The sequence below is a fragment of the Roseovarius mucosus genome, assembly GCF_002080415.1.
GTDB lineage: Bacteria > Pseudomonadota > Alphaproteobacteria > Rhodobacterales > Rhodobacteraceae > Roseovarius > Roseovarius mucosus_A.
The window spans coordinates 57,672-170,197 of sequence record NZ_CP020474.1 but is presented as its reverse complement, the minus strand read 5'-3'; the positions used below and the strand labels follow the sequence as shown (position 1 = coordinate 170,197).

Sequence of the window (112,526 nt, the reverse complement as noted above, 5' to 3'; positions counted from 1 at the left end):
CCCATCCCACAACCGCGCGGCGCGGTTGGGCATGCGGGGTGGGGGCAACAAGCGCCTGCATCTCGACAAGCAGGGGGCGCGTGCCCTCGATGCCGGAAAACACGACCGAGCCGGGGGTGGGCGCGCCGCGCCCCGAGAGAAAGAGGGCAGAGGGGTTGGCAACCTCGGCCAGCCCTGCGCCCGTCATCTCGAACACGCCAATCTCGTCCGCCGGGCCAAAGCGGTTCTTGACCGACCGCAGGATACGGAATTGATGGCCGCGCTCGCCCTCGAAATAGAGCACGCAATCGACCATGTGTTCGACCACGCGGGGGCCAGCGATCTGGCCGTCCTTGGTGACATGGCCGACAAGGATCACGGAGGTGCCAAAGCGTTTGGCAAAGCTGGTCAGTTCATGGGCGGCGGCGCGCACCTGGCTGACGCTGCCGGGGGCGGCCTCGACCGTGTCGGACCAGACGGTCTGGATCGAGTCGATGATCACGAGATCCGGCTTTTCGGATTCCATCGTGGTCAGGATGTCGCGCAGCGATGTGGCGGCGGCAAGTTTGATAGGGGCCTCGCCCAAGCCCAAGCGCTGCGCCCGCATGCGGACCTGCGCGCTGGCCTCTTCGCCGGAGATGTAGAAGGTTTTGAGGCCCGCGCCCGCAAAGCGCGCGGCGGCCTGCAAGAGCAGTGTGGATTTGCCGATCCCCGGATCGCCGCCCACCAGAATGGCACTGGAGGGTACAAGGCCGCCGCCCAAAACGCGGTCTAATTCGCCGATGCCAGAGAGGGTGCGGGGCGGCGGCGCCTCTTCGGTTGAAAGATCGGTGAGGATGAGGGGCGTGCCGCGTTTGCCGCCCAGCGTTTTGCCTTTGGGGCCGGTCGAAAGCGGCGCTTCCTCGATAATGCTGTTCCATTCGCCGCAGGCGTCGCAACGCCCCGACCAGCGGTTGTGAACCGCGCCGCAGGCCGTGCAGGTGAAGGTGCCGGGTTTTGCCATACCCGCCTGATGCCCCAAGCGGCGGGCGCGGTCAAATGCGAAACCTCGGAGATGGTTATTCGGCGGCCTTTTGGGTGATGTCGATCACGGTGCCGTCATGGCGCAACATATCCTCAAGCCCCAGTTCTGGCAGCACGTCACGCAGGTCGTCGCGCAGGCGTTGCAATTGGCTTGCGGCGACGCTTTCCTCTAGCTCGACCTCGTGGGACCAGTGTTTGAGTTCGCGGGTGATTTGCTTGGCCTGATCGAGCCGGGCATTGAAGGCCTCGACCTCTTGCTGGCGCTGCGTGAGGAAGTTTCGGGCGCGGGCGATACGGTCGTCGGAATAGACCTGCGCCAATTCCCGGCTGATATGGGACATTTGCGCCGCGACCTCTAAAAGGTCCGGTTCCAGCGTGCCCAGATCAGGGTGGTCACGCAAGTAGGCGAGGCGTTCGCGCACCGCGTCGAATTCGGACGAGAGGCGGAATAGACCGGCGCGATCCGCCGCATGGGCCGCGTGATAGGCGCGGGCCACGTCCTGCATGCCGATGTTGAACCGCCGGTGCGAGGTTTCCAACGCCATGATGCGGGCATTGGCAGGCAGAAAGACGCAGAGCAGCACCGCCAGAACGGTCAGGCCGATCTGGGTGATCTGGCCTGCGTTATCGTAGAGCGTGCCGCCAAAGGCGACGCTGAACTGGAGCCAAGGCAAAGCCCCGATGATGGCGGCGATGGTCGCGGCGCTGAGACAAAGAGCGCAGAGCAGAAAGGTGATAAAGGCCAGACGTTGCAAAATGGAATGGGTTAAGAGTGCAGCAGATTTCAAAGTGGCGGTCATGACTTCCCCCCGAAAGTTCATCTCCAATATCGGCAAGTTTACGCCGATTGCCCAAAAGGCATAGCGTTAAATCCATCACCCCGGAGTCAAGTTTAGCGGAGTGTGGCGTGACTGCCCCGCAATTGTTGCGTGAAATCAGACAGTATCCGGAGAGTTGGGGGGATTGTGCCGGTGCCTGAGGCTGATCGCGAGAGAGGCGAGGATGCAGGCGGTAAAGAGGTAGAGACCCCAGGCCACCTCGACCCGCGCGAGACCGACACCTTTGACCACGATGATGTAGAGCGCGATGAGGAAAATATCGGCCATGGCGAGTTTGCCCAAGAGATGCAGCGCGGGTAGGGCGCGCGGCGAGAGAAGACCAAAATCGAGAAGGGTCAAGCCGATGGTCTTGAGATAGGGGGCGAAGAGGGCAAAGACCGTGACCAGAAGGGCCAAGTAGACATCGCTCTGCCAGAGCGCTTGCAGGCCGGAGATGATGCTGATTTCGGAGAGACCAAAGAGCGGTAGGTCAATCCCTGCGCGCAAGAGGGGCGCGAACCACGCGAGGGGGAAAAGCGCAAGAAGTGCAAGATTTCCGTATCGCAGGGCTGCGTTCACCGCACCGCCTCGATCGGTCCCTCGGCGCGGCCGTGGATGAACTGGTCAAGGTAGGGATCGCCGGAATGGTCCATCTCGGACACGGGGCCGGTCCATTTGATCACGCCGTCATGCAGCATGGCGACATTGTCGGCGATGGCGCGCACAGATGTCATATCGTGGGTGATGGTCATGGCGGTGGCGCCCATTTCGGTAACGATTTCGCGGATCAGGTCGTTGATCACGCCCGCCATGATGGGATCGAGGCCGGTGGTGGGCTCGTCAAAGAAGATGATCTCGGGTTCGGCGGCGATGGCGCGGGCGAGGCCCACACGCTTTTGCATGCCACCCGAAAGCTCGGCGGGGAATTTATCGGCGACATCGGGTTTTAGGCCGACGCGGCGCAGTTTCTCGATGGCAATGTCGCGTGCCTCGGGCAGGGGACGTTTGAGGGAGCCGCGCAGCAAACGGAAGGCGACGTTTTGCCAGACGGGCAGCGAGTCAAAGAGCGCGCCGCCCTGAAAGAGCATGCCGAAGCGGGCGAGAAAAGCGTCGCGGTCGCCCTTGGTCACGTCTTGGCCGTCGAGAGTGATGGTGCCGCTGTCGGGGCGGATGAGGCCGAGAATACATTTCAGCGCCACGGATTTGCCGGTGCCTGAGCCGCCGATGATGACAAGCGAGGTGGCAGAGGGAATAGTCAGATCAACGCCGCGCAGGACGCGGTTGGAACCAAAGGCTTTGTGGACGTTGTGAAGCTCTATCATGACGCGAAAAACAGTTCTGTCAGGAGGTAGTTGGAGGCGAGGATCAGCACGCTTGCCGCCACAACCGCCGATTTGGTGGCGCGGCCCACGCCCTGCGCGCCGCGGCCCGAGTTCATGCCATAGTAGCAGCCCATCAGCGCCACGATAAAGCCGAAGGCCGCGCCCTTGATGAGGCCCGACACCACATCCCAGGTTTCCAGAAAATCAATCGTGTTGTGCAGATAGGTGGCGGCGGAGAAATCGAGCCGCCCCACGCCCACAAGAAACCCGCCCATGATGCCCAGCACGTCGCCCACGCCCACAAGAACCGGAACGGCCAGCGTCGCGGCCAGAACGCGGGGCAGGGTGAGGTATTTCATCGGGTTGGTGGAGAGGGTGGTGAGCGCGTCGATCTGCTCTGTCACCTTCATCGTGCCAATCTCGGCGGCGATGGAGGAGGCGACGCGCGCGGCCACCATGAGGCCGCCCAGAACGGGGCCAAGTTCACGGGTGAGGCCGATGGCGACAATCGAGGGCACCACGGTTTCAGCGTTGAAGCGCGCGCCGCCCGCGTAAATCTGAAGCGCCAGCGCGCCGCCGGTAAAGAGCGCGGTCATGCCCACCACCGGCAGCGAGAGCCAGCCGATCTGCACCAGCGCGTGCAGGAATTCGCGAAAGTAGAAGGGCGGGCGCGCCAATTGGCTGATCGTATCCGCCGCAAAGAGCGCGATGCGCCCGATGGCGGCCAGACCTGCCAGCACGGTGCGGCCAATAGAGGCCAGAAAACCAAGAATAAAACTCATCCGCCGATATAGCGCCGCGTATAGCGCGCCCCCAGTGAGGTCAGGATTTCATAACCGATGGTGCCTGCGTTATCGGCCAGTGTGTCGATGGTCTGATGTGGCCCGATAAGTTGCAGGCTGGCGGGATCGTGGCCGAGATCGGTGATGTCGACGCAGATCAGATCCATGGAGATGCGGCCCGCGATGGGGCAGGGGGTGTCATCCGCCCAAAGGCTGGTCTTGGGCCCCATGGCCCGCAGGATGCCATCGGCATAGCCTGCCGCAACGGTGGCGATGCGGGTGGGGCGGGTGGCGGTGAAGCTGTTGGCATAGCCCACCGTTTCGCCGGGCAAAAGATCGCGGCACTGGATCACGGGGATGTCGAGGGTGACAACGGGGTGTGCTGCGTCGAACGGACGCCCGCCGTAAACGCCGATGCCGGGACGGGCGAGATCAAAATGATAGGCTGCATCAAGCAGGATGCCGCCGGTATTGGCAAAGCTGCGCGGCACGTCGAGCCCATCTGTCATCTCGCGGAAGGTGGCAAGTTGTTGCGGATTCATGGCGTGATCGGGTTCATCGGCGCAGGCGAGGTGCGACATGATGAGGGTTGGATTTTGCGCGAGCGCAATCTGGCGCAGGGCGGCCCATTCGGCAGGCTCCATGCCCAGACGGTTCATGCCGCTATCAAGCTGGATACCAAACGGATGCCCCGGCAAAGCCTCTGCATGGCGGATCATCTGATCGAGGGAATTGATCATCGGAATGAGCTTATGCGCGCGGAGCATCTCGGCATCGCCGGGCATATGGCCGGAAAACACATAGATTGCCGGGACCGCGCCCAGCATCTCGCGCAAGGGTGCGCCCTCTTCGGCGACGGCGACGAAGAAATGCCGCGCGCCGGCGCGCGCGAGGGTTGGGGCCACGCGGGCGGCACCAAGGCCATAGGCATCAGCCTTGACCACGGCAGCGGTTTCGCTGGTGTTCATAGCATCCAGCGCGCGCCAGTTGGCCACGATGGCGTCTAGGTCGATGGTCAGGGTTGCGGTGCTCATGGGGCGGGTTTTGACAGGATGGGCGGGGGCGTCAAGGGGAAAGGCATGGACACCTCCGGATCACAGGAAAACCGGCCCGCACCCAAGAGGGAGCAGGCGATAAAACGCTTGGGGAAAGGCGCGCCGAGTGGATCAGAACCAGCTCTGAACGCCGCGTGCCGCCCCGGATATATCCCGTCCTACACCATCAATCGTGGCGCATCCGGCCAGCGACGCGAGAAGGGCGAGCGCAATCAGTTTTCGCATGGGTTTGCCTGTCATTTGCCTGTGTCTGCTGCGATTTTTTATTATTAGTCTTGTAACCACCATACCTCGGGGAGGAATCCAATGCCATCCCCATAGATCGGCAGCCGGTCTGAAGGGTATGTCAACTGTGACTTATGCGCAATACGACCCACGCTATATTGATGGATCGGGATCACGTAACGCCCTGCTGTCAGCACCCGGTCAAGCGCGCGGGTGGCGGCGACAAACTCGGTGCGGTCACGGGCGGTCAGCATGGCGCGGATCATCGCCTCGGCGGCGGGGGATTTCATGCCCATCAAGTTACGGCTGCCGGGTTGGTCGGCATACTCGGCCCCCCAATAGAAGGTCTGTTCATTGCCGGGGCTGAGCGAGAGCGAGCGGCGCATCATGGTGAGGTCAAAATCAAACTGGGCCTCACGCTCGGCATATTGCGCCTTATCGGTCATCTCGAGCTTGAGGGTGATGCCCAGACGTTCAAGCGCGCGGGCGTAGATATCCATCATGGCGCTGGCCTGTGCCATGAGGCCATCCTGTTGCAGGAGCACGGTGAGGGTGAGCGGTTGGCCCGCTGCGTTGACAAGCTGCCCATTCTCGACCCGCCAGCCTGCCTCTTGCAGGAGGTCGGCGGCGCGGCGCAGATTGCCACGGTTGCGCGCGGTGCCATCGCCCACTGGCAGGCTGTACCCCTCTAGCGTGCCGGGCGGGAGCGTATCGGCGAAAGGGTCCAGCAGGGCGCGCACGCGGCCCGTCGCGGCGCCATGATCCATGCCGAGTTCCGAGCCCGAGAAATAAGAGGTGATGCGCGGCTGTCGCCCGCCAGTGAGGGTGTCGTTGATATACTCGAAGTTGAAGGCGGTGATCAGCGCCTCGCGCACGCGCCAATCATCCAGCGGCGCACGGCGGGTGTTCATCACAAAGCCGGTCATGCCCGAAGGTTTGCCATGGGGGATTTCGCTTAAGGTAATGTCGCCGCGCTGAACGGCGGGGAAATCATATTGGCTGGCCCAGGCCTCGGCGTTGAATTCGCGCACATAGCTGACCAGCCCCGCCTTGAACGCCTCTTTCAGCACGGTGTCATCGCCGTAGAATTCGATGCGGATTTCGTCGAAATTATGGGTGCCGCGCCGCAGGGGTAGGGCGCGGCCCCAATAGTCTGGGTTGCGCTTCAGGGTGACGTGGCGATTGACCTCGTAATCGTTGACCACATAGGGGCCGGTGCCGATGGGGATGTCCTCGATCCCGGCTTCTGTGATGTCGCGCCCCTGCCATTGCGATTTTTGCAGGATCGGGCGCAGGCCGGCCAGAAGCGCCAATTCGCGATCCTCTTCGGAGAAGGTCAGGCGCACGGAGCGCGGGCCGGTTTGCGCGATGCTGGCGACCTTGGTCCAGAAGCCGCGATAGCGCGGGTGGCCTGCGGTGCCCAAAGTCTCGTAGGACCAGATCACATCCTCGATGGTCACGGGCGCGCCATCGGAGAATCGGGCCTCGGGGCGCAGAGTGAATTCGACCCATGTGCGGTCTTCATCCGTCTCGACCGATTCGGCCAAAAGGCCATAAAGTGTGAAGGGCTCATCCCAAGAGCGGCCCATCAGCGTCTCATGGGTGAGGTCAGCCAATTGCCAAGGCGGGGTGCCGCGCAGGATGAAGGGGTTGAGCGAATCAAAGCCGCCGACATTGCCGGTGACGACCCGGCCCCCCTTGGGCGCGTCGGGGTTGGCATAGGGCAGGGACACAAAATCAGGTGGCAGCGCCGGGGCACTATACATAGCTATGCCATGCGCGGGGGCGGCAAGCCCCGGACCACCCGCCCAGACCAAGAGCATCGCGGTCAGTCCGGCCCGGATATGGCGGAATAAATCTGATCTCATTTCAGCGACAATCCCTTGATGCCCTTGTTTCCTTGGGTCGGACCCTAAAGAGGGATTCAAGGCTTTTCAAACTTTTAGCTTGGACTGCGGCGCAGGATTGCTTATAAAGGGGGCACTGCTCGATAGGTTTCTTGCCTGTATGAAACCTGCCTCAATAACTTAACGCCCGCTTCGTGCGGGCGTTTTTTTTGCGCCTGTCTGGCAGGCAGTATGGCTATTCCCCGTGCAATTTGCAGATGCAGCATATATGCTGCGCACGCAATGTTTATTGGGAGAAACCGCATGACTGTTAAAGGCAAGACCGCCGTCATTACCGGCTCGAATTCCGGCATCGGACTTGGCATCGCCGAAGAACTGGCGCGGGCCGGGGTCAATGTGGTGCTCAACTCTTTTACCGATTCGGAAGAGGATCATGCGCTGGCCGCGAGAATCGCCAAGGAGACGGGTGTTGAGGTGCGCTATATTCAGGCGGATATGTCCAAGGGCGATCAATGCCGGGCGCTGATCGAAAAGGCGGGGCGTTGCGATATTCTGGTCAACAACGCCGGTATTCAGCATGTCGCGCCGATTGACGCGTTTCCGAGCGAGAAATGGGACGCGATCATCGCGATCAATCTGAATTCCGCGTTTCACACCACGGCCGCTGCGCTGCCGATGATGCGCAAGGCGGGGTGGGGCCGGGTGATCAATATCGCAAGTGCCCATGGTCTGACCGCGAGCCCCTATAAATCTGCCTATGTGGCGGCCAAACATGGCATCGTGGGCCTGACCAAGGTTACGGCGCTGGAAACCGCGAAAGAGCCGATCACCGCCAATGCGATCTGTCCGGGCTATGTGCTGACGCCGCTGGTCGAGGCGCAGATCCCCGATACGATGGAGAAATACGGTATGGGGCGGGAAGAGGTGATCGAGAAGGTCATGTTGGAGCGGCAACCGTCCAAGGAATTCGCCACGACCGAGCAGTTGGGCGGCACGGCGCTGTTTCTATGCTCGGATGCGGCGGCGCAGATCACCGGCACCACGATCAGTGTTGATGGGGGATGGACCGCGCTCTGAGAGGAGAGGCCGGGGGCGCGGCCCCCGGACCCCCGAGGTATTTTGGGCCAGATGAAACAAAGTCTGGCGCTCTGTTGCATGACAGGGCCGCATGGGATGGCGCGCGGGATGTCTGGGGCAAATGCCCCCTAATCCTCTGATTTTTTGCGCATTTCCTCGGATTTCTTCTGATCCGGATAGACCAGACCGGCGGAAATCACCAGTTTGGCGGCGTCTTCGATGCTCATATCCAGTTCGATCACATCCTCGCGCGGGAAATAGAGCAGAAAGCCTGAGGTGGGGTTGGGCGTGGTCGGGACGAAGACGCTGAGCACCGCGCCGTCGGTCCGGGCCTTTTGGTTGATCTCGCCGCGCGCCTCGGTCGAGATAAAGCCGATGGCCCAGATCCCCTTGCGCGGATATTCGACCAAACAGGCCTTTTCGAAGCTGCGTTCGGATTGGGCAAAGACCGTTTCGGCAATCTGTTTGACGCCAGAATAGATCGAGCGCACCACCGGCATACGGTTCACAAGAGATTCCGCGAAGAGGATCAGGGACCGCCCGATCAGCCCCTTGGCCACCCAGCCCACGAGCACGGTGAAGATCAGAAAGATGATCACCCCGACACCGCGCAGGTTGATGCCGATATATTGTTCGGGCTGATACTGTGCGGGGATGAGCGGCAGGACAAACCCATCGACCCAGCCGATCAATGTCCACATCAACCAGACGGTCAGGCCCACAGGGGCAATGACCACAAGCCCGGTGAGAAAGGACGCGCGCAGGCCGCCGAAGCGTTTTGGTTTGCGCGGCGGAGGGGGCAGATCGTCAAAGGGAGTGTTCATCACGGTTCCATCCTGCGGATCACGCGGATATCTAGGCACAATAGACCCCGCTCACAATGGGGCATAGGGCCCTGTTGGCGACGTCGCTCAAAATACCTGAGCGGGGCTTGTATAGGGGCCAGAGGGCAGGTATACGCGCGCCACTGTAACCCGCAGGCATGGGCGGGCTGTTGGGGGAGACATCCCCAACCGTCCACCGGTTGAAGCATCCGCTTCTCTTCCCGTGCCGAGGCGAAAACCGGAAAAGGAACTTTGTAATGGCTCTTCCCGAGTTCACGATGCGTCAGTTGTTGGAAGCTGGCGTTCACTTTGGTCACCAGACGCAGCGTTGGAATCCCCGCATGGGCGAATTCATTTATGGCGCGCGCAATGGCATCCATATCATGGACCTCACCCAGACCGTGCCGCTGCTTGATGCCGCGCTGCATGCAATCCGTGAGACCGTGGCCAAGAACGGCCGCATCCTGTTTGTCGGCACCAAGCGTCAGGCCGCACAGCCGATCGCCGAAGCCGCAGAGAAATGCGCCCAGTATTACATGAACCACCGTTGGCTGGGTGGCACGCTGACCAACTGGCAGACCGTGTCCAAGTCGATCCAGCGTCTGAAGCAGATCGACGAGATGATGGAGCATGGGGCAGAGGGCCTGACCAAGAAAGAGCGTCTGGGCATCGAGCGCGACCAGATCAAGCTTCAGGCCAGCCTGGGCGGGATCCGCGAAATGGGCGGCGTGCCGGACATGTTGTTCGTGATCGACGTCAAGAAAGAGGCGCTTGCCGTGGCCGAAGCCAACAAGCTGGGCATTCCGGTTGTGGGCATCGTGGACACCAATTGCTCGCCTGCGGGCATTGATTACATCATCCCCGGCAACGATGACGCCGCACGTGCCATTGCGCTTTATTGCGATCTGGTCAGCCGTGCTGCGCTTGACGGTATGTCGGCACAGTTGGGTGCTGCGGGCGTTGACATGGGCGCGTTGGAAAACCTGCCGGTCGAAGAAGCGCTGGCCGAAGCCGAGAGCTGAGGCACCGTCATCAAACTGACATGGGGGCAGGGGTATTCCCGCCCCCAATCCCGAGACCGAATTTGAGGAGAGCCGAGATGGCGATCACTGCTGCAATGGTAAAAGAACTGCGCGAGAGCACAGGCGCAGGCATGATGGACGCAAAGAAAGCGTTGACTGAGACAGATGGCGATATGGAAGCGGCGGTTGACTGGCTGCGCACCAAGGGTCTGGCCAAGGCCGCCAAGAAATCCGGGCGCACCGCTGCCGAGGGTCTGGTTGCCGTCAAGGTTGCGAATGGCGTTGGTGTCGCGGTTGAGATCAATTCCGAAACCGATTTCGTCGCAAAGAACGCGGATTTTCAGGGCATGGTTGCCTCGATCGCGGAGGCTGCCGTTGACGTGGCTGACGTGGACGCGCTGAAGGCTGCAACCGTGAACGGTAAGGCTGTTGCCGATCTCGTGACCGACAAGATCGCGACCATTGGCGAGAACATGGCGCTGCGCCGCATGGCCCGCGTTGAGGGTGACGGCGTGGTGGCCTATGTCCACAATGCCGCCGCTGAGGGCATGGGCAAGATTGGCGTTCTCGTGGCGTTCAAGGGCGATGAGAGCTTTGCCCGTCAGGTGGCCATGCATGTTGCCGCGACCAACCCCGCCGCGTTGAACGAGGCGGTTCTGGACCCGGCGATTGTTGAAAAAGAGCGTCAGGTGCAGATCGACATCGCGCGCGAATCCGGCAAGCCGGACGCGGTGATCGAAAAGATGATCGTGGGCCGGATGGCCAAGTTCATGGCAGAAGTCACGTTGATGGGTCAGGCGTTTGTGATGAACCCCGATCTGACGGTCGAGGCCGCGGCCAAGGAAGCCGGCACCGAGATCTCCGCATTCGTGCGGTTGGAAGTCGGCGAAGGCATCGAGAAGAAAGAAGAGGACTTTGCCGCAGAGGTGGCCAAGGTCGCTCAGGGCTGATCCGCCCGACTGATCACTCAGACAGGGCGTCCCGGTGGGGCGCCCTTTTTTATTTTCTGCGCTTTGGGCCTGAGGTCTAAATGAAAAAACGGTGCCTTCCTTGCGGAAGGCACCGTTTCTTGACCGGCGCGTCTATTGGGGATGAAACACCGATCAGGTAGCGCCGACCGTCAGTCCCGATAAATAAGAACCAACGGCCGACATCCGGATTAGCCGGAGTGAGAAACACCGCCTGTCAATTGATCAAACGATCCTGCCCACATTTGTTCCCAGGCAAAATAGCCACCACTCACGGAACGATCTGATCATGCTACGTAACGTCAACTTGCGAAAGTAAGGAAATCCATACCATCGCTTACAGGCTTCATTTTATTGACTATTTTTCAATAAAAAAGATCTGGTTCTGGAATGCCGCCTTGAGCACCGCCTGTGCCGTGGTTTCAACAGACAGCGCCTGTCGCGCGAGGCGCAGGTGCTTTTCAACGGTGGCCGGGGTCAGGCCCATGATGGTGGCGGTGTCTTGGATCGTCTTGCCGTCGCCAACCCAGCCCAACACTTGGCGCTGTCGTAGGGTCAGGGCGCGGCCCGGTGCGCAATAGGGCAGCGAGAGAATGCGCAGATGTGCGACATTGTTGAGGGCAAGGATCTGCTCGCCGCACCGTTCCCAGAGGTCGTCCACCTCTGACTGAGTTACGCCCTTTCGCGCCGTGAGGGCAATCGCGCCTTTGGTGCGCGGGCTGAACGATTTGAAACTGATGGAATAGCCTGCCGTCACACCATGGGCATGGTTGAACTCGACGACCCGGCGTTCCTGGGGGGTGAGGGTGCCGCTGTCGGTCATGTGGCGCAGCACAGACCAAGAGCAGGCGCCTTCATTTTCAAGCGCCCAACGCACCATGGGCGCGTTGAAATAGAGACCTTCACCCACAAAGACATTCGTGTAGCAGGGATCGTGATTTGTCAGCATTAGGAAATCGTCGGGATCGCCGAGCGATGTTGCGGTGCGATACCGTGTGTAGCCATAGATCAGCCGGTCAAAGCCATACTCTGCCATGAACTGGGTATGATGATCCCACAGTTCCTCAATCGTGGCGGCATTGAGCAGGGTGTTGACCCTCGCGGCTTCGATCATCCGGCACGCTCCAGATGGCCGAGCATCGCATCAAGCGCCAGAACATAGCCTTGCGCGCCAAAGCCGCAGATCACCCCAACGGCGACGCGGGCAATGTAGGACTGATGGCGAAACGCCTCGCGCGCATGCACATTCGACAGATGCAGTTCGATGGTCGGAATGGCGACCGAACTGATGGCATCCATCAGCGCCACAGAGGTATGGGTATAGGCACCGGCGTTCAGAATGATGCCGTCATAGGTGCCACGTGCCGCGTGAATCTGATCGAGCAGCGCGCCTTCGTGATTGCTCTGGAAAAAAGCAAGAGTGACGCCGCGCCGACGGGCGGCATCCTGACACATGGTTTCGATATCAGCGAGGGTTGTGTGCCCGTAAACCTCGGGCTGTCGTGTGCCCAAAAGATTAAGATTGGGTCCGTTCAGAAAGAGAAGTGCGGTCATGGTAAAACTCCTGCAATCTTCTCTTAAACCGCGAATCCGTTCCGAGTCGAGGCCTGCGTGGTCGTACCGCGCGCATCTGCAGGGTGATGTGTATTCTGATCACTGTTGTTGCAAGGAGTCTCACATCAAAAGGAAGGTGTAAGGTGTGGTTTTTAAGTGATTTACAGCGAAAGCTGTGTGCCGTGACGCGGTTTTCGTGATCTATATTAATTACATAATACTGATTATGCGAATTAAGGATATAGACCTTCAGGACCGGCTGCACCGGTTCATCACCACCTGCATGCGTTGGTCGGGGCATGAGAAATGCCCCAACAAAGGATCCTTACACGGTGCTTCGATCACGCGCAGGCTGAGCCATGTGGCGACACCGGCAAAGACCACCCCGCCAAGCGCCTGACCCAAAAGAACCCCCGGCGCGCCCCAGATCATCCCGAAGGCCACCGCAAAGGGCCAAATCCCCAGCGTGTTGCGCGCCCAGTTGATCCATGTCGAATAGCCCGGATGGCCAAGGTTGTTGAACGAGGCATTGGCAATGAAGATCGCCCCGTTGAAAAAGGACGCAAGCGCCAGCGGGCCTAGGTAGAGGTAGAGCAAGCTGCGCATCTGTCCGGTGGCGTCAAAAAGATCAGCAATCGGCCCGCGAAGCACAAAGAGCAGCGCCGACATCGTGAGCACGTAGAGAGCCAGAAACTTGAGCCCGTCAAAGAAGGTCTCTTGCACCCGGTCCAGCCGCCCTGCCCCAAAATTCTGGCCAAAAATCGGCCCGATGGCCCCAGAGAGCGCCAGAACCACCGAAAAAACAACGGGCACCAGCCGATTGATCACCGCCATACCGGCCACAGCATCTGCGCCATATTTGGCCATTTCCCGCGTCACGATCGCGGCACCGACGGGGGTTGCGACGGTTGCCAGCATCGCGGGCGCGGCAATCTTGATCGCGCCGCCGCAATCGCGCGCCACGCAGGCGAAATGTGGTTTGGCAAAGGCCTGATAGCGCGAGATGGCATAGCCCAAGGCCAATGCCATGGTCGCGATACGCGCAAAAACCGTTGCCACTGCCGCTCCTTCGAGGCCCATGTTGAGGCTGAAGATCAGGATGGGATCAAGCACAAGGTTAACACCAGCGCCCAAGAGCGCGGGATACATCGCCCCACGCGCATCGCCATAGGCACGCAACACTGCCACGGCAACCATCGAGAGGCCCGAAACAAAGGTAGAGGGCAGAATGATCCACAGATAGGTCGCCGCCATGTCGCGCATCGCGCCGTCTGCGCCCACCAATCCGAGGATTTCATTGACAAAAGGCAAGGCCAAAAGGGGCACAAGCAGACCCACCGCCACAGCAAATACCGCCGTTGCGCTGGCTGCTTCGCGCGCGGCGGCGCGGTCTTTGCGTCCTTCAGCCTGTGCAACAAGCGCCCCTGCGGCGATGGAGAGGCCGATGTTGATGGCGCTTGCAAAGAACATGATCGTGCTGGCATAGCCTGCGGCGGCCGCCAATTCCTCGCGGCCGAGCATGGCAATGAACAAAATATCAATAAGATCAACGGCAAAGATAGCCATCAAGCCGATGCTTGAGGTGAAGGACATCACCGAGATATGCCGAAAAAGATTGCCTTGGGTAAAGCTGCCGCCGGTGTCGGTGAGGGCCATGTTCTGCTCCTGTTAACTTACCGGTGACCACATATACCCGAAGCAAAGGGGTGCAATTGGCACGCGTTCAACACTTAGTGTGCAAATCTGCTCAGCCGCGGTCCGCCACCGCATGAACCAGCCGCGCGCCGGTCTCGTAATAGAGCGATTTGAGGGTGACGAACTGCTCTGCATGGCTTTCGACCACGGGAACAGGAAGGCCGCTGTGATCGCCAGACAAGAGCGCCAGCGCGGCGGCACGGCCAAAGACGGTGCCGGGGCCGATGCCCCGCCCGGAATAGCCAAAGATCGCCAGAGCGCCCGGCCCCATGCGCTGAATCCGGGGCAAATGGTCGTGGGTCATGGCGATGCGACCGGCCCATGCGTGTTGAATTTCCACACCAGACAGACGCGGGAAAAGCTGTGTCAGCTTGCGCCGCGCCCAATTGGCATGAACGGTCACATCCCCCCCCATGCCCCCCAGTATAACGCGCCCTGCCCCGTCGCGGCGCACGGACGTCATCACGAGGCCCGTATCCCAGCACCCCTCGCCACCTGCCAGAATATCGCCCGCCAGATTGTCGCCGATGGGGGCAGTCGCCAGCTGGAAATACTCGACTATCGGCACATCGGGGCGCGAGACATGGGTGACGGGGCGGTGATAGGCATTGGTGGCGATCAGCAGATGCCGCGCCCGGAGTTTGCCGCCGGGGGTGGTGATGATCCACTGGCCGCTGCGATGTTCGGCGGCGGTGACAGGGGTTTGCTCGCAGATCAAGGCGCCTGCGTCATGGGCGGCGCGGGCCAAGCCGCGCGCATAGGAAAGCGGCTGAATCGTGCCCGCGCGCGCATCGTGCAATGCGCCATAAAACCTATCCGTGCCCGTGCGTTGCGCGGTGCTGTTCATGTCAATCAGGCGCACGGGCGCGCCGCGTGCGGCCAATTGCGCGTGGCGCGATTGCAGGTCTGCCATCGCCTTGGGCGCGTGGGCCAGATGCAGGGTGCCGTTGCGGGTGGCCTCGCAGGCGATGCCATGCTGTGCGATCAGGTCAAAGACCAGCGATGGGGCCTCGGCGAGAACCGCGTTAAGATGTTCGCCCGGCCCAGGCCCGAGGATTTTGCACACATCATCGGGTGGCAGCCAAAGCCCGGCGTTGACAAGGCCCACGTTGCGGCCAGAGCCGCCCTCGCCCACGGTTTCGGCCTCGAGCACGGCGACATCAGCCCCCTGCCCGGCTGCATGCAGCGCCGCCGACAGGCCCGTAAACCCCGCGCCGATGATGGCCAGATCCACCATGCGTTCACCGCGCAGGGGCTGTGCGGTGTAGGTTTCAGCGGCACTTGCGCGCCAGAGGTTGCCAAGCCCCGGCATGGATCAGAAGAAGGCCTGAAGCCCGGTCTGTGCCCGGCCAAGGATCAGGGCATGCACATCATGCGTGCCCTCGTAGGTGTTGACCGTTTCAAGGTTGACCATGTGGCGGATGACCTGAAACTCTTCGGAAATGCCGTTGCCGCCGTGCATATCGCGGGCGTGACGGGCTATTTCGAGCGCCTTGCCGCAATTGTTGCGCTTGATCATCGAGATCATTTCAGGGGCGGCATTGGCCTCGTCCATCAGGCGACCGACGCGCAGCGCCGCTTGCAGGCCGAGGGTGATTTCGGTTTGCATATTGGCCAGTTTCAGCTGAAAAAGCTGGGTTTGCGCCAAGGGGCGGTTGAACTGCTTGCGATCGAGCCCGTATTGCCGAGAGGCGTGCCAGCAGAATTCGGCGGACCCCATAACGCCCCATGCGATGCCATAGCGGGCGCGGTTGAGACATCCAAAGGGGCCTTTAAGCCCTTGAACATTCGGCAAAAGAGCGGATTCCGGCACCTCGACGTTATCCATCACGATCTCGCCGGTGACAGAGGCGCGCAAGGAGAGTTTGCCGCCCACTTTGGGCGCGCTGAGACCCTTCATGCCCTTTTCGAGGATGAAGCCACGGATTTTGCCGTCATGCGCCTCGGATTTGGCCCAGACAACAAAGACATCCGCGATGGGGCTGTTGGAAATCCACATCTTGCTGCCGGTCAGGCGATAGCCGCCCGTTGTGCGCATGGCGCGGGTTTTCATGCCGGCAGGATCGCTGCCCGCATCCGGCTCTGTCAGGCCGAAGCAGCCGATCAGATCACCACTGGCCAGACCGGGCAGATATTTGCGCCGCTGTTCCTCGGAGCCATAGGCATAGATCGGATACATCACGAGCGAGGATTGCACGCTCATCATCGACCGATAGCCCGAGTCCACCCGCTCGATTTCACGGGCGACAAGGCCATAGGTGACATAGTTGGCACCCAGCCCGCCGTATTCCTCGGGGATGGTGGTGCCCAAGAGGCCCATTTGGCCCATTTCCTTGAAGATATCGGGGTCAACGCGCTCTTCGCGGTAGGCGGCGATGACGTGCGGTTGCAAAACTTCCTGCGCAAAGGTGCGGGCGCTTGCCGCGATCATACGCTCTTCTTCGGAGAGTTGATCATTGAGGCGAAAGGGATCGGCCCAATCAAAACTGTTGAGATCTGGGGCATCCTTGGCGCGCAGGGTTGGAGTATTGGCGTTCATGGCGGGCTCCTGTCACTTAATTTGCGAGTTGGGCACAGGTTACACTGGCAAAACGCCGATGAATAACGATAAATTCACATAGACGTATGAGTAAACCGCAAGAATGACCCTGCCCCGCCGCTTTCTTCCGTCGATTGCCTCGTTGCGTGCGCTAGAGGCGCTGGACCGTTTGGGCAGCGCCACAGCGGCGGCGGCGGAACTGTCGCAAACGCAAAGTGCGGTCAGCAGGCAATTGAAAACATTGGAGGATCAACTTGGCGTGGGGTTGGTCGTGCGGCAAGGGCGTGGTATTTACCTGACGCCGGAAGCTGCCGATTATGCCGATAAAATCCGGGGCGCGCTGCAACAGATTGCGCAAGCGTCGCTCAAGCTAACGACGGATCCGGCGGGCGGGAGTCTGAGCCTTGCGATTCTGCCGACATTCGGGATGCGCTGGCTGGTGCCGCGATTGGCCGAGTTTGCGCGGCTTTATCCCGAAGTGACGATCAACCTGTCAACACGGCTGAAGCCGTTTAACTTTGTCACGGAACCCTTTGATGCAGCCATACATTTTGGCAAGCACGATTGGTTGGGCACCGAAGCGCTCCGGCTGCGGACCGAGCGTGTGGTGGCGGTGGCAACGCCAGAATTCTTGGCAGCGCATGCGCCAATCGAACGCGCGGCAGACCTGATGCGCCTGCCGCTCTTGCAGATTGAGACGCGCCCCGGTGCCTGGCCTGCGTGGTTCGAAGCGCAGGGCGTGACCGGGGCCAAGGTGAGCGGCACCATCTATGACCAATTTTCAACCATCACGCAGGCGGCGTTGCATGGTTTGGGGGTCGCTCTTTTGCCGGATTATCTGGCAGAGCAGGATCTGGCGACGGGCCGATTTAGATCAGCTTGGGGGGACAAGACGCTGATTTCCGGGGCTTACTATCTTGTTTGGCCCGTCCAGAATGCGCGCGATCCGGCGCTCTGCAAGTTCCGCGATTGGCTGGCGGGACAGGCCGAGGATGAAGACCTGCTGCCGCGCTGACGGGGATCAGCCCAAGGCATAGCCCGCGCCGCGCACGGTGCGCAGCGGATCATCGCCGCCGTGCTGGCACAGCGCCTTGCGCAGCCGCCCGATATGGACATCGACGGTGCGGGTGTCGACATAGATGTCACGGCCCCAGACGCGATCAAGAAGTTGCTCGCGCGACCAGACGCGGCCCGGTTTTTCCATGAAGGTCGACAGCAGGCGAAATTCCGTAGGGCCGAGTTTCAACGGCTTTTCACAGCGGGTCACGCGGTGGGTTTCGGCATCAAGCACGATATCGAGATATTCCAGCCGTTCGCCCACTGTAGCGGGGCGGGTGCGGCGCAGTTGGGCGCGCACACGTGCCATCAGTTCGACCAGCGAATAGGGTTTGATCACATAGTCATCGGCCCCGGTTTCCAATCCGCGCACGCGGTCCACCTCTTCAGAGCGGGCCGAGAGCATGATGATCGGGATGCCGCGCGTTTCCGAGCGGGTCTTGAGCTGGCGACAGACCTCGATGCCCGACACATTCGGCATCATCCAATCCAGAACGATGATGTCGGGGGGCATTTCCGCCACCATCAACAGCGCCTCTTCACCATTGCTGGCGGTCAGAACATGAAAGCCGTCGGCCTGGAGATTATAGCCCAACACTTCGCGCTGTGCCGGTTCATCCTCGACCAAGAGGACGGTGGGTTGATCAGCAGACATCGGCGGCTCCTCGTGTTAGTGGCTGCCCTTGGGCGCAAGGCTGGGGTCAACCGAGGTCGTATCGCTTTTGGGGCGCGGATCATCGGGGAACTGGCCCGAGACAAGGTAGATCACCTGTTCAGCGATAGAGGTGACAAGATCGCCCATGCGTTCGGTGTTCTTGGCGATGAAATGCAGATGCATGCAGGGCGTGATGTTGCGCGGATCTTCCATCATGAAGGTCAGGAATTCGCGGAAGATCGCGTTATACATCTGATCGACATCGAGGTCGCGGCGGATCACCTCATGGGCGAGGTCCATGTCGCGCTGGATATAAGCGTCGAGCACGTCTTTCAGCATTTCTTCGACCTCGCGGGCCATGCGCCGCAGGGCCGAGGGCGAGCCGTTGACAGCCGCCATCTGGCTGAGGACCGAGGTGCGTTTTGCCATGTTCTTGGCATAGTCACCGATGCGTTCAAGGCTGGCGGAAATCTTGATCACGGTCAGGACAACCCGCAGATCGCGCGCGGCGGGCGACCGCAGCGCCAGCACGCGGGCGGCCTCTTCGTTGATCTGCTCTTCGAGCGCGTCAATCGCCTTGTCGCGGCCGCGCACCTCTTCTGCCAGTTCGTCATCGCGGGTTTCAAGCGAGCGAGCGGCGTCGGAGATTGCGCGTTCGACCATGCCGCCCATCTTCATGATATGGGCCTGAATGGTCTCGAGGTCGCGGTCGAAGGATGAGACGATGTGCTGATGGTCAGACATGGAGCGTTCCTTAGCCAATGCGCCCGGTGATGTAGCTTTCGGTGCGCTCATCCTTGGGGTTGGTGAAAATCTGGCCGGTATCGCCGAATTCGACGAGATGACCGAGGTGGAAGAAGGCCGTTTTCTGGCTGACGCGCGCGGCCTGCTGCATCGAGTGGGTGACGATCACCACAGAAAACTCTTGCCGCAATTCGTCGATCAATTCCTCGACCTGCGCCGTGGCGATGGGATCGAGCGCCGAGCAGGGTTCGTCCATCAACAGAACCTCGGGCGAGGTGGCAACGGCACGGGCGATGCACAGACGCTGTTGCTGGCCGCCCGAAAGGCCGGTGCCGGGCTGATCGAGCCGGTCCTTGGCCTCGTTCCAGAGAGCGGCGCGGCGCAGGGATTTTTCGACGATTTCGTCGAGATCTGCCTTGGTGCGGGCAAGCCCGTGGATGCGCGGGCCATACGCCACGTTGTCATAGATCGACTTGGGGAACGGGTTGGGTTTCTGAAACACCATGCCCACCTTGGCGCGCAATTGCACCGGATCGACCTTTTTGTCGTAGATGTCTTCGCCGTCGATGCGGATGTCCCCCTCGACGCGGCAGATGTCGATTGTGTCGTTCATCCGGTTGATGCAGCGCAGGAATGTGGATTTTCCACAGCCCGACGGGCCGATAAAGGCGGTCACGGTCTTGTCCAGGATATCGACATCCACGTCCTTGATGGCATGCGTCGCGCCATAATAAACCTGCACCTTGCGCGCGGCGATCTTGATATCGTTATTGGTCACTGTCGTCTCCGCGAATTTTGGGGCGTCATACATGGGTCTATACCTTTGTTTACCAGCGGCGTTCAAACCGTCTGCGCAGCAGGATGGCGGCGATGTTCATGATCACGAGGAAGACGAGCAACACGATGATGGCCCCGGATGCGCGTTCCACAAAGGCCGGGTCGCCACGCTGCGTCCAGTTATAGACCTGCACGGGCAGTGCGGCGGCGGGGTCAAAGAACCCTTCGGGCGGGCCTGCGGGATATTCGCGCACAAAGGCAACCATACCGATCAGCAGCAGGGGTGCTGTTTCGCCAAGCGCCTGCGCCAGACCGATGATCGCGCCGGTAAGGATGCCGGGCATGGCCAAGGGCAGGACATGGTGAAAGATCGCCTGCATCTTGGACGCGCCCACACCGAGGGCTGCATCGCGGATCGAGGGCGGCACAGATTTCAGCGCCGCACGGGTGGCGATGATGATGGTGGGCAGGGTCATCAGCGTGAGCACGAGACCGCCCACGATGGGGGCCGATTGCGGCAGGCCTACCATATTGATGAAGATCGCCAGACCCAGGATACCGAATACGATGGACGGCACGGCGGCGAGGTTCGAGATATTCACCTCGATCAGGTCGGTCCAGCGGTTCTTGGGCGCGAATTCCTCAAGATAGATCGACGCCGCGACACCCAAGGGCAGTGACAGGACCAGCACAATCAGCATCATATAGGCCGAGCCGATGATCGCCACGCCCAGACCGGCGGCTTCGGGGCGGGTGTCAGAGGCATCGGGCGCGGTGAAGAAGGCCCAGTTGAATTTGGTCGTAAGGATGCCTGCGTCTTTGAGCTGTTGGGCAAGCTGCAATTGCTCGGGCGAGACATTGCGGTCGAGTGCCGCGCTTTCCATGGTCACGCGGCCTTTGAAGAACCCGTCGATGCGGCCTGCGGCCAGCAGATCGAAGGGCACGGTTTCGCCGATCCTGTCCGGGTTGGCCAAAACAAAGTCGCGCAAGGTGGCGGGGGCCTCTTTCGAGATCAACTCGCCGGCGGCCTTGGCATTCGCGACATCCGAGGTGACACCGGTCCGCTCGATCGCGGCGACCATTGCCGCCTCGATCAGCGGGGTATAGCCGAAGGTCGAGACCTTGGCGATGTCGTCGGGATTGCGGTTGCCGTTTTTGTCAAGTTTTGCGGGGTCCAGATAGACCTCAAGCTCGACATAGGTCTGCTGAAAAGACGATAGGCCACTGGCAAGGATCGAGGTCAGCAAGCCGACCAAGGAAAGAACACCGATGGTGACGGCGACAAGCCCCATCATGCGGAACCGCGCCTCTTTGGCATTGCGTTGCTTGGTGCGGGCATCCTGCGTCAGCAAAGACCCTTTGCGCGGTGCCGGAACAGCGTCTGAGGCGGTGAAATCGGTCATTCGTACTGCTCCCGGTATTTGCGCACGATCACAAGGGCGATGACATTCAGCCCAAGCGTGAAGACAAAAAGCGTAAGGCCGAGGGCGAAGGCGACCAGCGTTTCAGGGCTGGCGAATTCGGTATCGCCGGTCAACTGGCTTACGATCTTGACGGTGATGGTTGTCATGGCTTCGAACGGGTTGAGGCCAAGTTTGGCGGCGGCCCCTGCCCCCATGACCACGATCATGGTCTCGCCAATAGCGCGGGAGGCGGCCAAGAGGATGGCCCCGACCACACCGGGCAACGCGGCGGGCAGGATCACCTGCTTGATGGTTTCGGATTTGGTAGCGCCAAGGCCATAAGAGCCATCGCGCATGGATTGCGGCACGGCGTTGATGATGTCATCCGAGAGCGACGACACGAACGGGATGAGCATGATCCCCATGACCAGACCGGCCGTCAGCACCGAAGAGGACGAGGTGCCAAGGCCCAGTGGCGAGGCGATATAATCGCGCAGGAACGGGCCCACGGTGATCAGCGCAAAGAGGCCATAGACGATGGTCGGGATACCGGCGAGAACCTCGATGGCCGGTTTGGCAAAGGCGCGCAGCGGCTTGCTGGCATATTCCGCCAGATAGATCGCAATCATCAATCCCAGAGGCACCGCCACCAGCAGTGCCAGAAAACTGACATAGAGCGTGCCCCACAAGAGCGGCAGGATGCCCAGATCAGACCCGCCCCGGAATTGCGGGTTCCACACGGTCGAAAAGAAGAAATCGCGCGCCGGATACATCTTGAAGAAATTGATGGTCTCAAAGAGCAGCGATGCGACAATACCCGCAGTGGTGAGGATCGCCACCAGCGAGGCACCGATCAAAAGCGCCAGCACAAAGGTTTCAGAGGCGTTGCGCGCGCGTTGATCGGGATGCACCCGCGACCAAGACCACACCAGCAGGCCAAGCGACAGCCCCAGCACCGCTAGGGTCATCAGAAAGTTCCCGGCATTTTGCGATTTGCGCAGCTCCTTGGCCGCCTCGAACACAGGCACCGGCACATCCGAGCCAAGCGCCACGCCGACAGTGCCAAGCCGGTTGCGAATGTCGGTGAAATCCGCGCGCATTGCGCCCAGATCGTCCTCGGACATCTCGCCTGCGGCCATCAGGGCATCAAGCCCGCCCGCAATCCGGCGCACATCGGCCATGACAAGGCTCTTGGCGCCGCCTTCGGGGATCACACTGTCGGGGATCATGCCCGCGACACGCCCCTCAATCATCAGGGGCTGCAAAAAGAGCCAAGCGAGCATCAGCAATAGCGCCGGGACTGCCGTATAAAGCGCGACCGCCTGACCATAATAGTTCGGCAGCGAGTGCAGTTTCTTGCCCGTGGTCTTGGAGGTTGCATAGGCGCGTGCGCGCCCCAAGAAAAAGCCCAGCCCACACAGGCCGAGCACGATCAGGGTGATATAGCCGGTACTCATCTGCTCTCCGCCAAAAAGGGAGGGATGGCGCGGATGCGCCACCCCTCAGAGGTCTTGGTCTTAGTTCAGCACGCCCATGGGCACGCGGTTGGCAACCATTTCCTGCGTCTTGGCAAGCTCGGGGTCAGACACGAGGCCATAGGCCGAGAGCGGGCCATCGGGGCCTGAGATTTCGTCGGACACGAAGAACTCGATATATTCCTGCATGCCGGGGATCACATCGAGATGCGCGTTCTTGACGTAGAAGAACAGCGGACGCGACACCGGATATTCACCCGAAGCGATCGATTCGACCGAGGGAACAACGCCGCCCATGGTGGCAACCTGAAGTTTGTCGGTGTTGTTCTGGTAGAACGAGAGGCCAAAGACGCCGATACCGTTCTTGTTGGCATCCACACGGGCCAGCGTTTCGGTATAGTCGCCGTCGATGTCGATGGACACGCCATCGGTGCGCAGCGCCATACATGCCTTTTCAGCGGCTTTCTCGTCGCCGCCATTGGCCGCGAGGTGCAGATCATAGGTGCCGTTTTCTTCGCAACCGGCGATGATCACCTTTTCGTCGAACACTTCGCGGGTGCCGTGCTTGGTGCCGGGCACGAAGGCGAGGATTTCGTCGCCGGGCAGATCGGCGCGAACATCGGACCATACCTTGTTGGTGTTGTCGGCCAGAGCGCCATCCTTGGACACCTGAGCCGCCAGAGCCGCGTGCCAATCGGCCGGGGTAAAGGCATAGGCCGGGCCGTTAATGTCAGAGGCAAACACGATGCCGTCATAACCGATGCGGACTTCCATGATCTCGGTCACGCCATTCTGGGCGCAGAGGTCGATGTCGGATTGTTTGATGCGCGAAGAGGAGTTGGCGATGTCGATGGTGTTTTCACCCACGCCTTCGCACAACTTCTTGCGGCCAGCGCCCGAACCACCGGATTCCACGACCGGGGTTGGGAAATCAAAGTTTTCGCCAAACGCTTCGGCGACGATGGCGGCATAGGGCAGCACGGTCGAGGAGCCAGCGATCTGGATGTTGTCACGGGCCGCAGCAGTGCCAGCGGCGAGGGCCGTCAGGGCCAGGGCGGAAACGGTGGATTTGAACAGCATGAGTTGCTCCTGAGTTCGGTTTCACGGGACGCCCAGGCAGGGGCGACCTCGGGATCACCACTAGGTGAGAACCACAACGCTTTTGTTACACTTATGTAACGGTTTTATGACACGCGGAGAAGTTGGTGGTTCTGGGCGATTTTTTCGCGGTCGAGGCGGGCGTGCTCAGGCCTCTTGGCGATCCCATTGCGGCAGAATCACTGAAAATTCGGCACCCTCCCCAAGGGTCGAGGAGATTCGCAGCCGTCCACGGTGACGATTGACAATATGCTTGACGATGGCGAGGCCAAGGCCCGTGCCCCCCATCTCGCGCGAGCGGTGGGTGTCGACGCGGTAGAAACGCTCGGTCAGCCGGGGGATATGCAGCGGCTCGATTCCGGGCCCCTGATCACGCACCCGCGCCAGAATGGCCGGCGCACGCAGGGTGGCATCGCGCGCAATACGTTCCAGCGTGATGGTGATATGGTTGCCTGTACCGCCATATTTGATCGCGTTTTCAATCAGGTTGGTAAAGACCTGCTGCAACTGGTCATCATTGCCGCGCACGATCATGCCGTCGGGCGCCTCAAAGGTAATCTCGCAGGCACGATCACGCGCCAAGGGGCGCAAGGCATGCAGAACCGAGCCGATCACCTGACCCAAGTTGACCTCTTCGCGCGGGCGCACGCGCTCTTCGCTCTCTACCCGGCTGAGGGACAGAAGATCGCGCACTAGGCGCTCCATCCGGGCCGCTTCGGACTGCATGATCCCAAGGAATCGGTCGATGGCGGCCTGATCGTGGCGCGCAGGCCCTTGCAGGGTCTCGATGAACCCCATGAGCGCGGTGAGCGGCGTGCGCAGTTCATGGCTGACATTGGCCACGAAATCGCGCCGCATCTGGGCGGCATGTTCGCGCTCGGTCAGGTCCTCGAAACACACGAGCGTGCCGCGCGCATCCAGCGTTTCGACATAGCCCACATGCACCTGAAAGCTGCTGTCACGCCCCGCCTCGGATGTTTGATAGGTGATCTTGCGCGGCTGTCGGTCGCGCAGGCTGGCCTCTATTGCCTCGAGCACATCGGGCTGTCGGAGCGCGGTCAAGAGATGTCGCCCCTCAAGCCCCTGCCCAAAATGATCGCGCGCGCCTTGATTGGCGGCGATGATGCGATCATCCGGCCCCACCAGAATGGCCGCCAGCGGAATACCTGCCAGAACCGTGGCCAGACCCTGCATCGCCCGTCAGAGCGCCACAAGCCCGGTGCGATACCGGCGCATATTCTGTTGGTAATGCAGCGCTGTGGCGCGCAGCGTGGCAATCGCGGCGGCGTCCAGACTGCGCACCACCCGGCCCGGCGCGCCCATCACAAGGCTGCCTTCGGGAATTTCTTTGCCTTCGGTGATCAAGGCCCCTGCGCCGATCAGGCTGTTGCGCCCGATGCGCGCACCATTAAGCACCGTGGCCCCCATGCCGATCAGCACGTTTTCTTCCAAAATACAGCCATGCAGCATCGCCTTGTGCCCGATGGTGCAGCCCGGCCCGATGACGAGCGGATAGCCCATATCGGTGTGCATCACGCAGTTTTCCTGCACATTGCTGCCCGCACCCACGCGGATTTCCTCGTTATCACCGCGCAGGGTGCAGCCGAACCAGACCGAGGCCAAATCCTCGATCACCACTTTGCCAATCAGATTGGCATCGGGGGCGATCCAGCTGTCTTCGGCAATCTGCGGCGCGTGGCCGTCGAGCGTATAGATCGTCATTGCATCTCCTCGAATTCAGTTTGCAGCGCGCGCACATGTGCGGTTAGCCCAGGTTGCTGACTGCGGCGCAGGCGCGTGGCCTCGATGATCGTTTTGAGCCGCGCCTCGGTGGCGTCCAGATCTTCATTGACCAGCACGAAATCATAGCCGTCCCAATGGCTGATTTCGTCCCAGCTTTTCTCCATCCGTTTGGCGATGACATCGGGCGCATCCTGTCCGCGCGTTTCCAGCCTGCGGTGCAATTCGCGGATCGAGGGCGGCAAAAGAAAGATCGAGAGCGTATGCGCGCCCAAGGCCGAGTTACGGATTTGCTGCGCGCCCTGCCAATCAATATCAAACAGCACGTCACGCCCTGCGTCGATGGCGGCCTGAACCGGGCCCCGTGGGCTGCCGTAGAAATTGCCAAACACATGCGCATGTTCCAGCATGTCGCCGGCGGCTACATCCTGTTTGAACTGCGGCTGCGACATGAAGTGATAATCTTGACCGTCCACCTCTCCGGGGCGCGGCGCGCGGGTCGTGGCCGAAACCGAAAAGGCAATCGTCGGGTCCCAGTCACGCAATCGCCGTGATAGCGTGGACTTGCCCGCGCCGGACGGCGAGGAAAGAATGATCAAGAGGCCCCTGCGGTTGCTCATGCTGTCCCTTGTCCTTCTTCTTGGTGCAAATACTCAAATCCTGCGCGGGCCGCGCGTGCCTCATTCGACATTTTGCACCTGTTCGCGCATCTGGTCGATCACCGTCTTGAGGCTGAGCCCGATCTCGGTCAGGCCGCTATGCTGCGCCTTGGAGCAGAGCGTATTGGCCTCTCGGTTGAACTCTTGGCTGAGAAAGTCGATCTTGCGGCCCACGGGCGCGCCGGACTCAAGCAGGGTAAGGGCGGCCCGCACATGGGCGCGCAGGCGGTCCAATTCTTCGGTCACGTCGAGCTTGACCGCGAGCAGTGCCAATTCCTGTGCCAGACGTGCGGGATCGAGATCGGTGGCGCTGTCCCGTAGGCGGGCCAAGGCCGTTTGGTGCGCGCGGGCGATGTCGGCGCTACGCTGGGCGAGCAGGTCTTGGGCCGCTTGCGTCAGGCGGGCGATCTCATCCAGTTGCGCGTGCAGAATCTGCGCCAGAGCCGCCCCTTCGGCGGCGCGCATGGCAAGAAAATCGGTGAGCAGCGGTTCGAAATCCGCAAGAAGTGCGGCGCAGAGCGCGGTGCTGTCACTCTCGCCGGTGCCAGCTTCGAGCACGCCGCGCAGCGTCAGGATGTCGGCAGCGGTGGCCGGGGCGAGCGACAGGCCAGAGGACATGGCGCGATCCTCGACGAGGGCCATGGCGCGCAGCACATCCTCGAGCCGGTCCGGGTTGACCGCCACTTGGCCGCTGGCATCCGCACTGTTGAGCCGCAGGGTGAGCGAGACATTGCCCCGCGCCAGCACCTGCCCCAGCCGCGCCCGGAGCGCGGGGTCCAATCCCTCGATCCAGTCGGGCACGCGCAGGCGCAGGTCGAGCCCTTTGCCATTCACGCTGCGCAAGTCCCATGTCCAGTCATGGCCCGGAATGGCCCCTTTGGCAGTGGCGAAAGCGGTCATCGACTGGATCATCGGCGGTCGTCCTTGGGGCTTGCGGCGTTGCCCCGTCCTAGTGCGTGACCCGGCGGCTGGCAAGTCCCCGGTGGCCTGCCCCACCGCCCCGAGAGGTTAACCAATCCCCGCGATTTTTAGATAAATTCCCAAAAACTTGTGGCAGTCTTGGTCCAACGTGCGGTGCCTCAGGTGCTGCGCAAGGTTCATCAGGCAGGCTGTCGTTGCAGGGCTTGATCGGCAGGGTGCAAGGCAGGGTGCAAAGGAGTGGCTCATGCAGGATGACAGAACCATCTCGTGTTTTCCGGGGGTCACAGCCGTTGACCGGCTGCACGCCGCCGACTTGCAGGCGCTTCACAGCTATTGGGCGGGGCTTTGCGAGGGGGCCGAGGTGCCGCGCCGCTCAGACATCAACCCGCGCCATATTGGCGGGCTGCTGTCCAACGCCTTTATCGTCGAACGCATCGCACCGGGGGTGACGCGGCTGCGGGTGGCGGGGTTGCATCTTAATGCGTTGATGGGGATGGAAGTGCGCGGCATGCCATTGTCGAGCCTGATCACGCCTGCGGCGCGCGAAACCTTTGCGCTGGCGCTGGTGGATCTTTTCGAGCGGCCTGCGCGATTGGACATAGACCTGCACGCCAAGGCGGGATTGGGACGGCCCGAGATGACGGGGCGTCTTTTGCTCTGGCCGTTGCGCAGTGATCTGGGGGATGTGTCGCGGGCGCTTGGCTGTTTGGTCACGCAGGGCGACATCGGCCGTGCCTCGCGCCGGTTCGAGATGACATCGGTTCGGGTGCTGCCCTTGGACGACACAGCGGCACCGGCGGCAAAGCCGATTGAACCCTTACCCGGAGGTCTGCGCGGTGAATGGCCGGTGCGCGGTGCGGCGCGCGGGCGTGCGCATCTGCGGGTGGTCAAGTAAGCCGCGCTGAGACACCAACCGCAACAGGGCCTTGCGCCCCGTTGCGGTCAGGCAGTTCTCTTATCCTGCTTCGGCCTGACGGCGATCATGGCGCAGGGATTTCAGTTCTTCCGCCACGAGGAAGGCCAGTTCGAGCGATTGGCTGGCATTGAGGCGCGGATCGCAGGCGGTGTGATAGCGCGCCGACAGGTTTTCTTCGGAGAGCGCCCGCATGCCGCCGGTGCATTCGGTCACATCCTGCCCGGTCATCTCGAAATGCACGCCGCCGGGGATGCTGCCCTCGGCCTTGTGGATGCCAAAGAATTCCTGAACCTCGCGCAGGACCAACTCAAACGGCCGGGTTTTATAGCCGGTCGCGGATTTGATCGTATTGCCATGCATCGGATCACAGACCCAAAGCACCGATGCTCCCTCTTCCTGCACCGTGCGGATCAGGCGCGGCAGGTTTTCCGCCACCTTGCCCGCACCAAAGCGCGCGATCAGTGTCAGACGCCCGGCCTCATTGCTGGGGTTGAGCGTGGCCAAGAGCCGCTTGAGATCGTCCGAGGTCATCGACGGGCCGCATTTAAGGCCAATGGGATTCTGCACGCCACGCAGAAATTCGACATGCGCGCCATCCGGCTGCCGGGTGCGGTCGCCGATCCACAGCATATGGCCAGAGCCCGCCAGCCATTTCCCAGAGGTGGAGTCGAGCCGGCACAACGCCTCTTCATATTCCAGCAAGAGGCTTTCATGCGAGGTGTAGAAATCCACGGTCTTGAGCGTATGGGCATTGTCGCTGTCCACACCCGCCGCTTTCATAAAGTCGAGCGCGTCCGAGATGTGATTGGCCATTTCGCGGTATTTCGCGGCTTTCTCGCTTTCGGTGAAGCCCAGCGTCCAGGCATGGACCTGATGCACATCGGCATAGCCGCCGGTTGAAAAAGCACGCAACAGGTTCAGCGTGGCCGCAGCCTGCGTATAGGCCTGCAACATCTTGTCCGGATTGGGAATGCGCGCCTCGGGGGTGAAGGCCAGTTCGTTGATGATATCTCCCCGGTAGCTGGGCAATTCCACGCCTTCGATCACCTCGGTCGGGGCCGAGCGCGGCTTGGCGAATTGCCCCGCCATGCGGCCAACCTTGACCACTGGCACCTTCGCCCCATAGGTCAGCACCATCGCCATTTGCAGCATCACCTTGAAGGTGTCGCGGATCGCATCAGCCGAGAATTGATCAAAGGCCTCGGCGCAATCGCCGCCCTGAAGCAAGAACGCTTCGCCGCGCGCAGCAGCGCCGAGCGCACGTTTGAGCCGGCGCGCCTCACCGGCGAAAACCAGCGGCGGATACTGCCTGAGACGGGCCTCGACATTGGCCAGTGCGGCGGCATCGAGATAATCAGGCATCTGCACCCGCGGTTTCGCGCGCCAGCCCGTTTTCTGCCATTCCGTCATCGTCCTTACTCCGCATTGAACGTAATCTGAGACCCGTGCTTAGCAAAGCGGCGGGCAAGAGGCCATATGAAACGCACAAGAATGCGTCGCAAATCGACCATGGCTCTCTTGTCAATCGCGACAGATTCGTGACAGACCGCTATAGAGGCCGTTGTGCCGGGGAATCGAGTGATGATGACGTCAGAGGCCACGAAGATCGCGGTGAAAGCGCCGAAGGAGCCCAAACGCTTTGTGTTTGTGTTGCTGGACAGATTCACCCTGCTCAGCTTTGCCTCGGCCATCGAATGTCTGCGCATCGCCAATCGTATGGCAGAAGAAGAGCTGTATAGCTGGGTTTTGACAGGTGATTCCGAGGATGTGATCACCTGCTCAGCCGGGGTGCGGTTCAATCTCGACTTTGCCCTATCCGATTTGAACCGCGAGGATGTGGTTCTGGTTTGCGGCGGCATGGATGTGCAAAAGGCCGCCACCAAGCGCATGTTGAACTGGCTGCGCCGTGAGGCGCGCAAGGGGCTGCGCATGGGGGGGCTGTGCACCGCGTCCTATGTTCTGGCGCGCGCAGGGCTTTTGGATGGCAAGCGCGCGACGATCCATTGGGAAAACCATGACAGTTTTCTCGAAGAATTCGAGGATGTCACCCTGACGAAATCGGTCTTCGTGATTGATGGCAACCGGATGAGCACGGCGGGCGGCACGTCGTCGATTGATCTCATGCTCAATATCATCGCGGATGATCATGGCGAAAAGCTGGCCAATGCCGTGGCGGATCAGCAGATCTATAGCTCGATCCGCACCGATCAGGACACGCAGCGTCTGAGCGTTCCGACACGCATCGGCGTTCGGCATCCCAAGCTGAGCCAAGTCATTCAGATGATGGAAACCAATATCGAAGAGCCGATCAGCCCTGCGACATTGGCACGCGATGTGGGCATGTCGACCCGGCAGTTGGAACGTCTGTTTCGCCGGTATCTCAGCCGCAGCCCCAAGCGGTATTACATGGAACTGCGCCTGCAAAAGGCGCGCAACCTGTTGATGCAGACCGATATGACCGTGATCAACGTGGCGCTGGCCTGCGGATTTGCCTCGCCCTCGCATTTCTCAAAGTGCTACCGGGCGCATTACAACACGACGCCCTACCGCGAACGCGGCGCACATAGCTCGCGCCTGTCAGTTTGAGGGTGCGGCCAGGCTGGGGGCGCTGCCCCCAGACCCCCGAGGTATTTCAAGCCAGATGAAGATCAGCCGGGGCTGAGACGGTAGGCGGCACCCTGCCCGACGCTGAGAAACCAGATTGACCCATCCGGGGCCTCTCGGATGTCGCGCACGCGCTGGGTTTCGCGGGACTTGAGGCGCTCCACCTCTGTGAGCGGCGTGCCATCGAGGCGCGAGATCATGTCGAATTTGAGGGATCCGACAAAGATGTCGCCGCGCCATTCCGGAAACATATCGCCCTGATAGATCATCATGCCAGAGGGCGCGATGGAGGGATCCCAATAATGCGCGGGCTGTTCCATGCCGGATTTCTGCGTGCCCTCGCCGATTTTCAGCCCTGAATAGTGGCGACCATAGGAAATCACCGGCCAGCCGAAATTCGCGCCTTTGGCAATGCTGTTCACCTCATCGCCGCCGCGCGCGCCATGTTCCACCACCCAGAGATTGCCCTCGGCATCAAGCGCCGCGCCTTGCGGGTTGCGGTGGCCATAGGACCAGATTTCAGGTTGCGCCCCAGCGGTTTGCGTGAACGGGTTGTCCGAAGGGATGGCGCCATCGCGGGCGATCCGGACGACCGCGCCGTTTTGACGTGCCAGATCTTGGGCCGAACTGTCATCGCCCCGGTCGCCGATGGTGGCGTAGAGCATCCCATCGCGCCCCTCGACCAGACGCGAGCCGAAGTGCCGCCCGCCAGAGGAGCCGGGTTCCAACTCGAATATCACGGTCCAGTCGGTGAGGCGATCCGCGCCGGGGGCAAGGCGGGCATGGGCGATGGCGGTGCCTGCCCCGCCCGGTTGCGGTTTGGAATAGGTGAAATAGAGCTGACGGCTTTGCGCGAAATCGCGGGGCACGAGAATATCAAGCAATCCACCCTGCCCGCGTGTGGCAACATCCGGCAGGCCGGTGATGGCCCGGCCTTGACCGTTTACGACATGCAGAAGGCGGCCACCTTTTTCGGTGATGAGCAGGCTGTCATCGGGCAGAAAGCCAATGGCCCAAGGATCGTTGAGCTGGTCAACCATTTTGGTGACAGTCAGTTTGCCCGCGCTACTATCGAGCGCGTGTGCCGGGGTTACGGCGAAACAGGCCGCCAGAATGAGAGGGATAAGGCGCATCGCTTTCTCCTTTTCCCATCCAGATAGGTAGGTCAGGCGCGTTTTCCAGCCAGTTGCGCGATGCCCAGCACGTCAAGCACCCGCGCTTCGATATCGGCGGCGTTCAGACGCGCGACGGCATACATATCCTCGGCGCTGGCCTGATCTATGAACGTGTCCGGCAGGACCATGGAGCGGAATTTGAAGCCGCGATCGAATACCTGAGCTTCGGCCAAGAAGTGACTGACATGGCTTGCAAATCCACCAATCGCGCCCTCTTCGACGGTGATCATCGCCTCGTGGTTCTGGACGAGATCGAGGATGAGCGCCTCATCCAGCGGTTTGGCAAAGCGGGCATCGGCGACGGTGGGCGTGATTCCGCGCGCACGCAGGGATTCGGAGGCTTTGAGCACCTCTGAGAGGCGCGTGCCAAAGGAGAGGATCGCCACGCGCGCGCCCGTCTGGATGATACGCCCCTTGCCAATTTCCAGCGGTTCGCCGCGTTCGGGCATGGTGACGCCCATCCCCTCGCCGCGTGGATAGCGGAACGCAATCGGGCCCTCATCATGGGCGGCGGCAGTGGCGACCATATGGACAAGCTCGGCCTCATCGGCGGCGGCCATGACCACAAAACCGGGCAGATTGGCGAGAAAGGCCGTGTCGAAGGCCCCCGCGTGGGTGGCGCCGTCTGCGCCCACAAGCCCCGCACGGTCGATGGCAAACCGCACCGGCAGGCGCTGAATCGCCACATCATGCACGACCTGATCGTAGCCGCGTTGCAAAAAGGTGGAATAGAGCGCGCAAAAGGGTTTGAGCCCCCCCGCCGCAAGCCCGGCGGAAAAGGTGACGGCATGCTGTTCCGCGATGCCCACGTCAAAGAGCCGCGAGGGGTAGCGTTCGGCAAAGAGGTTGAGGCCGGTGCCATCGGGCATGGCGGCGGTCACGGCGCAGATCTTGTCATCCTGTGCGGCATGGGCCAGCAGCGCCTTGGCGAAGACGCCGGTATAGCTGGGGGCGTTCGAGGGCGATTTGCGCTGTTCGCCGGTCAGCACGTCGAATTTGGCGGTCGCATGGCCGCCATCGCGGGCGCGCTCGGCGGGGCCATAGCCCTTGCCCTTCTTGGTCAGCACATGAATAAGGATCGGCCCGGTGGCGCGTGCCTTGACGGTGCGCAGAACTGGCAAGAGTTGGTGCAGGTCATGGCCGTCGATGGGGCCGACATAGCTGAACCCCAGTTCCTCGAACAATGTACCGCCCACGGCCAGCCCCTTGAGCATGTCTTTGGCACGACGCGCGCCCTCTTGAAAGGGAGGCGGCAACAAGGAAATGGCACCTTTGGCGGCGGCCTTGAAATCCTGAAACGGAGCCTCGGCATAGAGCCGCGAGAGATAAGAGGACAGCGCGCCCACTGGCGGGGCAATCGACATCTCGTTGTCGTTGAGGATGACAATCAGGCGTTTCTTCAGGTGGCCTGCGTTGTTCATCGCCTCAAAGGCCATGCCTGCCGACATGGCCCCGTCGCCAATCACCGCGATGGCATCGCCAAGGCCTGAGGGGCAGTTGCCGCCAAGGTCCCGCGCCACGGCAAAGCCAAGTGCGGCGCTGATCGAGGTAGAGCTATGGGCCGCGCCAAACGGGTCGTAGGGCGATTCCGAGCGTTTGGTAAAGCCCGACAGCCCGTCCTTTTGCCGCAGGGTGCGGATGCGGTCGCGGCGGCCCGTCAGGATCTTGTGGGGGTAGCATTGATGCGACACGTCCCAGATGATCTTGTCGCGCGGCGCGTCAAACACGTGATGCAGGGCGACAGTCAGCTCCACCACGCCAAGACCGGCCCCCAGATGCCCGCCGGTTTCCGACACGGCGGAAATGGTTTCCGAGCGCAGTTCATGCGCCAGTTGCACCAATTGGCTATCGGAAAACCGTTTGAGATCGGCGGGGCTGGCGACCTGATCAAGCAGCGGTGTTTGCGGGCGGTCGGACATCATGCCCCTCCGTGGGGTAAATTCAGCAAAGTCTAGCTTTGGCGCGAGATAACGAAACGGGCAAGGTCGCGCAAGCGTTCGCCCCGTTCCCCGTAACAAGATAGTGCGTCGCAAGCGGCGTCAACAAGGGATGCGGAGCGGGCGCGGGCCCCGTCCAACCCCAGCAGCGAAACAAACGTGGCTTTGCCTGCGGCGGCATCCTTGCCCACGGCCTTGCCTGCGGCGGCGGCATCGCCGGTCACGTCGATCACATCGTCCTGTATTTGGAACGCAAGACCAAGCGCGCGGGCATAGGTGCTTAGCGGGGTCATATCGGCATGGGCCATGCACGCGCCTGCGGTGGCGGACCACAGGATGAGCGCGCCGGTCTTGCCGGCTTGCAACGTCGTGATCTCATCCAAGCTGAGCGGCGTTGTGGCGGTTTCGGCGGCAATGTCGAGCGCTTGGCCCAGAACCATCCCCTGCCCTCCGGCTGCACGAGCAAGGCTAAGTGTCAGACCGGCGCGCACCTCAGCCGGGCCGCAATCGGGATGCGCCACCAATTCGAACGCCAGCGATTGCAGCGCGTCGCCCACAAGAATCGCGGTCGCCTCGTCCCATTTGATATGGACGGTGGGTTGACCCCGGCGCAGGTCGTCATTGTCCATGGCGGGCAGATCGTCATGCACGAGGCTATAGGCGTGCAAGGCCTCAATGGCCGTGGCGGGCCAAATCGCGGCTGTCTCAGGCACATCGTGCAGCCGCGCGCTTTCCATCACCAGAAAGCCTCGGATGCGCTTGCCGCCCTGCGTGGCATAGCGCATGCCCTCGGCCACGGGGCCGGTGCCAAAGGGGGCAAGAACGCGGGAAAGATGCGCCTGAATGGTTTCAGCCTCGGCGGCAAGTCGCGCCTGCATCTGGATCAGAGACCTGTCACCGGGGTCGTGCCGGTGGGCTGGCCATCGGCGTCGAGCGTAATGGCGGCGACTTTTTCTTCGGCCTCTTTCAGTTTTTCTTCGCAGCGTTTCTTGAGCTTGGCACCGCGCTCATAAAGCGTGATCGACTCGTCCAGCGCCACATCGCCCCGTTCCAGCCGCCCAACAACCTGCTCCAGCTCTTTCATCGCCTGTTCAAAGGTCATCTCGGAGGGGGGCGTATCGGTCATCGGCTGGTCCTCGTGCTGGGCATTTCAGCAGCTAGCATAGGGTGCTGTGGCGGGGGGTGCAATTCGGTTGACGCTTCATTGCGGCTGAGGGACAGTTGGCCCATGTCAGAGCCTGTCCTCCCCCTGTCCGACCTTGATGCGTTGGCCCGTTTGGATGCCCGCCTGCGGGCATTGGTGACGGCGCATCCGGACCTTACAGGGTTGGACATCTCAGAGGTGCTGCGCATTGTACCGGGCAAGCGCGCGGTTCTGGCCGGGCGTCTTGATGGGCGCGCGGTGGTGGCGCGGTTGGTTGAAGAACGCGGTGCCGAGGCCTTGGCCAAGGAATGGGCGGAGTTGCAGCGCATCTGGCCGCATATGCAGAGCGGGCGTTACCGTGTCGCCGAACCTATTTGCTACCTGCCGGATGCGCGGCTTTTGGTGATGGAACGCGCGCCCGGTGAGGCGCTGTTGGAGCATCTCTGGCAGGCGGATGTGGGCCGCCGCGCGCAACATCTGCGCCCCGCTGCCGAATGGTTGCGGGACTATGTCGAGATCAGCGAGGGGTGGAAGCCGGGCAATGCCAAGGGCTGGCTCGCGCGGGCCGCGCGGGCCGCCGCCACGCAACCGTTCGGGCGATTACGCCGCATCGAGAGTGGCATTCTCGCGCATCTGACAGAGATGGCGACCGCGCTGGACGGGGCTGAATGGCGCGTCGCGATCAGCCATGGTGATTTTCATCCCAACAACCTTATTCTGGGAGAGGATCGCCTGACAGGGATCGACACCGGCGGCTCTGGCCGGTTGCCCGTCTGCAAGGATATCGCCCGCTTTCTGGTGCATATGGGGCGACGTGGCATGATCCCGTCTGGGCGGCGGTATCTGGGGGTTGATGCCGAGGGGCTCGAGGTTTTTGCCGAGGTCTTCGCGCTGACCGAGATCGAGCGCAACCTTTGGCTGCCGTTCTTTATCGGCATCGAGGCGCTTATTCGGGTCGAGACCCGCGCGCTCAAACACAGTCGGATCAAGCGCGCGGAAGAGATGTATGGCCTCTTGCTGGATGACCTTGCCGCGCTGTGAGCGCACTCAGGTCTAGAGGCCAAGCGCCGCCTCAAGCGTTGCGATCCGCGACAAGAGCGGGGCTGTCACGCCGTCGATCTGCTCCATGCTGAAGCGTGGGGTAATGTGCTGGGGGCAGTTCCAGTCAAACCCTTCGACGGTGATCAAGAACCCGCGCTCGATGCGGGCGCGGTAATCGGGCAGGTCCAGCCGCGCCAGTGTTGCCGTATCTTCAAGACCCACAGCCCGCGCGCGCCCAAGAATCTTGAGCCGGCGGCGGTTTGGATAGTCCATCAAAAACAGCGACACGCGGTCATCGGTGCTGAGGTTGCCAAGGCTGATATACTGGCGATTGCCGCGAAAATCGGCAAAGCCAAGGGTGCGATCGTCCAGCACGCGAAGAAAGCCCATAGGCCCGCCGCGATGCTGGATATATGGCCAGCCGGTTTCGGTGACCGTGGCCATATAGACAGAGTCGCGGGCCGCGATGAACTCGGCTTCGACCTCGCTCAAATAGAGGTTCACCGGACCGTCCGCAGCCTGCATCCGGGCATAGGAGGCGCGGCTGCCCTGCTCCTCTTGCAGCCGTGTCACCGTTGGGGTGAAGGCGATATTCGCAAAATGATGGGGCATGACATCCTCTGGGGGTTATAGGCCAAGATCGGAAAGGCCGGGGTGATCAGCGGGGCGCGGCCCTTGTGGCCAATGGAACTTGCGCTCAGACTCTTTGATCGGCTGGTCATTGATGCTGGCAAAGCGCAGGCGCATGAGGCCTTTTTCGTCAAATTCCCAGTTTTCGTTGCCATGGCTGCGATACCAATTGCCGGCATCATCGCGCCATTCATAGGCAAAGCGCACGGCGATACGGTTCTCGGCAAAGGCCCAAAGTTCCTTGATCAACCGATACTCCAACTCGCGGGCCCATTTGCGGGTAAGAAAGGCCGTGATTTCCTCGCGGCCAACTGGAAATTCGGCGCGGTTGCGCCAACGGCTATCGGGCGTATAGGCCAGCGCCACGCGCGCGGGGTCGCGCCCGTTCCAGCCGTCTTCGGCCATGCGCACTTTTTGGGTTGCGGTCTCGTGGGTAAAGGGAGGAAGCGGGGGACGAGCGTCTTGGGTCATTGGCGATCCTTGGTTGGGGGCACAGCGCTGGGCGGCGCTGTGCCGATCTGTGCTCAGGCGGCGGTGTTCAACGTGACCTTGGGAAAGTCGATCTCGACCTGTGTGGCCTTGCCCAGAATATTGGTAAAGATATTCATGGCAACATGGGTAATGATTTCGACGATCTCGGCGTCGGAATGACCAGCGGCGCGCAGGGCGGCAAACTCTGCTTGGCTCACTTCGCCGGCATGTTCGACCAGCGTATGGGCAAAGGTCAGCGCCGCCTCGGCCTTGGCATCGGCGGAACGGCCCGCGCGGTTGGCAAGGATTTCGTCACTGTCCAGCCCCACCTTGCGGCCAATTGCGGTATGGGCAGACACGCAATACTGGCAGCTGTTCTGTTCGGCCACCGCAAGCGCGATGCGTTCGCGCGTCAATGGGTCAAGCGCCCCTGCCCCGGCAATGCCATGCAGCCCAAGGAACGCCTGAAGCGCCGCGGGGCTATTGGCCAGAACGCGGATGAAATTGGGCACCATACCAAGCGCCGATTGCACGGCATCCAGCAGCGCCTTGGCCTCGCCTGTGGCGGTTTTCGGGTCGATAACAGGAATACGGGCCATGTCTTTTGTCCTTATATTGAGAGCGCGCAGGCAATGTGCCGCGCTTGGGCATAAGGTGGGGCAGAATGGTATTTGAAAGAATAGATGAAATGTGGAATGCTTCATTCCGTTGAAAGGAATAATTGATGAACCGTTTGCACGAGATTGAGGTGTTCATCGCTGTGGCAGAGGCGGGCAGCTTTGCGGGTGCGGCACGGCGCCTGCACCTGTCGCCGCCTGCGGTGACGCGGGCGATTGCCGCGCTTGAGGATCGGTTGGGCGCGCGCGTCTTTCAGCGAACCACGCGCAGTCTGACCATCACCGATGTCGGCGAGCGGTTCTTGGGTGCCGCGCGGCGCGTGCTTGGTGATCTTGACACCGCAGAGCGTGAGGCGATGGGAGAGACAACCGCGCCGCAGGGGCATTTGACGGTGACCGCGTCGGTGACGTTTGGCCGTTCCGCCCTTGGGCCGATGGTTGGCAGCTTTTTGGTGGCGCATCCGCGTGTGTCGGTCTCGGTGCTCTTGCTCGACCGGGTGGTCAATCTGGTCGAGGAAGGCGTGGATCTGGCCATTCGCATCGGAGAGTTGCCCGAGTCGCGGCTGATTGCCAAACGGTTGGGTACGGTGCATCGCATTCTGGTGGCAAGCCCCGAGTATCTGGCGCAACACGGCACGCCCGCTGCCCCTGCGGACCTGCGCCACCATGCGGTGATCGCCTTTACCGGGCTGATGCCCAACCGCGAGTGGCGGCATCGCAGCGGGCAGCGCAGTGCCAGCGTGGCACTTGCCCCGCGTCTTGAAATCAACGACGCGGTGGCCGCCATCGACGCGGCAATATTGGGTCAGGGCATCACGCCCACCCTGTCCTATATGGTGGCAAGCCACATTCGGGCGGGGCGTCTGGTGCCGGTGTTACAGGCCCATACCCTGCCGCCGCAACCCGTTAATCTCGTGTATCCCGAGGCGCGCCTCATGGCCCCCAAGCTGCGCGCCTTTCTGGATTTCGCCGGTCCCCGTCTCAAATCTGCGCTTGCGGATCTGGCCGAAGGTGTGGCCGTGCCAAAGGCGCTCTGACGATCACAGGAACTGGAAATCGTCCACCGTCAGTTGCGCGGCGGTGACCCCCTCAACGAGGATGTTGTTGCCATTCACAGTCATCTGCGCGCCGCCCGCCCAATCGACGATATTCATCGCTGCCAGAAAGCCCGCCAGACCGTTGCCACCGTTGTTGATATTCTCAACGCCGGTATCGGGATCGAAGCGGCGGATCAGGAAGATATCTGAACCATCCTCAAAATCGGTGATCGCATCCGACTCGCCGTCGAAAAAGGCGCTGAACACGAACAAATCGGCATCCGCACCGCCAGTGATCGTGTCATTTCCAGCGCCCGCGTTGATCGTGTCACTGCCTGCGCCGCCGTCGATCAGATCGTTACGCCCGCCACCAGCGAGGAAGTCATCACCGTCACCGCCAAGGATACTGTCATCGCCTTCGCCACCGCCCACGCGATCATCCCCTGCGCCTGCGTCAATCGTATCCCGCCCGGTGCCGCCGCCGATATCATCCGCGCCCCCGTTGCCAAAAATCAGGTCGTTGCCAAAGCTGCCCGACACGCTGTCATTGCCATCGCCGCCGGACAGGGTGTCACTATCGGCACCACCGGCAACCACGTCATTGCCCGCGCCGCCCGTGATGCTATCCGCGCCAAAGCCGCCGCCGATGATATCGTCACCACTGCCGCCGTCGATGGTGTCATCGCCCTGACCCCCGCCGATATTGTCGTTGCCAGCACCGCCGGAAATCAGGTCATTGCCATCCGAGCCGGAAATGGAATCGTTGCCTCCGTTGCCTTCGAGCGTGTCGTTGCCGGGCCCGCCCGCGAGCCCGTCATGGCCCTGTTCCCCGATCAGGGTATCGTTGTCATCAGTGCCAATCAGGGTATCACCCCCCTCTGCGGCCACAAGAAACACGCCCGGACGCCCGACGATTTCCTCGATCAGGTCGCTCACCAGAACGGATTGCCCCGCAAATTCGACCTGCTCGATGTTGATCAGATCATCCACGCCTTCAAAGGGCGAGGCGAGGCGCAAGCCGGTCTCAGTCAGAGTGATCTGAAACTCGCTCGGCGAGCCAATGTTATAAGTGGCCGTATCGAAACCTTCGCCGCCGTCCAGCAGGTCATCGCCGGTGCCGCCGTTTAGCACGTCATTGCCGTTAAGCCCTTGCAAGGTATCCTGCCCCACGCCACCTGTAAGAAAGTCTTGAGCGTTGGTGCCAATCACAAGCTCGTCGTCAGACAGCTCTGACACCGTTGTGTTCGCAAAGGCACTGAGCGCAATGGGTTGATTTGGGGCAAAGGCCCCTTGGGTCACGGGACCGCCCCCGATGATCGAGGAGGCAAATTGCGTGAAGCTCGCCAGATTGGTGGGCTGCACCACACCAGAGCCGCCAAGCTGGAAGAAGTAATTAACATTTGTTGCGAAATCGAAGAAGGAGATCATGACAGCTTGGCCAAAGCCAGTTGTCAGAAAACCCAAAGCCGGAAAATCTATCGTGTTGGCATCCGAGGTCAGGTCGATACCATCAAGGCGCGCGATCCGAAACTCGCTGAGGTTATTGATGATGACGTCTGGAACCTCTCCGGCGGTGGCCGGCCCTGCAAACCGATAAGAGAACTGATCAGATGGCACCGAGAGTTCGAGAGACACAGTCCGGAAGTCTGCTGCGATCACGCTGACCGTGCCATTGGGTCGCAACACGATGTCATCAATACGCGCCGCAAAACCGTTAACCGTAAAAAGATTCATGAACTCACCCACCAACGTTTTACCCGTTCGGTAAAACCGAATGCCGCCAGTTTCAAGCTATGAAATCTATGCCCTTGCGTGGGCCAATGTTGTTGATACCAAAAGAGCGCCCTTGGGCGCTCTGATGCAGTGGCTTAGCGCGAGAATCATTAAAGAAACTGGAAATCCTCAAGCGTCAGTTGTGCGGCGGTGATGCCTTCGACAAGGATCGTGTTGCCATTGACGTTCATCTCTGCGCCCGCTGCGGTGTCGGTGATGTTCAGCGCCGCAAGGAAGCCGACAAGACCATTGCCGCCGTTGGTGATATTCTCAACCCCGGTGTCGGGGTCAAACCGGCGGATGAAAAAACTGTCCACCCCATCTTCGAAATCGGTGATCACATCCACCTCGCCATCGAAAAAGGACGAGAACACGAATTGATCCGCGCCGGCACCGCCGCTCATGCGATCACTGCCCGAGCCGCCGTTGATCGTGTCATCGCCAGTGCCGCCGTTGATCGTGTCATCGCGACCGCCCCCGGCGAGAAAATCGTTGCCGTCTTCGCCAAGGATGCTGTCATTGCCCTCGCCGCCGCCCACGCTGTCATCGCCTGCGCCTGCGTTGATGGTGTCCTGACCGGTGCCGCCGCCGATGTCATCCGCGCCATCATTGCCAAAGATCAGATCACTGCCAAAGCTGCCCGATATGCTGTCATTGCCTGCGCCGCCCGAGAGCGTGTCATTGTCCGCCCCCCCTGCGACCACGTCATTGCCGTCGCCGCCCAAGATGCTATCCGCCCCAAAGCCGCCGCCAATAATGTCATCGCCCTCGCCGCCGTTGATGGTGTCATTGCCCGGACCACCGCCGATATCATCGTTTCCGGGGCCACCCAGTATGAAGTCATTGCCATCAGAGGCGGAAATCCTGTCATTGCCTGCGCCCCCATCGAGACTGTCATTGCCCAAGCCCCCCGAAATTATATCATCGCCGTCGCCGCCGATCAGAGTATCGTCCGAGTCTGTGCCGAACAGCATTTCGCCCGCGTCACCCGCCATAACGAAATCGCCCGGAAACCCGAGCATCGCGACGCGCACCTCAGCCACAGACACAGTCTGATCCCCGAATTCCATCCATTCGACATCTGTCAGGTCGTCAATCCCAAGCGCAGAGACAACGCGCAGCCCACCGGGCGTCAGGCTGAACGCCACCGTATCAAAGGTGACACCTTCAAACACGGCCACGTCGTCCCCGATACCGCCAAGCATCAGGTCATCGCCCAAGCCGCCGATGAGGCGGTCATCGCCAGCCCCGCCATTGAGCGTGTCGTCACCTGCGCCGCCATTGAGAATGAACCGTGGCCCTTTGACATTGGTATGATGATCCTCTTCGCCCGGCATATCGCCAAGGCTGAGCGGGTCATCACCCACGGTGACTGTCACGGTCCGGCTCGCCTGTCCGGGTTTGGCCGCGACACCATCGGTGACGGCCTCAAGATGCAGATAGACCAGGGACCAAGCCTGCATGGTCACAAGAAAGGATTCCAGATCCTCGGCGGAAATCAGATCGACAAACTCAGTTTCAAGCACGACCTGTGCGGCTTCTTCGTCCTGTCCCCCGGCCCCGCCATCCCATAGCTCGCTATAGGACACGCGATAGAGCGTCGCGGAGGGATCGAGCACGGCACTGAAATCAAGCGTCTTGTCTGTGGCTGTGCCGCTTAGATCAGCCAGGATGAAGAACGACTCTGGGCCGTTCTCGAACCCGTGGATCGTGATGTTATCCGCCTCGAGAAAATCCAGAACCGGGGTCATACCAACGGCTTTGTGCAAGAGGGAATACGATTCTCCTGCGATGGTGAGATGCCCGCGACAAGTGCAGACCAGCGTGACGGAGCGGCTGTTGTTGAAGAGCGAGGGCCAGTAATGCGCGGTGGTCACGTCATGCGTTACCATCTCGTAGAACATGGCGACATCAAGGATTGCGTGTTGCAGGCCGCGATTGTTTGCCTCGTTCACGTCGCCTGTGCGGCTTACGTTCCATTCGGTGATGTAGTAATCGAGTTCCGGCAAGGCCGCGCTGCGGTTGCCTAGATTCATCCGCCAGAACTCAAGCTGGGTGAAGCCGAATTGTTCCTGCGTATCGACGGCCCCCAAACCGCCATCGAGGTAATAGTGCTCGCTGATGGCATCGATTGCATTGGCTGCATCAGACACGTCGATCGAGAAAATTCCGCCATTTGCGGCCTGCACCAACATCGACTCTTGCGCGAAAGCCGAAAGGATCACGGTGTTCTGGGTTTTGGCGTTCCCTTGCGAGGGCACGGCAACCTGCGTGAGCTGTGTGAGCGGCGGCACGCCCGCATCACCAATCTGGGTTGGCTGATACACAAACCGTGTGAGGGGATCGACATACAGCACGCCGCCGCCATTTGGCGAATAGACGCCCGCAGCACTGAGGGTTTGCACCACGATGTCAGGTTGCTTTGCGCGAACAAGGTCCAGATCGAACAACGTTGTCTCAACCGTTTGGGCCACGGCAGCGGCCAAACTGCCGTATTCATGCGCGGTCATACGCCCCGAGCCCCAGAATTCATTGCCAATCTCAAAGGCGTCGATCCGCACACCTGCCGCCGCCGCACTTTGCACCGCCATCGTGACGAAATCGGCCACATCCTGAAGATAGCTCGCGGACACAAGCCGGCCGCCATAGGTGCCCGCCAACAGCGCCTCGCCTGCGGTTTGTGTGAAACCCACCGAGGTGGGAATAACAAAGGTTGTGCTGGTGCCAAGCGTGGCGGTGAAATCGAGAAAATCGGAAAAGGCGATCAGGTCAAGCGCGCCGCTATTCTCGAACGATCCCACCGTGCGCTCGTGGCTGCCGCCTGCAATGTCGGAAATGTCAAAATGGCTTTCGGTGATCGAGCCACCGGGGAACCGCAAATTGGTGATATTCGCCTCTGTGAACCGGTCGATCACCTTGTCCCGCAAGGAAATATTGGTGGTGATTGTGAGGTTGGTGCCGAACATTTCGGGCGTGACCGTAGTGCCCGAATTCCGGTCCGTTTGATCTACAACTCGTATCATTCAATCATCCTCAACGGTCTAAAACACCGGATTACCAATGACACACAACAATGAATACAACCGGTAGTTTATATTTCTCTTCTCGGGAACCTATCCTTATGAGGTGGATCCTCAACAAGTGCTGCAAAAATCGTTCCAAATGTGCGGGGTGGATCAGCCTTTAAGGGACATGTATTATGCATCTTTTACTTCCGATGATGGCTTTCGGCGGCGCAATTCAGCGCATAAAGATGCAGCGTTTCCAGAACACAGAAGGCGCGGACGGTTCCAGCAAGTGTCAAGCAGCATGCAAGCCTTTGGTTTTCATCAGATTTACTCAAAGCCCCTCGCGCAGCTGAAATTTTGCTTGAGGTTCATTCCTGACAGATGAATTAGGGCAATGATCGAGAAGCGGAGACAAACCAGACGAAACTTTGCAAAAAAACACGCGGCCCCGCTACTTTTGCCCCCCCGCGACAATTTTAATGTCGAAACGTCGCGCCTTAGCGATTAAGAGGGCGTCAAAATCTCGACGAACCCTCCTTTTGCAAGAACGGACAGACAGCATGACCTCTTACGGACGCGGCAATCCCAGCCCCGAGTATCTCGACATGGTCGCCATGTATGAGAGGCTGCACGAAGAGGGCGAAGCGGCGGCTGGAAAATCCGGCACCCAGACCTTTCCCGGTAAAATGTTGATCCGCCATGCGCCCGGTATCAAAGAGATGATCGACCGAACCGGCGCGGCGGATATTCTGGATTACGGCGCGGGCAAGGCAGTTGGATATGACCTGCGCGATGTGGCGCTGACCAAAGAGCTGACGGTGCCCAGCATTCAGGACTATTGGGGCGTGACCGATATCCGCTGCTATGACCCGGGTCATGAACCGTTCAAGGAATTGCCCGACCGGCAGTATGATGGGGTGATCTGCACCGATGTGCTGGAACATATCACCACGCCCGATGTGCCGTGGATCGTCGAAGAAATGTTTGGCTATGCGCGCAAGTTTCTATACGCCAATGTCGCCTGCTATCCGGCGGTCAAGGTGCTGCCCAATGGGCAGAACGTGCATTGCACGGTCAAATCCCCCGAATGGTGGGCCGGTTTGTTTCACGGGATCGCCATGCGGCACACGGATGTCTCTTACCGGCTGATCACCTCGACCGCGACGGGGCGCAAGAAGAAGTTCGGCTTCGCCAAGAACCGCAAGAAAGAATACCAGACCGTCGAGCGGATGGCCTGATCCGCGCCAGTGACTGAAAATCCCGACGTGTGCCGAGTGCGTTCATCATGAAGTATCGCCCCGAAATCGACGGTTTGCGTGCGATAGCGATCTTGCCGGTCGTATTTTATCACGCGGGCGTTACGTGGTTTCCCGGCGGGTTTGTCGGCGTCGATGTGTTCTTTGTGATCTCCGGCTATCTGATCACGTCGATTATCCTGAGCGAGCGTGCCGCGGGCAACTTTACGCTCACCGGATTTTATGGCCGCCGTATCAGGCGCATTTTTCCGGCGCTTTTTGTGATGATGGCGGTCAGCTATCCCATCGCCTGGGCGCTGCTGGACCCTTCGGCGATGGCCGAATTTTCCGGCAGTATCGCCGCCTCAACCGTGTTTTTCGCCAATGTCTATTTCCTTGAGGTCAGCGGCTATTTTGCGACGGCGGCAGAGTTCAAACCGCTTTTGCATAATTGGAGCCTGTCGGTCGAGGAACAGTTCTACCTGATCTTCCCCATGGCGGTGCTGCTCACATGGCGGGCGGGGGCAAAATGGCAGGTCCGCATTTTCATCGCCGTGGCGCTCCTCAGTCTTGCGCTGGCGCAATGGCAGATTGCGCGGGGCAATGAGGCGCGCGCCTTTTTCCTGCTTTATGCGCGGCTGTGGGAATTGTTGGTGGGCGTTCTCATTGCCTATTGGCTGACCACGCCGCAGGGGGCCGCGCTGCGCGATGGCGGGCGGTTTCGGCATGGCGCGCTGTTGGGTCTGGCGCTCATTCTCTGGGCTGTGTTCACCTATGACACCGAAACCGCGTTTCCGGGGCTTGCCGCGCTCTTGCCCTGTGTGGGCGCGGCATTGGTCATCGCCTTTGCCAAAGGGCAGAGCCTGACCGGGCAGGTTTTGGGCTGGCGTCCGGTCGTCTTTGTCGGGCTGGTCAGCTATTCGCTCTATCTTTGGCATGTGCCCGCGCTGGTGTTCACGCGCATCGGCACCGGGCGAGAAGACCTGTGGCTCATGCTGGCCGCCTGCGCGCTGGCCTTTGCGCTGGCCTGCCTGAGTTGGCGCTATGTCGAGCGACCGTTCCGGCGCATGCACGCGCTGCCGCCCCTGCGCCTTTTTGGCACTGCGGCTGCCTGTATGATGGTTCTGGGCGGTCTGGGCCTTTTGGGGCAGGAAACCGACGGGTTTCGCGCGCATTACCTTGAGCATCGGCTCGATCCCGTCACCCGCGCCAATTACGAGAGGTACAGCCCGACCGCGACCCGCTCGCGCGTGGCCGATGACGGCTGCCGGTTCCGCGATGAGGAGCTGACAGAGGAGTTTGGCACGCGGTTGCAAGACTGCGCCGCGCGGCATGGGCCGGGGATATTTATCCTTGGGGATTCTCATGCCGAGAATGTTTACAACGCCCTGCGCAGCACTGAGCGGTTTCCGTTTTTGGTTGGTCTGACGCGTGGCGGCTGTCGCCCCTATCAATACAAGGCCAAATGCTCTTACGAGGCGGCGATCCCCTTTTTGACCAGCTATCGCGACGCGGTGGCGCAGGTGGTCTTTCACGTCTCGGGCTCGCATTACATCCTTGACCACCGCAACGAGGGCGACAGTGATGCAGCCTTTGAGCCGGGCACTGAGGGACGGATTGCCGAAGAGAATGTGATCCTGACCTCGGCCTATCTGGCAAAGCTGCCCGAGGGGCTGGATGTGGTCTGGCTTGGCCCCTTTGCCGAGGCACGGGTGGACCTGAGCAATCCCGGAAATTACAGCACCGAGCGGCTACAGTTCAATCCCGTGGCCTTGGCGCATTTTGACCGGCTTGAAGCGCGGCTCAAATCCGAGGCCGAGGGGCAGACTGCGTATCGTTACCTGTCGTTGCTTGACGCGCTCGATTTCGGGCCTGACGCGCTGTTACAGAGCGATTGCCTGACCTTTTGGGATGTGGATCACTTTAGTCCCTGTGGCGAGCGCCTGTTCGGCCCCACCATCGCGGATCTGGTTCTGAGCAAGGCTCCGCTGACGCAGTGATGCTTTTGATATGGCAAATCGGACGTAGAATGGGTATGCGACCCCCAAAACCGGTCATGGTGGCACATCCCCCCGCGACACCGGCAGAAAAGGCCCAAGACCATGCGTGACACCCTCCGCCTTCTCCGCGCCTCCTTTCCCGAGGCCAGCAAGGTTGGCTGGCGCAAGGCCAGCCGCCGCCTGCTCAAGCTCAAGATGGACATGACAGGCGCAGATCAAGACGAGCGTATCCGCGCCGAACGCCACATGCGCGGGCGCGAGCAATTCGCCAGCCTGCAACGCGCCGATGCGGTGGTTGTATCCTTTGGCAAAAGTGGGCGCACATGGCTGCGGGTGATGATTTCGCGGCTCTATCAACAGGTCTATGACCTGCCCGAGGATATTCTGATCGGGTTCGACAATTTTCACAACATGGACCGGCGCGCGCCGCGTCTGTTCTTTACCCATGACAATTACATCGGTGATTTCACCGGAAACACCGACAACAAGGCGGATTTCTACGACAAGAAGGTTCTGTTGATGATGCGCGACCCGCGCGATGTGGCAGTGTCGCAATTCTTTCAATGGCGCTTTCGGATGCCATCGGAGAAAAAGGCGCTGAATGAATACCCGGCCCATGACGATGAAACGCCGATCTATGATTTTGTCCTGCATGAGGGCGGCGGTCTGCCCAAGATCATCGACTTTATGAACCTTTGGGCGCGGGAAATGGACAAGATGCGCGCGCTCTGCCTTATTCGGTATGAGGATATGCGCGCCAATCCCCACTCGGTTCTGACCGAGGTGGCGCAGTTTCTGGACATTCCCGCCGATGCCGCCGCCATCCAAGAGGCGGTGGATTATGCCTCGTTCGAGAATATGAAGAAGAAAGAGGCTGACAGCAGTTTCCGCCTGAGTGGCGCGCGGGTGGCCCCCGGCGATAAAAGCAATCCCGACAGCTACAAGACTCGGCGCGCCAAGGTGGGCGGGTATCGCGACTATTTCGACGATGCTCAAGTGGCAGTGATCGACGCGCTGGTCGAGGCACGGCTTGATCCGGTTTATCGCTATGCAGCCACGGCAAATGCGGACAAACCGGCGGAATGAGCCAGCCTGACGCGATGCCCCGCATCTGGCGGGTTCTGGGGGACAAGCGCGGCGACAATGCGCAAGTCGAGATTGTCGCCGAAGCGCTGGCGCGGGAACGCGGCTGGGTGTCGGAACTGCGGCACCTCGAAATGCTGCCGAAATTCGTGGTGGGCAAACCGCGCGTCGGCCCCACGCTTTATCACATTGACCAGAGCCTGAGCGATCCGATCGAGCCGCCTTGGCCAGATGTGATCCTGACGCGCGGGCGGCGCTCAGCCAATGTGGCGCTCTGGATCAAGAAGCAATCAGGCGGGCGCACGCGGATTGTGCTGGTGGGCAAGCCTGCGGGCTGGTTCTCGCATCAGATGGCGCAGTTTGACCTTATCGTGACCAGTGCCGAAACCCTGCCCGCGCCCTTTGAAAACGTGATGCAGATCGACCTGCCCTTGATGAAGATCAGCCCCGAGCGGTTGGAGGCGGGGCGCAAGGCGTGGCAAGAGCGCTTGGGCGCTTTACCCCGGCCACTGGTGGTGTTTCTCATCGGTGGGCCGACCAGCCCCTTTATCTATAACGCAGAGATGGAGGCGCGGCTGCGCGCACGGATGGCACAGGTGCTATCCGAGGGCGGCACGCCCTATATCGTCGGCTCGCGCCGCACACCCACAGGGTTTCTGGACCGCGTAACTGCTGGGCTACCCCAGGGCGTGCAGCGCTTTGACTGGACCCAACCCGACAGTGAAAACCCCTATACCGGCCTTTTGGCGCTGGCGGACCGCTTTCTTGTGACCGGCGACAGTATTTCGATGCTGGTCGAGGTGGCGCGGCTTGGAAAGGCGCTGGAAATCGTGCCCCTACCCTTTGGTCCCTTGGGCAAGCTTGACGATGCCCGCAGGCGCGCAGCGGCGTGGATGTTTCAGGCGCGCCGCAATGCAGGGCCGGCCGAGCGGCTGCGCCTCGCACTGGCGCGTGGGCTTTATCATTTGCGGATGCTGCAACAAACCCGGCACTTCCCCCGGTTTCACCAGATCCTGATTGATCGCGGGCTGGCCACATGGATGGGCGAGAGGCAGGATGCCAGAATGGGCGACCGCCCTGCCCTGTCGGCCACCGATGCCGATGTGGCGCGTATCCTTGCGCGGATTGATCCGCTCTTGTCGGGGCGCTGACATGAGCACGACCCGCATATGCATGATCAGCAACCCCACCAGCGGCAATAACCGCAAATGGCAGGCGCATATCGAGGCGCGGCTCGCGGCCTATCCGCAGGTTGCCCATCACGTAACCCGCTCGCCCCAAGAGGCCGAAGCGCTGGTGCCGCAACTGGCCGCCTCACGGCCCGATGTGGTGGTGATCAATGGCGGCGACGGCACCATTGCCGCCGCTCTGGGCATGATCCTAAGCCATTGGCCGCGGGAGAGCCTGCCGCTGATCGTGCTTTTGCCCGGCGGCACCGCCAATATGACGGCGGGGGATATTGGCACCGCCTCTTCGCATAGGCGGGCGTTGAAGCGGTTTTTTCGCTGGCTTGATTGCGGCGCGCCCCTTTCGGGGGATATTCGCGCGCGCCATATCATGCGGGTAACAGGCGCTGCGGATGGCCATATCCGGCACGGTATGTTTCTGGGCACCGGGGCGATCATGCAGGCCACGCGCTTTGCCCATAAGACCGTGCATTCGCGCGGGCTGGGCGGCGAGCTGAGCCTTGGCATGGTTTTGATCCGGTCCGTCTGGGGATTGATCCGCCAAGACGCGAGGTTTTACCAGCCCACGCATGTCGCGATGACGGTGCAGAACGGGACGGGTGCGGATGTCACGCGCGATACCGCCCCGATGCTGATCCTTGTGGCGAGCACGCTGGGGCGGCTTTTCCTCGGCATCCGACCCTTTTGGGCCAAGCAACAGGCCCCCATTGGCCTGACGGCAATTCAGGGCGGCGCGCGGCGGTTTGCCCGCGCCTTTCCCTCGGTGTTGCGCGGGCATCCCAATCGGCATGTGACGCTCGAGAACGGGTATGAGAGTTTTCGCGGTGCGCGGATCGAATTGCGTTTTGACGGCGAGTTGAACCTTGATGGCGAGTTGTTCGCGACGTCCGGGGGTGACGTGCCATTGGTGATCGAGGCCGAAGGACCGATCCGGTTCCTGCGCCCGAAATAGGCGCGGGCAGTTGGCGCGGGCATCAAGCGCGTATAGAACGGCGGGCACCACCCGATGCAAGGCAGCACAGATCCATGACCGGCGCGCAGTATCCCACCCCGGACGGCCCGACCTTAGACAGCTCTGCGGAATTGCGCGCGCTGATGACGGCGTTGACCGCACGCTTTGGCGATGGGTTGCAGGCGGTGATCCTGTATGGATCGTGCCTGCGCAGCGCCAATCTGCTGGATGGGCTGGTCGATTTCTATGTGCTGGTCGAAAGCACGCCCAAGGCCGAACCCCGCCTCTGGCTGCGGCTGGGCGGTCGGCTCTTGCCGCCCAATGTCTATTACTTGGAGGCGCCTCTGGGCTCTGACACGGTGCGCTGCAAATATGCGGTCCTCAGCCTGCGGCAGTTTGAACGCGGCACCGGCCCTGGCTGGTTTCAATCCTATCTCTGGGGGCGGTTTGCGCAGCCGGTCAAACCAATCTGGTGTCAATCACAGGATGTGGAAACGCGCCTGCACGCCGCATTTTTGCGGGCAGGCGAAACGCTCTTGCGCCGCGCCCTGCCCGCCTTGCCACCCGAGGGATCGGTCGAGGCGCTCTGGCAAGGCGCGCTGGCGCTGAGCTATGCCACGGAATTGCGTGCCGAAAAGCAGGGCCGCGCGGCAGAGTTGGCGGGGCATGGGCGGAGCTTCTTCACGGCGATGACGCAGGCGCTCTTGCCGCGTATGGCGGATGTCTTGCAGCTTGAGCGAGGGGCGGAGGGCGCGCCGAGGTATCGCAGCAACGTATCGCCCCGCGCACGCCGCCTTGCACCCATCCTCTGGGCGCTGCGCCGGGTGCAGGGCAAGGCGCTGTCGGTGGCGCGGCTCATCAAGGGGCTGTTCACCTTTGAAGGCGGCCTTGATTACCTTGCGTGGAAACTGTCGCGCCATTCCGGCCAAGTGGTCGAAATCCCCGACAAAGTGCGCCGCCGCCCGCTGATCCATATCTGGGGCTTTATGCGACAGCTTTATCGACGGGGTGTGTTCCGCTAACGCTGGCGCGATGGGCGAGAACCCGCGTATCGCGATCAGGTTCAGTTACAAACGTGTAAGATTGGGGCTATTCTCTGATCCAGATCAATACATGACAGTTTTAATTGTGTTTCTGGACATGGCGTCTCTGCAAATTCTCCTGTATAGAGCCGCTCAGAACAAAAAACCGAGGTTGCGGATCACTCATCATGAAACACGCTGTATTCATCCAGACGAACCACAAGCAGATTGTCGGCGCCATCGTCGCGGAACACGCGCTGCGTCGCTACTCCACAAACAATGACAAATTCGAGGTGCATATCGTCAACAGCCGCGATTACCCCTTCTTCCTTGCCCGTGAAGGTCAGGAATATATGCGCGACGGCGTTAAGCGGGTTTGGTTGAACGAGGATCTGCAATCCTTTACCCCCACCCGCTTTATGCCGCCCGAGTTGATGGGCTATGAGGGCCGCGCCGTGGTCATCGACCCCGACGTATTCGCCTGCGCCGATATCTGGGAACTGCTGAACCGCGACATGAAGGGCAAAGCCGTGATGGCGCGTATGCGTTCGGGCACCAAGGGCCTGATCGACAAGGCCTATGCCAGCTCTGTGATGCTGCTCGATTGCGCAAAGCTCAAGCATTGGAAGGTTGAGGAACAGTTCAACGCTATGTTCGATGGCGACCACGACTATTCCCGCTGGATCGGTCTGCGCAACGAGGACCCCACCACGCTGGAGTTCATCGAAAACGAGTGGAACGATTTCGACAAGTTCACCACAGACACCAAAATGCTGCACACCACCCGCCGCAAAACCCAGCCATGGAAAACCGGCCTGCCGGTGGATTGGCGCCCCGCAGAGCGGTTCCGCCTGTTCCCGCCAGCCGCATGGGTGCTGCGCCTGCGCCGCAAGATTTTTGGCGAATACGGCCTGATGGGCAACTACAAAGAGCATCCCGACAAGAACCAAGAGAATTTCTTTTGGGGTCTGGTCAAGGAATGCGTCGAGCAAGGCAAGCTGACGGAAGAGTTCCTGCGTCAGGAAATGAAAGACAACCACGTGCGCCACGATGCGTTGGACGTGATCGCGCGCGTGCCCAGCCTGCCGCCCGCACCGGCGCATCCGCTGAGCACCGGCAATCTGGCCAAGGCCGCCTAAGCGCTTAGGCGTTCAAAACAGCGCGCGGATACGTTCCGCCGCAACATGCGCTCCGACCGATGGGTCGGGGCGCATTTTCTTTGCCCAAGTCTCGCCTGTGGCTATCAACTCTGGCGCGTCCTCTAACCAGCGGGCCTGCCCCGCCTCCACCAGTGCCTGCTGGATGCGCGACACATCGCGGCGCATCCGGCGCGGGGCAAATCGCATGGCAAGCGCGTGGCTCAGCGGTTTTGGACGCAAGTTATGCGCATGCGACCACCAAGACCCCGACGCATCACCGGGATCAAAGATATAGAGCGGGCGACCAAGGCTTGCGGCCTCAGCCAGCATCGACATGCTCTCGCCGGTCACCACAAAGCGATCCGCAAGGCCTAGATAGGCCGAATAGGGATTGGGCGCGGCCTTGTCGCGATTGTGCCACCAATAGCACTGGGCCGGCACATCAAGGGCGGCGCTGATCGCCTCGGCCACGGCGGGCGGGGTACGGGGGCTGCCGCTGACCAATGCGGTGCCACCGGTCTGGCGGATCAGGCGATTCACCCCTCGTGCCAAAAGCCGCCCCTTGTCCAGGGTAAAGACAAACGGCCCACTGTCCCCGCCAATCAGCACGGTCGTATAGGGGCGTGGCATATGGGCCAGTGCCGTGGTTGCCGCCGTGGCGGCTTGATCCACGCCAGCACGTGTGAATTGGTGCAAAGGCAGAGGATTGATCAGGACCATGGGACCGGGCGTCAGGAAATACTGCGGCGTGCTGACGATCAGATCATAGCTCTCAACCGGTGCCCAAGGGCGGCCCAGATGCACCAGCTTTGTGCGCCCCCCCGATTGCCGCTTGATCCAACGCGCCACCGGCTCGTTGCGGCGGCCAGCGCTGATCACCAGATCGGGCCAAGGCGCGGTCAGTGGGCTGGATGCATGTTGATCGATCCCCAAGAGCGTGACCCGCAACAGGAGATGCGGTACAAGTTCCCAACCACGCGCGAGGATCAACTTTTCCTCCATCGGCCAGCCAAGCGCATGGGCCAAGGCCAAGACCTGCGTGTTATCGCCCGCTTTGCGCCCCAAGAGACACCAGATCTTTGGCTCTTGCGATGTGGTGCTGGGCTGCACAGGCCTCTCCCTTGTTGTTGCGCGATGGCGCGGAATCACGCCGGATGCGACACGGGTCAAAATTACCCATACAAAGACCGAGCGATACCCTCTATGAGGACCGCAAGAAACCCCGATCCCTGACCAGAATGCCCGACATGACCAATTTATCCTACCGCGAGATCCGGGACGTGGCCGCGCGTCACCTCATTCTCTCTGCCCTGTTCTTTCTGCCCAAGGGCCAGAAAATCGCGCTGGAACGCCGCCTGCGCGGGCGTCAGGAGAATGCCAAGCTGCAAGAGGCCGATTGGGCGCTGGTGTCTTGGGGCAAAAGTGGGCGCACTTGGTTTCGCGTGATGCTGTCGCGTTTCTATCAGCTGCATTACGGGCTTGAGACCGAGTATATGCTGGAATTTGACAATTTCCACGCTCTAAACCCAGCCGCGCCCAAGGTGCTGTTTAGCCACAACAATTACATCCGCGACCATTTCAACCATGGTGACGATCTGGATCAGTATCGCGGCAAGAAGCTGGTGCTCTTGGTGCGCGATCCACGCGATGTGGCGGTCTCGCAATATTTCCAGTGGAGCTATCGCATGCGCCCGCGCAAGAAGGCCCTGAACGCCTATCCCGCCCATGGCAGCGAGGTGGCGATCTATGACTTTGTGCGCAATCCCGATTGCGGCATCCCGCGCATTGTCGCGGCGTTCAATGCCTGGGCGCGGTCCTTGCCCAGCTTGGGCAAGGATGTGTTGGTGGTGCGCTACGAGGATTTACGTAGGGATCCGGCCGAGGTGCTGCGACAGGTCGTCAGCTTTACCGGCGTTGATCCTGACCCGGCGCATATCGAGGCGGCCAAAGACTATGCTGCCTATGAAAACATGAAAAAGCGTGAGGCGTCGAATGAGGGCATGCGCGGCAGCGGTCAGCGCGTCAAGCCGGGGGATGAGAGCAACCCCGACTCGTTCAAGGTGCGGCGCGGCAAGGTCGGCGGCTATCGCGATTACTTCACGCCCGAAGAGGTAGAGGTGGTCGATGCGCTGGTTGAGGGCAAGCTGGACCCGGTGTTTGGGTATAACGAGGGGTGAGAGGGTAGACCCCTCGCGATGAGCCGCGCGGGACGGTTGGGGCCAACGCCTGACCTATGAAATCACCCCTACGCCCCGCCGCGCCCCTCGGCGCTATATTGTTGCACCAGCACGTAATCCGACACCGAATCCACATCGACCGAGGCATGGGCATAGGGCAGAATGACCACACCGATGCGCACGCCCACCCGGCGTGACAGGCGCGCCAGCGCCTTGTCCAGCGTGAGCCAGCCCATGCGATAGCTCAAGAGCGACCACAGCCCCAAAAGCCGGATCACCACCAGCGGCTTTTTGCGGTCTTTCTCGACCTGCCGCCAGAAATCCGCCACCCGGCGCCCGTCCTCGGTCAGAAAGCCAAAGAGATTGCAGCCGCAATAACCGCCATCGCGGAACCGCAAGACGGTCTTTTTCAATTCAGGGTAGGTCGCACGCACCAAATCATAGGGGGCAAGACCAATCACCACGTCGCAGCCACTCTTTGCTGCGCCACGGCAGAAATGATCAACGATCTCACCGGTCAAAAGCGGATGATCGGCAGTCGTGATCATGACCGGCTGACTGGCGGGAAAGCGGCTGAGCATCTGGTGCGCGCTGGTGCTGGGGGATGGGCCAGAGGCAACCCAAGCGACCTCTTTGCGTGCCACCAATCCCGCCAGCCCGGCATCGCTTTGAACACAGGCCTCGGTCGGGCCGCTGAGATGGATCGTGCCAATCGACTGCGCAGAGCGCAGCGCGTCAATCACGCGGCGGATCATCGGCGTGCCGCCGATATCGAGCAACGCCTTGCACGCCACACCGGTTTCGTCGCGCAGGGCGTCGCGGTCATCCCGTTCGCCCGCAAGGATTACGGAAGCAAAATCTGTCACGGTCTCACTTTCTCAGTGCCTTGGTCTGGCCTTCGGTCGCGCTACAGGGGTTTCTGATAGACGCGATAGCGCTTGTAGATCGTGCTGCCGATGGCCTCGATGATATGCCGCATGCCATGATTATCCTCGAGTATCCAGCCCATCTCGACCGAAGTGACGTTTCGTTGCTGCATCGCCTTGCGCACCGCGTCGATCACCAAAAACGCCAACGTCGGCCCAAGGCGGGAATTCTGGTATTCCTTCCGCACCCCCATCAGCGCCACGCGCGCGCTTTTCGGTCCACGTACCTTGAGCCGCCACAAGAGCTTGGCCCAGCCAAAGGGCAAAAGCCGCCCGCGCAGATCGCCGATCAGCTCGTTGAGATTGGGAAAGGCGGTGATAAAGGCCACGGGGCGTCCGTCAATCTCGGCGAACTGGATGTAATCGTCCGACAGAAGGAACGACAGAACCTTGGCGGTTTCGGCGAATTCTTCGCGCGTAAAGGGCACAAAGCCCCAATTGTCCGACCAGGCATCGTTGAAGATATCGCGCATCGCCTCGTAATCCGCCGCCTTGCCCTTGCTGTTGAGGGGGCGGATGGTGACGGTGCGGCTGGCACGTTGGGCCAGTTTCGTCATCACCTCGGGGGCGACGAAATCGGGGCGCACCTTGTAGGTCAGGAGGTCCTTGATCGTGGCAAAACCGCGATCCTCGATCTGTCTTTGATAATAGGGCCGCGCGTGGCCCATCATCACGAAGGGCGGATCGTCGAAATTCTCAACCAAAAGGCCAAGATCCTCATTGATCGAGAGGTTGTAGGGCCCGCGCAGATGGGCCGCGCCCCTATCGCGCAGCCACGCCTCGGCCGCGCCAAAAAGCGCGTCGAACACGGCTCTGTCATCCACCGCCTCAAGCATCCCGAAATAGCCGATCTTGCCCCCCTCTTCGGCCTCGGGTTGAAGCGTATCAAGCTGCGCCGTGATGCGGCCCACGGGCACGCCGTCGCGGTAGGCCACCCAACGGGCAACCTCGCAATGGGCAAAGAGCGGCGCATTCTCGAACACGCGCTGCTTTTGCTCAAAGATCAGTGGGGCCACCCAAGCCGGATCATCGGCATAGATCCGCTCTGGCAGGTGCAGGAAATCCCGGACCGCCGCGCCATTTACGGCCTCGACCAGCCGAATGTGAGCGCCCTCAGGCTGTGTTGGCGACATCTTGGGCCTTTCTTGCGATGATGCGGGCAAGGCGGCGCGCAGCCCTGCGTGGCGCGCATGCCAGAGCGGCGGAACCAACCATGGAAACTGCTTGCAATTCCGGCACCTTGCCTCAATTAACGTGGTAAGTATCCACACTGCATCAGAAGAAGTCGAGTCCTCCTTGGCCAAATTCATTCTCGCCAATGCCCATCGCGACAAGCTGTTCAATAACCGCGTTGCGCGCAATGTGCTGTGGTTCATCGACTATGTGGTCTTGGCCTCGGTCATGTCGCTTTTCCGTTTGATGCCCGTGACATGGGCCTCTGCGCTTGGGGCGCGTCTGGGGCAGATGTTTGGCAGGATCTTTGGCCGGCGCAATCAGCATGTGCGCGCCAATCTTACAATGTCCCTGCCTGACAGGTCGCCGGCTGAGATCGACAATCTGGCCAATCAGGTCTGGGCCAATGCTGGCGCGGTGCTGGGCGAATATCCAAATCTGGCCAAGCTCTGCAATCCAAAGCGCGACACTCTGGAAATCGAAGTGCTTGAGCAGATTCCCGCCTATTCTGATCCGACCAAACCGGCGGTTTTCGTGTCGGCGCATCTGGCAAACTGGGAAATGATGGCCACCGCCATCGCGCGTTTGGGTGTGCGCCCCTGTGCCATGTACGCCCCGCTGACAAACCCGTGGCTTGACCGCACGATGCTGCAATATCGGGGCATGCTGGGCTGCGAATTGGTGTCGCGCAACGAGGGTTTGCGCGCCTTTGTTGATGCGCTGAAGTCCGGGCGGTCGCCAATCATGCTGACGGATCGGCGCGTCGAGGGCGGCAAACCGATTCCGTTTTTCGATGAAGACAAGGAATCCTCGCTGTTGCCCGCGCGGCTGGCGTTGCGGTTTGGCGTGCCTTTGGTTCCCGTGCAGGCCGAACGGCTGCCCGGTGCGCGCTTTCGCGTGCGGTTCTATCCGCCCTTGGTGCCCAGTGACCCCACGATGGACCGCGACAATCAGACCGTTGACCTTGCCCGTCAGATCAACGAGAAGTTCGAACAATGGATAACGGCAAAGCCCGGAGATTGGCTTTGCACGAGCAAAATCTGGCCGTCTTCTATTCTTCGGGCTAAAACCGACATATATGAAGACGCATAAGTCGGCGCAGATCAGGAGTGCCCAAAATGACAAGTCATCAACCCAGTCGCACGCATCGCGTCGACGAGTCGGTTCGCCTGTTCGAGAACCCGCTTCTTGAAAAGTTGAGCCATGTGCATCCCATCGTGCCCTTGCTGGTCTGGGGTCCGGTGGCCATCTGGTTGATTGCGCGCGCTGTGATGGTGCATGGCATCGGCTGGGGCGGCATGGCGATGATCGGGGTTGCGGGCCTTGTGACATGGACGCTGGCGGAATACCTGCTGCATCGCTACCTCTTTCACTTTGAGCCCAAGACCGACATGGGCCGCCGTTTCATCTATCTTTTTCATGGCGTTCATCACGATACGCCACAGGATAAGACGCGCCTGCTGATGCCGCCCGCGGGCGCGCTGCCAATCATCGCCGTGCTCTATCTCATGTTCTACACGGTCCTGCCCTACCCCTGGGCCGAGCCGTTCACCGGGTTCTTCATCATCGGCTATCTGGTCTATGACTATATCCACTATGCCACGCACCATTTCCCGATGCGGCACCCGGCGCTGAAATTCCTCAAGCATTACCATATGCGGCACCATTTTTCGGATGATGCCGGGCGCTATGGTGTCAGCTCGCCGCTGTGGGATCTGATTTTTCGCACCTACCCGACCAAGCCGGAACGGTCCGACCGCACCTAGGCGCGGGTCTTATCCGCGCCACAAGTCCGGGAACGGATATCCGCCATGGCAAAATTTTTCCTCACGCCCAAGGGGCTGATCGCACGGTTTCCGTGGGTTCAGACCCCGGCTTGGATGGTTGAGGCGGGCGTGTTCTATCTGATGCTCGGGTTTGCGCGGCTGCTGCCATTTTCTGTGGCCTCAGGGCTTTTTGCACGCGCTCTGGGGTGGCTGGGCTATCGCAACGCGCAAAAGCGCCGCACGGTCGGGCGCAATCTTTCGCATGTGCTGCCCGAGGCGAGTGACACCACACGCGACGCGGTGATGCGCGATATTTTCCGGTCTACCGGACGTGCGGCTGCGGAACTTTTCCTGCTCGAACGACTTTGGCAGAACCGCACGCAGCACTTGGAGTTTTTCGTTCATCCCGAGGCAGAGGAAATCATCGCGCGCAAAGAGGCGATTGTCTTTGCCACCGCCCATGTCAGCGCGTGGCAGCTCTGCAACCTGATTGGGCGCGAGCGAGAGTTGACGATTTCGGTGATCTATACGCCCGAGCCAAACCCGTGGCTGCACGGTTTTTTTCTTTCGCTGCGTCGGGCGTTCGGTGGTCCCTTGGTGCCAAGTGCGGGGGGCGCGCGGGAACTTTTGCATGAGTTGGCAGCCGGTCGGTCGGTTGGTGCCGCCTTTGACACCCGCGTTGATCAAGGCGAGATGGTGCCCTTTTTCGGCACGCCCACGCCCACCAGCACCCTGCCTGCCTTGTTGGCACAGCGCGGCTATCCGCTGGTGCCGATACGCGCCGTGCGCCTGCCCAACGCCCGCTTTCGGATCGAGGTTCTGGCCCCCCTTGCCCCAGCCGATCCCGATCTGCCGCGCAAAGAGCGTATCCTTGACATGACACATCGTCTGAACCTGATTTTTGAAGATTGGATCAGGGACTATCCCGGCGAATGGATCTGCATGAAACGTCGTTGGTTCAAGACCCGCGACAGCGCCCCAAAGGCCCCGGATGCCTGAGGCCAACGCGACCCCACGCGTCTGGGTGCTGGATGCCTACCGCTCTGGCGAGAAAACCCAAGTGCGCGCGCTGGCACAGGGGCTGGGCTGGCCTTATGAGATCAAAACCTTGCGATATCGCAAAAAGGAAATCCGCACCACGCTGTTTCGTGGGCGTGATTTGCGGGGGGTAGACCTTCCCGCCTCTGATCCGCTGAGCGCCCCTTGGCCCGATCTGGTGATTTCCATGGGCATGCGCAACGAGCCTGTCGCGCGCTGGATCAAGGATCAATCGGGCGGGCGCACGCGGCTGGTGTTTTTGGGGCGGCTTTGGGCCGATCCTGCACATTTCGATCTGGTCATCACCACGCCACAATACCGCGTGCCTGACCGGCCCAATGTGTTGCGCAACGCCCTGCCCCTGCATCCGCTGACGCCCGAACGGCTGGAGACGGCGCGCGCACACTGGGCCCCCAAATTGGCGCATCTGCCCCGGCCTTATCTTACGCTGAATATCGGCGGCCCGAGCGGCCCCTATGCGTTTGGCGCGCGCGCCTCTGCGCGGCTCTTGCGCGATACGATGGCGCTTGCAAAGACGCGGGGCGGATCGCTTCTTATCAGTTCCAGCGCCCGCACGCCGCCTGAGGCCATCGCTGCCTTTGCCGCGCAAACCGATGTGCCGATGCAGCTTTATCGTTTTCGGCCCAATGACCCGGAAAACCCCTATCTTGGGTTTCTGGCCATCGCGGATGAGATCATTGTCACTGCTGACAGTATCTCGATGTTGTCTGAGGCCTATGCGACGGGCAAGCCCGTGCATATGTTCGATCTGGGCGCGGGCACGCTGAGCATGCGGCACGATGCGCTGGTGGCGATCGGAGAGCGTGCGCAGGCACGCGCGCTCGCGCGACACGATCCTGACCGCCCTGATCTTAGCCTTGGTGCACTGGCCTATCGCGCCTTGATGCGTTGGGGCTGGAAGCATCTGTCGCGCGACATCAGCCAGATGCACCTGCGGCTTGCGCGCTCGGGCCGCATGACATGGCTGGGAGAGCCTGTGCGCCCCGCCTCAGACACGCCCCCGCCCAGTGACATGGCGCGTGCGCTGGACCGGATCAACGCCTTGGTGGGTCGTAGCTAAGCCTCGTCTGTCGCGACCTTTGGCGCCGCCGCAGGCTCTAGCCGGTGGACGACATCGGCGGCATCCGACAGGCTGCTGTTATGTGTGATGGCAAGGATTGTAAGCTGTTCACGCAGGCCGCGCAGCGTTTCGATGATGGCGGCCTCGCTTTCGGGGTCAAGCGCGCTGGTCGCCTCGTCGAGGATCAGAAGTTGCGGCGCGTTGATCAGCGCGCGGGCAATGGCGACCCGCTGACGCTGGCCCCCAGAAAGCCGCCCGCCGCGCTCGCCCACGAGGGTGTGGATACCTTCGGGCAGGTCCTGCACGAAATCCCAGGCTCCAGCCTGTTTCAGCGCCGCCTCTACCCGAGCCTCGGAAATCTGCGGGTCCCCCAAGGATACGTTGTGCAAGACGCTGTCATGCAGCAGCACCGTTTCCTGCGGCACATATCCCACCATGCGACGCCACGCCTTGAGGTCGATTTCCTCGAACGGGCGGTCATCAATCGTGATCTGGCCCGTGTCCGGCCGCAACAGACCGATCACCAGATCAATGATCGTGGTTTTGCCCGACCCCGAGGGGCCGACCAGTGTCGTCATCTGATGCGCGGGAATATCAAGATCAAAGCCGGAGAGCACCGTGTTGCCGTCATAGGAAAACGCGATATCGCGCAGGGCGATCCCCTTGGTCAGCGCCGGGGTGGCATGGCCGCCCAGATGCTCTTGTTCTTCTTCGGCGCGGCGATTGGTGTCGATCAGCGACCAATAGGCGCTCTCGCTCTGCATCATTTTCTGATATTGCTTCTGCACCTTGCCCAGAAAGTTATATCCGCGCCCCAGCGTCACTGCCAGCATCAGCACAATGGCGAAATCCATCGAAAGAATGCCGAGCGCCAGATAGACACCAAAGGCGATGACCATGATGAACATCAGATCCTGGCCAGAGTTGAGCGCAGCACTGGCCAGAACCTGACGGCGCAGCGCCTTGTTGAGACGGTTGGTCTCGTGCTTGAGCAGCTCATCCGCCAGATGTTCGCGGGCCATCGCCTTGAGCGGTTTCACCGATTGCAGCGTATCGGTCAGATGCGACATCAGCGAGACCATAAGATCGGTTTGTTTCTGGCCGGCCTTGCGGGTGATCCGCACCAGAAAATGCGACAGGCCGATGATGACGATCCCGCCGATCAGGCTGAGCAAGGTTGCTTTCCACGAAATCACCACCGCAACCGAGGTATAGACCAGCGCCTGAATGAAAAAGGTCAGCGCAGTTGCGCCATTCATATAGGCATCCGCCGCGCGCTGCGCCTCGGTGGCCAGCGTATTGGCCAGCTTGCCCGCCGGTTGATGCAGGAAGAAATGCCAGCGGCTGCGCATCATGTTGCGCAAGATCTGCAGGCGGAGATCGGTCGCAACGCGGGCAGCGGTATAGCCCACCTGCCGCTGCGCGATCAAAAGCAGCACCGCCTTGAACGTGGCCGCCACCACGATCAGGGTCAGCAGCGCCCCGAGTGTCACGGGAATTCCGGCCCATGCGAGCACATCAAGCACCATCTGTTCCATCTGCCCCGGCGGCTCTGCCATCGTGCCGGATGGATCGGTGTTGAGCACGATCTTGAGCATTGGCAACATGGCGGACAGGCCCAAGCCTTCGGCCAGACCCGAAAAGAACAGCGCCAGCACCATGAGGAAACTGGCCATCGGATAGGCGCGGAACAGGTTCAGCATCAGGCGCATGGAAGGTCTTTCATGGTCTTGCAGGACAGTTTGCGCCTCTGGTGCGCCGGTCTCTTGTCTTGGCGGCTGCGCCCTTGGCGCGTGCCGCATTTGGTTTCAGCGGTGTCATCACGGCGCGCATGCTGCATGGGCGCGCGCCAGTGTCAACCGGGTGCAGCGCCCGGTCGCCATCTCTTGCTCACGTGTCGCGTGCCGTGCCGTAACGTCAATCTCCCAGCCCGCGGCGGTGGGCCGGATATGATAGAGGTGATAGGCGGCCGCCTCGGGATAAAGCGACGAGGCTGACGGCACGCCAATAACCGAGGCTGGCCCATCGCGGGTTTCAAGTGTCTGGTGATGGTGGCGGTGGCTATGGCCATGCAGCACTAATTCCACGCCTTCCGCCTGCAGCACGGCACGGAACGCCGCCGCGTCACGCAGGGCCTTGCGCGCCGATACCGTGCCATCGAGCGGCGGGTGATGGATCATCAGCACCCGGCAGAGGCCCGCATCACGCGCCTTGCGCAACATAGGTGCCAGCCGCGCCAATTGCGCCGGACTGACCGCGCCGCTGGCAAAGGCCGGCGGGGTGGCCACAGCACTTGAAACGCCGATCAGGGCCAGCATCCCCCGCCGCCGCATATATGGAAAGGCGTCGGACACATCCACCGTTACGGGTGCAGCATCGCCCTGCCAATAGGGCAGCCACTGCGCCGCCCCCGCATCCCATGCGCCCCGAATGAGGGCCTCGTGGTTGCCAGGGATGACCATGACGCGCTCCGGCCTTCCTAGGTTTTCAAGCCAGCGACGCGCGGCACGATACTCGCTTTCCAGACCAAGATTGGTCAGATCCCCCGTGACCGCAATTTGGTCAGGGGCATGGTCGCGCATATCGGCGATCAGCATCGCGAGGATTTCTGGCCGGTGGTGATGGCGGCGCTTGCGGTGCCATGACAAAAGGCTCAGCGCCCGCTTGTTCAGCACGCTATGCCACGGCACCGGCCCCGTCAGCGGCAGATGCGGGTCCGACAGATGCGCCAGCGTGATGCCAGCGCCTGTCTCTGGGTCGGATCGCCCCTGCCCTGTCATGTCTCAGATGTCCGCCAACGGTTGGGCGTGCCGGGCATGACCCGGCCCACCGATTTACTGCGCCGCCGTGCTCTGGGCGGCGCGGGTGGCCGCCTCGGGTGCCACGGTCTTGAATGCGGCGATGATGGCGTCAATCTGGTCAAAGCTATGGGCCGCACTTAGGCTGCACCGCAAAAGCGCTGCCCCTTCGGGCGCGGCGGGCGGCAGCACGAGGTTGACATAGACACCATGCTCCATCAGCGCATTCCAGATCCGCGCGCCCTCTTCACGGGAGGGTACCCGCACTGCGATGACCGGGGAAACGGGCGCGGCCAATTCATAGCCTGCCGCACTCAGCCCGTCGTGCAGACGGGTGGCATTGGCCCAAAGATTGGCCTTGAGTTCGGGCCGCGTGCGCACTGCTTCTAGGGCTGCGGCGGCGGCACCGATGCTGGCCGGGCTGGGCGAGGCGGTAAAGATATAGGGCCGGCTGCCATAGCGCAGCAGTTGCAACTCGGGATGACGGCTTACGCAGAAGCCGCCCAGCGAGGCGAGGCTTTTGGAGAAGGTGCCGGTGATGAAATCCACCTGATCGAGAATGCCCGCCTCTTCGCAGAGGCCCAAACCGCGTTCGCCGTAGACGCCAAAGGAATGCGCCTCATCGACCATGAACCACGCGCCATATTCCTTGGCGATGGCGCAGAGTTCCGCCAGCGGGGCCGTATCGCCCAACATGCTGTAGAGCCCTTCGGCGATCACCAGCGCGCCTTTGGCCTCGTCCCCCAGACGCCGCAAACGCTTGCGTAGATCCTCTGGATCATTGTGGCGGAAGGCAAGGAAATCAGCCCCGCTGATGCGGCACCCGTCATAAATGCAGGCGTGGCTATGGCTATCCAGCACGACCTTGTCACCGGGGCGCAGGATGCCCATCAAGAGGCCCAGATTGGTCTGATAGCCGGTCGAGAACACCATAGCCGAGGGCACGCCGTAAAAATCTGCAAAGGCACGCTCGAGTGCCGCATGGCAGGCAAAGCTGCCATTGGCCATGCGCGAGCCGGTGGTGCCGCTGCCCTGCTCATGCAGCGCGGCGCTTGCGGCCTCTAGCACTGCTGGATCAAAGGTCAGCCCGAGATAGTTATTCGTTCCGACAAGGATTGTCGGACGGTTGCCAATCATCGCCTCGGTAGAGGACAGGATGCGCTCCATCACAATGCGTGTCGGGTCGGCCTCTTCGGCACCCAAAGCGTCACGCAGATGCGCCAGTTCGGCAAAACGGTCTGAAATGCTCATGATTTTTTCTCCACAAGCAGTTTGATCTGATCGGCAAGGTTCTGCACCGTATCGACATTGGCCATCATGTTGAGCGGAAAGCTGACGTCAAAGGTGTCCTCAACCTCCATCAGCAATTCCATCATATTGACGGAATCAAGGTTCATATCGGCGACAAGGCTGGTGTCCGCAGACAATGCGCCGGATTTCACCGGGAATTTCGACAGGCGCTCGAACAGCACGTCGAGGATTTCCTGTTCAAGGTCTTGGGTGTCATGTGACATTGGTGATGCCCCTATCAGATTTCAACGGCGTCCCGCGCAAGATCGAGGATAGCCCGTTCTCCAGAGAAATCAGCGGCAGCCATCCGGTGTCGCGGCTGATTTCGGTGTTGTCGCACACCCAGTCAGGGTGGCGCAGTTCGTTGACCTTGCCGGGTGTCAGCATCGGACTGTACCCCAAAAGCCGCGAGGCCAACAGATTGCCCGTGGCCACCGCTCGCAACAGGCCGCCCGGAAGTTTCACGCGCCAGCCGCGCCCGCGCCCCGCAACCTCTTCGACAATGGTCGCTATCTCGTCCCAGCTGTAGCCCGCCCCGTGCCCGTCGTCGAGTTCATAGGTAGCCTCTGCCGCGCTGTCCAGAAGTTTGACAATTGCGCGCGCAAGGTCATCGACATGCAAGAGCGAGGCCCGCGCACCGGCCACACCCGGCAGCGGCACAATGCCCCGCGCCATCGTCTGAAAGAGCGGCACAAGTTCGCGGTCCTCGGGGCCGTAGATTGCAGGCGGGCGCAATATGGCCGATGTGAACCCCGCACCAATGGCCACCTTGGCCAGCCGCTCTTCGCCCGCGCGCTTGCTTGCGGCATAGGGCGAGAGATGCGGCGCACGTGCCGCGAGCGAGGAAATCAGGATCACGCGGCGTACGCCAGATGCCTGCGCGGCCTCTGCAACATGGGTCACACCATCGGCGTTGACCCCCAGAAAATCCGCCAGATCGCGTCCGCGCACCTGCCCCGCCACATGAACGACGGCCTGTGCGCCCGCCATCAGCTTGGCAAGTGCGGCCTTGTCCGACAGGCCGCCCGTCACGGTTTCCAGCAAAGGATGCGTGATCCCAAGCCCCTGACGGTGCACAAGCACCCGGACAGGGCGTTCGGCGTCCAGCAATTGTCCGATCAGGGCGCGCCCGACAAAGCCGGAGGCACCCGTGACGGCCACCGGGCCGGTCATGCGATGTAACGGACCTGCGGCATCGCCTCGTCCATGGGCAGGCTATTGGCCGGTTCCGGCTGATGCTGCATCTTGGCCGCCTGACGCCGCCCGAGATAATCAAGCCGCGCCCGCGCCCGCGCCAGCTTGCCCGAGGACGTGCGGGGCAAGGTGCGGGTCGGCACCAGTTCGACCACAACATCAATCCCGAATTCCGAGCGCACCAGCGACGCGATGGTCTTGACCAGACGCGCACGCTTGATCTCGTCGCGCTCGCGGCATTGCACCACCAGAACGGCGGTTTCCTGTTGATCCACATCCGAAGGCACCGAGAAAGCGGCAGCATCGGTATAGTTGACGCCCGGTTGCGTCTTGGCCAGATATTCCAGATCCTCGGGCCAGATGTTGCGCCCGTGGATGATGATCATATCCTTGCGCCGTCCGGTGACAAAGAGCCGCCCATTGGCCAAGTAGCCGATGTCGCCGGTATCAAGCCAGCCATCTTCGCTCAGGCATTCGCGGGTGATCGCCTCTTCCTGAAAATAGTGGCTCATCACGCTGGGGCCACGCAGGTGGATCACACCAGCCTGACGCTCGGGCAGATCGTTGCCATGCTCATCGCGGATCGCAATCTCGAACGTGGGCAGCAACGCGCCACAATCCACATAGCGCGCGACGCGGCGTTTGGATTTCTGCGCCTCTTCCGGGTCGAGCGGCGTGGCGATGCTGTCTTCTTGCATCTGTTCGGCATCGACATAGTCAATCTGCAACTCTTCATCGAGCCCGGCAAAGCTGATGCCCAGCGAACATTCGGCCATGCCATAGCAGGGCAAGAATGCGGTGGATTTGAACCCCGAGGGGGCCAGCGCCTCGGCAAAGCGCTTCAGCGGTTCGGGATTGATCATCTCTGCACCCACGCAAGCGACGCGCAGCGCGCTCAGATCCCATTGCTCGGCATCGCTTGGGCGCACCCGCATCGCGGCAAGGTCATAGCCAAAGGGCGGGCCAGAAGTGATCGTGGTGCGGTTGCCGGACATCATTTCCAGCCATTTGCGCGGCCGCATCGCAAAATCCTGCGTGCCAAGGAAATCGACCGAGCGTTGGGTCGCCATCGGCATCATGATAAAGGCAACTAGGCCCATATCATGATAGAACGGCAACCAAGATCCAAAGCGGTCCTGCTCGGTCATCTTGAGGCCATGGCTCGCCATATCGTTGATATTGGCCAGCACCGTGGTGTGGTCGATGACCACGCCGCGCGGAAACCGCGTGCTTCCAGAGGTATACTGGAGATAGGCGATGCTGTCCGGGGCCACTGTTGGCAATGTCGCGGTCGAGGGCGTCAGACGATCAAAATCCTCGGGCGTGCCGACAAAGCTCAGTGTCAGGCCCGTTGTCGCCTCTTCCAGAAAGCTCATCCATTCAACAGGGGCCATGGCCACCGCTGCGCCGCAATTCTCGATCAAGCCGCGCAGTTGCGCGACATAGCCTGCATGGCCCCCGATATGCATCGTGGCCGGCAGTGGCACGGGCACCAGCCCGGCATATTGACAGGCCCAGAAGAAGCGCACGAAATGCGGCGAGGTTTCGGCCACAAGGCCCACCCGCGCGCCCGGCTCAAGGCCCAGACCCAAAAGACGCCGCGCGAGAGCGACAACCTCGACCTGCAAATCGGCATAGGTGGAGGTTGCATAAAGCTCGCCGCGCGCGTTGTAGAAATTGACACCCGTGTCGCCCTTGGCGGCATAGTCGAGCGCCTCGATCAACGTCGTGAAGTCGCCGCGCCGCAACGCGAGACTGTGCGAACTGCCTGTCGCCTGCATCCCAATTTTCCTTGTTTCGCTTCCGACTCTGGTCGGTTTGCCCTCTGTCATACCAAGTATATGGCATTTGAGGGTCTGATGGCACAAGCTGGCGTTTCAGGTCAAGGACTTGGCCCGCGGCCAAGGCACCCCCCGAGACACCACTTGGCACAGTCTGCAATGCCAGAGCGTAGCCCGTTCCCGCCCCCTTTACCCAAATCAAACGCCCGGGTTGCGGCATGGTGCAGAGCGGCGTTAGAACAGAGCCCCTATTGTTACGTCTCCACCCGGCAAGCCGATGCAGATCATCAGCTTTTGATAGGTCGCCCTCTAACCTCGCGCGCGTGAGCGCTTGATGAATTTTGGGCAGGCAACCTTGAATGACATTCATATTTTATCGTTTAAATACTTATATATAGAATTCTTTCTTAAACTCGGGGAATTCAGCAGCGCGCCACACGAAGATGCGCCAGAATAGTCCGGTCAATCCGCAGCGGCCCGTTAGATTTGGATCGCCAACCTGGGGCGACTTGACCAATCAGGTGCCGCGCATCGCCCCTCAGTGACTTCGCGGGTTGCGTTATGGAAATCCTATGCGCTACATGAGGACGGCTGAGCCAAGAACCCGGCCAAAAATGCCGACAGAGACAATCGGCAACATGTTGCCCCGATTGTCACATTTGGTTTCCAAGTCGTAACATCTTCACAAGATGCAGGAAAAGGCAGCCCCAAACGCGCCTTTGTCGCCCTTGCCACCAAGGGGCGCATCCGGCACCTCAGGCCCCAGACCGCAATGTTGCGCGATGGGAATTGAGGCGGGCTGTGACCCTAAAGCGGCGGGACAAGCCGTGCTGATCACCCTAGAATTCACCCGATGCGGTCGACCTGCCTTGAGCATGGTCCTGCGTGGCTTACTTCACCTGTCATGAAATACGTGATCGTTGTGGCCTTAAGCCTTCTTGCCGCCTGTGGACGCGGCATTCCAGAGACCGCGCGCATCGTTGTGGCGGGGGATTCTGTTATGGCGTGGAATCGATCCGCCGGGGCCTCGGTTGCAGATGGTCTGCAAGCACGTCTCGGAGAGCCGGTCGGCGATGTGTCACTTTCACTGGCACAGGTCGCGGGTGGGTGGAGTGCCTGGAATATTCCAACCCAGCTTGAAGGATTGAGGGCCGAATGGGTGGTGCTGAACGGCGGTGCCAACGATCTGAGCACGGGCTGCACCTGCTCAAGCTGCGGGGCTGTGCTGGATCGGCTGATCTCCGACGATGGCGAACGGGGTGCCATCCCAGACCTCGTGGCCAACTTGCGGGCGCGGGGATCACAGGTGATCTGGGCAGATTACTATACTGCGCCACGCTATGCAGGCACCGCATGTGAAGCGCCCTATCAGGTTCTAGAGGAAAGACTGGGCCGAATGGCGCATGCTGACGCGGGCGTGACGCTGGTAAACTTGGATGACGTGTTTCTTCCTGATGACCTTTCACTTTTTGCCGCGGATCGCCTTCATCCGTCACAGAAAGGATCGGCGCGTATTGCAGGGCAAATCGCTCCGCTATTGGCGAGGTAAGCGTTGCGCAGGGCAAAAGGTGTTGGATTTCATTTGCCAAGGTGACATGCGCGAGCGGCTATCATCTCTGCGCGGTGGTCGGCGACATTTGATAGTCAGAGCGTTCCGCTGACCCCTCTTGGCCTGGGTGCCAGTCAATCGGTCTTGACCCGATGCTAGGCACGAACGGGCTTCAGTTCAGCGTGGCGCTTCGGTCTGGTCAGTCGCTTTCGTAGCTCAGGTTGAGAAATCAGCGGCCTTCAAGCACCGCGTTCTGAACGGTCTCGTCCCAACCCAAGTAAAACGTGTCCCCGTCCTGAATTACCGGGCGCGCCATGACCTTGGGCTGCGCTGCGATCTGCGCCTCGGCCTCTGAATTCTTCAACCAATCACTAAGCGCGCGGTAATCATTCGATTTGCGATCCACGAGCCGATCCCCGAACTCTACGATCAGCGCCGCTAATTCCGCCTCGCTCAATGGTTCGGCTCGGATATCACGAAAAGAAACATCCAGCCCTTCCGCCTCCAATGCTTTGCGGGCCTTCTGACAGAGTGCGCAAGTCTGCAAGCCGTAGATCATCATGTCGCAAACTCCCTTTGCGTCGATCGTGCACCCTTGTCCAACGCCGCGCCAAAGGCAACCATCTGAACGGTTGCCTGTGCTGGCCGACAGCTGCGTTCGACCGGATGTTTCGCAGTGTCATATCTGCGCTTAACCGAAGGATATGCTTGCAACAACGCCATTCCGCCGCCATTCATGCGGATGTGAGCATTTCATCAGATCAGCCCTCAATTTCATTGGCCGCGCTCGGCTGGTTTACGTTCTTTTCCGAGCAGGTAGAGGATGGCGAGGCAGAGCTTGCCCCCATGCGTATTGCGACTGTTCACCGGGATCGGGTCACAGCAATCTCCGAACGCGGCCCGGTGCGGCTGGAGCTTTCCGCGCAGTCGCTTACGACGGATTTTGCCGTCGGCGACTGGGTTTTGGTGAGCCCCGAGACCCGCTTGCTGATGCGGCGGCTGGATAGGCGGATGCTGTTACAGCGGAAAACCGAAGGCGGCCGGCCCACACAACTGATTGCTGCGAATGTCGACACGTTGCTGATCGTCACCTCCTGCAACGATGATTTCAATCTGGCGCGCCTGGAGCGCTATCTCGCGCTTGCGAATGAGGCTGGGGCGACCCCGGTGATTGTCTTGACGAAGATCGATCAGACGGCAGATGCCGCCCCTTACCTGCAGCAAGCCAAAACCCTTCAACAAGGGTTGGAGGTGGTCCTGTTGAACGCGACCGGGCCAGAGGCCGCCCTGACCTTGGCACCTTGGTGCGGCCCCGGACAGACCGTTGCGCTTGTCGGATCTTCTGGGGTGGGCAAATCGACCTTGCTCAATACATTGTCAAACAAATCATCCGAGGACGCACAGCCGACAGGCCCCATTCGCGAGGCCGACGCCAAAGGGCGTCACACAACCACGTCGCGGTCACTTCATGCAATTGCCGGTGGCGGCTGGGTGATTGATACGCCCGGAATGCGAACGCTGCATGTTCGCGATGCTGCGGCCGGGCTCAACACGCTGTTCGCGGAAATTGTCGAGCTTGCCGCTCGGTGTCGTTTTCGGGATTGCACCCATGATCACGAACCCGGTTGCGCCGTTCAAAGCGCGGCGGCCGACGGTACACTCGATCCGGCACGCCTTGCCCGATGGCGCAAGCTGACGCAGGAAAACCTAACCAATACCCCCGTCCAGTCCGGCCCCCGTGGCAACAAGATCACGAAACCCCAAGGCAAACGACGCTGACGCGACCAGCCCTAAAAGTCGGGTGCAGCATGCCCGAAGGATAGAACGCCCTGCAAACAAAGCTGCCGACGCGCCTGCGTTTTTGCATGACCGCACTGGTAGAAACTGCCGCGTTCGATAATGGTGTTGAAAACCCGAACTAAGGTGGTTCCAGTCCATGTTTCGCGATCTTTCAGTATCAGCCTTTTCAATGGGGGTCCTTGCAGCTTTCGTTGGATACTCGGCCTCATTCGCCATCGTGTTGGCCGGATTGACGGCGATGGGGGCCACGGCGGCGCAGGCGACCACAGGGCTATTTTTTGCGACCGTTGGGATGGGTATTTGCAGCATCTGGCTGCCTGTCGTGACGCGAATTCCCGCTGCGGTGGCCTGGTCCACGCCCGGAGCTGCGTTTCTTGCCGCAACGGTCGCCTTGCCCGGCGGTTTTGGTGAGGCTGTCGGCGCGATGATTTTTGCAGCCGGGTTGATTCTGTTGACCGGGTTCATTCCAACCCTTGGCCGGGTCGTCGCCGCCATCCCGAAACCCATTGCCAACGGATTGCTGGCGGGCGTCCTGCTCAAACTGTGTTTTGCCCCCGCGATTGCACTTGGGAGCATTCCTCTTTTGGTTCTGCCTGTTCTCGTGGCGTGGCTGGTGGGTTTGACATGGAACAGGCTGGCCGCAATGCCGTTTGCTGTGCTTGCGTTTCTTGCCGTTCTTTACTTCAGCGTCGAGAGTTCAACAGACGCTCTGCAGGCCGACACAACATGGCTTCCTGCCTTTACACCGACCATCCCTATTTTCACGGTGCAATCGTTCTTTTCCATCGCTCTGCCCCTTTATCTGGTAACGATGGCAGGGCAAAACATCCCCGGCTTTGCGGTCTTGGAACTGAACGGCTATCGGGTGGAACGCCAACCCCTGATCCGGAGAACCGGCATCGTCAGCCTCGCGTTTGCCCCGTTCGGGTCAATTCCCGTCAATATGTCGGCGATCACCGCTGCGATGATGGCTGGTGAGGATGCTGGCCGAGATCCGGCAAAGCGCTATTGGGCCGCGATCACATCGGGCGTCGTCTATGTCGTGCTGGCATTTGCGGCAGCGCTTGTAACGTCATTGGCCAGCCTTGCGCCGCTCGCCCTTATCACGGCGGTGGCTGGGCTTGCGCTTGTTCCCGCTTTGGTTGGGTCGATGTCAGCGGCATTCAGTGACCGCACCCAATTGGAAGCCCCCGCGCTGACGTTTTTGATAGCAGCGAGCGGCATGACGCTTTTTGGCATCAGCGGGGCGTTCTGGGGCGTTGTCGTTGGGGCGCTTATCTGGTTGGCAAAGGCGTTCGCGCATCGATCCATCGACCCGTAACCCACCTGCGTCGCGGATCACGCCAGCCCCCTCATGCTTCTCAATGCGTTTCCAACAATGCGATTGTGACAGCCCGATCTGCTCGGCGATACGGGCGACTGGCACGGTCGCATCCCGCTGCAAAATGTCGAGGATTTTCAGGCCTATCCGGTCGAATGTCATCGCGCCTGCTTTTGTTCCAAGATGGCCGCAGCAAATGAGTCGGTGCGAGCAGGCCACAATTTTTCTCAATGTCGATCCTCCTTATCGTGTTTTATGTTCACGCTCGCTTGTACTTTAAACTTGATAATCTTGACCTTGTTAGTCGCCGTTTTGAGAGCCATATTCAGCCGATGATCACTCATAAGACCAAATATGCGCTCAAGGCACTCATGGTGCTTGCCGACGAAAAGGCTGGTGAAGGCGCAGCCCTGCGCATCGAAGATATCGCGGCTCGCTCGGGTGCGCCCAAGCGCTTTCTCGAGCATATCTTGCTGGATCTCAAGCGCGCCGGTCTGATCGGCAGTCGCCGAGGTCGCAATGGCGGATACGAGATGATCAAAGAGCCGAGGCGGGTATCGCTTGCCGAGGTTCTGCGTCTGATTGATGGGCCAATGGCCCCCCTGCCCTGCCTGTCGCGCAAAGCTTACCAGCGCTGCGAAGATTGCACGGATGAACAGACCTGCCGGGTGCGCGCCGTCTTCGGTGGGTTTTACGCCACCTACATCCTGATGATCGAATCGCTCACTGTCGCTGATCTTCAGAGGGATGCACGGCCCTTGGAAAGCTTTGGGCTTTCCTAACTCGGCACAGGAGAATGATCTTCTATAATCACGACAAAAAGAGCGTGAGTCTTCCTTTGCAACTCACGATTAACTCTGTCGTATTTAGGTGTCAGGCAGCGCTGGTGGCGCAGACGCCCAAGCACGCGCCGTGATCGACGGGCTCAAGGCGACAGTGGTCACAGTGGCGCTTTCGGCTGACATTGATGCGATTTCCGAGCGCACGGGCCTCTTCCCGGCGGGCCGGCACTCGCGCTTGCCGCAGAATTCCTCGCCCTAGACGTCCACCATCCTCTTTCTTGTGCGCGACGGGAACCCTAAGGGCATCGAAGACCGGAACGACCTTGTCGTCGAGGGCGTATAGGTCATCCCCCCAACCCCTCAAGACCTCCGGTGGCGCGCGCTGGACTGTTCTTGCCGCTTGGGCCTATGCCGAGCAGAGCGGGCTTGATCCAGCAGAGTTCGTCGGCGCGCTCTATCGCAATGTGCCGTATCGAGCAGGTCGGCAAACCCGCCACTGACTTCGCGCGTGATTTCACGGCCGCCTGACGCTTAAAACGGAAAGAAGATCGGGATGATCAGCACCGCGACCACGGCGAAAATGATGTTGAGCGGCAGGCCCACCTTGATGAAGTCGGTAAATTTATAGCCCCCGGCACCATAAACAAAGGTGTTGGTCTGGTAGCCGATAGGTGTCGCGAAGCTGGCCGAGGCGGCGAACATCACCGCCATGATGAAGGGGCGCGGGTCAAAGCCCAACTCGATGGCCAAGGCAATGACGATCGGGCCAATCAGCACAGCGACCGCGTTGTTCGAGACCATCTCGGTCAGCGCGCTGGTCAAGACATAGACGGCGGCGAGGATGGCGAGCGGGCCAATCCCGCCCACGGCACCCACCACCGCCTCGACGATCACACGCGCGGTGCCGGTTTCCTCCATCCCCATCGACAGGCCAAGCATCCCGAAAATCAGGAACAGGATACGCCAGTCGATGGCTTCAAAGGCTTCCTCGGGATCGACGCAGCGGGTCATCATCACCACCACCGCCCCGATCACTGCGAGACCGGCGATGGGCATGACGTCGAAGGCCGCAAGCCCCATCACGGCAAGGATCGTCGCAATGGCAATGGGCGCCTTGGAGCGTCGCTGCGGGCGTTCGGTCGGGGTTGACAGGTTGACGATGCCGCCATCCTCCATCATCCGTTGAAGCCCCTCGGGGGGACCTTCCAGCAGCAGCGTGTCAGCGAATTGCAGGCGCAGATCCTGCAATTCCTCGCTAATTTTCTGTTCCTGCCGATGCACGGCCATCAGGTAGACGCCGTATTTGCGGCGCAGCTTCAAATCCTTGATCGGCCGCCCGCGCAGGTGCGAGTTCGGGCCAACGCTGGCCTCCATCGTGATGGTTTGGTCGGCGGTGACGGGTTCCACATCGTGGTCGTCCCGGTCCCGAAACGCGATCTGTCCGTCTTCCTTAAGCCCGAGAATCTCACCCGTTCCGGTTTTGAGGACCAGCCGGTCACCAACCTCGAGCACGAGGTCGTGCATCGTGCGGCGCATCGAAACTTCTCCGCGAACGACATCGAGGATGCGCGTCTCGGCGGTGTTGAAGGGCAAATCAGACAGCCGCCGCCCCACGTATTTCGATCCGTTGGGGATCAACAGTCGGGCCAGAAAGCGGCGCTTGCCCTCTTGCCCCAGCAACCCAGAAAGCGACGCACGGTCGGGCAGCAGAAAGCGGCCGGCAAAGATCATATAGGCCATGCCCACACCGGCGAATATCAGACCGGGCAGCGTCATCTCGAACATCGTGATCGAGGGCTGGCCCGCCTCCTGCGCGACGCCGCTCATAAGTATGTTGGTCGAGGTTCCCACCAGCGTCAGCGTGCCACCAAAGATCGCCGCAAAGGACAAGGGGATCAGCATACGCGAGGGGGCCACGCCCACCGAGGCCGCGACCGAGATCATGATCGGCGTCAGCAAGATCACGACAGGCGTGTTGTTCATAAAGGCCGAGGCCCCCATGGTGCCCACCATCATCAAGAGCATCGCCCGCAGGAACGATCCCCGCGCCTGTTGTTTCAGCAGGTCACCCACGATGGTCAGCACGCCAGTGCGTTCAAGCGCTGCGGAAATGATGAACATCATCGCAATGGTGATCGGCGCTGACGAGCTGAACACCGTCAGAAAGTCTCGTGTTTCGATGATTCCCGTGGCCAGCAATGCCGCCGACGCCGCCAAAGCGGTGACCTCGGGCGGGTATACCTCCTTGACAAAGCTCAGGAAAACCACGGCGACAAGCGCAAGAACAAAGATCTGGTCGAGACTCATGGGCGATACTCTCGAAGGCGATGGCATTTTCCAACAATAAACGATAAAGTAACTCGTGTTTTCAATTGCAATCTGCCGAAACTCCCCGAGATCACCGGGAAAAAGCGATGGCTCCAGAGGATCGCCCTACCCCATGCTGCGCAAGCTTGGCACCGTCTCGGGTCTGACATTGGTCAGCCGTCTTCTTGGCTTCCTGCGCGACGTGGTTTTGGCCGCAACGCTGGGTGCAGGGCCGGTGGCAGATGCCTTTATGCTGGCCTTTCGTCTGCCAAACCATTTTCGCGCCCTTCTGGCCGAAGGTGCGTTCAACGCCGCCTTCCTGCCGACATGGGCCGCAGCCGATGCAAGCGGTCGCGACAGCGCGCGCCTTGGCGCGGAGATTTTGGGTTGGCTCACGCTCGCCAATCTTGTGCTGTTGTCGTTGGCGCTTGGGGCGACCGGCTGGATGCTGGCGGTGCTGGCACCCGGCCTGTCACCCGCCGACGAGACTTGGCCGCTGGTCGTCACGCTCACGCGGATCACCTTTCCTTACCTGCTCTGCATGTCACTGGTCGCCTTCCTCGCGGCCCTCTTGAATGGGCGCGATCACTTTGCCGCGCCAGCGGCAGCGCCGATCCTTCTCAACCTGTGCATGATCGGCGCATTGCTTATGGCCCAACACTTTCCAAGCACCGCCCATGCCGCCGCCTGGGGCGTCATGGTGTCGGGCGTGGCGCAGGTTATCCTATTGGCCGGTGCCGCAGGGCGCGCGGGCCTGCCCCTGCCGCGCCCCCGGCTGGGCCTGTCGCCCGATACCCGGCTGGTGTTTCGCCGCCTTGGGCCCGCGATCCTCACCTCGGGCGCGCTGCAGGTGGCGATTTTTGCCGACACGATCATCGCCACCTTCCTGCCTAGCGGATCGCTCTCGCATCTTTACTATGCCGACCGGCTCTACCAGCTGCCCATCGGCCTGATCGGTGTTGCACTCGGCACCGTCATCCTGCCCGATATCGGGCGTCGCGCGGGCCTAGGAGACGAGATGGGCATGCGCGCCGTGCTCGACCGGGCGCTGCTAATCTGCTTGGCCGTGGGCGTGCCCGTCGCGGTGATGATGGCGACACTGGGCGATTGGGCTTTGCGCATTCTGTTCGTCCGGGGCGCGTTTGATCTGGCCGCAGCCGAGGCGTCAGCGGCCATCCTTGCGGCTTATGCTCTTGGTCTGGTGCCCGCGCTCGCGCTGCGCTCGCTCGTCGCTGGGTTCCATGGGCGCGGGGATACAAGAACACCACTGCGGCTGCTTGTTGCAGCAACTGTGGTCAATATCGCACTCAAGATCGCGCTCACCCCGTGGCTGGGCGCTGCCGGGCTTGCCGTCGCAACATCGGCTGGGATCGCGCTCTACGCGGCGCTCTTGTTCCAGACAGGCCGCACCCGAGGTTTCCTCACAGGCCCATCTGCACGGTCGAGCGCGATCCTGATCGCATCCGGTGCGGTATCGGCGCTGGCAATCTGGTGGTGGCGGGATGCCATCCTCGACGCTTTGGTCGCAGTGGGACCGGCAGGCGGGTTGCTCACAGCGTTCCTTGTCGTGGTGTCCCTCTCCGGCGCATTTCACGGGGCTGCGACCTTCGTCGCACTGAAGGTTGGCCACACCCGACCATAGCATCAAGCGCGATGCGCTAGCCTACGCCTCACGCTCCTTTTCTACTCGATGACCGGGGGGGGCGTCGCCCTCACGAGGACGGCAAGCTGCCTTTTGACAGTGGCAGGCATAAGGCCCGCTCTGTCGGTCACTAAAATGTCGTCTCAATCCGCACATTGACCACCGCTTGCTTCACTAGTACCTTTGATCGCGCGCGGGACGACCCGTGCCTGACGCATCCATTTCGGGACGACCCGACCTTAACATGAAGGGGTCTCCTTTGGCTTGGATCTATCTTGTTCTCGCTGGCCTGCTTGAAATCATTTGGGCTTTTTCCATGAAGAAATCCATGGGGTTCACGTTGCTGATACCCAGTGCAATCACCATTGGAACCATGATCGCAAGCTTTGCTTTGCTCGCCGTCGCGATGCGGTCGCTCCCGCTCAGCACCGCCTATACTGTTTGGACTGGGATTGGCGCTATTGGCGCTTTCACGGTGGGTGTCTTGGTCCTGGGAGAGTCCGCGTCACCGACGCGACTGATTGCGGCGGCGTTGATCGTTTCAGGCATTGTGCTGATGAAGATCTCGAGCTCGACTGCCTAGCAAACGTCGCTTTAGAACATGTACTCCGGCGGTCAGCCTCAGGTCTCATTGGCTAGTCCAGTGGCAATCCGATCAGGGATCTGCCGCTGAACGTGATGTTGGTCATCCGACATCGCTTTCAACGCCCGCGGCGGACCTCCTACCTAGACTCGATGTGCCCAAGGGTCTTGACCCGTGCGCAAAGTGACGCCAGCATTACACATACACCCTTATGATTTTAGAATTTTGGTTCAATATTCTGTAGTTAACCCACAAAGCATTCTTGGGAGCGCCTATATGACAACCTATTTTATCGTCCTCCGTGAGCTTGGAATAAACGAAAGCGACAATCTCAGCGGTGCGAATATCGCTCTACCGGACAGCTTTGATGCGACTGTTGACGCGTTGATTGACGGCTTTGGTGCCGTGCCGTTCCGGGTCGCTGCGGAAACTTTGCCCACAGTTTTGGCTGCACGAAACGGCATTGACGGCGTTCTTGTCCCAGAGGAGCTGCTACTGGGCGTCGATCCCATCGATTTTTCCCAACTCAGCGTGGCGGCATTCCGAGTTGACGACAGATTCTTCTCAGGCGATGGCGCCTTTGTCTTGATCCCCAGCGAGCTGCCGGTCCCTCCAAACACCGAGACGGGCGAGCCAAACACGAATGAAGAAACCCCAATAGACTCCGAGGGTGGCACGAGCACACGGATCTATCTGCTTTCCCGCGACGGAGCCCTAAGCGACACGAGCGCTATTGCAGGCTTGAAGATTGCCGTAGAGTCGGACGTAGATGACAGTGTCATGACACGCCTCTCCAACCTCGGCGCGATCCCCATCCGCATCGCGGTTGCGGAACATTACCAAGCCCTACAGACCGGCGTGGTTGATGCTGTCGTGCTGACGGAAAGCCGTCTGCTTGGTGACATCGGCACAAGCTTGCTCGCAGACTTCGATTTGGACGTCTATTTGGTTGACGACAGTTTCTTTACGGGAATTTTGGCAGGGTCCGTCGCCACAACCGAACTGCCCGTCAACGGAGGCCCGGATACGGGCGGACCAGATGAGCCCAATTCACCTCCACCGGACAGGTTCTTAGAGGGATCAGGTGGCAACGACACACTCCGTGGGGGTGAGGGGAACGACACGATTGCCGGGGGCGATGGCGATGACAGCATCGAGGCCGGTGGCGGCAACGATAATATTTCCGCTTCGGATGGGAATGACTTTGTAGATGCCGGCGCAGGTAATGACAGTGTCGGCGGTGGTCTGGGCAATGACACGATCTTTGGCACTACTGGGGATGATGTCATGGGTGCCGGTTTTGGCGACGATGTCGTATCGGGAGGCCTTGGCAATGACGTGGTGGCTGGCGGTGCTGGAAACGATACGCTGGAGGGGGGCGACGGCAATGACAGCATGTCTGGCAGCTTTGGCAATGATCTTATCAGCGGTGGAGACGGGGCTGACGACATAGGGGGCGGCACCGGACGCGACACGATTGACGCCGGAGCAGGGAATGACCGCGTCGGAGGCGGCGAGGGAGATGACAGCATTCAGGGCGGTGCTGGCAACGACTTCCTTGCAGGCGGCGGCCGCAACGACACCATCGACGGGGGCACCGGCGCTGACACGATCAACGGGGGCGCTGGCAATGACCGCATGACAGGGGGTGCGGGCGCCGATCAATTCGTATTCAGCGCCTTCAACGAGGGCGAGACCGATGTCATCACTGATTTCCAAGATGGGATCGACCGTCTTTTCATCCGGATCATCAATCCCGACACTGGTGAGACGAACATCACCAACGGCAACGCGGGGCTTTCTGGCTTTGTGGCGGCCTTGGGCATTCTCGACACAGCAGCCGGTGCGCAACTCAACGTGAACGGCCATCGCGTGCTGATTGAAGGGATCGCTGCGGCGGATCTCACTGTGGATGATTTCCAGTTCCTGTGAAGCGCGAAACGCAGGCCGTTCAATCCCTCAATTTTGGATAGGGGTTTGGATCGGGGGCAAATATCGCTCTGTTTGAACGAGGCATCGGGCACGTAGAGCTGCGGATCGCGTCTTTACCGGGGATGAGACATAGTTGGATTTCAGAGGCATCTGCGTCCAAGCCTCCTCGCGTAAGGGCCAGTGCTCGGCTCCAGCCGCATAACCCTAGAATACAACGCAAATCCAGCCGCAGCCGGATCGGGAGAAGAGTTTTTCAGGGTCAAGTGGCGGAGCGGGAGGGGCGTGAATCCCACCTTTTTCGCCCTCATTGTGAAGGCACCCTGTCGGCCTAGGCGGGCTCATCGTCTTCAAGATCGGCCCAGAACGTCGATAGGTGGGTATCCGGCGGCTGCCAGCACGTGACGGACGCCATGTCGAGCCGGTCGCCGTCGACAAACGGCACCCCCTCTGCCTGAAGAAGGCCGATCTGGCGTATCGTGCGCGGGCGTCCCATCTGCGCCTTCGTGAACGCGCCACCTCTCGGGATTACCCTGTGCCACGGCAACAACTCGGCTTCATCATCGCCAAGCCGCGACAGGATATGCGCCACGTGGCGAGCAGGCAGGTTCAGCGCCTCGGCCAGCGTCGCGACCTCCACCACCGAACCGACGGGGATTTCGCCCACATATCCCAGAAGTGCACGCCTCATGTTGGCGTAGGCGACGGACCTCTCAGGCAAGGTTGATCCGCGCCCGAGCGCCCTCGATAAACCGCGCTGTCTGGGCCGGAAGTCCGGCCGCGTGCCTGCGACCGACGACACGGCCCCAGACCGGTGCAAGAGGCCCCGTGATCTCGATATCGACGCGGATCCTGGTCCCGAGCCCGTCCGGAATCAGCGTGTGGCGGGTGCGCATGACCGCAAGCGGCATTCGGCAGACATCGGCGTAACGCGACGGCGCTTCGAATTCGCCGATAACGAAGTTCAGTCTCGGGCCGCCTTTCGGTTTGAGGACGAAGGTCACTCCGGGGCCCGGCTCTTCATCGATCTTCAGACACTCGATATTCCGGTCCACCTCGGGCCAGCGGGCGACATCCGCGAGAACGGGCCAGAGGTCTTCGCACGTCAGGGGCGTGTCTTCCTCGTAACGGTAGTGCCACATTGCGTCCTCGCAAAACCTGATTTATCTTGATGATCAAGATTTATGGCCACTATCGAGCCTGTCAAGAGTGGGAGAGAGCTTTCACTCACAAGCTGGCGCAGAACGGGAGCATGACATGAAAATTGAAAACTTACCCCGCGCTTTAGGCGTGTCCTATCCACAATCCTTCTGGTTTTATGGCTGATCGCCGTGGCCGTCCTATGGGTGCGCAGCAGCCCGGACGATCCTCTCCAACCTTGGAAATGGTGGCTTCTGACCGTCTACGTCATCGGCGTGCTGGCCGCTCTCGTTCACGCCAATCGTCGACCGTCGGTCACCCTCGACATCGGGCGACCTGGGCACATGACGCTCACCGTGGCGACGCTGTTCCGGCGGCGGACGCGGCGGATCAGACCGGATGATGTCATGGGCATTGCCGTTTCCGAGAGGAAAGATCAGGATAGTGATCCCTACTTCCGCGCCATTGTGTCATTCATGGATGACAGGCAGTGTGTCGTCGCAGACGGGCATCACCGGAACGTGATCGACAGAACCGCCGCGATGGTGAGCGACGCCTAGCGAGTGACCCGAGACGTTAGCTTGGGGTGAGCAACAAGAGAAAGGCCAGCCTTGACAGAACATTCACACCGCGGACGGTCAGACGAAATCCTCGCTGCCACGCGGCGCCTCTACGAAGCCGTGTATCGCTTTGACTCTTGGGCGGCGTCCGAGCTGGGACTGCATGTCACCGACCTTCGCTGCGTGAACGCGCTGGAAAACGGGCCGCTCACGGCAGGTGAGATCGGCGGGCGCCTTGCGCTGACCAGCGGATCGGTGACAGCGTTGATAAACCGCCTTGTGAGTGCGGGGTTCGTGGAACGTATCGAAGATGCCCACGATCGCCGCCGCGCCAAAATCGCACTGACTTCAAAGTTCCGTGCCAATGCGGACCGCGTCTATTCCTGCCTCGGCCGCGCGATCAGCGCCGAATTCGCGCAATGCAGCCCTGCCGAGAGCCTCGCTGCAATCAATACGATCGAAAAGCTGGAAGCGGGTTTTTCGGAAACGTTGCACCGAGATTGAACGCATCAAAGCGAGGGATCCCACACACCCCCAAGACACGCCCCTGTTTCGATTTGGGTCGCGATTGTGTGGCGGAGCGGGAGGGATTCGAACCCTCGAGACGGTTCCCCGCCTACACACTTTCCAGGCGTGCGCCTTCGACCACTCGGCCACCGCTCCATCGGGCGGGTTCTAGCCGCAGGGGGACGGGGTTTGCAAGGGGGAGAATGCATGCCAGGGCGGGAAAAGAGCAAAGCGCTTGACATCGACCTGCCACAAGGTTCTGTCGGAAAACTGTCAGGCTTGGCGTTTTCCGGCATTCCGGGGCGGGGGCGGATTTGTAACGCTGGCGCGCGATCAAAAGGCAAAGGCAGGCGAAACGTGACAGACCACGACTATATCATCGTCGGCGCAGGCTCGGCGGGGTCGGTACTGGCCGACCGGCTGAGTGCCAATGGGCGGCACCGTGTGTTGATTCTTGAGGCCGGGGGACGTGGGCGCAGCCCTTGGATCGCCCTGCCCCTGGGCTATGGCAAAACCTTTTTTGACGAGCGTCTGAACTGGAAATACGAGGCCGAACCGGAAGAGGCGCTCGATGGGCGGCGCGGTTACTGGCCGCGCGGCAAGACGGTGGGCGGGTCGGGGGCGATCAACGCGATGGTCTATGCTCGCGGCCTGCCCCACGATTTCGACGATTGGGAGGCGGCGGGTGCCACCGGCTGGGGCTGGAGCACCGTTCGTGCCACCTATGAGGCCCTAGAGACGCAGGTCTCGCCCGATGGCACGCGGCGCGGCAGCGGACCGATCACGGTGCAGGATGTCTCGGACCAGATCCACCCGGTCAACCGGCATTACTTTGCCGCGCTCGATGAATTGGGTCTGCCGCGCACCGACGATCTCAACGACCCGAGTGGCGAAGGCGGCACCGTTTACCGCATCAACACTGCGGGCGGATTGCGCAACTCTTCGGCGCGCGCCTGTCTCAAACCCGCGCTGAAACGCCCGAATGTGACGTTGGTCACAGGGGCCTTGGTGGACCGCCTCGAATTTGACGGCAGCCGGGCGGTCGCCGTTCATTACCGTCGCGGCGGGCAAAGCCACGTTGCGCGCGCGGGGCGCGAGATCATCCTGAGTGCAGGTGCCGTTACCTCGCCGCGCCTTTTGCAGATCTCGGGCATCGGCCCGGCGGATATGTTGCGCCAGCATGGCATCACGCCATTGCGCGATTGCGCCCATGTGGGCGGCAATCTTCAGGATCATCTTGGAATCAACTATTATTTCCGCGCCACCGAACCGACGCTCAACAACGATCTTGCCCCCTTCATGGGCAAGGTGCGCGCGGCGCTGCGTTTTGCCCTGACGCGGCGCGGGCCCCTGTCGCTCTCGGTCAATCAATGTGGCGGTTATTTTCGCTCAAAGCCGGGGCAGAACCATCCCGATCAACAGCTCTATTTCAACCCTGTCACCTATACGACCACGCCTGCGGGCACCCGCTCGGTCGTGCGCCCCGATCCGTTTCCGGGGTTCATCATCTCGTTCCAGCCCTCGCGCCCAACCAGCCGAGGCCGCATCGACATCAGCGGCCCCAACCCCGAGGCGCCGCCCCTCATTCAACCCAATTCGCTCGCGACCGAAGAAGACCGCGCGCAGGTGATTGCGGGGGGCCGCCTGTGTCAGCGCATCATGTCCACGGCAGCACTGACCGCCTTGGTCGAAAGTGCCATGTATCAGGACCTGCGGACCATGGACGATGCCACCATTCTTGAGGATTTCCGCAAACGCTGCGGCACCGTGTTTCACCCGGTCGGAACCTGCCGCATGGGATGCGATCCGGCGCAGTCCGTGGTCGACCCACAGCTGCGGGTGCATGGGGTCAAGGGGTTGCGGGTGGTTGATGCCTCGGTGTTTCCCAATGTCACGTCAGGCAACACCAACGCGCCCACCATGATGCTGGCTTGGCGCGCCGCGGATCTGATCCTTGGGGAGGTCTGAGACCCGCTACAAATCAAGGCAGGCGGCGGAAACACCTGATTTTATAGGCGAAAGGCCACGTTCTGCGATTGTCAGCCGACGCGATATTCCCGATACTGCATCCTATCCAAATCAGAAGCAGGCCAGACGGTGACACCAAGAGACCAAGACACGCGCCCTACCGGCCAGAGCACGCCCGAGTTGCAGCGCATCCGCACCGTGGCGCAGATCATCATCGCCTTTGCGGTGGTGCTGTTTCTCTTGGTGCAGGCGCGGTTCTTGCTGATTTCTTTGGCCACGGCGATCATTTTGTTCAGCCTCACCTCGGATGCCATCACCTCGATCGCGCGGGTGCGCCTTGGGCCGGTGCGCGTGCCCAACTGGCTGGCCAGCATCGTAGCGCTCTTGCTGATTTCGGCGGCGTTGCTCAGCCTCTCGGCGGTTATCCTGTCGCAGATCAACACGGTGCTGTCGACCACGCTGGCCTATACCGACCGCGCGCCACAGGCGATATCCGCCATGGTGGCTTGGCTCGGGCCTGATGCCGAAGAGGCGGTATTCAATGCGGTCTCGACCCTTGATGTGGCGGGCTATCTGCGCGCCTTGGCCGGTCAGGCCGGGGGGATCATGCAGGGCACGGTGCTGGTGATCCTTTTTGTTGGCTTCCTTTTTGCCGAGCGGATTTGGTTCACAACCAAACTCGAAAGCCTCTTTGGCGATGCCAAAAAGGCCGAACGGGTGGGCCGCATCATCAGCTCGATCATCCACCGGGTAAATTACTACCTGCTGGTCAAAACGCTGGTCAGTGTCGTGACAGGCCTCATGGTCTATGGCGTGGCGCAGTTTTTCGCGCTCGATCTTGCCGGGGCATTGGGCATCCTGACGTTCGTGCTCAATTATATCCCTTCCATCGGTTCGATTGTGGCCACGGTGCTGGTGGCGCTGGTGGCCTATGTGCAACTGGCGGATGGCACCACGGCGCTGGTGATTTTCCTGATCGTGGGGATCATTCAGTTTATCAATGGCAATATCATTGACCCGATGCTGATGGGCCGCGCGCTGCGCGTCTCCTCGTTTGGCATCATCATCAGCCTTGCGTTCTGGGCGGCGGTCTGGGGAATACCGGGGATGTTTCTGGCCGTGCCGATTATGGTGGCGCTGATGATCGTCTGCAGCCATGTGCCGGGTTTCCGCGCCATCGCCGTGTTGCTGTCGCGGGAAGGGCTGCCCGAAACCGATCAGGATCTTGACGCGCCCAAGCGCAGGCGGGGCTGATCGGCACGGGCCATTTTCGGAAATCCCGAAACCGGCTTTCAGCCGCTGGAAAAAGCCGATCCTTACATCGGCAAATCCCTTGCCGTTGGCCGCAACGCCCCCCATTCCTTGGGTCAAAGGAGTTGCCACCATGCCGATCACCCCGCTCAAGACCGCCCCCGGAGAGCCGCCGCACACCGCCCATGACGTGGCCGACACCGTCCAGATCATGCTGGCCCGGTTGCGCACAGGCGGCGCACAGGTGGCGCTGGAATATGCACGGCAGCTTGATGGCTGGCAGGGTGGCATCACCGTGACCCACGCCGAGGTTGCCGCCGCGGTATCCCGTGTGCCCGTATCGCTCAAGGCGGATATCCAATGGGCGCATGACAATATCTCGCGCTTTGCCGCGGCACAGCGCGCCACGGCACAGGATATGGAGATTGAATTGCGGCCCGGACTGCGCGCCGGGCAACGTCAGATACCCCTTGGGGCGGCGGGCTGTTACGTGCCCGGCGGGCGCTATAGCCATATCGCTTCGGCACTGATGACCATCGCCACCGCGCGCGAGGCGGGCGTGGCTGACATCACCGCCGTCTCGCCCCCCTGCGGCGATCAGGGTATTCCCGATGCCATGCTCTATGCGATGGATCTGGCAGGGGCCACGCGCATCCTGACCATTGGCGGGGTGCAGGGGGTTGCGGCCATGGCCTTTGGCCTCTTTGGCGCACCGCCTGCCGATATTCTGGTCGGACCCGGCAATGCCTATGTCGCCGAGGCCAAGCGCCAACTCTTTGGTCCCATCGGCATTGATATGTTCGCAGGCCCGACCGACAGCCTCATTCTTGCCGATGACACGGCCGATCCCGAAACCGTCGCCGCCGATCTGGTTGGACAGGCGGAGCATGGGGCGAATTCGCCGGTCTGGCTCGCAACCACGCATCGGCCATTGGCCGAGGCCGTGATGCTTCGTGCCCCGGCCCTTATCGCCAGCCTGCCAGAGCCGAACCGCGCCGCCGCCACCGCCGCTTGGCGCGATCTGGCCGAGGTGGTGCTGTGCGATACGCCCGAGGACATGGCGCAATATGCCGATGCCAAAGCGCCCGAACATCTGCATGTGCAGGCGCGCGATCTGCCGTGGTGGCGCACGCGCTTGCAGGCCTATGGCTCGCTCTTTCTTGGGGAAAACACGACCGTTGCCTTTGGCGACAAGGCGGCAGGCCCCAACCATGTCTTGCCCACCTCTGGGGCTGCGCGCTATACCGGAGGCCTATCGGTGCACAAGTTCCTGAAAACCGTCACCTGGCAAGAGGTGGACGACCGCGCGCTGCCTGATCTTGCGCGCGTGACCGCCAGCCTCAGCCGCGCCGAACGGATGGAGGGGCATGCCCGCAGCGCAGACATCCGCACAGGTCCGATTGACCGCGCGGCAACATCGACAGGATAAGACCGCCAGATGAGAACCGTGGGCATTCTGGGGGGCATGGGCCCCGAAGCGACCGTGCTTTTGATGCAAAAACTGCTGGCCGCCGTGCCCGCGCGCGACGATAGCGATCATATTCCGCTCATCGTGCATCAGAATTCGCAGGTGCCCAGCCGGATCAAGGCGCTGATCGAGGGCACCGGCGAAGACCCCGGCCCGGTTCTGGCCCGCATGGCCTGCGATCTACAGGCAGCGGGGGCAGAGGCGTTGGCGATGCCCTGCAACACGGCGCATCACTACGCGCCCGCCGTTGTGGCCGCCACGCCCCTGCCCTTTCTCAACATGCTGGATCTGACGGCGCAGTCGCTCGCCCGCCAAGGCGCGCGACGAGTCGGGATGCTGGCCTCACCCGCAACCCGGCTGGCGAATGTTTTTGCCGCGCCCTTCGCCGCCCATGGGCTGACCCCGGTGTTCCTGCCCGATGACAGTGGAATTCTTGCGATCATCCGCGCGGTCAAGGCGGGGGAACCACTGGCAACCCTCAAGCCACAGCTCGCCCAAGAGGCCGAGGCGCTCTTGGCCCATGGGGCCGATCACCTGTTGGTGGCGTGTACGGAACTGTCCTTGATGACAGATGCCCTGCCCGCAACGGCCCCGCATACCGACAGCCTCGATTGCCTCACCCAAGCCATAGCAGACTTTGCAAAGGGCTGAACGCGCTCAATCTTCCAAGTGAAGATAAACCCGGCGGTTGTGGCGGCCTTTCTTTTCGATCTTGCCAAGGCGAAGCCGCCCGATCTCGCCCGTGCGTGCCACATGGGTGCCGCCGCAGGGCTGCAGATCAACCTGATCCGTCCCCTGCCCAATCCGCACCAAACGCACCCGGCCAGACCCCATGGGTGGCGCCACCGACATGGTCTTGACCAGCCCCGGATTGGCACGCAGCGCGTCATCGGTGATCCACTCTTCGGTCACGGGCAAATCCTGATCCACCAGCTGATTAAGGTAGTCTTCCAGCGTCTCGCGATCCTCTGGCGCTTCGGGCATGTCGAAATCAAGGCGGCTGCGCGTCTCCGCAACGGCCCCGCCCGAGACCGGCAGCGGGATCACCACCGACAAAAGATGCAGCGCCGTGTGCATCCGCATTAGACGATGCCGCCGGGGCCAGTCAATCGCTTGCCGCAGGGCCGTGCCGATGGGCGGCAAGGCCATAGGCTCTGCCATCACCAGCGCGATCTGTTCCCCCTCGGCCTTGACGGCCGTGGCAATGGGCAGGCTGCGCCCTTGGCACATAAGCCGCCCGCTATCGCCCGGTTGTCCGCCCCCCATGGGATAAAACAGCGTCTGGTCCAGCACGATCCCACCCTCTGGGGTATGCGCCACAACGACGCCGGTCGCCTCGGTTTGATAGGCGTCCAGCCGAAAAAGGGGTGTCGTCATCGCCCGTCACCGTCTCCCTCGCCCTCAACATCGCCCTCTGTCAGGGCGGCGGGGCTTTGGCTCGTCTTGGGTTTGACCGGGGCCTTGGGCTCTTTTGCCTCTGCAGTGGCGTTGCGGAACCACACATCCTGTTGCGGAAAGGGAATTTCGATGCCTTCTTCGGCAAAGCGGCGGGCAATCTCGTGGTTCATGTCCGATTTCACACTGGCCACCCAGTTGACATCGCGCAGGATCGCCCGGATCTCGAAATCAAGCGAACTTGCGCCGAAATTCTGGAACAGCACCGTCGGCGGTGGCTGCATCAGCACCATTGGATGTGCCTCGGCCACGTCGCGCAGGATCTTTTCCACCCGGCGCGTGTCTGTGCCATAGGCCACCCCCACCGGCACAATCACCCGGCCCACGGTATTGCCGCGTGTGTAATTCGTGACCGTGCCACTGACGAAATCGGCATTCGGCACGATCACATCCGTGCGGTCAAAGGTCTCGATCCGGGTTGAACGCACCGAGATCGACCGCACATAGCCATGCTGCCCGCCGACCTCGATCCAGTCGCCTTCGGAAATCGGCCGCTCGATCAAAAGGATGATGCCCGACACAAAGTTGGACACGATATTTTGCAAACCAAACCCGATGCCCACCGACAGCGCACCCGCAACGATGGCCAGTGAACTCAGGTCAATCCCCGCCGCCGTGATCGACACCAACGCCGCAAGGAAAATCCCGACATAGCCCACGCCTGACACGATGGCATTACGCCCGCCCATATCGAGCTTGGTTTTTGGCAGGATGGCATTCTTGAGCGTGCCCTGAATGAGCCGGGTCAGCAGATAGCCAAGGGTAAAGACCACAGCAAGGATCAGAAAGCCGGTGGGCGATAGCGTGATGCCGCCAAAACTGACCCCTTGGGTGAAACTTAGCCACGCCTCTTGCAATTGTGCAGGCCGCGCGCCCCAGATCAGGGCAAAGACCGGCACCGACCCGAGCACGAGGAAAAAGCCCAAAAGCACCGGAAAGAGCGAGTCATCAATGCTCTGCGCGTTGCCACGCAGCATGATATAGACCTCGGACAGCACCCGTTGGACCAGCAGCAGCGCCGCGATCATCATCAACGACAAGAGAGCAGGCAACATCATCGCCTCGGCGGCGGACATATAGCCGATCGCGGACAAAAGCGGCGCAAGCAGCGCCAGCGCCCAGAGGGCACGCGCGAGAATACGCACCAGCTTGCTGCGGAACGTAAGCTCTGTCTCGGGCTCGTTCGCCGCCGCTTTGCTGTGCCGCATCAAGAGCCGCGCAAGCCGCAGCAACAGCAGCGACGCCAGCACCATCAACGGAAAGATCATGACATTGCGGGCCGCTTCGGACCAATCAAACCCATCGGCGAGGTCCTGCACATAGGCAAACCCCGCAACCACCAATCCAAGAGAGCCGCCACTAAGCCGCCCGGTGGCGCGCTCGGACGGGCCAAGCGTGAGCAAGGGCAACTGCCGGTCATCGCGGGGAAAGACCCGAAGCGACAACCAACGCGCCAGCAGAAGGATAAAGGCCGCCGCGGGCAGCGACTCGAGCACAAGGTTTCCCTTGGACCCCAAAATCCCGGTCAGAACGCCCGCCACGACAATGGAAATCACCCCAAGATAGGGCAACAACCATTCGCCAAACGAAATTGCGAAGGCCGAAAGACGGCGTCCGGCGGTCGGTGTGTCGCCCAAAACGCGCGCCGCCAGACGCATTGTCCAAACCCGGCCCCGCGTCATCAGCAAAAGGCCAATAAGACCCAGAGCAATCACCCCCGGCAAGTTTCCCTGAAAGCGCGTGCGCCGAAAGCTGCTTTGCCAATTGGTCGCCGTCTCGGCCCGGACGGTATCCACCGCGCGGTACAGTTCCTTGACCGCTGTCGGCCAATGCAGCGGATTGACCGGCGATGGCCCAAGCCGCAACAGCGCTTGGGTCTGCCGGTCACGGATCGCCCCATCTATATTCGTGACCAGCCCATCGGCGCGACTGCGCGCCAGATCGGCCAGCTTCACCGGTGCCTCTAACCGGGCCAGACGCCGGTTAAGTTCCGCACGCTGCGCTGCGATGTCCTCGGCTTCTTCGCCGGTCTCGGGCACGGGCCCCAAGGCGGCGATTTGATCGCGCACAGTTCGGATCGCAGTGGAATTCAAGCCCTGCATTTCAACAAACTGTTGCCGCCAACCGTTGATCTGGGCGCGCATGTTTTCCAGTTGCCCGGTGGAGGCCTCGCCGTTGGCAAGCATCTCGTCGGCATCGGCCGCAAGTTCCTCCCACGTCACATAATCGACCGCGTCAGGCGTATGCTGCCCCTGCGCAAGCGCGGTATCGGGCACAGCAACTGCCGCGCCCAACGCCAGACAGAGGACTAGGCAAAGCAGCCGCAGCATTCTTGTCACCCCGCGAAAACCCCCGGAATCGAGCGCGGAGCCTGATCCAGCCAATCTGGCGTCGGCAGGTTGTTGGCGCGCAGGAATTCGGGATTGAAAAGTTTCGACTGATAGCGCGTTCCGTAATCGCACAGGATCGTCACGATGGTATGGCCCGGCCCCATGTCGCGGGCCATCTGCATAGCGCCAGCGATATTGACACCGGTCGAGGCCCCCATGCACAGCCCCTCATGCTGAAGCAAGTCAAAGACAATCGGCAACGCTTCGGCATCGGGGACCTGGCAGGCGAAATCTGGGGTGAAGCCTTCAAGATTGGCCGTGATGCGCACCTGCCCGATCCCCTCGGCAATCGACGAGCCTTCGCTCTCCAACTCGCCTTTGGTATACCAAGAAAAAAGCTTTGCGCCCATCGGATCGGCAATACCCACCTTGACGCCCTTGGGTTGCAGCGCCATGCCGACCCCGGCCAAGGTGCCACCCGACCCCACCGCGCAGACAAAGCCATCAACCTTGCCGCCGGTTTGCTCCCAAATCTCGGGGCCGGTTGTTTCGATATGCGCTTGACGGTTGGCCACATTGTCGAACTGATTGGCCCAGATCACACCGTTAGGTTCGGTTTTCGCAAGCTCAGCGGCCAATCTCTCCGAGTATCGGACAAAATTGTTCGGATTTGAATAGGGCGCTGCGGGCACCTGCACCAAATCGGCACCGGCCAGACGCAGCATATCCTTCTTTTCTTGGCTTTGGGTTTCGGGGATGACGATCACCGTCTTGAACCCGAGAGAGGCCCCGACCAGCGCAAGGCCGATGCCGGTATTGCCTGCCGTCCCCTCGACAATCGTACCGCCGGGTTTCAAATCACCGCGCGCGATGGCGTCGCGAATGATAAAGAGCGCGGCACGATCCTTGACCGATTGACCGGGGTTGAGAAACTCGCATTTACCCAAGATGTCACAGCCAGTTTCCTCACTGGCGCGGCGCAAACGAATGAGCGGGGTATTCCCGACAGCGGCAGCCAAATCCTGTGCAATGCGCATCTTTCATGCTCCTGTAGGCAAAGTGTTCCCTTGGGTTTAGGCGCTTGGAGAACGGAACTCAAGCGGATGCACGCAGCCGTGCGCGTTCACGCTCAAGCCATAGAAGGCAGAGGATGAGCGGCCCATTATTGGCCTCTCCACTCTGCACAAGCGCCATTGCCTGCGCGAAATCAATCACATGCGTGCGAATATCCTCATGCTCTGTGGCCAGACCGCCGCGCCCCTGTTCCAGATCGGGCAGGTCGCAAATTCCCAGAAAGAGGTGAAAGAATTCGGTCGAATATCCCGGCGTGCAATAGTGCTGGGAAATCTTCTCGAGCGCGCGCAGCGTCAGCCCCGCCTCTTCCAGACATTCGCGGTGCGCGGCGTCTTCGGGGTTCTCGCCGCCGTCAATCCGCCCGGCGACCGGCTCTAGCATCCACGGGCGCGGATCGCCGCGCCCATAGGGCCCCATGCGGAACTGTTCTACCAAAAGCACCCGGTCGCGCACCGGATCATAGGGCAGCACAAGAGCGGCATCCGTGGCGACAAACACTTCACGCCGCAAGGTATCGCTTGGCGTGCCATCAAAACGGGGATGCCGCAACGTATAGGCGCGGCCAAGGAAAAACCCCGCATGGGTGATCTCGCAGGCGATCTCTTGCACGGTCGCAGCCTCGGTCGCACTGCGCACATCGGCGGGCGCAGGCGTCTGCGCCGCCACCCGGCCCGATGCGCGCGACAAGATCATGGGCAGGCCCGCGCATAGGTCTTGCGCGGCAATACGGCCCCTCAAGCTGAGTATCTCTTGAACTGCATAGCGCAGGATCGGCGCGGCGCGGCGCGACCAGTCTTGGCCATCCCAGTCCATGGGACCGGGCCGACCGGGAAAGACGCGCGCAGCGACGGGGCAGCCGCCTTGACTGACGGTAATGACATCCGAACGCCCCAAGCCAAGCGCCTCGGCGATGAAGGTCACCAACTCCACTGTGTGGGGCTCTGACACCAACCACCCGTCTACGGCCCCCAGCCCCCGGCGCAGTCCCGCCAAAGGCAGGGGCGCGTCATCACAGCAAATCTGCACGCCTTCGGCGCGCGCCTCAGCCGCAACAAGGCCCGGCAAGGTTGCCTGCAAAACGGTGATGTCAGCCAAGGGACCGTATAGAAAAACCGGTGTCACGACCACCGATGCGAGACCCATTCCGAAACGAGGCCCACCACGATCCCGCCGGTGACCAGCGCGCCGATCAATGGCCCGTTGATCATCGTCATGCCATAGTCAACCATCAAGTCGAACATCGCGGTCAGGCCCTTGATCACCCCGTCATAGCGGTTATCAAGCGCACGTTTGAGCATCTCATTCAGGCTCTGAAGAAAGAGCGCCCAAAACACCAGTGCGGCGACCCCGGTCAATCCGGCGCTGAACCCTTCGGCATAGCCATAACCCAGCCGCCTGCCCGTCACGCGCCAGCCGCAAATCGCGCCAAGCACAACATTGACCACGTTGAACCAGCCGAAATTGGTGTCTTCTGGCATAAGCGGGCGAAAGAGCTCTGATCCAAACCATCCCACAATGCTAAGTCCGATCGCCGCGACCAGCCGCGCGGCGGTGGGCATTTGATCTGTAACGGGCATCTATCCAGGCCTTGCGATGGTGATCTGCGTCACATCGCAACTACCCCCTTTGAAGGCCCCCGCGCAAGAGGTCAGATAGAAATTCCACATCCGGCGGAACCGGTCGTCAAAGCCCATATCGGCGATTTCGTCCCACTTGTCGTTGAACGCCTGATGCCAGCGGCGCAGGGTTTGGCTATAGCTTTCGCCAAATTCGATAGACCGCGCAACACTCAGCCCCGCGCGCTCGATCTCGGCGCGCAACGCGGTGGGGCTGGGCAGCATACCGCCCGGAAAGATGTATTTCTGGATGAAATCCACATCGGTACGATAGCTTTCCCACCGCCGGTCCTCGACCGTGATGATCTGCAGCGTGGCCAGCGCACCGGGATTAAGCCGCTCGCGCAGACTGTTGAAAAACACCGGCCAATAGCGCTCGCCTACGGCCTCGAACATCTCGATGCTGGCGATGCCATCATAGGTGCCGCGCTCGTCGCGGTAATCCTGCAACTTGAGCGTGACCCGATCAGACAGCCCGGCGCGCGCAATCCGGTCCTGCGCATATTTCAGCTGCTCCGCGCTGATCGTGAGGCCCGTCACGCGCAACCCCCGCTCTTTGGCGGCGTATTCGGCAAAGCCCCCCCAACCACAGCCGATTTCCAGCACGTGATCGCCGGGCTTCACCCCCATCTGATCCACCATGCTGGCATATTTGGCGATCTGCGCCTGCTCCAGACTGTTCTGACCGGGCTGAAAGATAGCACTGGAATAGGTCATCGTTTCGTCCAGCCAGAGGCTGTAAAACGCATTGCCCAGATCATAGTGGTAGCTGATGTTGCGCTTGGCTTGGGTCTTGGAATTCCGTTTGAACCAAAAGCGGATACGCTCGTAAATCTGCGCCAGCCTTTGACCGGGATAGCCGTTGTAAATGCCGTCATTGTCGTCGTTGAGAAGGTCCATAAAGGATTGAAGGTCCGGCGTGGACCAGTCCCCATCCAGATACGCCTCGCAAAAGCCCAGATAGCCCTCGCGCACCAACCGCGCAAACACCTCGGTGTCGTGGATTTCGAGCACCGCAACCGGGCCGGGGCGCGGCCCTTCGGCGCGGAACACACGGCCATCGGGTAGGCGAATATCAAGCCGTCCGGCGTCGATATTGCGCGCCACGCCAAAGCAACGGCTGAAATAGCGCGGCAGGCCCGTCTGGCCGGTCGTGTCGGTCAGGATCATACGTTCGGTCCCTTTTTCCTTTTGCGGCGCGTCAATCGCCGATCTTGCGGTCAGTGTGGTCATGTTTCAAAACTCCCGCGCTTCATAGGCGTTGAGCGCTCTTTGCCGCCCCTGTGACAGATCAACAATCCGCCCCGGATAAAGCATCGACGGATCAAGCTGCCAGGCGCGCGGCACCGCCTTGAAATAATCCAAGGCCGTGGCGGGTGGGGTGCGCTGCCCCTCGGCGATCCAGCGCCGGGTATAGGCCCCGCCACGGTCGAACTTGTCCAACTGTGTCTCGGGATTGAACACCCGGAAATACGGCGCCGCGTCGGGCCCACAGCCCGCCGCCCATTGCCAGCCCATCGCATTCGAGGCCGGATCCCAATCGGTCAGACATTCGGCGAACCAGTCCAATCCAATCTTCCAATGGGTCATCAGATGCTTGGTGAGGTATGAGGCCACGATCATGCGCGCGCGGTTGTGCATCTTGCCGGTCACATACATCTCGCGCATGGCGGCATCGACAAAGGGTTCGCCGGTGCGGCCCTGTTTCCACGCCATGACCTCGGGATGATCCGCATCGGTGGACCATGGAAAGGCATCCCAATCTGTCCGCCAATTGCCGCTCAGAATATGCGGCGTGTGATACATGAGGTGATAGGCAAACTCGCGCCAGACCAGTTCCTTGAGCCATGTCTCTGCGCCTTTGGCCCCGCCATGCAAGGCCCGCTGCCCCGCATGCCAGCACTGGCGCGGCGAGATTTCCCCATAGGTCAGGTTTTCCGACAGCGCAGAAGTTGCATCGACCGCCGGAAAATTCCGGGCGTCCTGATACTGCGCAATGGCCCCATCGGCAAAGGCATGCAATCGCTCCATCGCCGCAGCCTCGCCCACCCGCTGATAGGGCAAGCACACATCGGCCCCCCGATGCATGGCGGCCCCCATCTGCCAATCATCCAGCCTGTCAGAGGCGGGCCAAACCTTGGGGGCCGGGATCTGCGCGGGCGCTGTCAGCGGCACCGCCACGTCGCGATCCTTCACCGCGCGCCACATCGGGCTGTAAACGCGGTAAAAGCCGCCGGTCTTGGTCTCAACCGTCCAAGGCTCGAACATCACATGGCCCGGGTGGCTTTGTGCGTCCACCCCTGTCTCACGCAGCGCGGATTTCACCGCCTTGTCGCGCGCGATGGACTGCGGATCATAAAGCCGCGACCAGTGCACCGCCCCTGCCCCGGTTTCAGCCACCAGCGCACGCAGCACATCCAGCGCCGCGCCCCGGCGCAGGATCAAGCGGCTGCCGCACTCCGCCAGATCACGCGCAAGCGACGCCAGCGACAGGCCCAGACGCCATTTTGGTGCAGCGCCCAGACCTTCGACGCTCTCATCATGGATGAAAACAGGAATAACCGCGCCGCCGCCTGCAAGCGCCGCACAGAGTGCCGGGTGATCGGCCAGACGCAAATCGCGCCGTAGCCATACAATTGATGGTGCTATATCCGTCATCCCCTGCCCCGGTCTTTGGTTGCAATACGGGCCGGGGACGCGGGCGGATCAAAGAATATCATCAAGGGCGGTTAAGAGTTTGTCGACCTCTGCGCGGGTCGTGTAATGCACAAAACTCAGACGCAACACGCCGCGCTCTGGGTCAACGCCCATCGCCGTCAGGGGCCGCACCGCGTAGAAATCGCCGCCTCCCGCCATGATCCCATGCTGCGCCAACTCTGTCGCCGCGTCGATACCGGGGCGATTAAGCGCAACAGCCACTGTCGGCGCTTTATGTTCGGCCTCGACCGGGCCGATCAGCCGCGCAGAATTGCGATCCTTGAGGAAATCCAAGAGCGGCTGCAAAAGTGCTGTTTCATGCCCGCGTATCAGGTCATGCACCCCGACCGCCCGCGTCACGGCATCGCCCGTGATCCCGTGATGCGCCGCCAGATCGTCGATATAATCCGCCATACCGGCGCTTGCCGCGACCTGTGCATGATCCGGACCCGCTGGCGTGAACCGTTTATAGAGCGTGCCCGCATTGAAATAATGCGCCTGATTGGGCAAGAGATTGCCCAATTCCCGCCGGATCACCATGATCCCCTGATGCGGCCCATAGGTTTTATAGGCCGAAAAAAGGTAAATATCCGGCCCCATTCCCCCCACATCCGGCAGGCCATGCGGCGCATAGCTAACCCCATCGACACAGACAAAGGCCCCGGCGGCATGCGCCAGCGCCGTAATCTCGACCACCGGGTTGATCGCCCCCACAACGTTGGAGCAATGCGGAAAACACACCAGTCGCACCCGGTCATCCAGCAGATTTTCAAGATCGGCCGGATCAAGCAAACCGCTCTCGGGGTTGATTTTCCACTCACGCACTTCGAATCCTGCGTCCGCCAACCGCCGCCACGGCCCGGAATTGGCCTCGTGATCCTGATTGGTGACGATGATCGCATCGCCCGGTTCCATCCACTGCCGGAATGCCTGCGCCAGAACATAGGTGTTCTGCGTGGTCGAGGGGCCAAAGCTCAGCTCATCGGTGGCCACTCCCATCATCGCTGCAAGCCGCGCCCGCGCCTCGTCCATCTCGGCCCCGGCCAATTGGCTCGCCTCATAGGGCGCGTAGGGCTGCACCTTGCGTTGCCGATAATACCGCTCCAGACGCGCAATCACAGGAGCGCAGGTATAAGAGCCACCGGCATTCTCAAAAAACGCTTGTCCCTCAAGGCTTGGCTCGGCAAAGGCCGGAAATTGCGCACGTACGAAATCTGTATCGAGTGTCATCACTGTCCCCATTGTCCCTTTTTGCGGCCACAAAACAGCAAAGCCCCCCGGCGCGCAAGCGCCGGAGGGCCTTGGACCGCATGACCATGGGTCGCTCAGAGGATCTTTCGCTCGCTCTGCAAGCCGCGAAAGATCGCCCAGCACATCACCAACAGCACCAATGTAAACGGCAGGCCGGTCGAAATCACCGCCGATTGCAGCGCCGTCAGGCCCCCGCCGATCAAGAGAACAATCGCGACGGCCCCCTCAAAGATGCACCAGAACACCCGCTGCGGCACGGGCGCATCAACCTTGCCGCCCGCCGTGATCGTGTCGATCACAAGACTGCCCGAATCCGATGAGGTGACAAAGAACACCACCACAAGAACAATCCCGATGGTCGAGGTGATCGTCGCCAAGGGCAAAGGATCAAGCATCTGGAAGAGTTTAAGCTCCAGAGGGGCATTTTGTGCCGCCTCGTAGCCCCCGGCAATCACCTGATTAAGCGCAGTGCCGCCAAAAACACTCATCCACAGGACACAGACCAGCGACGGAATGAGCAATACGCAGATCACGAATTCCCGCACCGTGCGGCCCCGGCTGACACGCGCAATGAACATGCCCACAAAGGGCGACCAGCTGATCCACCACGCCCAATAGAACGCCGTCCAGCCCTGCATGAAATTGGTGTCTTCGCGCCCAAAGGGATTGGACAGCGCGAAAAGGTTTTGCAGATAGGCCCAAAGGCTGTCGAAAAAGAACGTCAGCAGGAAAATCGGGCCCCCCACAAAAAACACGAACAGCAGCAACAGCGCCGCCAAGCCCATGTTGATCTCGGACAGCACCTTGACCCCGCCATCAAGGCCACGCACCACCGAGACTAGGGCAATCGCCGTGATGCCTGAAATCAGCAAGACCAAAAGAAGGCTCGAATTTTCAACGCCGCTTTCTTCGGTATTGCCATAAGAGATGCCCAGGAATGCCCGCGTGCCCTCTGCTGCGTCGCCCGACCCATAGAGAAAGGTCAGCCCCGACGCCGCCTGTTCTGCCCCAAAGCCCAGCGAGGTGGCCAGACCAAAGAGCGTGGCAAAGACTGCCAGCGTGTCGATCACGTGGCCCCACCAGCCCCAGACCCGCTCGCCCAGGATCGGATAAAAGGCCGAGCGCAGCGTGAGCGGCAGACCCTTGTTATAGCTGAAAAGCGCCAGTGCCAGCGCCACCACCGCGTAAATCGCCCAAGGATGCAGACCCCAATGAAAAATGGTGGCCGCCATGCCAAGGCGTGATGCCGCCTCGGGATCACCGCCAGCCGCGCCAAGCGGGGCCCAATCGCTGCGCGCACCGCCCTCCATCGCCGTGCCACCCAAGGCACTGGAAAAATGGCTCATCGGCTCTGACACGCCAAAGAACATCAGGCCAATGCCCATTCCGGCCGCAAAAAGCATCGCGAACCAGCCCAGATAGCTGTAATCCGGCGTCGCCTCATCCCCGCCCAGCCGCACGCGGCCATAGGGGCTGACAATCAGGAAAAGGCAGAAGATCACGAAGACATTGGCGGCACTCAAGAAGAACCAGTCAAACCCTTGGGTAACTGACGCAAACAGCCAGTCAAACACCGATGCCGCATGACCGGGCAGCGCCAGCGCGTAGAACACAAAGATCACGATGCTAAGGCCCGAGATAAAAAAGACCGGGTTATGAATATCGAGACCAAAAGGCCCCACCTGTGGTTGCACATTGTCCTGCCCGATCTCGTACACTGTCTCGATCAGGTCCGACTGCCCTTCGGGCGCGGGTATGCCTTGATTGGTTGTTTCGTCGGCCATCTGGCCCCCTTTGCTTGTTTTTCTGCTGCCCGTTGCGCCCGTCGCAGCGGACAAAGGCGACGCACCAGTGCGGCACGTGGCAGCGTTTTGAGGTCTCGCGCACGAGGAAAGCAGACACGCTGTCCGCAGGCGCACCGGGCCTTGCATGCCCGGATCGTCACAACCTTTTAGCAAGAAACCGCCCAAAACTGCAACCCGGCGGCACGGAAACGTCACGTTTGCGACCTGCACCATGTCGCCAAACGACAATCACAAAGGGATTCGCGCGCCCTGATTTCATGGAAAGCCGATTTCAGTTTCGTTGCGCAGCGGATCAATCCGGTTGAACCCCGCGCACAGATGGCCGCAATTCCACACCCCAATGGTCGTAATTTGCGCACGGAGCGCCGGATTACCCGCTCGTTACACGGGCCTCGGCGTGGGAAAATGACGGGATGGGGCAACAGGCCGATTTCAGAGCCACACAAGGACCCCGTTCAATCGCAATGGATCAGGGACGTCACAGATGAGTATAAAACCCCCTTTCACAGATCTCGAGATAAAAACCGCCCCACAGGGGTTCTACGAGGGCTATAGCTTGCCCATCGCGCTGATTTCCAAAACCTCGATGGCGCTCTTGGTGATCTGGGCGCTGGTCTGGCCGCTCAATGCCAATGCCACGCTGTCGAGCCTCAACTGGTCGCTCCTCGAAGGGTTCAACACCTTCTATATTCTCGCCACCGGCATGTTTGCCTTTTTCCTCTTCATCGTGGCGCTCTTGCCCGCGACAGGCAGGCGCATGATGGGGCGCGTGGGCGAAAAACCCGAGTTTTCAAACTTCTCTTGGTTCTCGATGATGTTCGGCGCGGGTCTTGGTGTGGGTCTCATGGTGTTCGCCACGGCGGAACCGCTGGGCCTCTGGGGCTCGAACCCCGAGACTGTGACCGGGGCCGTCATCGGCAACACGGCAGAGGGCGTAACCCCGGCCTATCGCTACACCTTTGCGCATTACGGCTTTCACGCCTGGGCCATCTATGTGGTGACAGGGCTCAGCCTTGCCTATTACGCCTATACGCGGGACATGCCGCTGACCATCCGCTCGGCGCTGACCCCGTTGCTGGGGCGTGCCGCCAACGGCATTTTGGGTGATCTTGTCGACATTCTGGGCGTCGTGGCCACCATTCTCGGCGTGTCCGTCACCATCGGCTTTGGCGTGTCGCAATTTGTCGATGGCGTCTATGCAGTCAGCGGCATGGAATGGTTGATGAACACCACGGGCGAGGCCCCAAAACCCACCACCGCAGGCCTCATCGCTGCCCTGCTCGCGATCATGGGCCTGTCGATCCTCTCGGCGGTTTCGGGCGTGGGACGCGGCATCAAATATCTCTCGAACCTCAACCTCGTGTTGTCGGTGGTTCTGTTGCTGGTCTTTATCGTCTTTGGCTCTTTCGCCTTTGCCATGACCAAATACGCAACGGCCCTTGCCGATTACATCCTGCACTTCACCTCGCTGTCGTTCAACGCCTATGGGCCGCTCTCGTCCGAGGCTTTTGCTGCCGCGCTTCCCACCGAAGCGGCCCCGCTTGCCGCCGACCTTTACGGGGGCGCAACGAACGCATGGGGCAGTTTTGATGGCTTTGTCGGCGGTCTGAGCGGTGCCGCCGCTGAGCTGCCCGAGGCAACCAAGATCGCCGCCTACGAGGCCGGTGCCCAAGGTCGCCTGTTTGGCTGGCAGGCGGGCTGGACAACCTTCTACTGGGCGTGGTGGATCGCGTTTTCACCCTTCGTTGGCCTGTTCCTTGCGCGCATCTCGAAGGGGCGGACCGTGCGGGAATTCATTCTTGGCTGTGTGATTGCCCCGGCGCTTGTGTGCTTTGCCTGGATGACCATCCTCGGCGCAACGGCGATTGATCTTGAGCTTAGCGGTGTGGCGCAAGGGGCCATCATCGGTGCCTCCAACACCAATAAGCTCTTTGTCACATTGGGCTTCATGATTGATGGCGGGCTGCTGACGGCTGTGACGATCATGTGCGTGGTGCTGGTGCTGACCTTCCTCGTCACCTCGGCAGACTCGGGCATCCTCGTGATGAACACGATCATGTCAGGGGGTCAGGCGGAAACCGGCATCAAACACCGGATCATCTGGGGCGTCATCCTTACGCTGGTGATCGGCGCGCTGATCATCGCGGGCAATTCGGGCGCCTCTGCCGACCCGTTCGAGGCGCTGAAGAACGCCATGATCATCGGCGCGCTGCCCTTTGCCATGGTGATGGTGTTGATGGTGGTGGCGTTGACCAAGGCGCTCTACCGCGATCATCTGCGCGACAAGCACGGGCTTTTGGCCGAACAACCGGCGGAATAATCCCACCGCAGAACCTGAGCGACATGACGCCGCGCCCCTCGCGCGGCGTCAGCCGTTCAACAAGGCCCGATCCCGGTAATACGCCAGAACATAGAGCCGGATCGCCGTTGCCAACCCGGTCTCGATCCCGCGACCCGCATCAATTTCGGCAGCCAAAACGTTGAGAGCCATGGATTTTTCCTCGGCAATCTCGCGAAAGGCCTGCCAGAACTCATCCTCAAGAGACACGCTGGTGCGATGCCCACGCAGGGTGAGCGAGCGTTTGACCGGGCGCGCGCCCATCATAGGTCAGACAGGGGGGCGCTGCCCCCGTCCTGGATGATGTCCAGGACTCCCCCGAGGTATTTTGGGCCAGATGAAGCCAAACTCAGTCCTCGTCCCGGCGATGCTGGTCAAGCGCGGCGCGCGCCTTTTCGGTCTGCGCCTGCTCCAGCGCCTTTTGCGCCTTGGTCCGGCCAAAGCGCGCGGCATTCTCATCCGCGCGGGCCTTGTCCTTGGCCCGCGCCTTTTGCTTGCGCACCCGGTTCAGATTGACCGGGGCATCGCTCATTTCGGGCCGATCATGTCTTCGGGGCGCACGACGCGATCAAAGGTCTCGCCATCGACAAAGCCAAGCGCGATCGCTTCTTCGCGCAACGTCGTGCCGTTCTTATGCGCGGTCTTGGCAACCTTGGTGGCATTGTCATAGCCGATGGTGGGGGCCAAAGCCGTCACCAGCATCAGGCTTTCCTGCATCAGCTTTTCGATACGCGGGCCATTGGCCTCGATCCCGTTGAGCATCCGCTCTGTGAAGCTATCGGCGGCATCGCCCAAAAGCTGCATGGATTGCAAGAGGTTATAAGCCATCATCGGATTATAGACGTTCAACTCGAAATGCCCCTGAGAGCCTGCGAACTTGATCGCGGCATCATTGCCCATGACATGGGCGGCCACCTGCGTCAGCGCCTCGGCCTGTGTCGGGTTGACCTTGCCCGGCATGATCGAGCTGCCCGGCTCGTTCTCGGGCAGGATCAATTCGCCCAGGCCCGACCGCGGACCCGACCCCAGAAACCGGATGTCATTGGCAATCTTGTAGCAAGACCCGGCCACAGTAGCGAGCGCGCCTGACATGAACACCATCGCATCATGCGCCGCCAGCGCCTCGAATTTGTTGGGTGCTGTGACAAACGGCAGGCCGGTGATCTCGGCCATTTGAGCCGCGACGGTCGTATCCCAGCCCTTCGCGGTGTTCAGACCGGTGCCCACAGCGGTGCCGCCCTGTGCCAGCTCATAGATACCGGGCAAACACAGATTGACCCGCGCGATGCCCTGCCGCACCTGATGCGCATAGCCCGAGAATTCCTGCCCCAGTGTCAGCGGCGTGGCGTCCTGCGTATGGGTACGGCCGATCTTGATGATGTCCTTGAACTCTTCCGACTTGGCCTCAAGCCCGGCCAAAAGCTTGGCCAACCCCGGCAAAAGCACGTCGCGCGCCGTCATGGCAGCGGCAATATGCATGGCGGTGGGAAAGGTGTCGTTGGATGATTGTCCCATGTTCACATGGTCATTGGGATGCACCGGATCTTTGGAGCCGATGACACCGCCCAAGATTTCAATCGCGCGGTTGGCGATGACCTCATTGGCATTCATGTTGGATTGCGTGCCTGATCCGGTCTGCCAGACCACCAGCGGGAAATTGTCGTCGAATTTGCCTGCGATGACTTCTCCCGCCGCTTGGATGATGGCATCGGCGCGGCGCGCATCCAGCGCACCGCTGGCCTTGTTCGCCTGTGCGCAGGCCTGTTTGATCACGCCAAGCGCGCGCACGATGGCCACGGGCTGTTTTTCCCAGCCAATCGGGAAATTCATGATCGAGCGCTGCGTCTGCGCGCCCCAATATTTGTCATTCGGCACCTCAAGGGGGCCAAAGCTATCGGTTTCGGTGCGGGTGGCGGTCATGGCAAAGCCTTTCGTGACGGGTTTGCCCCGTTCATACCGCAGTTCTGCAAAAGATCAATGCTGTATACGACGGGATACAAAGACCGCAGGCCGCGACAAGGCGCCCGTTACTTGCGGAAACTGTCGAGCCGCACCACCTCGGCCTTGCCGGGGCTGGGATCGTCATCGGGTGGGTCGGTATCATCCAACTCGTCGATATCGTCATCCACTTCCTGTGTCTCAAAGCGCAGGCCGAATTCAACCGAAGGATCAACAAACGTCTGGATCGAATCATAGGGCACATACAGACGCTCGGGCGCGTCGCCAAAATTCAGCGTCACGCCAAACCCATCGTTCGTAACCTTGAGGTCATCATACCAATGCTGCATCACCACCGTCATTTCTGAGGGGTAGCGCTGTTTCAACCAATCGGCGAGCTTGGCCTCGGGGTGTTTGGTGTCAAACGTGATGAAGAAATGATGCGCCCCGGGCAAACCTTCGGCCTGCACCTTGCTCAGCACCTCTTGGATGAGGCCGCGCATGGCACGATGCATAAGATTTCCGTAGTCGATTGAACGAGACATGTTTGACCCTTGGGGAATTGCTGCATGCCAGCATAGGGGATTCGAAACAAAACAAAAGACCCGCAATGCGCGCCTCAGATCAAAACATGAGCCAGCCCCGCCAGCGCCGCCATAAGCGCCAGAACCGGCACCATTGGCAGGCGAAGACCCAGCAATAAACCGCCCGCAACCGCCACATAGACCGCATCGCGCAGCGAAAAACTGCTGATTTCGGGCTGGGGCCCAAAGGCACCCATCGTCACCTGCCCGAACAGCACATGCAGCGCGAACCACACCGAAAGGTTGAGGATGACCCCCACCACAGCCGCCGATATCCCCGCCAAAGCCCCCTTGAGACGGGGCCGCGCAAGGATCTGTTCGATATAGGGGGCCCCGGTGAAGATCCACAAAAAGCAGGGAATGAACGTCACCCAAAGCGTAAGGCAGGCCGCCAGCACCGCCATGCCCACTCCGCCCTGCGCATAGCCCGCCAAAAGGCCCACAAACTCGGTCACAAGGATCAATGGCCCCGGCGTGGTTTCGGCAAGCCCAAGCGCGTCGATCATCTCGGCCGTGGTCAACCAGCCCTTGGTCGCCACCACGGTTTCGGTCATATAGGCCAGCACCGCATAGGCCCCGCCAAAGGTTACCACCGCCAATTTACTGAAGAAAAGCGCCAGATCAGTCAGAAACGTGGCCCCCGTGCCCCAGACCAGCAGCACCGGCGCGGCCCAGAGCGCACCCCATATGAGCGCGGTCGCCACGGTCTGAGAGAGCGCCACAGGCACAGGGGCGACCATGCTCGCATCCACCGCCACACCGCGATGCGACCACGCGCCCCAGAGCGCTGCCGCCGCGATGATCAATGGAAAGGGAACCGACAAAAAGAACATCGCGACAAAGCCCAAGCCCGCCAGAACCCAGCTGTCCCAGCCCTTGAGAGCGCGCCGCGCCAACTTGAGCAAGGCTTGCAGCACGATCACCACCACCGCCGCCTTGATGCCCAAAAACACCGCCTGCACCAGCGGCAGATCGCCATAGGTGGCATAGCCCAGACCAAGCACGAGGATCACCGCCGCACCCGGCAGCACAAAGAGAAGCCCGGCAATCAACCCGCCCAGCACCCCACGCAGCCGCCAACCGGCATAGGTGCAAAGCTGCATCGCCTCTGGCCCCGGCAAGAGCATGCAAAACGACAGTGCGCCCAGAAATTGCTGTTCGGTCAGCCAGCCGCGCCGCTCTACCAATTCGTCATGCATCATCGAGATTTGCGCCGCCGGCCCACCAAAGCTCAAAAGACCAATGCGGGCAAAGCTGCGAAAGATCAGGGCAAGGGGCGGCGCGTTCATATGTCTTTGTCGCGCGCCACGCGACGACACGCAAGACATAGTTTTATGACGCCAGTTCCGCGCCTTATGGATCATTATTAAAGTGAAAGTGCAGGCTTCTGTTGCCAGGTGCCTGCGAACCCCGCCTTACGCGGCTAAGCGCAAGGGCTTAAGTTTCGGTTTGGTTACTGCTTACGCAGCAACGGCCACCGGAGCACGGTTGTCATTTGCAACTGTACGTTTCGGACCGATAACGGTGGTACCTCACCGGGACAAAGCATAACCCCTTTAGACGTTCGTCGATCCTATTTCGACCCCATGATCCCCAAATGAAGGATGTTTGGTGGAGTCGCCGGGTACCGCCCCCGGGTCCGATCCGCTTATTACGAGCGCGTTTATGTCCATAGTCCGCTTGCGCGAACACCTCATACATAGGCGCTCTGAAGCGGCTTGCAAAGGGGGTGCCGGTCACCTTGGCGAAAGTTTAAGCCAGATCCCGTCACGCCCCCGCACCGTCAGATGCGCCACCGGCACCGGTGGGCGCTCGGCCACCGGGCGAAGGCGATAGGCCCGAACCAGCATGGCCAACAGCAAAGGCCCCTCAATCATCGCAAACCCCGCCCCGGTGCAAACCCGCTGCCCGGCGGAAAACGGGATGAACGCCTCGCGCAGACAGGTCTTACCATTCTCGGTGCCATAGCGCGCCGGATCGAACCCATCGGGATTATCCCAAAGCCGTTCGTGCCGATGCAGATGCCAGGGGCTGATCACCACCTGCGCGCCACGTGGAATATCACGGTTGCGGAACCTTTCGGGGCAGGCCGTCTCGCGTACCATCATCGGCACAGGCGGATAGAGGCGCAGCGTCTCGCGAAACACATCGCGGGTAACTCGCAACCGCGCCATATCGGAAAACTCTGGCGCACGGGGGCCAAAAACCGCCTCTGCCTCTTCGGCCACCCGCTCTTGCCACTCGGGATACAGCGCCAAAAGATACAGCGCCCAAGCCAGCGCCGACGCGCTTGTCTCATGCCCCGCGAGGAAAAAGATCGCCACCTGATCGACCATCTCTTCGGTGTCAAACCGCGCGCCGGTTTCCGGGTCGGCAGTGGTCATGATCTTGGTCGCCAGATCGTCGGGCGCGGTGCCCGCCGCAATCTCGGCCTGCCGCCGGGCGGTCAATTCTGTGATCAGCCCCCGGATAGCCCGCGCCGTTACCCGCGTCTGACGGCGATGAAATCGTGGAAACCAACCGGGCAAGGGCACAAAGGCGGCAAGGTTCAGAACGGGTTGCATGCGCTGGTGCGCCTTGAAGGCGTCAAACACCTGCGCGGCGGTGCGATCCTCGATGGGCAGCGAAAACAGCGTGCGAAAGATGACATCGGCGGCGGCATGGCTGGTGTGGCCCTCAATATCAAACCCGCTTCCATCGGCCAGCGGGGCCAACCGCGCAACCGCCCCCTGCCCGGCGGTGACCATCGCGGCAAAGGTATCGCGCAACCGCCCGCCTTCGAATGCGGGATCAATGATGCGCCTCTGCCGCTTCCATGTCTCGCCATTGGTGACAAAGACCGATTGCCCCAGTAGAGGCCGCAACCCTTCGGACACGCGGGCGGATTTCGGGAAATCATCGGGGCGTTGTTTCAGCACCAGATCAACCAGGCCTGTGTCATTGCACAGGTAAGAGCGAAAGAACGGCGTGCGAAATTCAGCCATCCACGCGCGATAGAGCCGCGCAGGCTGTGCCGACAGAATATCGGCCCGAAAGAGCCGCAGATACCGCCAGAGCGACACATGGTCCGGGCGCGCGGGCGGCTTGGGCGGGATCATGGGGCGAGGCTCGTGTACCGCGAGGTGGCACGCTCGATCCGGCTTTTTGAAGGCGGTCTGTCACGAAACCGCGCGGCCAGTGTCAATGGCCCTGCCGTGACGCGGAAATAGTCATAGTCACCGGGCCGATCAAAGGCGCAAAGATATTGAAAATGCAGCCGGAAAAACCGCCACCGCAAGGCGCGCCACCGCTCGGCACTCAGCGTTTGGGTGAACGCCGCCGAAATCACCAGCGGCCAGCGTTTGTCCTTTGGGGCCACGCCCGACACCGCCACCGGATCGCAAAGCGCAAAGGCGCAGCCATCGCCGGGTGCCGTGACATCCACCCAAGTCACCTCGTCCCGCGCACTCAGATAGGCCAAATCGGCCCGTAGCCGGTGCGCGCGCGGCAGAAAGGACACCATCGGCACCACCTGCCCAAGGCTCAGGAACGACAGCGCCGGGCCGTGCTTGGGCACCTGCCCACCCCGGATCAGATCGGCCAGAATCGACACCCCAAGATGCGCGCCCGAGGAATGGCCAACCACCAGCACCTCATCACAATCTCCCTGCAAGGCCTGCGCGATCTCGGCGGTAAATTCCGCCATCCGCGCCTCCAATTCAGGCGGATTGGCCCCCAGATACCGCGCCGAATAGGCGTAATCATGCATCAGGTAATAGGCAAAAAACCGGCCATCCAGACGCCGGAACCATTCAAGAATGAACGGCACAACACCAAGCCCGCCCCACGCCGCCCAAGGATGCCAAAGCGCCAGCACGCGGCCCAATCCCCACGCCACCATGAACGCTATGCCAAGCTGCACCAACAGAAATCCAACCGGATAAAGCGCCGCAATCACCGGACCCTTGCGCAACCGCATAAGGCGGAACAGCGCGCCCGTGCCGATATAGATCGCCGCCGTGCGGATCAGCTGCACATAGGTGGCCAAAATCCCCTGATCCATGCTGCCTTTGACAATATCGGACCAGACCAGCACTTCAACCGCGCTCTCAACCTCGGCCCCCTCAATCTGCGCAGATACATTCCAGCCAAATCGCGCCTGAGCTTTGGCTTGCAAGACATTGATTTCATATCCGGAAATAGCAGCCTGCGCAGCGCTTTCCTTGCGGTAAAGCTCGCGGTATCGGCGCGGTGGAATCGGGTCATAGCCCGGAATATAAAACACGCGCCTGCGGCGCACTTGGGGCTCGCTGCTCATGTCCAACCTCATGTTGCAGCAAACCTAGCGCGGAAATCGGGCAAGCGTAAGGCGTTATCCAAGCACCGCTAGGGCGGGGAATGTTTCGAGCAACCAAAAGGAAAACGCTGAAAACCCGCCGGTGAGCATCAAAAGGCCAATGGTCCAAAGCAAAAGCCCCATCACCCGCTCGATCTGCTCCATATGGCGTTTCATCCAGCCCATCAGCCCCTGCAGACGCGGCAAGAAGGCAGCAACCAGCAGGAACGGCACACCAAGGCCAATGGCATAAATCGCCAAGAGCATCGTGCCCCGCGCAACCGACCCTTCTGACGCCGCCAAAGACAGGATCGCCCCCAGTTGCGGACCGATGCAGGGCGTCCAGCCAAAGGCAAAGGCCAGCCCCAGAATATAGGCCCCAAAGGACGATCCGCCTCGGTCGCCCGCATCCAGCCGCGCCTCGCGGTCAAGGAATTTGATCCGATAGACGCCCACGAAATGCGCGCCGAAAATCATCACAAGAATGCCAGCTACCGTATTGAAATAGCTCTGATATTGCAGAAACACCGTGCCAATGGCAGAGGCCGTGAACCCCAAAAAGATAAAGACCGTCGAGAGGCCCAATACAAAGAAGAGCGCCGGCACAACGGCCCGCGCCCGGCTCTGCCCGCTCTCAGAGAGATCATTCAGGCTGACCCCGCTCATATAGGCCAGATAGGGCGGGACGATCGGCAGAACGCAGGGGCTGAGAAACGAGATGATTCCAGCGGCCAAGGCCACGAACATTGCGGGCAAAAGCGCTGCGTCTATGATTTCGATTCCGAACATGCGCCAGACATAGCCCGCACTGCGACCCGCGTCACCCGACATTCTGTCACAACCTTGTGGACAGGCTGTAACAAGCCCGCTATCTCACGCCTCATGACACCCGATGATACGCTCGACGCCTGCGGCCTATTGTGCCCCCTGCCCGTCCTCAAGCTGCGCAAGCGCTTGAAATCCATGGGTATTGGCGCGGTGATCGCGATGCAGGCGGATGATCCCGCAGCCGTGATCGACGTGCCGCATTTCTGCGCCGAATCCGGGCATGATCTGATTTCCGCGACCGATGCGAATGGCGTGCAGACCTACGTGATCCGCAAGACGCGCTAAGGCGTTCTGCGACCGCTGGAACACAGACATCTCGGGCTTGACCCGTGACCTCGCTGCAGCTGCGTCGAGGCCCTGGCTCTGGGCCGGGGCGATGCGAAACCGATCAGACGCGACGCGCTCCTCCCATACAACAAAAAAATGCCGCACCCGAGGGCGCGGCATCCTTGATTTTCGTTTTCTTCCGCTCAGCCCAAAGACCACCAGCCGCGGCGCTTTGGCTTGGGCTCTTCCTGCGGTGCCGGGGTTTCGGCCACAGGTTCAGGCGCTTGCGCGGGCTCAGGCGCTTCTGCCTCAGCAACCGGCTCTGGCGTCACCTCTGCAACCGGCTCCGGTGCCACCTCCGCAACCGGCGCTGGTGGTGCCTCTGTTGGCACCACTGCCGCCTCTGGCGCTGCAGTCACGCTGCTCTCATCTGCAACCGCCGCCGTGGCCTCGGGCTCTTTCTTCTTGCGCGGCGTTGGGGTGCGTTTGGGCTTCGCTGCCGCCTTGGCCTTGGGGGCCTCCTCGTCAGAGACTCCCTCCGCGGCGCTTGCGGGCTCTTTCTTCTTGCGCGGTGCGCGGGTGCGCTTGGGCTTCGGCTGCTCCTCAGCGACCACAGGCGCCTCGGCCTCTGCCGTCACCTCAGCCGGGGCCTCTGGCTCAGCAACAACCGCAGGTACTGCGCTGTCTTGCTCCTCGCTCCCCTCGGACGCCTCAGCGTCATCGTCCTCCCGATCCTCATCGGTGCCTTCGCCATTGCGCTCTGCACCATTGCCATTCTTGGGCTTGCGGCGGCGGCTACGGCGGCGACGGCTCTTTTTGGGCTTGTCGCCCCCATCGCCCCCGGTGGTCGGCGCGCTCTTGGCGTCGTCGCCCGCTTCGGCTTCGACCTCCTCGTCGATTTCGTCCTCGACCTCGTCGTCGATGTCATCCATCAGCGCCGATGTGCCGGACACGAATTGCGCCATCGGCACTTCGGGCACGTTCCGGGTCGCTGTTTTGAACTTTTCCATCGTGAAATCGGGGCTGACCAAACGCGGATCACCCTCGATCCGCACCGACAGGCCATAGCGCCCTTCGATTTGCGCCACGTGATCGCGTTTCTGGTTCATCAGATAGTTGGCGATGCCCACCGGGCATTTCACCAGCACCTCACGCGAGCGGCGGCGCACGCCCTCTTCCTCGATCTGACGCAGGATCGACAGCGCAAGGCTGTCATCCGACCGGATAAGCCCGGTGCCATGGCAGGCCGGGCATGGCTGCGTCGTGGCCTCGATCATGCCGGGGCGCAGACGCTGGCGCGACATTTCCAACAGGCCAAAGCCCGAAATGCGGCCAACCTGAATACGCGCCCGGTCGGTCTTGAGCTTGTCCTTGAGCCGCTTTTCCACCGAAGCGTTGTTGCGGCGCTCGTCCATGTCGATAAAATCGATCACGATCAAACCAGCCAGATCGCGCAGGCGCAATTGACGCGCCACCTCTTCGGCGGCCTCAAGGTTGGTCTTGAGCGCGGTTTCCTCGATCGAGCCTTCTTTGGTGGCACGGCCAGAGTTGACGTCGATAGCAACCAACGCCTCGGTCACACCGATCACGATATAGCCGCCGGATTTGAGCTGCACCGTGGGGTTGAACATGCCCGACAGATAGCTTTCCACCTGAAAGCGGGCAAAGAGCGGCTGCTGATCGACGTAATGCTTCACGTTCTTGGCATGGGACGGCATGATCATCTTCATGAAGTCCTTGGCGATACGATAGCCGCGCTCGCCCTCGACCAGCACCTCGTCGATCTCGCGGTTATAAAGATCGCGGATCGAACGCTTGATCAGATCGCCCTCTTCATAGATTTTCGCCGGCGCCATAGAGCGCAGGGTCAACTCGCGGATCTGTTCCCAGAGCCGTTGCAGATATTCGTAATCGCGCTTGATTTCGGCCTTGGTGCGCTTCGCTCCGGCGGTGCGCACGATCAGACCCGCGCCGCGCGGCACGTCGATCTCGGTGGCGATTTCCTTGAGCTTCTTGCGGTCTACAGCATTGGTGATCTTGCGGCTGATGCCACCGCCACGCGCGGTGTTGGGCATAAGCACGCAGTAGCGACCCGCAAGGCTAAGATAGGTGGTCAGCGCCGCCCCCTTGTTGCCGCGCTCTTCCTTGACGACCTGCACCAGCATGATCTGGCGGACCTTGACGACCTCTTGGATCTTGTAGCGCCGCGCGCGGGGCTTGCGCACCGGGCGGATATCTTCGCTGTCATCCTCTTCGGCGACGGATTCGATCTCGTCATCCTGAGCGGCATGATCGCGGGTGTCGGTCTCGGGCTCATCCTCGCCCGCCTCGTCGGCACCGTTATCCTCGGGCTCTTCCACCGGGGTCTCGGCCACGCGCTCCATCGGCGATGTGGCCTCGGGCACTTCGGCGGTTGCGGCGGTCTCGTCCTCAAGGTCGATGGTTTCCATCCCCGAGATTTCAGAGGTGGCCACCGCATCGTCAGTTTGCGTCTTTTCGGCGCGTGTGCGCGAGCGGGACCGTGACCGCGAGCGGCTATTGCGCCCCTCGCTGCGTCCGTCACTGCGCCCCTCGCCACCGCTGCTGCGACGCGGACGATCTTCGTCCTCGTCGTTTTGCGCATTGGCCAGCGCCTCTTCCTCGGCCATCAGGGCCTCGCGGTCGGCGACCGGAATCTGATAGTAATCGGGATGTATCTCCGAGAACGCCAGAAACCCATGCCGGTTTCCGCCGTAATCTACAAAGGCCGCCTGAAGCGAGGGTTCAACCCGCGTCACCTTGGCCAGATAGATATTGCCAGCTATCTGGCGTTTATTTTCAGACTCAAAGTCGAATTCCTCGACCTTGTTTCCGTCGACCACCACAACCCGAGTTTCCTCGGCGTGGGTGGCATCAATGAGCATTTTCGTAGCCATGTTTTCCGTTTGCATCGCGGCGCGGCCGCCTGCCCCGGTAGGGCGGCGCGTTGCGGCAGATGTCTGATAAGGGCGATGGCGGACGCGCAGCCAAGGGTGCCGGTATCGGCCCCTGCACTGACAAAGTGATGTCTCGCGCGCTTCATCGCGGTTCTTCTTCTCCGGCCCCTCGCGGAGCCAATTCAGGGCCTGTCCACCGTTTTCAAGGGTCAGGCTTGTATGTGGCCCCCGTGAACGGGACCCAATCGGTCTGCTCAATCATGTCGGACTGATCCGGACGGAGGACTGAAACAGCGAATCTCTCGAGGTTTCGGGGCGGATTACGCCCGTCACCATAGTGTCACAGTAAAGCGACCCCTATGCCAATGACAATGGACAAAATGAAAAGCAGCGCGTGCCGCCCTCAAAGATAGTCGGACCGTTGCAAATTATACTTGGCCATTTTCTCGTTCAATGTCCGACGCGGAAGGCAAAGTTCGTCCATCACCGCCGCGATGCTGCCTTTGTGGCGGCGCATCGTGTTGTCGATCAGCATCCGCTCGAACGCCTCGACATATTCCTTGAGCGGCTTGCCCTCGGTGGTCATCACCGGTTGCATGTCCTGATGGTCCGACATCAGCAACGATGTGATCGTGCCCGACCCCCGCCGTGCCTGCAACACCGCGCGCTCGGCCACATTGAAGAGCTGACGCACATTGCCGGGCCAAGGTGCCTGCAAAAGCTGTGTGGCCTCCTGCGCGCTGACCTGCGGCGCATCACAGCCGTAATCTTCTGAAAACTGCTCGGCAAAGCGGGTGAAGAGCGTCAGAATATCCTCACCCCGCTGACGCAGCGGCGGCACGGTGATCCGCAG

Annotated in this window: 101 protein-coding genes, 1 tRNA gene, 1 other RNA gene and 2 pseudogenes (2 of these 105 cut by a window edge); 36 read left to right on the top strand and 69 right to left on the bottom strand. The window is 61.1% G+C overall.

Translation table 11 applies throughout. The features are described from left to right. The 8 genes from radA to ROSMUCSMR3_RS00785 form a co-directional block, all read right to left on the bottom strand. On the bottom strand, positions 1–982 hold the 5' portion of the coding sequence (gene radA / locus ROSMUCSMR3_RS00820) for a DNA repair protein RadA (protein WP_081506147.1). 383 nt of this gene lie to the left of the window's left edge; 982 of the gene's 1,365 nt are visible here — the first part of the coding sequence; its start codon is at positions 980–982; the stop codon falls past the left edge of the window. Positions 983–1,037: 55 nt separating this feature from the next. After that, entirely contained in the window at positions 1,038–1,802 is a 765-nt protein-coding gene (locus ROSMUCSMR3_RS00815; RefSeq protein ID WP_081506146.1) for a DNA repair protein, read from the bottom strand. Between the two features lie 135 nt (positions 1,803–1,937). Continuing rightward, positions 1,938–2,399 carry a paraquat-inducible protein A gene (locus ROSMUCSMR3_RS00810; protein WP_081506145.1) on the bottom strand — a complete coding sequence of 154 codons (462 nt, stop codon included), beginning with the start codon at positions 2,397–2,399 and terminating at the stop codon, positions 1,938–1,940. Further along, positions 2,396–3,142: an ABC transporter ATP-binding protein gene (locus ROSMUCSMR3_RS00805; protein ID WP_081506144.1), complete on the bottom strand. Its 747-nt coding sequence runs from the start codon at positions 3,140–3,142 to the stop codon at positions 2,396–2,398. The genes ROSMUCSMR3_RS00810 and ROSMUCSMR3_RS00805 overlap by 4 nt, the downstream gene beginning before the upstream one ends. Continuing rightward, positions 3,139–3,924: an MlaE family ABC transporter permease gene (locus ROSMUCSMR3_RS00800; protein ID WP_081506143.1), complete on the bottom strand. Its 786-nt coding sequence runs from the start codon at positions 3,922–3,924 to the stop codon at positions 3,139–3,141. Before ROSMUCSMR3_RS00800 ends, ROSMUCSMR3_RS00805 begins: the two co-directional genes overlap by 4 nt. Next, entirely contained in the window at positions 3,921–4,958 is a 1,038-nt protein-coding gene (gene alr, locus ROSMUCSMR3_RS00795; RefSeq protein WP_081506142.1) for an alanine racemase, read from the bottom strand. The genes ROSMUCSMR3_RS00800 and alr overlap by 4 nt, the downstream gene beginning before the upstream one ends. Positions 4,959–5,090: 132 nt before the next feature. Continuing rightward, complete coding sequence (locus tag ROSMUCSMR3_RS00790) at positions 5,091–5,204, bottom strand: entericidin EcnA/B family protein (protein ID WP_112303172.1); 114 nt, start codon at positions 5,202–5,204, stop codon at positions 5,091–5,093. Between the two features lie 44 nt (positions 5,205–5,248). Further along, a complete protein-coding gene (locus ROSMUCSMR3_RS00785) occupies positions 5,249–7,072 on the bottom strand; it encodes an extracellular solute-binding protein (RefSeq protein ID WP_081506141.1) in 1,824 nt (607 codons plus the stop codon). 282 nt (positions 7,073–7,354) lie between these two features. Here ROSMUCSMR3_RS00785 and ROSMUCSMR3_RS00780 point away from each other — a divergent pair, with 282 nt between their 5' ends. Beyond that, positions 7,355–8,128, top strand: a complete 774-nt coding sequence (locus ROSMUCSMR3_RS00780) for a 3-hydroxybutyrate dehydrogenase (RefSeq protein ID WP_037297722.1) — start codon at positions 7,355–7,357, stop codon at positions 8,126–8,128. A gap of 128 nt (positions 8,129–8,256) precedes the next feature. Here ROSMUCSMR3_RS00780 and ROSMUCSMR3_RS00775 read toward each other — a convergent pair whose 3' ends face one another. After that, positions 8,257–8,952: a DUF502 domain-containing protein gene (locus ROSMUCSMR3_RS00775; RefSeq protein WP_008280918.1), complete on the bottom strand. Its 696-nt coding sequence runs from the start codon at positions 8,950–8,952 to the stop codon at positions 8,257–8,259. A gap of 257 nt (positions 8,953–9,209) precedes the next feature. On the opposite strand from ROSMUCSMR3_RS00775, the gene rpsB reads away from it, so the two are divergent. Then, on the top strand, positions 9,210–9,974 hold the full coding sequence (gene rpsB, locus ROSMUCSMR3_RS00770) for a 30S ribosomal protein S2 (RefSeq protein ID WP_037297615.1): 765 nt from the start codon (positions 9,210–9,212) through the stop codon (positions 9,972–9,974). Positions 9,975–10,051: 77 nt separating this feature from the next. After that, entirely contained in the window at positions 10,052–10,924 is an 873-nt protein-coding gene (tsf, locus tag ROSMUCSMR3_RS00765) for a translation elongation factor Ts (protein WP_081506140.1), read from the top strand. A 376-nt stretch (positions 10,925–11,300) separates the two neighbouring features. On the opposite strand, the gene ROSMUCSMR3_RS00760 is transcribed toward tsf, so the two are convergent. The 5 genes from ROSMUCSMR3_RS00760 to ROSMUCSMR3_RS00740 form a co-directional block, all read right to left on the bottom strand. After that, complete coding sequence (locus ROSMUCSMR3_RS00760; RefSeq protein ID WP_008280915.1) at positions 11,301–12,056, bottom strand: LuxR family transcriptional regulator; 756 nt, start codon at positions 12,054–12,056, stop codon at positions 11,301–11,303. Beyond that, positions 12,053–12,496: a type II 3-dehydroquinate dehydratase gene (aroQ, locus tag ROSMUCSMR3_RS00755; protein WP_081506139.1), complete on the bottom strand. Its 444-nt coding sequence runs from the start codon at positions 12,494–12,496 to the stop codon at positions 12,053–12,055. The genes ROSMUCSMR3_RS00760 and aroQ overlap by 4 nt, the downstream gene beginning before the upstream one ends. Before the next feature lie 249 nt (positions 12,497–12,745). Then, complete coding sequence (locus ROSMUCSMR3_RS00750) at positions 12,746–14,152, bottom strand: MATE family efflux transporter (protein WP_081506138.1); 1,407 nt, start codon at positions 14,150–14,152, stop codon at positions 12,746–12,748. A 91-nt stretch (positions 14,153–14,243) separates the two neighbouring features. After that, positions 14,244–15,503 carry an NAD(P)/FAD-dependent oxidoreductase gene (locus ROSMUCSMR3_RS00745; RefSeq protein ID WP_081506137.1) on the bottom strand — a complete coding sequence of 420 codons (1,260 nt, stop codon included), beginning with the start codon at positions 15,501–15,503 and terminating at the stop codon, positions 14,244–14,246. Between the two features lie 3 nt (positions 15,504–15,506). After that, positions 15,507–16,730 (bottom strand): acyl-CoA dehydrogenase, encoded by a 1,224-nt coding sequence (locus ROSMUCSMR3_RS00740; RefSeq protein ID WP_081506136.1) that lies wholly within the window; start codon positions 16,728–16,730, stop codon positions 15,507–15,509. A 103-nt stretch (positions 16,731–16,833) separates the two neighbouring features. On the opposite strand from ROSMUCSMR3_RS00740, the gene ROSMUCSMR3_RS00735 reads away from it, so the two are divergent. After that, positions 16,834–17,745, top strand: a complete 912-nt coding sequence (locus ROSMUCSMR3_RS00735; protein ID WP_081506135.1) for a LysR substrate-binding domain-containing protein — start codon at positions 16,834–16,836, stop codon at positions 17,743–17,745. Between the two features lie 6 nt (positions 17,746–17,751). Here ROSMUCSMR3_RS00735 and phoB read toward each other — a convergent pair whose 3' ends face one another. The 10 genes from phoB to ROSMUCSMR3_RS00685 form a co-directional block, all read right to left on the bottom strand. Next, positions 17,752–18,441 (bottom strand): phosphate regulon transcriptional regulator PhoB, encoded by a 690-nt coding sequence (gene phoB / locus ROSMUCSMR3_RS00730; protein WP_008280909.1) that lies wholly within the window; start codon positions 18,439–18,441, stop codon positions 17,752–17,754. A gap of 15 nt (positions 18,442–18,456) precedes the next feature. Continuing rightward, on the bottom strand, positions 18,457–19,185 hold the full coding sequence (gene phoU / locus ROSMUCSMR3_RS00725) for a phosphate signaling complex protein PhoU (RefSeq protein WP_008280908.1): 729 nt from the start codon (positions 19,183–19,185) through the stop codon (positions 18,457–18,459). Between the two features lie 10 nt (positions 19,186–19,195). Beyond that, positions 19,196–19,996, bottom strand: a complete 801-nt coding sequence (pstB, locus tag ROSMUCSMR3_RS00720; protein WP_008280907.1) for a phosphate ABC transporter ATP-binding protein PstB — start codon at positions 19,994–19,996, stop codon at positions 19,196–19,198. Positions 19,997–20,012: 16 nt separating this feature from the next. Beyond that, positions 20,013–21,365, bottom strand: coding sequence for a phosphate ABC transporter permease PstA (gene pstA / locus ROSMUCSMR3_RS00715; RefSeq protein ID WP_081506134.1), 1,353 nt, complete (start codon positions 21,363–21,365; stop codon positions 20,013–20,015). Further along, positions 21,362–22,822, bottom strand: a complete 1,461-nt coding sequence (pstC, locus tag ROSMUCSMR3_RS00710; RefSeq protein WP_081508508.1) for a phosphate ABC transporter permease subunit PstC — start codon at positions 22,820–22,822, stop codon at positions 21,362–21,364. The genes pstA and pstC overlap by 4 nt, the downstream gene beginning before the upstream one ends. A gap of 60 nt (positions 22,823–22,882) precedes the next feature. Next, on the bottom strand, positions 22,883–23,920 hold the full coding sequence (locus tag ROSMUCSMR3_RS00705) for a substrate-binding domain-containing protein (protein WP_008280903.1): 1,038 nt from the start codon (positions 23,918–23,920) through the stop codon (positions 22,883–22,885). A 165-nt stretch (positions 23,921–24,085) separates the two neighbouring features. Continuing rightward, the gene (locus tag ROSMUCSMR3_RS00700) at positions 24,086–25,132 is read right to left on the bottom strand and encodes an ATP-binding protein (protein ID WP_081506133.1); all 1,047 of its coding nucleotides are present in this window, start codon (positions 25,130–25,132) and stop codon (positions 24,086–24,088) included. 6 nt (positions 25,133–25,138) lie between these two features. Continuing rightward, positions 25,139–25,660 carry a gamma carbonic anhydrase family protein gene (locus ROSMUCSMR3_RS00695; protein ID WP_008280901.1) on the bottom strand — a complete coding sequence of 174 codons (522 nt, stop codon included), beginning with the start codon at positions 25,658–25,660 and terminating at the stop codon, positions 25,139–25,141. Continuing rightward, positions 25,657–26,298: a guanylate kinase gene (gene gmk, locus ROSMUCSMR3_RS00690; RefSeq protein WP_008280900.1), complete on the bottom strand. Its 642-nt coding sequence runs from the start codon at positions 26,296–26,298 to the stop codon at positions 25,657–25,659. Before gmk ends, ROSMUCSMR3_RS00695 begins: the two co-directional genes overlap by 4 nt. 60 nt (positions 26,299–26,358) lie before the next feature. Further along, positions 26,359–27,249 (bottom strand): YicC/YloC family endoribonuclease, encoded by an 891-nt coding sequence (locus ROSMUCSMR3_RS00685; protein ID WP_081506132.1) that lies wholly within the window; start codon positions 27,247–27,249, stop codon positions 26,359–26,361. 253 nt (positions 27,250–27,502) lie between these two features. Between ROSMUCSMR3_RS00685 and ROSMUCSMR3_RS00680 the strand changes: the two genes are divergently transcribed. Next, positions 27,503–28,153, top strand: coding sequence for a PAS domain-containing protein (locus tag ROSMUCSMR3_RS00680; protein ID WP_081506131.1), 651 nt, complete (start codon positions 27,503–27,505; stop codon positions 28,151–28,153). A gap of 60 nt (positions 28,154–28,213) precedes the next feature. Here ROSMUCSMR3_RS00680 and ROSMUCSMR3_RS00675 read toward each other — a convergent pair whose 3' ends face one another. Further along, a complete protein-coding gene (locus ROSMUCSMR3_RS00675; protein WP_081506130.1) occupies positions 28,214–29,584 on the bottom strand; it encodes a class II 3-deoxy-7-phosphoheptulonate synthase in 1,371 nt (456 codons plus the stop codon). 174 nt (positions 29,585–29,758) lie between these two features. Here ROSMUCSMR3_RS00675 and ROSMUCSMR3_RS00670 point away from each other — a divergent pair, with 174 nt between their 5' ends. After that, complete coding sequence (locus ROSMUCSMR3_RS00670; protein WP_037297719.1) at positions 29,759–30,760, top strand: GlxA family transcriptional regulator; 1,002 nt, start codon at positions 29,759–29,761, stop codon at positions 30,758–30,760. 62 nt (positions 30,761–30,822) lie between these two features. Here the strand turns inward: ROSMUCSMR3_RS00670 and ROSMUCSMR3_RS00665 are convergent, their stop codons facing one another. The 4 genes from ROSMUCSMR3_RS00665 to ROSMUCSMR3_RS00650 are packed head-to-tail and all read right to left on the bottom strand — an operon-like array spanning position 30,823 to position 35,016. Then, on the bottom strand, positions 30,823–31,911 hold the full coding sequence (locus tag ROSMUCSMR3_RS00665) for a PQQ-dependent sugar dehydrogenase (RefSeq protein ID WP_081506129.1): 1,089 nt from the start codon (positions 31,909–31,911) through the stop codon (positions 30,823–30,825). A 32-nt stretch (positions 31,912–31,943) separates the two neighbouring features. Continuing rightward, positions 31,944–33,872 carry a 1-deoxy-D-xylulose-5-phosphate synthase gene (dxs, locus tag ROSMUCSMR3_RS00660; protein ID WP_081508507.1) on the bottom strand — a complete coding sequence of 643 codons (1,929 nt, stop codon included), beginning with the start codon at positions 33,870–33,872 and terminating at the stop codon, positions 31,944–31,946. Positions 33,873–33,904: 32 nt separating this feature from the next. Continuing rightward, positions 33,905–34,768: a polyprenyl synthetase family protein gene (locus ROSMUCSMR3_RS00655; protein ID WP_081506128.1), complete on the bottom strand. Its 864-nt coding sequence runs from the start codon at positions 34,766–34,768 to the stop codon at positions 33,905–33,907. A 5-nt stretch (positions 34,769–34,773) separates the two neighbouring features. Beyond that, positions 34,774–35,016 carry an exodeoxyribonuclease VII small subunit gene (locus ROSMUCSMR3_RS00650; protein WP_008280891.1) on the bottom strand — a complete coding sequence of 81 codons (243 nt, stop codon included), beginning with the start codon at positions 35,014–35,016 and terminating at the stop codon, positions 34,774–34,776. 102 nt (positions 35,017–35,118) lie between these two features. On the opposite strand from ROSMUCSMR3_RS00650, the gene ROSMUCSMR3_RS00645 reads away from it, so the two are divergent. Beyond that, positions 35,119–36,075 carry a phosphotransferase gene (locus ROSMUCSMR3_RS00645; RefSeq protein WP_081506127.1) on the top strand — a complete coding sequence of 319 codons (957 nt, stop codon included), beginning with the start codon at positions 35,119–35,121 and terminating at the stop codon, positions 36,073–36,075. A 12-nt stretch (positions 36,076–36,087) separates the two neighbouring features. Here the strand turns inward: ROSMUCSMR3_RS00645 and ROSMUCSMR3_RS00640 are convergent, their stop codons facing one another. From ROSMUCSMR3_RS00640 to ROSMUCSMR3_RS00630, 3 genes are read right to left on the bottom strand one after another with little or no spacing between them, the layout of a single operon-like run. Beyond that, positions 36,088–36,687, bottom strand: a complete 600-nt coding sequence (locus tag ROSMUCSMR3_RS00640; protein WP_008280889.1) for a pyridoxamine 5'-phosphate oxidase family protein — start codon at positions 36,685–36,687, stop codon at positions 36,088–36,090. Between the two features lie 15 nt (positions 36,688–36,702). After that, positions 36,703–37,176 (bottom strand): DUF1348 family protein, encoded by a 474-nt coding sequence (locus ROSMUCSMR3_RS00635; RefSeq protein WP_081506126.1) that lies wholly within the window; start codon positions 37,174–37,176, stop codon positions 36,703–36,705. A 53-nt stretch (positions 37,177–37,229) separates the two neighbouring features. Then, entirely contained in the window at positions 37,230–37,775 is a 546-nt protein-coding gene (locus ROSMUCSMR3_RS00630; RefSeq protein WP_081506125.1) for a carboxymuconolactone decarboxylase family protein, read from the bottom strand. A gap of 125 nt (positions 37,776–37,900) precedes the next feature. Here ROSMUCSMR3_RS00630 and ROSMUCSMR3_RS00625 point away from each other — a divergent pair, with 125 nt between their 5' ends. Next, positions 37,901–38,830, top strand: coding sequence for a LysR family transcriptional regulator (locus ROSMUCSMR3_RS00625; protein ID WP_081506124.1), 930 nt, complete (start codon positions 37,901–37,903; stop codon positions 38,828–38,830). A 3-nt stretch (positions 38,831–38,833) separates the two neighbouring features. On the opposite strand, the gene ROSMUCSMR3_RS21805 is transcribed toward ROSMUCSMR3_RS00625, so the two are convergent. Both ROSMUCSMR3_RS21805 and ROSMUCSMR3_RS21800 read right to left on the bottom strand, forming a co-directional pair. Then, the gene (locus ROSMUCSMR3_RS21805) at positions 38,834–40,564 is read right to left on the bottom strand and encodes a calcium-binding protein (protein WP_081508506.1); all 1,731 of its coding nucleotides are present in this window, start codon (positions 40,562–40,564) and stop codon (positions 38,834–38,836) included. A 149-nt stretch (positions 40,565–40,713) separates the two neighbouring features. Further along, positions 40,714–43,626, bottom strand: coding sequence for a calcium-binding protein (locus ROSMUCSMR3_RS21800; protein ID WP_261340890.1), 2,913 nt, complete (start codon positions 43,624–43,626; stop codon positions 40,714–40,716). Positions 43,627–44,171: 545 nt separating this feature from the next. Here ROSMUCSMR3_RS21800 and ROSMUCSMR3_RS00610 point away from each other — a divergent pair. From ROSMUCSMR3_RS00610 to ROSMUCSMR3_RS00580, 7 genes are all read left to right on the top strand, one after another. Beyond that, the gene (locus ROSMUCSMR3_RS00610; protein ID WP_008280883.1) at positions 44,172–44,849 is read left to right on the top strand and encodes a class I SAM-dependent methyltransferase; all 678 of its coding nucleotides are present in this window, start codon (positions 44,172–44,174) and stop codon (positions 44,847–44,849) included. 47 nt (positions 44,850–44,896) lie between these two features. Next, positions 44,897–46,846: an acyltransferase family protein gene (locus ROSMUCSMR3_RS00605; RefSeq protein ID WP_081506122.1), complete on the top strand. Its 1,950-nt coding sequence runs from the start codon at positions 44,897–44,899 to the stop codon at positions 46,844–46,846. Positions 46,847–46,948: 102 nt separating this feature from the next. Continuing rightward, the gene (locus ROSMUCSMR3_RS00600) at positions 46,949–47,932 is read left to right on the top strand and encodes a sulfotransferase domain-containing protein (protein WP_081506121.1); all 984 of its coding nucleotides are present in this window, start codon (positions 46,949–46,951) and stop codon (positions 47,930–47,932) included. Then, entirely contained in the window at positions 47,929–49,080 is a 1,152-nt protein-coding gene (locus ROSMUCSMR3_RS00595; protein ID WP_081506120.1) for a mitochondrial fission ELM1 family protein, read from the top strand. Before ROSMUCSMR3_RS00600 ends, ROSMUCSMR3_RS00595 begins: the two co-directional genes overlap by 4 nt. Position 49,081: 1 nt before the next feature. Next, on the top strand, positions 49,082–50,068 hold the full coding sequence (locus ROSMUCSMR3_RS00590; protein WP_237183506.1) for a diacylglycerol/lipid kinase family protein: 987 nt from the start codon (positions 49,082–49,084) through the stop codon (positions 50,066–50,068). A gap of 74 nt (positions 50,069–50,142) precedes the next feature. Then, positions 50,143–51,090, top strand: coding sequence for a hypothetical protein (locus ROSMUCSMR3_RS00585; RefSeq protein ID WP_081506118.1), 948 nt, complete (start codon positions 50,143–50,145; stop codon positions 51,088–51,090). 188 nt (positions 51,091–51,278) lie between these two features. Beyond that, on the top strand, positions 51,279–52,229 hold the full coding sequence (locus ROSMUCSMR3_RS00580) for a hypothetical protein (protein WP_008280877.1): 951 nt from the start codon (positions 51,279–51,281) through the stop codon (positions 52,227–52,229). Between the two features lie 12 nt (positions 52,230–52,241). Here ROSMUCSMR3_RS00580 and ROSMUCSMR3_RS00575 read toward each other — a convergent pair whose 3' ends face one another. After that, positions 52,242–53,339 (bottom strand): mitochondrial fission ELM1 family protein, encoded by a 1,098-nt coding sequence (locus ROSMUCSMR3_RS00575; protein WP_237183505.1) that lies wholly within the window; start codon positions 53,337–53,339, stop codon positions 52,242–52,244. A gap of 137 nt (positions 53,340–53,476) precedes the next feature. Between ROSMUCSMR3_RS00575 and ROSMUCSMR3_RS00570 the strand changes: the two genes are divergently transcribed. Beyond that, positions 53,477–54,406 (top strand): sulfotransferase domain-containing protein, encoded by a 930-nt coding sequence (locus ROSMUCSMR3_RS00570; RefSeq protein ID WP_237183504.1) that lies wholly within the window; start codon positions 53,477–53,479, stop codon positions 54,404–54,406. Positions 54,407–54,474: 68 nt separating this feature from the next. Here the strand turns inward: ROSMUCSMR3_RS00570 and ROSMUCSMR3_RS00565 are convergent, their stop codons facing one another. Both ROSMUCSMR3_RS00565 and ROSMUCSMR3_RS00560 read right to left on the bottom strand, forming a co-directional pair. Continuing rightward, positions 54,475–55,272, bottom strand: a complete 798-nt coding sequence (locus ROSMUCSMR3_RS00565) for a nucleotidyltransferase family protein (protein ID WP_081506116.1) — start codon at positions 55,270–55,272, stop codon at positions 54,475–54,477. Positions 55,273–55,313: 41 nt separating this feature from the next. After that, the gene (locus ROSMUCSMR3_RS00560) at positions 55,314–56,465 is read right to left on the bottom strand and encodes a GNAT family N-acetyltransferase (protein WP_081506115.1); all 1,152 of its coding nucleotides are present in this window, start codon (positions 56,463–56,465) and stop codon (positions 55,314–55,316) included. 163 nt (positions 56,466–56,628) lie between these two features. Here ROSMUCSMR3_RS00560 and ROSMUCSMR3_RS00555 point away from each other — a divergent pair, with 163 nt between their 5' ends. From ROSMUCSMR3_RS00555 to ROSMUCSMR3_RS00540, 4 genes are read left to right on the top strand one after another with little or no spacing between them, the layout of a single operon-like run. Then, positions 56,629–57,597 (top strand): lysophospholipid acyltransferase family protein, encoded by a 969-nt coding sequence (locus ROSMUCSMR3_RS00555; RefSeq protein WP_008280872.1) that lies wholly within the window; start codon positions 56,629–56,631, stop codon positions 57,595–57,597. A gap of 26 nt (positions 57,598–57,623) precedes the next feature. Next, the gene (locus ROSMUCSMR3_RS00550; RefSeq protein ID WP_008280871.1) at positions 57,624–58,271 is read left to right on the top strand and encodes a sterol desaturase family protein; all 648 of its coding nucleotides are present in this window, start codon (positions 57,624–57,626) and stop codon (positions 58,269–58,271) included. A gap of 45 nt (positions 58,272–58,316) precedes the next feature. Further along, complete coding sequence (locus ROSMUCSMR3_RS00545) at positions 58,317–59,270, top strand: lysophospholipid acyltransferase family protein (protein WP_081506114.1); 954 nt, start codon at positions 58,317–58,319, stop codon at positions 59,268–59,270. Beyond that, positions 59,263–60,390: a mitochondrial fission ELM1 family protein gene (locus tag ROSMUCSMR3_RS00540; protein ID WP_081506113.1), complete on the top strand. Its 1,128-nt coding sequence runs from the start codon at positions 59,263–59,265 to the stop codon at positions 60,388–60,390. Before ROSMUCSMR3_RS00545 ends, ROSMUCSMR3_RS00540 begins: the two co-directional genes overlap by 8 nt. On the opposite strand, the gene ROSMUCSMR3_RS00535 is transcribed toward ROSMUCSMR3_RS00540, so the two are convergent. The 6 genes from ROSMUCSMR3_RS00535 to ROSMUCSMR3_RS00510 form a co-directional block, all read right to left on the bottom strand. Then, complete coding sequence (locus ROSMUCSMR3_RS00535) at positions 60,387–62,102, bottom strand: ABC transporter ATP-binding protein (protein ID WP_081506112.1); 1,716 nt, start codon at positions 62,100–62,102, stop codon at positions 60,387–60,389. The genes ROSMUCSMR3_RS00540 and ROSMUCSMR3_RS00535 overlap by 4 nt on opposite strands. A 108-nt stretch (positions 62,103–62,210) precedes the next feature. Next, on the bottom strand, positions 62,211–63,170 hold the full coding sequence (locus tag ROSMUCSMR3_RS00530; protein WP_081506111.1) for a metallophosphoesterase family protein: 960 nt from the start codon (positions 63,168–63,170) through the stop codon (positions 62,211–62,213). Between the two features lie 54 nt (positions 63,171–63,224). Then, on the bottom strand, positions 63,225–64,439 hold the full coding sequence (gene spt, locus ROSMUCSMR3_RS00525; protein ID WP_081506110.1) for a serine palmitoyltransferase: 1,215 nt from the start codon (positions 64,437–64,439) through the stop codon (positions 63,225–63,227). Then, positions 64,436–64,702 (bottom strand): acyl carrier protein, encoded by a 267-nt coding sequence (locus ROSMUCSMR3_RS00520; protein WP_008280864.1) that lies wholly within the window; start codon positions 64,700–64,702, stop codon positions 64,436–64,438. Before ROSMUCSMR3_RS00520 ends, spt begins: the two co-directional genes overlap by 4 nt. Then, positions 64,692–65,651, bottom strand: a complete 960-nt coding sequence (locus ROSMUCSMR3_RS00515; RefSeq protein WP_081506109.1) for an NAD-dependent epimerase/dehydratase family protein — start codon at positions 65,649–65,651, stop codon at positions 64,692–64,694. The genes ROSMUCSMR3_RS00520 and ROSMUCSMR3_RS00515 overlap by 11 nt, the downstream gene beginning before the upstream one ends. Beyond that, positions 65,648–67,453, bottom strand: a complete 1,806-nt coding sequence (locus ROSMUCSMR3_RS00510) for a fatty acyl-AMP ligase (protein WP_081506108.1) — start codon at positions 67,451–67,453, stop codon at positions 65,648–65,650. Before ROSMUCSMR3_RS00510 ends, ROSMUCSMR3_RS00515 begins: the two co-directional genes overlap by 4 nt. Positions 67,454–68,357: 904 nt before the next feature. On the opposite strand from ROSMUCSMR3_RS00510, the gene ROSMUCSMR3_RS00505 reads away from it, so the two are divergent. Beyond that, a complete protein-coding gene (locus tag ROSMUCSMR3_RS00505; protein WP_081506107.1) occupies positions 68,358–69,002 on the top strand; it encodes an SGNH/GDSL hydrolase family protein in 645 nt (214 codons plus the stop codon). Positions 69,003–69,231: 229 nt separating this feature from the next. Here ROSMUCSMR3_RS00505 and ROSMUCSMR3_RS00500 read toward each other — a convergent pair whose 3' ends face one another. Beyond that, entirely contained in the window at positions 69,232–69,564 is a 333-nt protein-coding gene (locus tag ROSMUCSMR3_RS00500) for an arsenate reductase family protein (RefSeq protein ID WP_081506106.1), read from the bottom strand. A 182-nt stretch (positions 69,565–69,746) separates the two neighbouring features. Here ROSMUCSMR3_RS00500 and rsgA point away from each other — a divergent pair, with 182 nt between their 5' ends. Together rsgA and ROSMUCSMR3_RS00490 are read left to right on the top strand one after the other, a co-directional pair. Further along, positions 69,747–70,781 (top strand): ribosome small subunit-dependent GTPase A, encoded by a 1,035-nt coding sequence (gene rsgA, locus ROSMUCSMR3_RS00495; RefSeq protein ID WP_081508504.1) that lies wholly within the window; start codon positions 69,747–69,749, stop codon positions 70,779–70,781. A 157-nt stretch (positions 70,782–70,938) separates the two neighbouring features. Then, positions 70,939–72,123, top strand: a complete 1,185-nt coding sequence (locus ROSMUCSMR3_RS00490; protein WP_081506105.1) for a benzoate/H(+) symporter BenE family transporter — start codon at positions 70,939–70,941, stop codon at positions 72,121–72,123. Between the two features lie 72 nt (positions 72,124–72,195). On the opposite strand, the pseudogene ROSMUCSMR3_RS21600 reads toward ROSMUCSMR3_RS00490, so the two are convergent. After that, positions 72,196–72,285 (bottom strand): annotated as a pseudogene (locus ROSMUCSMR3_RS21600) (AsnC family transcriptional regulator); the annotation flags it as partial. A gap of 170 nt (positions 72,286–72,455) precedes the next feature. Between ROSMUCSMR3_RS21600 and ROSMUCSMR3_RS00480 the strand changes: the two are divergent. After that, a complete protein-coding gene (locus ROSMUCSMR3_RS00480) occupies positions 72,456–72,905 on the top strand; it encodes an RrF2 family transcriptional regulator (protein ID WP_081508503.1) in 450 nt (149 codons plus the stop codon). Positions 72,906–72,993: 88 nt separating this feature from the next. Then, positions 72,994–73,375: pseudogene (locus ROSMUCSMR3_RS21595) on the top strand (substrate-binding domain-containing protein); the annotation flags it as partial. 61 nt (positions 73,376–73,436) lie between these two features. Here the strand turns inward: ROSMUCSMR3_RS21595 and ROSMUCSMR3_RS00470 are convergent. Further along, complete coding sequence (locus ROSMUCSMR3_RS00470; RefSeq protein ID WP_081506104.1) at positions 73,437–75,212, bottom strand: SLC13 family permease; 1,776 nt, start codon at positions 75,210–75,212, stop codon at positions 73,437–73,439. Positions 75,213–75,345: 133 nt separating this feature from the next. On the opposite strand from ROSMUCSMR3_RS00470, the gene murJ reads away from it, so the two are divergent. The 3 genes from murJ to ROSMUCSMR3_RS00455 all read left to right on the top strand — a co-directional run bounded on the left by murJ (position 75,346) and on the right by ROSMUCSMR3_RS00455 (position 79,369). Next, positions 75,346–76,854: a murein biosynthesis integral membrane protein MurJ gene (gene murJ, locus ROSMUCSMR3_RS00465; protein ID WP_081506103.1), complete on the top strand. Its 1,509-nt coding sequence runs from the start codon at positions 75,346–75,348 to the stop codon at positions 76,852–76,854. A gap of 259 nt (positions 76,855–77,113) precedes the next feature. Continuing rightward, on the top strand, positions 77,114–77,437 hold the full coding sequence (locus tag ROSMUCSMR3_RS00460; protein ID WP_008280854.1) for a DMT family transporter: 324 nt from the start codon (positions 77,114–77,116) through the stop codon (positions 77,435–77,437). Between the two features lie 276 nt (positions 77,438–77,713). Beyond that, positions 77,714–79,369 carry a calcium-binding protein gene (locus ROSMUCSMR3_RS00455; RefSeq protein ID WP_081506102.1) on the top strand — a complete coding sequence of 552 codons (1,656 nt, stop codon included), beginning with the start codon at positions 77,714–77,716 and terminating at the stop codon, positions 79,367–79,369. Positions 79,370–79,697: 328 nt separating this feature from the next. On the opposite strand, the gene ROSMUCSMR3_RS00450 is transcribed toward ROSMUCSMR3_RS00455, so the two are convergent. Together ROSMUCSMR3_RS00450 and ROSMUCSMR3_RS00445 are read right to left on the bottom strand one after the other, a co-directional pair. Beyond that, positions 79,698–80,057, bottom strand: a complete 360-nt coding sequence (locus ROSMUCSMR3_RS00450) for an MGMT family protein (RefSeq protein WP_157667255.1) — start codon at positions 80,055–80,057, stop codon at positions 79,698–79,700. Positions 80,058–80,079: 22 nt separating this feature from the next. Beyond that, positions 80,080–80,508: an SRPBCC family protein gene (locus ROSMUCSMR3_RS00445; protein ID WP_081506100.1), complete on the bottom strand. Its 429-nt coding sequence runs from the start codon at positions 80,506–80,508 to the stop codon at positions 80,080–80,082. 342 nt (positions 80,509–80,850) lie between these two features. On the opposite strand from ROSMUCSMR3_RS00445, the gene ROSMUCSMR3_RS21545 reads away from it, so the two are divergent. Both ROSMUCSMR3_RS21545 and ROSMUCSMR3_RS00435 read left to right on the top strand, forming a co-directional pair. Continuing rightward, positions 80,851–81,066 (top strand): hypothetical protein, encoded by a 216-nt coding sequence (locus ROSMUCSMR3_RS21545; RefSeq protein ID WP_217521281.1) that lies wholly within the window; start codon positions 80,851–80,853, stop codon positions 81,064–81,066. A gap of 183 nt (positions 81,067–81,249) precedes the next feature. Continuing rightward, the gene (locus ROSMUCSMR3_RS00435; protein ID WP_157667254.1) at positions 81,250–81,570 is read left to right on the top strand and encodes a MarR family winged helix-turn-helix transcriptional regulator; all 321 of its coding nucleotides are present in this window, start codon (positions 81,250–81,252) and stop codon (positions 81,568–81,570) included. Between the two features lie 69 nt (positions 81,571–81,639). On the opposite strand, the gene ROSMUCSMR3_RS00430 is transcribed toward ROSMUCSMR3_RS00435, so the two are convergent. Further along, positions 81,640–81,729: transfer RNA gene (locus ROSMUCSMR3_RS00430), tRNA-Ser, on the bottom strand. A 201-nt stretch (positions 81,730–81,930) separates the two neighbouring features. On the opposite strand from ROSMUCSMR3_RS00430, the gene ROSMUCSMR3_RS00425 reads away from it, so the two are divergent. The 4 genes from ROSMUCSMR3_RS00425 to ROSMUCSMR3_RS00410 all read left to right on the top strand — a co-directional run bounded on the left by ROSMUCSMR3_RS00425 (position 81,931) and on the right by ROSMUCSMR3_RS00410 (position 86,911). Next, positions 81,931–83,541 (top strand): GMC family oxidoreductase, encoded by a 1,611-nt coding sequence (locus ROSMUCSMR3_RS00425; protein ID WP_081506097.1) that lies wholly within the window; start codon positions 81,931–81,933, stop codon positions 83,539–83,541. 198 nt (positions 83,542–83,739) lie between these two features. After that, the gene (locus ROSMUCSMR3_RS00420) at positions 83,740–84,795 is read left to right on the top strand and encodes an AI-2E family transporter (protein WP_008280846.1); all 1,056 of its coding nucleotides are present in this window, start codon (positions 83,740–83,742) and stop codon (positions 84,793–84,795) included. Positions 84,796–84,925: 130 nt separating this feature from the next. Then, positions 84,926–86,221 (top strand): histidinol dehydrogenase, encoded by a 1,296-nt coding sequence (gene hisD, locus ROSMUCSMR3_RS00415; RefSeq protein ID WP_081506096.1) that lies wholly within the window; start codon positions 84,926–84,928, stop codon positions 86,219–86,221. A 9-nt stretch (positions 86,222–86,230) separates the two neighbouring features. Further along, positions 86,231–86,911 carry an aspartate/glutamate racemase family protein gene (locus tag ROSMUCSMR3_RS00410; RefSeq protein ID WP_008280844.1) on the top strand — a complete coding sequence of 227 codons (681 nt, stop codon included), beginning with the start codon at positions 86,231–86,233 and terminating at the stop codon, positions 86,909–86,911. 6 nt (positions 86,912–86,917) lie between these two features. On the opposite strand, the gene ROSMUCSMR3_RS00405 is transcribed toward ROSMUCSMR3_RS00410, so the two are convergent. The 9 genes from ROSMUCSMR3_RS00405 to ROSMUCSMR3_RS00365 form a co-directional block, all read right to left on the bottom strand. Then, entirely contained in the window at positions 86,918–87,637 is a 720-nt protein-coding gene (locus ROSMUCSMR3_RS00405; RefSeq protein ID WP_081506095.1) for an alanyl-tRNA editing protein, read from the bottom strand. Continuing rightward, positions 87,634–90,045 carry a DUF3772 domain-containing protein gene (locus ROSMUCSMR3_RS00400; protein WP_081506094.1) on the bottom strand — a complete coding sequence of 804 codons (2,412 nt, stop codon included), beginning with the start codon at positions 90,043–90,045 and terminating at the stop codon, positions 87,634–87,636. The genes ROSMUCSMR3_RS00405 and ROSMUCSMR3_RS00400 overlap by 4 nt, the downstream gene beginning before the upstream one ends. 5 nt (positions 90,046–90,050) lie before the next feature. Next, positions 90,051–91,082, bottom strand: a complete 1,032-nt coding sequence (locus ROSMUCSMR3_RS00395) for a cysteine synthase A (protein WP_081506093.1) — start codon at positions 91,080–91,082, stop codon at positions 90,051–90,053. A 58-nt stretch (positions 91,083–91,140) separates the two neighbouring features. Then, entirely contained in the window at positions 91,141–92,262 is a 1,122-nt protein-coding gene (locus ROSMUCSMR3_RS00390) for an NUDIX domain-containing protein (protein ID WP_081506092.1), read from the bottom strand. Beyond that, positions 92,238–92,696, bottom strand: coding sequence for a TrgA family protein (locus ROSMUCSMR3_RS00385; protein WP_008280839.1), 459 nt, complete (start codon positions 92,694–92,696; stop codon positions 92,238–92,240). The genes ROSMUCSMR3_RS00390 and ROSMUCSMR3_RS00385 overlap by 25 nt, the downstream gene beginning before the upstream one ends. Then, positions 92,697–93,905, bottom strand: coding sequence for an SAM-dependent methyltransferase (locus ROSMUCSMR3_RS00380; protein ID WP_037297598.1), 1,209 nt, complete (start codon positions 93,903–93,905; stop codon positions 92,697–92,699). 66 nt (positions 93,906–93,971) lie between these two features. Beyond that, a complete protein-coding gene (locus ROSMUCSMR3_RS00375) occupies positions 93,972–95,393 on the bottom strand; it encodes a cryptochrome/photolyase family protein (RefSeq protein WP_081506091.1) in 1,422 nt (473 codons plus the stop codon). A 48-nt stretch (positions 95,394–95,441) separates the two neighbouring features. Beyond that, positions 95,442–96,662 (bottom strand): aminotransferase class V-fold PLP-dependent enzyme, encoded by a 1,221-nt coding sequence (locus ROSMUCSMR3_RS00370; RefSeq protein ID WP_081508502.1) that lies wholly within the window; start codon positions 96,660–96,662, stop codon positions 95,442–95,444. A gap of 95 nt (positions 96,663–96,757) precedes the next feature. Continuing rightward, entirely contained in the window at positions 96,758–98,467 is a 1,710-nt protein-coding gene (locus tag ROSMUCSMR3_RS00365; protein WP_081506090.1) for a BCCT family transporter, read from the bottom strand. A gap of 505 nt (positions 98,468–98,972) precedes the next feature. Between ROSMUCSMR3_RS00365 and ROSMUCSMR3_RS00360 the strand changes: the two genes are divergently transcribed. After that, positions 98,973–100,808 carry a BCCT family transporter gene (locus ROSMUCSMR3_RS00360; RefSeq protein ID WP_008280833.1) on the top strand — a complete coding sequence of 612 codons (1,836 nt, stop codon included), beginning with the start codon at positions 98,973–98,975 and terminating at the stop codon, positions 100,806–100,808. A gap of 48 nt (positions 100,809–100,856) precedes the next feature. Here the strand turns inward: ROSMUCSMR3_RS00360 and ROSMUCSMR3_RS00355 are convergent, their stop codons facing one another. From ROSMUCSMR3_RS00355 to ROSMUCSMR3_RS00315, 9 genes are all read right to left on the bottom strand, one after another. Next, positions 100,857–101,090 (bottom strand): ribbon-helix-helix domain-containing protein, encoded by a 234-nt coding sequence (locus tag ROSMUCSMR3_RS00355; protein ID WP_081508501.1) that lies wholly within the window; start codon positions 101,088–101,090, stop codon positions 100,857–100,859. Between the two features lie 85 nt (positions 101,091–101,175). After that, positions 101,176–101,358: a DUF4169 family protein gene (locus ROSMUCSMR3_RS00350; protein ID WP_081506089.1), complete on the bottom strand. Its 183-nt coding sequence runs from the start codon at positions 101,356–101,358 to the stop codon at positions 101,176–101,178. After that, positions 101,355–102,746 (bottom strand): class II fumarate hydratase, encoded by a 1,392-nt coding sequence (fumC, locus tag ROSMUCSMR3_RS00345; RefSeq protein WP_008280830.1) that lies wholly within the window; start codon positions 102,744–102,746, stop codon positions 101,355–101,357. The genes ROSMUCSMR3_RS00350 and fumC overlap by 4 nt, the downstream gene beginning before the upstream one ends. Positions 102,747–102,853: 107 nt before the next feature. Next, positions 102,854–103,309, bottom strand: a complete 456-nt coding sequence (locus ROSMUCSMR3_RS00340) for an SspB family protein (RefSeq protein ID WP_037297595.1) — start codon at positions 103,307–103,309, stop codon at positions 102,854–102,856. Between the two features lie 74 nt (positions 103,310–103,383). Beyond that, positions 103,384–104,637: a chromate efflux transporter gene (gene chrA / locus ROSMUCSMR3_RS00335; RefSeq protein WP_081506088.1), complete on the bottom strand. Its 1,254-nt coding sequence runs from the start codon at positions 104,635–104,637 to the stop codon at positions 103,384–103,386. Positions 104,638–104,724: 87 nt separating this feature from the next. Beyond that, positions 104,725–105,077, bottom strand: a transfer-messenger RNA (tmRNA) gene (gene ssrA, locus ROSMUCSMR3_RS00330). Positions 105,078–105,084: 7 nt separating this feature from the next. Further along, a complete protein-coding gene (locus ROSMUCSMR3_RS00325; RefSeq protein ID WP_081506087.1) occupies positions 105,085–106,446 on the bottom strand; it encodes a cytochrome P450 in 1,362 nt (453 codons plus the stop codon). After that, entirely contained in the window at positions 106,443–107,645 is a 1,203-nt protein-coding gene (locus ROSMUCSMR3_RS00320) for a hypothetical protein (protein ID WP_081506086.1), read from the bottom strand. Before ROSMUCSMR3_RS00320 ends, ROSMUCSMR3_RS00325 begins: the two co-directional genes overlap by 4 nt. Positions 107,646–107,699: 54 nt before the next feature. Then, positions 107,700–108,452, bottom strand: coding sequence for a cytochrome c biogenesis CcdA family protein (locus ROSMUCSMR3_RS00315; RefSeq protein ID WP_037297695.1), 753 nt, complete (start codon positions 108,450–108,452; stop codon positions 107,700–107,702). Positions 108,453–108,545: 93 nt separating this feature from the next. On the opposite strand from ROSMUCSMR3_RS00315, the gene ROSMUCSMR3_RS00310 reads away from it, so the two are divergent. Beyond that, positions 108,546–108,776 (top strand): sulfurtransferase TusA family protein, encoded by a 231-nt coding sequence (locus ROSMUCSMR3_RS00310; RefSeq protein WP_081506085.1) that lies wholly within the window; start codon positions 108,546–108,548, stop codon positions 108,774–108,776. A 185-nt stretch (positions 108,777–108,961) separates the two neighbouring features. Here the strand turns inward: ROSMUCSMR3_RS00310 and ROSMUCSMR3_RS00305 are convergent, their stop codons facing one another. Together ROSMUCSMR3_RS00305 and ROSMUCSMR3_RS00300 are read right to left on the bottom strand one after the other, a co-directional pair. Further along, positions 108,962–111,673 carry an Rne/Rng family ribonuclease gene (locus ROSMUCSMR3_RS00305; protein ID WP_081508500.1) on the bottom strand — a complete coding sequence of 904 codons (2,712 nt, stop codon included), beginning with the start codon at positions 111,671–111,673 and terminating at the stop codon, positions 108,962–108,964. A gap of 403 nt (positions 111,674–112,076) precedes the next feature. Then, on the bottom strand, positions 112,077–112,526 hold the 3' portion of the coding sequence (locus ROSMUCSMR3_RS00300; RefSeq protein WP_081506084.1) for a sigma-54-dependent transcriptional regulator. The gene runs 873 nt beyond the window's last position; 450 of the gene's 1,323 nt are visible here — the last part of the coding sequence; its start codon lies off the right edge, out of view; the stop codon is at positions 112,077–112,079.

What these genes read in the sequence shown, in the direction of transcription:
- ROSMUCSMR3_RS00405 (WP_081506095.1), bottom strand. Translation starts at nt 87,637, where the DNA reads ATGACGACACCCCTTTTTCGGCTGGACGCCTATCAAACCGAGGCGACC.
- pstC (WP_081508508.1), bottom strand. Translation starts at nt 22,822, where the DNA reads ATGAGTACCGGCTATATCACCCTGATCGTGCTCGGCCTGTGTGGGCTG.
- ROSMUCSMR3_RS00665 (WP_081506129.1), bottom strand. Translation starts at nt 31,911, where the DNA reads ATGCGCCTTATCCCTCTCATTCTGGCGGCCTGTTTCGCCGTAACCCCG.
- ROSMUCSMR3_RS00640 (WP_008280889.1), bottom strand. Translation starts at nt 36,687, where the DNA reads ATGCCCCATCATTTTGCGAATATCGCCTTCACCCCAACGGTGACACGG.
- ROSMUCSMR3_RS00645 (WP_081506127.1), top strand. Translation starts at nt 35,119, where the DNA reads ATGTCAGAGCCTGTCCTCCCCCTGTCCGACCTTGATGCGTTGGCCCGT.
- ROSMUCSMR3_RS00510 (WP_081506108.1), bottom strand. Translation starts at nt 67,453, where the DNA reads ATGCAGGCGACAGGCAGTTCGCACAGTCTCGCGTTGCGGCGCGGCGAC.
- ROSMUCSMR3_RS00790 (WP_112303172.1), bottom strand. Translation starts at nt 5,204, where the DNA reads ATGCGAAAACTGATTGCGCTCGCCCTTCTCGCGTCGCTGGCCGGATGC.
- ROSMUCSMR3_RS00520 (WP_008280864.1), bottom strand. Translation starts at nt 64,702, where the DNA reads ATGTCACATGACACCCAAGACCTTGAACAGGAAATCCTCGACGTGCTG.
- ROSMUCSMR3_RS00570 (WP_237183504.1), top strand. Translation starts at nt 53,477, where the DNA reads ATGACCAATTTATCCTACCGCGAGATCCGGGACGTGGCCGCGCGTCAC.
- ROSMUCSMR3_RS00670 (WP_037297719.1), top strand. Translation starts at nt 29,759, where the DNA reads ATGACGTCAGAGGCCACGAAGATCGCGGTGAAAGCGCCGAAGGAGCCC.
- ROSMUCSMR3_RS00375 (WP_081506091.1), bottom strand. Translation starts at nt 95,393, where the DNA reads ATGACGGATATAGCACCATCAATTGTATGGCTACGGCGCGATTTGCGT.
- ROSMUCSMR3_RS00785 (WP_081506141.1), bottom strand. Translation starts at nt 7,072, where the DNA reads ATGAGATCAGATTTATTCCGCCATATCCGGGCCGGACTGACCGCGATG.
- ROSMUCSMR3_RS21800 (WP_261340890.1), bottom strand. Translation starts at nt 43,626, where the DNA reads ATGATACGAGTTGTAGATCAAACGGACCGGAATTCGGGCACTACGGTC.
- ROSMUCSMR3_RS00655 (WP_081506128.1), bottom strand. Translation starts at nt 34,768, where the DNA reads ATGCAGGCGCGACTTGCCGCCGAGGCTGAAACCATTCAGGCGCATCTT.
- gmk (WP_008280900.1), bottom strand. Translation starts at nt 26,298, where the DNA reads ATGAGCAACCGCAGGGGCCTCTTGATCATTCTTTCCTCGCCGTCCGGC.
- pstA (WP_081506134.1), bottom strand. Translation starts at nt 21,365, where the DNA reads ATGACCGATTTCACCGCCTCAGACGCTGTTCCGGCACCGCGCAAAGGG.
- ROSMUCSMR3_RS00540 (WP_081506113.1), top strand. Translation starts at nt 59,263, where the DNA reads ATGCCTGAGGCCAACGCGACCCCACGCGTCTGGGTGCTGGATGCCTAC.
- ROSMUCSMR3_RS00625 (WP_081506124.1), top strand. Translation starts at nt 37,901, where the DNA reads ATGAACCGTTTGCACGAGATTGAGGTGTTCATCGCTGTGGCAGAGGCG.
- ROSMUCSMR3_RS21805 (WP_081508506.1), bottom strand. Translation starts at nt 40,564, where the DNA reads ATGAATCTTTTTACGGTTAACGGTTTTGCGGCGCGTATTGATGACATC.
- ROSMUCSMR3_RS00635 (WP_081506126.1), bottom strand. Translation starts at nt 37,176, where the DNA reads ATGACCCAAGACGCTCGTCCCCCGCTTCCTCCCTTTACCCACGAGACC.
- ROSMUCSMR3_RS00380 (WP_037297598.1), bottom strand. Translation starts at nt 93,905, where the DNA reads ATGATCCTGACCGACACGACCGGCCAGACGGGCCTGCCGCGCTATTTC.
- ROSMUCSMR3_RS21545 (WP_217521281.1), top strand. Translation starts at nt 80,851, where the DNA reads ATGACGCTCACCGTGGCGACGCTGTTCCGGCGGCGGACGCGGCGGATC.
- ROSMUCSMR3_RS00410 (WP_008280844.1), top strand. Translation starts at nt 86,231, where the DNA reads ATGAGAACCGTGGGCATTCTGGGGGGCATGGGCCCCGAAGCGACCGTG.
- ROSMUCSMR3_RS00305 (WP_081508500.1), bottom strand. Translation starts at nt 111,673, where the DNA reads ATGGCTACGAAAATGCTCATTGATGCCACCCACGCCGAGGAAACTCGG.
- ROSMUCSMR3_RS00815 (WP_081506146.1), bottom strand. Translation starts at nt 1,802, where the DNA reads ATGACCGCCACTTTGAAATCTGCTGCACTCTTAACCCATTCCATTTTG.
- ROSMUCSMR3_RS00530 (WP_081506111.1), bottom strand. Translation starts at nt 63,170, where the DNA reads ATGACAGGGCAGGGGCGATCCGACCCAGAGACAGGCGCTGGCATCACG.
- ROSMUCSMR3_RS00605 (WP_081506122.1), top strand. Translation starts at nt 44,897, where the DNA reads ATGAAGTATCGCCCCGAAATCGACGGTTTGCGTGCGATAGCGATCTTG.
- ROSMUCSMR3_RS00385 (WP_008280839.1), bottom strand. Translation starts at nt 92,696, where the DNA reads ATGCCCGTTACAGATCAAATGCCCACCGCCGCGCGGCTGGTCGCGGCG.
- ROSMUCSMR3_RS00325 (WP_081506087.1), bottom strand. Translation starts at nt 106,446, where the DNA reads ATGATCCCGCCCAAGCCGCCCGCGCGCCCGGACCATGTGTCGCTCTGG.
- tsf (WP_081506140.1), top strand. Translation starts at nt 10,052, where the DNA reads ATGGCGATCACTGCTGCAATGGTAAAAGAACTGCGCGAGAGCACAGGC.
- ROSMUCSMR3_RS00745 (WP_081506137.1), bottom strand. Translation starts at nt 15,503, where the DNA reads ATGCCGGGGCTTGGCAACCTCTGGCGCGCAAGTGCCGCTGAAACCTAC.
- ROSMUCSMR3_RS00370 (WP_081508502.1), bottom strand. Translation starts at nt 96,662, where the DNA reads ATGACACTCGATACAGATTTCGTACGTGCGCAATTTCCGGCCTTTGCC.
- ROSMUCSMR3_RS00680 (WP_081506131.1), top strand. Translation starts at nt 27,503, where the DNA reads ATGCAGGATGACAGAACCATCTCGTGTTTTCCGGGGGTCACAGCCGTT.
- ROSMUCSMR3_RS00705 (WP_008280903.1), bottom strand. Translation starts at nt 23,920, where the DNA reads ATGCTGTTCAAATCCACCGTTTCCGCCCTGGCCCTGACGGCCCTCGCC.
- ROSMUCSMR3_RS00360 (WP_008280833.1), top strand. Translation starts at nt 98,973, where the DNA reads ATGAGTATAAAACCCCCTTTCACAGATCTCGAGATAAAAACCGCCCCA.
- ROSMUCSMR3_RS00800 (WP_081506143.1), bottom strand. Translation starts at nt 3,924, where the DNA reads ATGAGTTTTATTCTTGGTTTTCTGGCCTCTATTGGCCGCACCGTGCTG.
- ROSMUCSMR3_RS00320 (WP_081506086.1), bottom strand. Translation starts at nt 107,645, where the DNA reads ATGAGCAGCGAGCCCCAAGTGCGCCGCAGGCGCGTGTTTTATATTCCG.
- ROSMUCSMR3_RS00455 (WP_081506102.1), top strand. Translation starts at nt 77,714, where the DNA reads ATGACAACCTATTTTATCGTCCTCCGTGAGCTTGGAATAAACGAAAGC.
- ROSMUCSMR3_RS00355 (WP_081508501.1), bottom strand. Translation starts at nt 101,090, where the DNA reads ATGGGCGCGCGCCCGGTCAAACGCTCGCTCACCCTGCGTGGGCATCGC.
- phoU (WP_008280908.1), bottom strand. Translation starts at nt 19,185, where the DNA reads ATGTCTGACCATCAGCACATCGTCTCATCCTTCGACCGCGACCTCGAG.
- ROSMUCSMR3_RS00595 (WP_081506120.1), top strand. Translation starts at nt 47,929, where the DNA reads ATGAGCCAGCCTGACGCGATGCCCCGCATCTGGCGGGTTCTGGGGGAC.
- ROSMUCSMR3_RS00490 (WP_081506105.1), top strand. Translation starts at nt 70,939, where the DNA reads ATGTTTCGCGATCTTTCAGTATCAGCCTTTTCAATGGGGGTCCTTGCA.
- ROSMUCSMR3_RS00450 (WP_157667255.1), bottom strand. Translation starts at nt 80,057, where the DNA reads ATGAGGCGTGCACTTCTGGGATATGTGGGCGAAATCCCCGTCGGTTCG.
- ROSMUCSMR3_RS00545 (WP_081506114.1), top strand. Translation starts at nt 58,317, where the DNA reads ATGGCAAAATTTTTCCTCACGCCCAAGGGGCTGATCGCACGGTTTCCG.
- ROSMUCSMR3_RS00580 (WP_008280877.1), top strand. Translation starts at nt 51,279, where the DNA reads ATGAAACACGCTGTATTCATCCAGACGAACCACAAGCAGATTGTCGGC.
- ROSMUCSMR3_RS00685 (WP_081506132.1), bottom strand. Translation starts at nt 27,249, where the DNA reads ATGATCCAGTCGATGACCGCTTTCGCCACTGCCAAAGGGGCCATTCCG.
- ROSMUCSMR3_RS00480 (WP_081508503.1), top strand. Translation starts at nt 72,456, where the DNA reads ATGATCACTCATAAGACCAAATATGCGCTCAAGGCACTCATGGTGCTT.
- ROSMUCSMR3_RS00400 (WP_081506094.1), bottom strand. Translation starts at nt 90,045, where the DNA reads ATGCTGCGGCTGCTTTGCCTAGTCCTCTGTCTGGCGTTGGGCGCGGCA.
- ROSMUCSMR3_RS00760 (WP_008280915.1), bottom strand. Translation starts at nt 12,056, where the DNA reads ATGATCGAAGCCGCGAGGGTCAACACCCTGCTCAATGCCGCCACGATT.
- ROSMUCSMR3_RS00390 (WP_081506092.1), bottom strand. Translation starts at nt 92,262, where the DNA reads ATGGGTCTCGCATCGGTGGTCGTGACACCGGTTTTTCTATACGGTCCC.
- ROSMUCSMR3_RS00470 (WP_081506104.1), bottom strand. Translation starts at nt 75,212, where the DNA reads ATGAGTCTCGACCAGATCTTTGTTCTTGCGCTTGTCGCCGTGGTTTTC.
- ROSMUCSMR3_RS00750 (WP_081506138.1), bottom strand. Translation starts at nt 14,152, where the DNA reads ATGGCCCTCACCGACACCGGCGGCAGCTTTACCCAAGGCAATCTTTTT.
- ROSMUCSMR3_RS00395 (WP_081506093.1), bottom strand. Translation starts at nt 91,082, where the DNA reads ATGCGCATTGCACAGGATTTGGCTGCCGCTGTCGGGAATACCCCGCTC.
- ROSMUCSMR3_RS00650 (WP_008280891.1), bottom strand. Translation starts at nt 35,016, where the DNA reads ATGACCGATACGCCCCCCTCCGAGATGACCTTTGAACAGGCGATGAAA.
- ROSMUCSMR3_RS00350 (WP_081506089.1), bottom strand. Translation starts at nt 101,358, where the DNA reads ATGAGCGATGCCCCGGTCAATCTGAACCGGGTGCGCAAGCAAAAGGCG.
- aroQ (WP_081506139.1), bottom strand. Translation starts at nt 12,496, where the DNA reads ATGACCGCACTTCTCTTTCTGAACGGACCCAATCTTAATCTTTTGGGC.
- ROSMUCSMR3_RS00500 (WP_081506106.1), bottom strand. Translation starts at nt 69,564, where the DNA reads ATGATGATCTACGGCTTGCAGACTTGCGCACTCTGTCAGAAGGCCCGC.
- murJ (WP_081506103.1), top strand. Translation starts at nt 75,346, where the DNA reads ATGCTGCGCAAGCTTGGCACCGTCTCGGGTCTGACATTGGTCAGCCGT.
- rpsB (WP_037297615.1), top strand. Translation starts at nt 9,210, where the DNA reads ATGGCTCTTCCCGAGTTCACGATGCGTCAGTTGTTGGAAGCTGGCGTT.
- ROSMUCSMR3_RS00610 (WP_008280883.1), top strand. Translation starts at nt 44,172, where the DNA reads ATGACCTCTTACGGACGCGGCAATCCCAGCCCCGAGTATCTCGACATG.
- ROSMUCSMR3_RS00515 (WP_081506109.1), bottom strand. Translation starts at nt 65,651, where the DNA reads ATGACCGGCCCGGTGGCCGTCACGGGTGCCTCCGGCTTTGTCGGGCGC.
- ROSMUCSMR3_RS00630 (WP_081506125.1), bottom strand. Translation starts at nt 37,775, where the DNA reads ATGGCCCGTATTCCTGTTATCGACCCGAAAACCGCCACAGGCGAGGCC.
- ROSMUCSMR3_RS00340 (WP_037297595.1), bottom strand. Translation starts at nt 103,309, where the DNA reads ATGTCTCGTTCAATCGACTACGGAAATCTTATGCATCGTGCCATGCGC.
- ROSMUCSMR3_RS00315 (WP_037297695.1), bottom strand. Translation starts at nt 108,452, where the DNA reads ATGTTCGGAATCGAAATCATAGACGCAGCGCTTTTGCCCGCAATGTTC.
- ROSMUCSMR3_RS00585 (WP_081506118.1), top strand. Translation starts at nt 50,143, where the DNA reads ATGACCGGCGCGCAGTATCCCACCCCGGACGGCCCGACCTTAGACAGC.
- ROSMUCSMR3_RS00775 (WP_008280918.1), bottom strand. Translation starts at nt 8,952, where the DNA reads ATGAACACTCCCTTTGACGATCTGCCCCCTCCGCCGCGCAAACCAAAA.
- alr (WP_081506142.1), bottom strand. Translation starts at nt 4,958, where the DNA reads ATGAGCACCGCAACCCTGACCATCGACCTAGACGCCATCGTGGCCAAC.
- fumC (WP_008280830.1), bottom strand. Translation starts at nt 102,746, where the DNA reads ATGACCGCCACCCGCACCGAAACCGATAGCTTTGGCCCCCTTGAGGTG.
- ROSMUCSMR3_RS00695 (WP_008280901.1), bottom strand. Translation starts at nt 25,660, where the DNA reads ATGACGATCTATACGCTCGACGGCCACGCGCCGCAGATTGCCGAAGAC.
- ROSMUCSMR3_RS00600 (WP_081506121.1), top strand. Translation starts at nt 46,949, where the DNA reads ATGCGTGACACCCTCCGCCTTCTCCGCGCCTCCTTTCCCGAGGCCAGC.
- ROSMUCSMR3_RS00310 (WP_081506085.1), top strand. Translation starts at nt 108,546, where the DNA reads ATGACACCCGATGATACGCTCGACGCCTGCGGCCTATTGTGCCCCCTG.
- ROSMUCSMR3_RS00445 (WP_081506100.1), bottom strand. Translation starts at nt 80,508, where the DNA reads ATGTGGCACTACCGTTACGAGGAAGACACGCCCCTGACGTGCGAAGAC.
- spt (WP_081506110.1), bottom strand. Translation starts at nt 64,439, where the DNA reads ATGAGCATTTCAGACCGTTTTGCCGAACTGGCGCATCTGCGTGACGCT.
- ROSMUCSMR3_RS00590 (WP_237183506.1), top strand. Translation starts at nt 49,082, where the DNA reads ATGAGCACGACCCGCATATGCATGATCAGCAACCCCACCAGCGGCAAT.
- chrA (WP_081506088.1), bottom strand. Translation starts at nt 104,637, where the DNA reads ATGAACGCGCCGCCCCTTGCCCTGATCTTTCGCAGCTTTGCCCGCATT.
- pstB (WP_008280907.1), bottom strand. Translation starts at nt 19,996, where the DNA reads ATGTATGACGCCCCAAAATTCGCGGAGACGACAGTGACCAATAACGAT.
- ROSMUCSMR3_RS00780 (WP_037297722.1), top strand. Translation starts at nt 7,355, where the DNA reads ATGACTGTTAAAGGCAAGACCGCCGTCATTACCGGCTCGAATTCCGGC.
- ROSMUCSMR3_RS00365 (WP_081506090.1), bottom strand. Translation starts at nt 98,467, where the DNA reads ATGGCCGACGAAACAACCAATCAAGGCATACCCGCGCCCGAAGGGCAG.
- ROSMUCSMR3_RS00550 (WP_008280871.1), top strand. Translation starts at nt 57,624, where the DNA reads ATGACAAGTCATCAACCCAGTCGCACGCATCGCGTCGACGAGTCGGTT.
- ROSMUCSMR3_RS00535 (WP_081506112.1), bottom strand. Translation starts at nt 62,102, where the DNA reads ATGCGCCTGATGCTGAACCTGTTCCGCGCCTATCCGATGGCCAGTTTC.
- hisD (WP_081506096.1), top strand. Translation starts at nt 84,926, where the DNA reads ATGCCGATCACCCCGCTCAAGACCGCCCCCGGAGAGCCGCCGCACACC.
- ROSMUCSMR3_RS00505 (WP_081506107.1), top strand. Translation starts at nt 68,358, where the DNA reads ATGAAATACGTGATCGTTGTGGCCTTAAGCCTTCTTGCCGCCTGTGGA.
- phoB (WP_008280909.1), bottom strand. Translation starts at nt 18,441, where the DNA reads ATGTCTGCTGATCAACCCACCGTCCTCTTGGTCGAGGATGAACCGGCA.
- ROSMUCSMR3_RS00560 (WP_081506115.1), bottom strand. Translation starts at nt 56,465, where the DNA reads ATGTCGCCAACACAGCCTGAGGGCGCTCACATTCGGCTGGTCGAGGCC.
- ROSMUCSMR3_RS00735 (WP_081506135.1), top strand. Translation starts at nt 16,834, where the DNA reads ATGACCCTGCCCCGCCGCTTTCTTCCGTCGATTGCCTCGTTGCGTGCG.
- dxs (WP_081508507.1), bottom strand. Translation starts at nt 33,872, where the DNA reads ATGTCCGACCGCCCGCAAACACCGCTGCTTGATCAGGTCGCCAGCCCC.
- ROSMUCSMR3_RS00700 (WP_081506133.1), bottom strand. Translation starts at nt 25,132, where the DNA reads ATGCAGGGTCTGGCCACGGTTCTGGCAGGTATTCCGCTGGCGGCCATT.
- ROSMUCSMR3_RS00675 (WP_081506130.1), bottom strand. Translation starts at nt 29,584, where the DNA reads ATGACGGAATGGCAGAAAACGGGCTGGCGCGCGAAACCGCGGGTGCAG.
- ROSMUCSMR3_RS00805 (WP_081506144.1), bottom strand. Translation starts at nt 3,142, where the DNA reads ATGATAGAGCTTCACAACGTCCACAAAGCCTTTGGTTCCAACCGCGTC.
- ROSMUCSMR3_RS00740 (WP_081506136.1), bottom strand. Translation starts at nt 16,730, where the DNA reads ATGAACGCCAATACTCCAACCCTGCGCGCCAAGGATGCCCCAGATCTC.